The sequence below is a fragment of the Candidatus Poriferisodalis sp. genome (genome assembly GCF_965214215.1).
Taxonomy (GTDB): Bacteria; Actinomycetota; Acidimicrobiia; order Acidimicrobiales; family Poriferisodalaceae; genus Poriferisodalis.
This window is the reverse complement of sequence record NZ_CBDCBD010000003.1, coordinates 1,436,118-1,551,460: the sequence shown is the minus strand read 5'-3', so window position 1 is coordinate 1,551,460 and position 115,343 is coordinate 1,436,118. Positions and strand designations below refer to the sequence as shown.

General features: G+C 66.5%; 92 protein-coding genes (1 of these 92 only partly in view). 43 read left to right on the top strand and 49 right to left on the bottom strand.

Annotated features, from left to right (window positions below):
- Window positions 1-1,479, top strand: the 3' portion of a protein-coding gene (locus tag ACOOF5_RS09435; protein ID WP_420438481.1) for an FAD-binding oxidoreductase. Its footprint begins 123 nt before the window's first position; the window shows 1,479 of its 1,602 coding nt (coding positions 124-1,602); its start codon lies beyond the left edge, outside the window; it ends in the stop codon at window positions 1,477-1,479.
- A 150-nt stretch (window positions 1,480-1,629) separates the two neighbouring features.
- On the opposite strand, the gene ACOOF5_RS09430 is transcribed toward ACOOF5_RS09435, so the two are convergent.
- The 3 genes from ACOOF5_RS09430 to ACOOF5_RS09420 form a co-directional block, all read right to left on the bottom strand.
- Window positions 1,630-1,962: a hypothetical protein gene (locus ACOOF5_RS09430; RefSeq protein WP_420438479.1), complete on the bottom strand. Its 333-nt coding sequence runs from the start codon at window positions 1,960-1,962 to the stop codon at window positions 1,630-1,632.
- Between the two features lie 116 nt (window positions 1,963-2,078).
- Entirely contained in the window at window positions 2,079-2,210 is a 132-nt protein-coding gene (locus ACOOF5_RS09425) for a hypothetical protein (RefSeq protein WP_420438477.1), read from the bottom strand.
- Between the two features lie 23 nt (window positions 2,211-2,233).
- Window positions 2,234-3,565 (bottom strand): hypothetical protein, encoded by a 1,332-nt coding sequence (locus ACOOF5_RS09420; RefSeq protein WP_420438475.1) that lies wholly within the window; start codon window positions 3,563-3,565, stop codon window positions 2,234-2,236.
- 494 nt (window positions 3,566-4,059) lie between these two features.
- On the opposite strand from ACOOF5_RS09420, the gene ACOOF5_RS09415 reads away from it, so the two are divergent.
- Entirely contained in the window at window positions 4,060-4,197 is a 138-nt protein-coding gene (locus tag ACOOF5_RS09415; RefSeq protein WP_420438473.1) for a hypothetical protein, read from the top strand.
- Between the two features lie 163 nt (window positions 4,198-4,360).
- Here ACOOF5_RS09415 and ACOOF5_RS09410 read toward each other — a convergent pair whose 3' ends face one another.
- Entirely contained in the window at window positions 4,361-6,064 is a 1,704-nt protein-coding gene (locus ACOOF5_RS09410) for an ABC transporter substrate-binding protein (protein WP_420438471.1), read from the bottom strand.
- Window positions 6,065-6,272: 208 nt separating this feature from the next.
- Here ACOOF5_RS09410 and ACOOF5_RS09405 point away from each other — a divergent pair, with 208 nt between their 5' ends.
- A complete protein-coding gene (locus ACOOF5_RS09405) occupies window positions 6,273-7,019 on the top strand; it encodes a recombinase family protein (protein WP_420438469.1) in 747 nt (248 codons plus the stop codon).
- A 405-nt stretch (window positions 7,020-7,424) separates the two neighbouring features.
- Here the strand turns inward: ACOOF5_RS09405 and ACOOF5_RS09400 are convergent, their stop codons facing one another.
- Window positions 7,425-8,942: a hypothetical protein gene (locus ACOOF5_RS09400; RefSeq protein ID WP_420438467.1), complete on the bottom strand. Its 1,518-nt coding sequence runs from the start codon at window positions 8,940-8,942 to the stop codon at window positions 7,425-7,427.
- Between the two features lie 564 nt (window positions 8,943-9,506).
- A complete protein-coding gene (locus ACOOF5_RS09395) occupies window positions 9,507-11,180 on the bottom strand; it encodes an ABC transporter substrate-binding protein (protein WP_420438465.1) in 1,674 nt (557 codons plus the stop codon).
- Between the two features lie 217 nt (window positions 11,181-11,397).
- Between ACOOF5_RS09395 and ACOOF5_RS09390 the strand changes: the two genes are divergently transcribed.
- On the top strand, window positions 11,398-12,315 hold the full coding sequence (locus ACOOF5_RS09390; protein ID WP_420438463.1) for an LLM class F420-dependent oxidoreductase: 918 nt from the start codon (window positions 11,398-11,400) through the stop codon (window positions 12,313-12,315).
- 126 nt (window positions 12,316-12,441) lie between these two features.
- Window positions 12,442-14,424: an ABC-F family ATP-binding cassette domain-containing protein gene (locus tag ACOOF5_RS09385; protein ID WP_420438461.1), complete on the top strand. Its 1,983-nt coding sequence runs from the start codon at window positions 12,442-12,444 to the stop codon at window positions 14,422-14,424.
- Between the two features lie 46 nt (window positions 14,425-14,470).
- Here the strand turns inward: ACOOF5_RS09385 and ACOOF5_RS09380 are convergent, their stop codons facing one another.
- Window positions 14,471-15,277, bottom strand: coding sequence for a metallophosphoesterase family protein (locus tag ACOOF5_RS09380; RefSeq protein ID WP_420438459.1), 807 nt, complete (start codon window positions 15,275-15,277; stop codon window positions 14,471-14,473).
- Window positions 15,278-15,438: 161 nt separating this feature from the next.
- Between ACOOF5_RS09380 and surE the strand changes: the two genes are divergently transcribed.
- Entirely contained in the window at window positions 15,439-16,254 is an 816-nt protein-coding gene (surE, locus tag ACOOF5_RS09375; protein ID WP_420438457.1) for a 5'/3'-nucleotidase SurE, read from the top strand.
- 114 nt (window positions 16,255-16,368) lie between these two features.
- Here the strand turns inward: surE and ACOOF5_RS09370 are convergent, their stop codons facing one another.
- A complete protein-coding gene (locus ACOOF5_RS09370; protein ID WP_420438455.1) occupies window positions 16,369-17,667 on the bottom strand; it encodes an MFS transporter in 1,299 nt (432 codons plus the stop codon).
- 119 nt (window positions 17,668-17,786) lie between these two features.
- Between ACOOF5_RS09370 and ACOOF5_RS09365 the strand changes: the two genes are divergently transcribed.
- Window positions 17,787-18,563 (top strand): SDR family NAD(P)-dependent oxidoreductase, encoded by a 777-nt coding sequence (locus ACOOF5_RS09365; RefSeq protein ID WP_420438453.1) that lies wholly within the window; start codon window positions 17,787-17,789, stop codon window positions 18,561-18,563.
- A 191-nt stretch (window positions 18,564-18,754) separates the two neighbouring features.
- On the opposite strand, the gene ACOOF5_RS09360 is transcribed toward ACOOF5_RS09365, so the two are convergent.
- Window positions 18,755-19,708, bottom strand: coding sequence for a sterol desaturase family protein (locus ACOOF5_RS09360; RefSeq protein ID WP_420438451.1), 954 nt, complete (start codon window positions 19,706-19,708; stop codon window positions 18,755-18,757).
- 127 nt (window positions 19,709-19,835) lie between these two features.
- On the opposite strand from ACOOF5_RS09360, the gene ACOOF5_RS09355 reads away from it, so the two are divergent.
- Window positions 19,836-20,453, top strand: coding sequence for a 5-formyltetrahydrofolate cyclo-ligase (locus ACOOF5_RS09355; RefSeq protein ID WP_420438449.1), 618 nt, complete (start codon window positions 19,836-19,838; stop codon window positions 20,451-20,453).
- Between the two features lie 67 nt (window positions 20,454-20,520).
- Here ACOOF5_RS09355 and ACOOF5_RS09350 read toward each other — a convergent pair whose 3' ends face one another.
- Window positions 20,521-21,189 carry a DNA-3-methyladenine glycosylase I gene (locus tag ACOOF5_RS09350; RefSeq protein ID WP_420438447.1) on the bottom strand — a complete coding sequence of 223 codons (669 nt, stop codon included), beginning with the start codon at window positions 21,187-21,189 and terminating at the stop codon, window positions 20,521-20,523.
- On the bottom strand, window positions 21,186-22,220 hold the full coding sequence (locus tag ACOOF5_RS09345) for a TIGR03617 family F420-dependent LLM class oxidoreductase (protein WP_420438445.1): 1,035 nt from the start codon (window positions 22,218-22,220) through the stop codon (window positions 21,186-21,188). Before ACOOF5_RS09345 ends, ACOOF5_RS09350 begins: the two co-directional genes overlap by 4 nt.
- A gap of 96 nt (window positions 22,221-22,316) precedes the next feature.
- Here ACOOF5_RS09345 and ACOOF5_RS09340 point away from each other — a divergent pair, with 96 nt between their 5' ends.
- On the top strand, window positions 22,317-23,732 hold the full coding sequence (locus ACOOF5_RS09340) for a hypothetical protein (protein WP_420438443.1): 1,416 nt from the start codon (window positions 22,317-22,319) through the stop codon (window positions 23,730-23,732).
- A gap of 74 nt (window positions 23,733-23,806) precedes the next feature.
- Here the strand turns inward: ACOOF5_RS09340 and ACOOF5_RS09335 are convergent, their stop codons facing one another.
- From ACOOF5_RS09335 to ACOOF5_RS09315, 5 genes are all read right to left on the bottom strand, one after another.
- Window positions 23,807-24,274, bottom strand: coding sequence for a VOC family protein (locus ACOOF5_RS09335; protein WP_420438441.1), 468 nt, complete (start codon window positions 24,272-24,274; stop codon window positions 23,807-23,809).
- Window positions 24,275-24,443: 169 nt separating this feature from the next.
- The gene (locus ACOOF5_RS09330) at window positions 24,444-24,959 is read right to left on the bottom strand and encodes a UGSC family (seleno)protein (RefSeq protein ID WP_420440939.1); all 516 of its coding nucleotides are present in this window, start codon (window positions 24,957-24,959) and stop codon (window positions 24,444-24,446) included.
- Between the two features lie 117 nt (window positions 24,960-25,076).
- Window positions 25,077-26,141, bottom strand: a complete 1,065-nt coding sequence (locus tag ACOOF5_RS09325) for a hypothetical protein (RefSeq protein WP_420438439.1) — start codon at window positions 26,139-26,141, stop codon at window positions 25,077-25,079.
- Between the two features lie 158 nt (window positions 26,142-26,299).
- Window positions 26,300-27,076 (bottom strand): TIGR00266 family protein, encoded by a 777-nt coding sequence (locus tag ACOOF5_RS09320; protein ID WP_420438437.1) that lies wholly within the window; start codon window positions 27,074-27,076, stop codon window positions 26,300-26,302.
- Between the two features lie 180 nt (window positions 27,077-27,256).
- Window positions 27,257-28,402 carry an amidohydrolase family protein gene (locus ACOOF5_RS09315; protein WP_420438435.1) on the bottom strand — a complete coding sequence of 382 codons (1,146 nt, stop codon included), beginning with the start codon at window positions 28,400-28,402 and terminating at the stop codon, window positions 27,257-27,259.
- Between the two features lie 287 nt (window positions 28,403-28,689).
- Between ACOOF5_RS09315 and ACOOF5_RS09310 the strand changes: the two genes are divergently transcribed.
- Window positions 28,690-30,192, top strand: coding sequence for a hypothetical protein (locus ACOOF5_RS09310; RefSeq protein ID WP_420438433.1), 1,503 nt, complete (start codon window positions 28,690-28,692; stop codon window positions 30,190-30,192).
- 114 nt (window positions 30,193-30,306) lie between these two features.
- On the opposite strand, the gene ACOOF5_RS09305 is transcribed toward ACOOF5_RS09310, so the two are convergent.
- Both ACOOF5_RS09305 and ACOOF5_RS09300 read right to left on the bottom strand, forming a co-directional pair.
- Entirely contained in the window at window positions 30,307-31,110 is an 804-nt protein-coding gene (locus ACOOF5_RS09305) for an HpcH/HpaI aldolase family protein (protein WP_420438431.1), read from the bottom strand.
- 127 nt (window positions 31,111-31,237) lie between these two features.
- On the bottom strand, window positions 31,238-31,546 hold the full coding sequence (locus ACOOF5_RS09300; protein WP_420438429.1) for an NIPSNAP family protein: 309 nt from the start codon (window positions 31,544-31,546) through the stop codon (window positions 31,238-31,240).
- Between the two features lie 384 nt (window positions 31,547-31,930).
- Here ACOOF5_RS09300 and ACOOF5_RS09295 point away from each other — a divergent pair, with 384 nt between their 5' ends.
- Window positions 31,931-33,115 carry a Fic family protein gene (locus ACOOF5_RS09295; protein WP_420438427.1) on the top strand — a complete coding sequence of 395 codons (1,185 nt, stop codon included), beginning with the start codon at window positions 31,931-31,933 and terminating at the stop codon, window positions 33,113-33,115.
- 76 nt (window positions 33,116-33,191) lie between these two features.
- Here the strand turns inward: ACOOF5_RS09295 and paaK are convergent, their stop codons facing one another.
- Window positions 33,192-34,490, bottom strand: a complete 1,299-nt coding sequence (paaK, locus tag ACOOF5_RS09290; RefSeq protein WP_420438425.1) for a phenylacetate--CoA ligase PaaK — start codon at window positions 34,488-34,490, stop codon at window positions 33,192-33,194.
- Window positions 34,491-34,666: 176 nt separating this feature from the next.
- Here paaK and ACOOF5_RS09285 point away from each other — a divergent pair, with 176 nt between their 5' ends.
- A complete protein-coding gene (locus tag ACOOF5_RS09285) occupies window positions 34,667-35,809 on the top strand; it encodes an LLM class flavin-dependent oxidoreductase (RefSeq protein ID WP_420438423.1) in 1,143 nt (380 codons plus the stop codon).
- Between the two features lie 45 nt (window positions 35,810-35,854).
- On the opposite strand, the gene ACOOF5_RS09280 is transcribed toward ACOOF5_RS09285, so the two are convergent.
- Both ACOOF5_RS09280 and ACOOF5_RS09275 read right to left on the bottom strand, forming a co-directional pair.
- The gene (locus tag ACOOF5_RS09280; protein ID WP_420438421.1) at window positions 35,855-37,015 is read right to left on the bottom strand and encodes a pyridoxal phosphate-dependent aminotransferase; all 1,161 of its coding nucleotides are present in this window, start codon (window positions 37,013-37,015) and stop codon (window positions 35,855-35,857) included.
- Window positions 37,016-37,109: 94 nt separating this feature from the next.
- Window positions 37,110-38,480, bottom strand: a complete 1,371-nt coding sequence (locus ACOOF5_RS09275; RefSeq protein ID WP_420438419.1) for a hypothetical protein — start codon at window positions 38,478-38,480, stop codon at window positions 37,110-37,112.
- Window positions 38,481-38,778: 298 nt separating this feature from the next.
- Between ACOOF5_RS09275 and ACOOF5_RS09270 the strand changes: the two genes are divergently transcribed.
- Window positions 38,779-39,990 carry a nitroreductase family protein gene (locus tag ACOOF5_RS09270; RefSeq protein WP_420438417.1) on the top strand — a complete coding sequence of 404 codons (1,212 nt, stop codon included), beginning with the start codon at window positions 38,779-38,781 and terminating at the stop codon, window positions 39,988-39,990.
- 90 nt (window positions 39,991-40,080) lie between these two features.
- Here the strand turns inward: ACOOF5_RS09270 and ACOOF5_RS09265 are convergent, their stop codons facing one another.
- From ACOOF5_RS09265 to ACOOF5_RS09250, 4 genes are all read right to left on the bottom strand, one after another.
- Window positions 40,081-42,531, bottom strand: coding sequence for an FtsX-like permease family protein (locus tag ACOOF5_RS09265; protein WP_420438415.1), 2,451 nt, complete (start codon window positions 42,529-42,531; stop codon window positions 40,081-40,083).
- A gap of 9 nt (window positions 42,532-42,540) precedes the next feature.
- Window positions 42,541-43,242 (bottom strand): ABC transporter ATP-binding protein, encoded by a 702-nt coding sequence (locus ACOOF5_RS09260; protein ID WP_420438413.1) that lies wholly within the window; start codon window positions 43,240-43,242, stop codon window positions 42,541-42,543.
- Window positions 43,243-43,408: 166 nt separating this feature from the next.
- A complete protein-coding gene (locus ACOOF5_RS09255) occupies window positions 43,409-44,989 on the bottom strand; it encodes an acyl-CoA carboxylase subunit beta (RefSeq protein WP_420438412.1) in 1,581 nt (526 codons plus the stop codon).
- A 53-nt stretch (window positions 44,990-45,042) separates the two neighbouring features.
- A complete protein-coding gene (locus tag ACOOF5_RS09250; protein ID WP_420438410.1) occupies window positions 45,043-45,894 on the bottom strand; it encodes an LLM class F420-dependent oxidoreductase in 852 nt (283 codons plus the stop codon).
- Between the two features lie 126 nt (window positions 45,895-46,020).
- Between ACOOF5_RS09250 and ACOOF5_RS09245 the strand changes: the two genes are divergently transcribed.
- On the top strand, window positions 46,021-46,230 hold the full coding sequence (locus ACOOF5_RS09245; RefSeq protein ID WP_420438408.1) for a hypothetical protein: 210 nt from the start codon (window positions 46,021-46,023) through the stop codon (window positions 46,228-46,230).
- 1 nt (window position 46,231) lies between these two features.
- Here the strand turns inward: ACOOF5_RS09245 and ACOOF5_RS09240 are convergent, their stop codons facing one another.
- On the bottom strand, window positions 46,232-47,344 hold the full coding sequence (locus ACOOF5_RS09240; protein WP_420438406.1) for an LLM class flavin-dependent oxidoreductase: 1,113 nt from the start codon (window positions 47,342-47,344) through the stop codon (window positions 46,232-46,234).
- A gap of 192 nt (window positions 47,345-47,536) precedes the next feature.
- Here ACOOF5_RS09240 and ACOOF5_RS09235 point away from each other — a divergent pair, with 192 nt between their 5' ends.
- Entirely contained in the window at window positions 47,537-48,280 is a 744-nt protein-coding gene (locus ACOOF5_RS09235; protein ID WP_420438404.1) for a helix-turn-helix domain-containing protein, read from the top strand.
- A gap of 53 nt (window positions 48,281-48,333) precedes the next feature.
- Here the strand turns inward: ACOOF5_RS09235 and ACOOF5_RS09230 are convergent, their stop codons facing one another.
- Genes ACOOF5_RS09230 through ACOOF5_RS09220 form a run of 3 tightly spaced genes read right to left on the bottom strand, consistent with a single transcriptional unit; the run spans window position 48,334 to window position 51,694 of the window.
- The gene (locus ACOOF5_RS09230) at window positions 48,334-49,686 is read right to left on the bottom strand and encodes a CoA transferase (protein ID WP_420438402.1); all 1,353 of its coding nucleotides are present in this window, start codon (window positions 49,684-49,686) and stop codon (window positions 48,334-48,336) included.
- On the bottom strand, window positions 49,686-50,963 hold the full coding sequence (locus ACOOF5_RS09225) for a CaiB/BaiF CoA transferase family protein (protein ID WP_420438400.1): 1,278 nt from the start codon (window positions 50,961-50,963) through the stop codon (window positions 49,686-49,688). Before ACOOF5_RS09225 ends, ACOOF5_RS09230 begins: the two co-directional genes overlap by 1 nt.
- Window positions 50,960-51,694 carry a lysophospholipid acyltransferase family protein gene (locus ACOOF5_RS09220; protein ID WP_420440938.1) on the bottom strand — a complete coding sequence of 245 codons (735 nt, stop codon included), beginning with the start codon at window positions 51,692-51,694 and terminating at the stop codon, window positions 50,960-50,962. Before ACOOF5_RS09220 ends, ACOOF5_RS09225 begins: the two co-directional genes overlap by 4 nt.
- Before the next feature lie 114 nt (window positions 51,695-51,808).
- Here ACOOF5_RS09220 and ACOOF5_RS09215 point away from each other — a divergent pair, with 114 nt between their 5' ends.
- Entirely contained in the window at window positions 51,809-53,470 is a 1,662-nt protein-coding gene (locus ACOOF5_RS09215; RefSeq protein ID WP_420438398.1) for an ATP-binding protein, read from the top strand.
- A gap of 214 nt (window positions 53,471-53,684) precedes the next feature.
- Here the strand turns inward: ACOOF5_RS09215 and ACOOF5_RS09210 are convergent, their stop codons facing one another.
- Entirely contained in the window at window positions 53,685-60,857 is a 7,173-nt protein-coding gene (locus ACOOF5_RS09210) for a hypothetical protein (protein ID WP_420438396.1), read from the bottom strand.
- 182 nt (window positions 60,858-61,039) lie between these two features.
- Between ACOOF5_RS09210 and ACOOF5_RS09205 the strand changes: the two genes are divergently transcribed.
- Window positions 61,040-61,933, top strand: a complete 894-nt coding sequence (locus ACOOF5_RS09205) for a MaoC/PaaZ C-terminal domain-containing protein (protein ID WP_420438394.1) — start codon at window positions 61,040-61,042, stop codon at window positions 61,931-61,933.
- Between the two features lie 200 nt (window positions 61,934-62,133).
- On the opposite strand, the gene ACOOF5_RS09200 is transcribed toward ACOOF5_RS09205, so the two are convergent.
- Window positions 62,134-62,811, bottom strand: a complete 678-nt coding sequence (locus tag ACOOF5_RS09200) for a dienelactone hydrolase family protein (protein WP_420438392.1) — start codon at window positions 62,809-62,811, stop codon at window positions 62,134-62,136.
- A 98-nt stretch (window positions 62,812-62,909) separates the two neighbouring features.
- Here ACOOF5_RS09200 and ACOOF5_RS09195 point away from each other — a divergent pair, with 98 nt between their 5' ends.
- Both ACOOF5_RS09195 and ACOOF5_RS09190 read left to right on the top strand, forming a co-directional pair.
- Window positions 62,910-63,128, top strand: a complete 219-nt coding sequence (locus ACOOF5_RS09195) for a FitA-like ribbon-helix-helix domain-containing protein (protein WP_420438390.1) — start codon at window positions 62,910-62,912, stop codon at window positions 63,126-63,128.
- On the top strand, window positions 63,119-63,541 hold the full coding sequence (locus tag ACOOF5_RS09190) for a PIN domain nuclease (RefSeq protein WP_420440936.1): 423 nt from the start codon (window positions 63,119-63,121) through the stop codon (window positions 63,539-63,541). The genes ACOOF5_RS09195 and ACOOF5_RS09190 overlap by 10 nt, the downstream gene beginning before the upstream one ends.
- Window positions 63,542-63,609: 68 nt before the next feature.
- On the opposite strand, the gene ACOOF5_RS09185 is transcribed toward ACOOF5_RS09190, so the two are convergent.
- From ACOOF5_RS09185 to ACOOF5_RS09175, 3 genes are all read right to left on the bottom strand, one after another.
- Window positions 63,610-64,761, bottom strand: a complete 1,152-nt coding sequence (locus ACOOF5_RS09185; RefSeq protein ID WP_420438388.1) for an amidohydrolase family protein — start codon at window positions 64,759-64,761, stop codon at window positions 63,610-63,612.
- A gap of 119 nt (window positions 64,762-64,880) precedes the next feature.
- Window positions 64,881-65,663, bottom strand: coding sequence for an alpha/beta hydrolase (locus ACOOF5_RS09180; protein ID WP_420438386.1), 783 nt, complete (start codon window positions 65,661-65,663; stop codon window positions 64,881-64,883).
- A 10-nt stretch (window positions 65,664-65,673) separates the two neighbouring features.
- The gene (locus tag ACOOF5_RS09175) at window positions 65,674-66,333 is read right to left on the bottom strand and encodes an O-methyltransferase (RefSeq protein ID WP_420438384.1); all 660 of its coding nucleotides are present in this window, start codon (window positions 66,331-66,333) and stop codon (window positions 65,674-65,676) included.
- A 23-nt stretch (window positions 66,334-66,356) separates the two neighbouring features.
- Between ACOOF5_RS09175 and ACOOF5_RS09170 the strand changes: the two genes are divergently transcribed.
- From ACOOF5_RS09170 to ACOOF5_RS09120, 11 genes are all read left to right on the top strand, one after another.
- On the top strand, window positions 66,357-66,578 hold the full coding sequence (locus ACOOF5_RS09170; protein WP_420438382.1) for a hypothetical protein: 222 nt from the start codon (window positions 66,357-66,359) through the stop codon (window positions 66,576-66,578).
- Between the two features lie 102 nt (window positions 66,579-66,680).
- Window positions 66,681-66,899 carry a type II toxin-antitoxin system HicA family toxin gene (locus ACOOF5_RS09165; protein WP_420438380.1) on the top strand — a complete coding sequence of 73 codons (219 nt, stop codon included), beginning with the start codon at window positions 66,681-66,683 and terminating at the stop codon, window positions 66,897-66,899.
- On the top strand, window positions 66,899-67,138 hold the full coding sequence (locus tag ACOOF5_RS09160) for a hypothetical protein (protein WP_420438378.1): 240 nt from the start codon (window positions 66,899-66,901) through the stop codon (window positions 67,136-67,138). The genes ACOOF5_RS09165 and ACOOF5_RS09160 overlap by 1 nt, the downstream gene beginning before the upstream one ends.
- A 324-nt stretch (window positions 67,139-67,462) precedes the next feature.
- Window positions 67,463-69,979, top strand: coding sequence for a Calx-beta domain-containing protein (locus ACOOF5_RS09155; protein ID WP_420438376.1), 2,517 nt, complete (start codon window positions 67,463-67,465; stop codon window positions 69,977-69,979).
- A 324-nt stretch (window positions 69,980-70,303) separates the two neighbouring features.
- Window positions 70,304-71,929 (top strand): acyl-CoA carboxylase subunit beta, encoded by a 1,626-nt coding sequence (locus ACOOF5_RS09150; protein ID WP_420438374.1) that lies wholly within the window; start codon window positions 70,304-70,306, stop codon window positions 71,927-71,929.
- A 78-nt stretch (window positions 71,930-72,007) separates the two neighbouring features.
- Window positions 72,008-74,344, top strand: a complete 2,337-nt coding sequence (locus tag ACOOF5_RS09145) for an acetyl/propionyl/methylcrotonyl-CoA carboxylase subunit alpha (protein ID WP_420438372.1) — start codon at window positions 72,008-72,010, stop codon at window positions 74,342-74,344.
- A 105-nt stretch (window positions 74,345-74,449) separates the two neighbouring features.
- On the top strand, window positions 74,450-74,611 hold the full coding sequence (locus ACOOF5_RS09140; RefSeq protein WP_420438370.1) for a hypothetical protein: 162 nt from the start codon (window positions 74,450-74,452) through the stop codon (window positions 74,609-74,611).
- 181 nt (window positions 74,612-74,792) lie between these two features.
- On the top strand, window positions 74,793-75,302 hold the full coding sequence (locus ACOOF5_RS09135) for a hypothetical protein (RefSeq protein ID WP_420438369.1): 510 nt from the start codon (window positions 74,793-74,795) through the stop codon (window positions 75,300-75,302).
- Window positions 75,303-75,308: 6 nt separating this feature from the next.
- Entirely contained in the window at window positions 75,309-77,537 is a 2,229-nt protein-coding gene (locus tag ACOOF5_RS09130) for an NHLP family bacteriocin export ABC transporter peptidase/permease/ATPase subunit (protein WP_420438367.1), read from the top strand.
- Window positions 77,534-80,479, top strand: a complete 2,946-nt coding sequence (locus ACOOF5_RS09125) for an ATP-binding cassette domain-containing protein (RefSeq protein ID WP_420438365.1) — start codon at window positions 77,534-77,536, stop codon at window positions 80,477-80,479. The genes ACOOF5_RS09130 and ACOOF5_RS09125 overlap by 4 nt, the downstream gene beginning before the upstream one ends.
- 177 nt (window positions 80,480-80,656) lie before the next feature.
- On the top strand, window positions 80,657-82,294 hold the full coding sequence (locus tag ACOOF5_RS09120; protein WP_420438363.1) for a SulP family inorganic anion transporter: 1,638 nt from the start codon (window positions 80,657-80,659) through the stop codon (window positions 82,292-82,294).
- Window positions 82,295-82,482: 188 nt separating this feature from the next.
- On the opposite strand, the gene ACOOF5_RS09115 is transcribed toward ACOOF5_RS09120, so the two are convergent.
- The 3 genes from ACOOF5_RS09115 to ACOOF5_RS09105 form a co-directional block, all read right to left on the bottom strand.
- Window positions 82,483-83,364, bottom strand: a complete 882-nt coding sequence (locus tag ACOOF5_RS09115) for an amidohydrolase family protein (RefSeq protein ID WP_420438361.1) — start codon at window positions 83,362-83,364, stop codon at window positions 82,483-82,485.
- A gap of 11 nt (window positions 83,365-83,375) precedes the next feature.
- Window positions 83,376-84,395 carry a zinc-binding dehydrogenase gene (locus ACOOF5_RS09110; protein ID WP_420438359.1) on the bottom strand — a complete coding sequence of 340 codons (1,020 nt, stop codon included), beginning with the start codon at window positions 84,393-84,395 and terminating at the stop codon, window positions 83,376-83,378.
- Window positions 84,396-84,457: 62 nt separating this feature from the next.
- Complete coding sequence (locus tag ACOOF5_RS09105; protein ID WP_420438357.1) at window positions 84,458-85,192, bottom strand: crotonase/enoyl-CoA hydratase family protein; 735 nt, start codon at window positions 85,190-85,192, stop codon at window positions 84,458-84,460.
- Window positions 85,193-85,274: 82 nt separating this feature from the next.
- On the opposite strand from ACOOF5_RS09105, the gene ACOOF5_RS09100 reads away from it, so the two are divergent.
- From ACOOF5_RS09100 to ACOOF5_RS09090, 3 genes are read left to right on the top strand one after another with little or no spacing between them, the layout of a single operon-like run.
- Window positions 85,275-86,492 (top strand): cytochrome P450, encoded by a 1,218-nt coding sequence (locus ACOOF5_RS09100; RefSeq protein ID WP_420438355.1) that lies wholly within the window; start codon window positions 85,275-85,277, stop codon window positions 86,490-86,492.
- On the top strand, window positions 86,423-87,487 hold the full coding sequence (locus tag ACOOF5_RS09095; protein WP_420438353.1) for an MFS transporter: 1,065 nt from the start codon (window positions 86,423-86,425) through the stop codon (window positions 87,485-87,487). Before ACOOF5_RS09100 ends, ACOOF5_RS09095 begins: the two co-directional genes overlap by 70 nt.
- Complete coding sequence (locus ACOOF5_RS09090) at window positions 87,478-87,816, top strand: YbfB/YjiJ family MFS transporter (RefSeq protein WP_420438351.1); 339 nt, start codon at window positions 87,478-87,480, stop codon at window positions 87,814-87,816. Before ACOOF5_RS09095 ends, ACOOF5_RS09090 begins: the two co-directional genes overlap by 10 nt.
- Window positions 87,817-87,842: 26 nt before the next feature.
- Here the strand turns inward: ACOOF5_RS09090 and ACOOF5_RS09085 are convergent, their stop codons facing one another.
- The 4 genes from ACOOF5_RS09085 to ACOOF5_RS09070 form a co-directional block, all read right to left on the bottom strand.
- The gene (locus ACOOF5_RS09085; RefSeq protein ID WP_420438349.1) at window positions 87,843-88,121 is read right to left on the bottom strand and encodes an HU family DNA-binding protein; all 279 of its coding nucleotides are present in this window, start codon (window positions 88,119-88,121) and stop codon (window positions 87,843-87,845) included.
- A gap of 81 nt (window positions 88,122-88,202) precedes the next feature.
- The gene (locus ACOOF5_RS09080) at window positions 88,203-89,147 is read right to left on the bottom strand and encodes an ABC transporter permease (protein ID WP_420438347.1); all 945 of its coding nucleotides are present in this window, start codon (window positions 89,145-89,147) and stop codon (window positions 88,203-88,205) included.
- Window positions 89,134-90,120, bottom strand: a complete 987-nt coding sequence (locus tag ACOOF5_RS09075) for an ABC transporter permease (protein ID WP_420438345.1) — start codon at window positions 90,118-90,120, stop codon at window positions 89,134-89,136. The genes ACOOF5_RS09080 and ACOOF5_RS09075 overlap by 14 nt, the downstream gene beginning before the upstream one ends.
- A 67-nt stretch (window positions 90,121-90,187) precedes the next feature.
- The gene (locus ACOOF5_RS09070) at window positions 90,188-91,978 is read right to left on the bottom strand and encodes an ABC transporter substrate-binding protein (protein WP_420438343.1); all 1,791 of its coding nucleotides are present in this window, start codon (window positions 91,976-91,978) and stop codon (window positions 90,188-90,190) included.
- A 187-nt stretch (window positions 91,979-92,165) separates the two neighbouring features.
- Between ACOOF5_RS09070 and ACOOF5_RS09065 the strand changes: the two genes are divergently transcribed.
- The 3 genes from ACOOF5_RS09065 (at window position 92,166) to ACOOF5_RS09055 (ending at window position 96,159) form a co-directional block, all read left to right on the top strand.
- Window positions 92,166-94,685, top strand: a complete 2,520-nt coding sequence (locus tag ACOOF5_RS09065) for a CoA transferase (protein ID WP_420438341.1) — start codon at window positions 92,166-92,168, stop codon at window positions 94,683-94,685.
- A gap of 52 nt (window positions 94,686-94,737) precedes the next feature.
- A complete protein-coding gene (locus tag ACOOF5_RS09060) occupies window positions 94,738-95,148 on the top strand; it encodes a RidA family protein (protein ID WP_420438339.1) in 411 nt (136 codons plus the stop codon).
- Between the two features lie 438 nt (window positions 95,149-95,586).
- Entirely contained in the window at window positions 95,587-96,159 is a 573-nt protein-coding gene (locus ACOOF5_RS09055; protein WP_420438337.1) for a hypothetical protein, read from the top strand.
- A gap of 94 nt (window positions 96,160-96,253) precedes the next feature.
- Here ACOOF5_RS09055 and ACOOF5_RS09050 read toward each other — a convergent pair whose 3' ends face one another.
- Window positions 96,254-96,673: a Zn-ribbon domain-containing OB-fold protein gene (locus tag ACOOF5_RS09050; protein WP_420438335.1), complete on the bottom strand. Its 420-nt coding sequence runs from the start codon at window positions 96,671-96,673 to the stop codon at window positions 96,254-96,256.
- Window positions 96,670-97,836 (bottom strand): thiolase domain-containing protein, encoded by a 1,167-nt coding sequence (locus ACOOF5_RS09045; RefSeq protein ID WP_420438333.1) that lies wholly within the window; start codon window positions 97,834-97,836, stop codon window positions 96,670-96,672. The genes ACOOF5_RS09050 and ACOOF5_RS09045 overlap by 4 nt, the downstream gene beginning before the upstream one ends.
- Before the next feature lie 202 nt (window positions 97,837-98,038).
- Here ACOOF5_RS09045 and ACOOF5_RS09040 point away from each other — a divergent pair, with 202 nt between their 5' ends.
- The 3 genes from ACOOF5_RS09040 (at window position 98,039) to ACOOF5_RS09030 (ending at window position 101,800) form a co-directional block, all read left to right on the top strand.
- Window positions 98,039-100,498, top strand: a complete 2,460-nt coding sequence (locus ACOOF5_RS09040; protein ID WP_420438331.1) for a CoA transferase — start codon at window positions 98,039-98,041, stop codon at window positions 100,496-100,498.
- Window positions 100,499-100,691: 193 nt separating this feature from the next.
- Complete coding sequence (locus ACOOF5_RS09035; RefSeq protein ID WP_420438329.1) at window positions 100,692-101,303, top strand: NAD(P)-dependent oxidoreductase; 612 nt, start codon at window positions 100,692-100,694, stop codon at window positions 101,301-101,303.
- Complete coding sequence (locus tag ACOOF5_RS09030) at window positions 101,300-101,800, top strand: hypothetical protein (protein ID WP_420438327.1); 501 nt, start codon at window positions 101,300-101,302, stop codon at window positions 101,798-101,800. Before ACOOF5_RS09035 ends, ACOOF5_RS09030 begins: the two co-directional genes overlap by 4 nt.
- A 100-nt stretch (window positions 101,801-101,900) precedes the next feature.
- On the opposite strand, the gene ACOOF5_RS09025 is transcribed toward ACOOF5_RS09030, so the two are convergent.
- Window positions 101,901-104,462, bottom strand: a complete 2,562-nt coding sequence (locus ACOOF5_RS09025) for a CoA transferase (RefSeq protein WP_420438325.1) — start codon at window positions 104,460-104,462, stop codon at window positions 101,901-101,903.
- 35 nt (window positions 104,463-104,497) lie between these two features.
- A complete protein-coding gene (locus ACOOF5_RS09020; RefSeq protein WP_420438323.1) occupies window positions 104,498-105,634 on the bottom strand; it encodes a serine hydrolase domain-containing protein in 1,137 nt (378 codons plus the stop codon).
- Between the two features lie 143 nt (window positions 105,635-105,777).
- On the opposite strand from ACOOF5_RS09020, the gene ACOOF5_RS09015 reads away from it, so the two are divergent.
- Both ACOOF5_RS09015 and ACOOF5_RS09010 read left to right on the top strand, forming a co-directional pair.
- A complete protein-coding gene (locus tag ACOOF5_RS09015) occupies window positions 105,778-106,710 on the top strand; it encodes an LLM class flavin-dependent oxidoreductase (protein ID WP_420438321.1) in 933 nt (310 codons plus the stop codon).
- Window positions 106,711-106,743: 33 nt separating this feature from the next.
- Window positions 106,744-108,438, top strand: a complete 1,695-nt coding sequence (locus ACOOF5_RS09010) for an AMP-binding protein (RefSeq protein ID WP_420438319.1) — start codon at window positions 106,744-106,746, stop codon at window positions 108,436-108,438.
- A 36-nt stretch (window positions 108,439-108,474) separates the two neighbouring features.
- Here the strand turns inward: ACOOF5_RS09010 and ACOOF5_RS09005 are convergent, their stop codons facing one another.
- From ACOOF5_RS09005 to guaB, 3 genes are all read right to left on the bottom strand, one after another.
- On the bottom strand, window positions 108,475-110,463 hold the full coding sequence (locus ACOOF5_RS09005; protein ID WP_420438317.1) for a putative glycoside hydrolase: 1,989 nt from the start codon (window positions 110,461-110,463) through the stop codon (window positions 108,475-108,477).
- A 37-nt stretch (window positions 110,464-110,500) separates the two neighbouring features.
- Complete coding sequence (queF, locus tag ACOOF5_RS09000) at window positions 110,501-110,884, bottom strand: preQ(1) synthase (protein ID WP_420438315.1); 384 nt, start codon at window positions 110,882-110,884, stop codon at window positions 110,501-110,503.
- 79 nt (window positions 110,885-110,963) lie between these two features.
- Window positions 110,964-112,043, bottom strand: coding sequence for an IMP dehydrogenase (guaB, locus tag ACOOF5_RS08995; RefSeq protein WP_420438313.1), 1,080 nt, complete (start codon window positions 112,041-112,043; stop codon window positions 110,964-110,966).
- A 28-nt stretch (window positions 112,044-112,071) separates the two neighbouring features.
- Here guaB and ACOOF5_RS08990 point away from each other — a divergent pair, with 28 nt between their 5' ends.
- Together ACOOF5_RS08990 and ACOOF5_RS08985 are read left to right on the top strand one after the other, a co-directional pair.
- Complete coding sequence (locus ACOOF5_RS08990; RefSeq protein WP_420438311.1) at window positions 112,072-112,986, top strand: YceI family protein; 915 nt, start codon at window positions 112,072-112,074, stop codon at window positions 112,984-112,986.
- Window positions 112,987-113,123: 137 nt separating this feature from the next.
- Window positions 113,124-114,002 (top strand): haloalkane dehalogenase, encoded by an 879-nt coding sequence (locus ACOOF5_RS08985; protein WP_420438309.1) that lies wholly within the window; start codon window positions 113,124-113,126, stop codon window positions 114,000-114,002.
- A gap of 53 nt (window positions 114,003-114,055) precedes the next feature.
- Here the strand turns inward: ACOOF5_RS08985 and ACOOF5_RS08980 are convergent, their stop codons facing one another.
- The gene (locus ACOOF5_RS08980) at window positions 114,056-115,288 is read right to left on the bottom strand and encodes an LLM class flavin-dependent oxidoreductase (RefSeq protein WP_420438307.1); all 1,233 of its coding nucleotides are present in this window, start codon (window positions 115,286-115,288) and stop codon (window positions 114,056-114,058) included.
- Window positions 115,289-115,343 lie beyond the last annotated feature (55 nt).

Below are 115,343 nucleotides of genomic sequence, written 5' to 3'. Positions count from 1 at the left end.
GTCCCGTCGGTGGATGATGCCGACCTGCGACCGCCGCGCATCTCGATTCCCGACTCGGTAGCCGGCTGGTGCTCAGTGAGCACCTACGACCGAGCCCGCTACGCCTACGGCGCCCACTTCACCGAGCGCGTCCGGGCCTTCAACCTGGATTTCCCGAACCCGCCCGATGTCGTAGCGCACCCCCGCGACGAGACCGAGGTGGAGGCCACGCTCGACTGGTGCGACACCAACGGCTACATCGCCGTGCCCTATGGCGGCGGATCCTCGGTGGTGTGGGGCCTCACGCCTCCCGAAGACCGCGGACCCACCGTGGTGATCTCGCTGGACCAGCTCGACCAAGTGCTTGAGATCGACGACGTGTCGAGGGCGGCTCGCATCCAGGCCGGCGTGTTCGGACCTCACTTGGAGGACCAGCTGCGGCCCAGCGGGCACACGCTGCGCCACTTCCCGCAGTCGTTCCGCTTCTCCACACTCGGCGGCTGGATCGCCACTCGCTCGGGTGGCCACTACGCCACCAACCACACCCACATCGACGAGTTCGTCGAGTCGACTCGGATGATCACGCCGTCGGGCTGGTGGGAATCGCGCCGGCTGCCCGGCTCGGGCGCCGGCCCGAGCCCCGACCGCATGGTGATCGGTTCGGAAGGCATCTACGGAATCATCACCGAGGCATGGATGCGAATCCAGAAGCGGCCCACGTTCCGCGCCACCGCCGGCATCACCTTCCCGTCGTGGGAAGCCGGCTACGACGCTGTGCGGCGCCTCGTCCAGGCAAAGATGTGGCCTGCCAACCTGCGGATTCTCGACCCGGCCGAAGCCGGACGAGCGGCGGGCATGAACGGCGAGCATGCGCTGGTGATCGTGTCGTTCGAATCGGCCGAGCTGACACAGCGCCACAACATCGCCCAGGCCGTCGAGATCGCCCGAGGCTGCGACGGGCATGTGCCCGACGACGAGATCCAGATCGACGACGGGACGGGAACCCCGACCGGGCGCGGCGGCGCCGTCGGTGCCTGGCGCAACGCGTTCATCGGCGTCGGCAAAGGCGTGGAGACCTCGCTGGGCCTCATCAACGACACGTTTGAGACCGCAATCACCTGGGACCAGTGGCCCGAATTCGATGCCGTGGTGCGCGAGAAGGTCGGTGCTGTGCTGGCCGAGGTGTTCGGTGAGCACCACTCGCTGTCATGCCGGTTCACCCACGTCTACACCGACGGTCCCGCCCCGTACTACACGTGGTCGGGCATGGGCACCCCAGGCGGGGAGCTTGAGCAGTGGCAGGCTGTCAAAGACGCCGCCAATGAGGCATTGGTCTCCGCAGGCGGAACCGCCACCCACCACCACGCAGTCGGACGCATGCACCGACCCGACGCCTACGACCGCCAGCGCCCGGAGCTGTTCGCCGAGGCCGTCCGGGCCGCCAAGAAGCGCCTCGACCCCAACGGCATCCTCAACCCCGGCGTCCTCATCGACCCCTGATCAGCGACGCCGAAGTCTGAGATCAAATCGGAGATCGCTTGGACAGAAGCGGCGCACGCGACTACGTGAGTTGCCGTCACCGCGGGACTCGCGGGTGCAGCGCTCGTGGCCTCTTCGGCGGGGACGTTGAGCGTTTCCGCAAGTCGGCGCCTATTGGCGCTCTTTCATAGCAACCCAACTGCGACCGCGGAGCTTGACCCACTCGTAAGCCCCGGCAATCATGAGCACCAGCAGTATCAGAAGATCCCAGCCCGCGGGGAGCCAATAGGACAGCAAAACCAACGCAGCGCCAATCACTACGGCCGTCCTGCGTCGGCGCTGCCACCAGAATTCCAACCGTCCGGCAAAGGGGTACAACGCAACAGCCAATGCCAACATGAGTGCCAACTTGAGGAGCATGAACGGCACACCCGACACGACGCCCCAAGGGGTCTCGACCCTGCCGAAATGGACGTGGAGGTAGACGTAGATCAGACATGCCACCCCCGCAAGGATGCCCATTGGACCCTTACGCCAGAATTCTCTGGTCAAGATGCCTTTGCGCCAAACTCCTTTGCGCGCTCCCTGCGGCTCTTGAGCGGCCGGCTTCTCTGCGGTGCTCACGGGTTCACCAGATTTCTCGGTGCTCCATCGCCCAACAGCTGCCAAGAGACAGCGAGCACGGCGAGCAACCGCAGCAGCCGTTGGGGGGTGTCGGGCACGCGGATACCGCCCGCAGGAGGGACTGTCATGGGTTCAGAGTAGCTCTTGGCGCTCATTCGCATTCCCGACCGTAGGTGTCGCACTCATAACGGCGGTTGATCTTCTTGAATTCGGCGGTCGGCAGGTTGCCTTTCCGCCATTGCTCCTCAGCACGCGCGCGGCCGTCCGCATCGATCTTCCCATCATCGTTCTCGTACGGGGTGTAGCTGTCGTCGTCGGAGTCTGAATCGTCATCTGATTCGTCGTCTTGGTCGTCGTCTCCGGTGCCCGGTAGGCGGCCGTCCTCGATCAGGTCTCTGACTTGCTTTTGAATGCGCTCATAGAGCGCGTCGCAGGGGCCTGGAAGCTCTTGCTCGAGGACAGCGCCGGCAATCCATCCCCAAACTTTCGCGCCTGCGTTGATCAACTCTTTAGCCGCTTTGGCGGCGATACCGCCCGTGCCAAGAGTGCAGACGACTTGTTGCGTGGCCTCTATCCGCACCTCGTATGACTCGATCACAAGGTTTGCGAAGGTGTCGATTTCATTGGTTTCTGGGTGCACGGTTTCTTGGGAATGGCAGTTCTTTCCGTCGTGCGTGTGCTCCCCTTGTCCGCAGTGATGGTCTGGGGGTGCGCTGTCGTGACAAGCCAAGCCGTCGTGAGCATGGGGAACGCCGCCGAAAATGATGATGTCGATGTGTCTGCACGCATGAAGCCAGCGGTCCTCGTCGTCTTTGTCGTCTTCGCAGGGGGATTGCTGCTTGGGAGTGTGTCCGACATGGGGTGTCCATGTGCCGGTGCCGCAGGGGATCTTGGTCCAGTCGTGGTTGGCGTGGCAGGTGCTCCCGTTGCGGTGATAGCCCGTGGCGCATCGCGTCGGGTCGCGGCCGGTCTTGCAGTCGGGTGGGGTGCCGGTCTGGCCTGCGCGGCATTCCGCCTTCTGGCAGTTCGGGGGTGTGCCAGTCTCCCCGGCGGGGCATTGCGGCGGGGCTGTCGTGGTCGTCGTGGGCGGCACGTAGACGGTCGTGGTGGGCGGAGGCTGCGTCGTGGGCGGAGGCGGCGCAGTTGTCGGGGGTGGCGGCGGTTCGGTTGTGGCGGGCGGCGGCGGGTAGCAGTTGGGGGGTGTGCCGGTCATGCCTGCTGGGCACACGGGCTGGGTCACCGGCGGGATGGGGTAGCAGTTCGGGTAGGTGCCCGTCAGGCCTGCGCCGCAGCGGTGGACGTGGGAGACGTTGACGGTCTCGGTCCAGCACTGGCGGCCTGCGAATGGGTCATAGGAGCAGCGCTGCACGGTCTTGGTGCGTGTGTCCGCGCCGGCGTCGTCGGGGGTCGCGAGCGGCACGATCACCATGGCGGCGGCGAAGGTGAGCAGCGCGAGCAGCGCTGTGGTGAGTCTGTTGGACATCGGCGGGTGCCTCCGGTGGGTCGCAGCGGATTTGGGTGATCCGCGGCTGCGCCGTCCGTCCCGGGGGGACCCATGCAACTGGTGCCGTCCGTGAGGGCCGGCGCTGCCGCGAATCCTTCGTTTTCCACCCGCCGCGATCGAATGGCGGCACGCAGCGCAGCGCAGGCGGCGCGGCGTCGGCAGGACGCGGCGCTGAGACCGCGATCTCTCAACGGCTACAGGGGTTTGCGGTCGCGGGCGCACAAGTACGAGTCGCGGACCGCGCTGATGCCTGAGACAGCTTGACGGCCTCGCGTCAGTGTGTTAGAAAACGAAGGAATACCGGCAGGTCCTGGGCATGACAGACACGAGTCCGGTTGCCGGGACCGCGACACCGTCCGTGTGCTGCGGCCGAGTCAGCACCGGCCAGCAGGCCGAATCCGGCTACGGCCTCTTAGCGCAGCGAGAACGGGCCGAAGCGCGCCCTGCTCGCTCACCGGGATCGCCTCCACCGTTTGGATCGCCGGCAAGAGCGTGCCCGGGCCGGCGGCACACATCGCCTGTGGAACACACACGCAGCACGCGACACCCTCACCACCGTCACGCTCGACGCCGAAGCCGAGACGGAATGCCGACGCCACACCGACGCCTGAACCAACGGCGTGGGGACTCGACCGCCTGGCGACAACGAACCCCAGACGCGACAAGCGGCCGCCGCTGCCGAGATTGCTCCCGGCGGCGACGGCCGCCTGTGTTGCTGAGTCAGATGTTCAACGCCCGCCTAGCGGCAGCCGCTGACTCTGACGCGCCGTCTGCCTAGCGGCAGCCGCCGTTGTCCTTGTCCCAGGCGCAGTTCGGCGAGCCGCCGTTCACGTCGACGATGTCGCCGACGATGTCCCACGTCTGCTCCCCGGCGTCGTACTGGCTGAAGTCGGAGCCTTCGATGTAGTACCCGTCCACAGCGCCGTCGGCAGCGAAGTTGATGCCGTCGAGCAGCAGCGGGTGGTAGATGTCCAGCGACCGTGCAGCCAAGATGAAGTTCGTCCTGCTCAGGCCACCGGGCAACTGGGCCGCCACCCGGACCGCCTCGGTGTGCGGGTAAGCAAAGTAGTAGCCGGTGCCCAGCAGCGAGATCTCGGGATCGAGACCCCGGTCTGCGAGCTCACCGCGCAGGAACGAAATGAACGGCTCATCGACATGTTTCGGGTCGGTGGAGTCCTTGACGCCGCCGCCCACGATCCACCAGTCGTCTGCAGAATCGCCGGCTGGCGCCATGTAGGCCGCCACGGCCTTGCAGACCGACGGGGTGAACGCAACCGACAGGTCGTCGAGCAGGCCCGAATTGTCGACTTCTTGGATGGCGAGCAAGCACGGGTTGCCGGCAGTCATGGAGATGAACACGTCGGGGCTTCCAGCGGCGATCGTGGTGACCTCGTTGGTCAGCGTCGGCGCAGCCGGGTCGTGACGCACTGCGTCGAATTCGCTGACCACGTCAGGATTGGCCTCGGCATAGGCGTGGAAGCCCAGCTCGTAAGCCAGGCCGAAGTCGTTGTCCATCACCAGACCGGCCACCTTCACCGGCAGCTCGTCGGCCAGGTTGTCCCTGATCCAGTTGCCCCACAGGATCGCCTCGGTCGAGTACGACATCTGCATGCCCGTGGTCCAAGGGTGGTGCACCGGATCGCCCCAAGCCGGGTGACCTGTTGCGACCATCACCTGCGGGATGCACTCGTCGTTGATCTGGTCGTACACGGCAAGCGTGTTCGGCGATCCCAGCGTGTGCAGCGCGAAGACGTTCTCAGACTCGATCAGTTCGTCGATGAACTCGATGGTCTGGGCTGCGACGTAACCGTCGTCACGGGAGATCAGCACCATCTCCTTGCCGTCCACGCCGCCGTTCTCGTTCACGAACTCGTAGTAGTTCTCCCAGCCGACGGTGATGTCGCCGTATGCGGCCAGATTGCCCGACTTCACGGTCGTCTGGCCGATCCGGATCGTGTCCTCGGTGATGCCGGTGGTGTTCGACCAGTCGGCCGGGCACTCGTTCATGTCGATCTCGAATCCCGACGGGCCCCGCAGGATGCCGTCGTCGCCGACGCCGTAGTCGCCAGCCTCGATGCCCGCGGTGAGATTGGCCACAATGGCTTCTCGCTGCGCAGCCGCCAGCTCCCAGATGCCGTCGATGGTGTCCAGGTTGAAGTCGTCGATGTTGACGCTCATCATGCCGTCGTCCATGTCCCCGTCTGACATGTCGCCGTCGCCTTCGGCGGCGTCTTCCTCGAGCGCCTCCTGGGTGATGCCGCCGCCGATCGAGCCCTCGTCTTCGGGCTCGGCCTCGTCAGCCATGTCGTCGTCGGACATGTCGTCATCAGACATGTCGTCATCGGCCGTCTGCGTGCCCGCATCGGTGGTGCCATCGTCGTCTGCATCATCGTCACCGCCACCGCATGCAGCTGCGATGAGCGAGAACGCGAACAGCAGCGCCAACAGGCGCCACAACCGCCGGTGTGATCCGGTCATGAAATTCCCCCTTGATTGCCATCCCGCGCCCACGGCCGGGCGGCCCTGCAGCACATGGTGGTTCGGGCGAACCTAACTGCCGCCGCTGCGGCAATGCAAACCGAGAACGCCGACGTGCGACGAACCATCCCGCAGCATTCGAATCCGCGTTCTGCACTATCCACCAGACCGCCCCAGGTGAGACACACCGTGCGCTTCTGCCGGGAAAATGGTCAATACCGGTACGGTTGGGTGCATGACAGATGAAACGAAATCGGTTACGACCACAGAGCTGGCAGTGTGTTACGGCCGCGTATCAACCAGGGAGCAGGCCGAACGCGGACACGGACTCGCTGCTCAGCGCGAAAAGACCGAGGGGTACTGCGCCCTCATGGGAATGACGCGTACTGAGTGGATCTCCGACGAGGGTGCCTCGGGCGCGAAGAAGCCGCATGAGCGACCCGGCTTGGGCCGCGCTCTGAAAATGCTCGCCTCTGGAGAAGCCGATGCGTTGGTCGTGCCCGCCTTGGACCGGCTCGGCCGCTCGGCCCTCGACGTGCTCGGAATCGCTGACTGCGCCGAAACCCAGCAATGGCGGCTCGCCGTGGTCGGGCAGATGGACTCCGGCTCACCCGAGGGACGCGCCACGCTCACCGTCATGGCAGCGATGGCCGAACTCGAGCGGGGCCTGAACAGGCGGCGCACTACCGAAGGCCTCAGAGCAGCCAAACGCGCGGGGAAACGCCTGGGCCGCCCTCCGTCACCTCACACCCGCGCCGCGGGCGCCCGCGTCGCCGCACTGCGCGCCGAAGGCGCCACCTGGCGAGCCATCCCCGCCGTGCTCGACACCGAAGGCTTCCGCCGCGCCGACGGCACACAGCGCCCATGGAACGTACGCGCCGCACGAGACGCCCTCACCACCGTCACGCTCGACGCCGAAGCCGAAGCAGCACGCAAACGCCACACCAATTCCTGAACCGGCAGCCACCACGACAGGCCAAGACGCAACCGGGCCGCTGTCACGCCGGCGACGAAGAAAGCGGCTGCGCCGCATCCGCTTGCCGTCGGTAGCACCGCGAGTTCATTATCTGAAGAATGACGAAGGCTGCGACCCCCACGGATGCGACTACCCACGGCGTAACGTCGGCGTCCAGCGCAATAAACACACCCCACAGCACCGCAACCTGGGCAGCTTTGTCGAGGATCCGCAACCTCAGAGGTAGCCGGGCCGACGATGCGCTCCGCTGTTCACCGCCTGCCATGCCAGCGGCACGACGGCGAAGCGCGGGCGGTCGGCCGCCAGATCGTCGCCGTCGAGTGGCTGGCTTCGCATCGAGGCTGGAATGACGGAAGCGCATGGGTTCAGGGTAGTCGGAGGGGCTCATCGGCCCAGCGCCGCGCAGGCGTCGGCCCAACCCTGGGCGCAGTCGCGGCGGTTCTGGGCGTCTTCCAGGTCCCTCTTGAGTTGGTCGCGTTCTTCAGAGTTGCTGAAGCTGCCATTACGCCACTTGGTCTCGAGTTCGTCGACTTCTTCTTGGAGGTCTGTCAACGAAGGCGGACCGTCGCTGTCGCCGCCGTCGCTGTCGTCGCTAGAGGCGATGGAAAAAGCGGTGGCGATGACAATCGCCCCGCCGCAGGTTCTTTCCAACGTGCTTTTGCCTGACGGGCTTGCCACCCAGGCGACCCATCCAGGTGCCGCTGCGCCCGCTGAGGCCGCCGTCGACTTGACGATTAGCGTTATCACGACAGCACAGCCGCCTATAGCGGCGAGGCCTTTGACGAGGACTTTCCACTCTTCAGGCGTCTCGTTCCAGACCTTTTCGATTGCTTCGGCGATCTCTTTGCCAGCCTGCTCCCTGATCCTGGCGTTCTCGAGCGCTGCTTCGCCGTTCTCCTCGGCGATCTTGTTGAGGGCGGCGCGGGCGGCGTTCAACGCTCCGTTTCGGATCAATCCGGCGATGCGGATGAGTTCGTTTCCGATCTCGTCGTCAGCGCAGCTACCCGAACCGTGGCCGCCTGTCTCTGTTTGCCCGGCGGGGCAGTGGGAGTCGTCCAGGCGATGGCAAGCGGAGTCGCCGCTGCTGTCGCCTATGGGGTGCCGGTGGCGCTCGTAGGTCCTCAGAGGGCCTTGGTACGACGAGCACGACTCAACTGTGTCCGTCGTATCGCCGTCGTCGTCTTGGTCGTCTTCGCAGGCGGGCCGTTGTTGGGCGGTGTGGCCGCTGTGGGGTGTCCATGTGCCGGTGCCGCAGGGGATCTTGGTCCAGTCGTGGTTCGGATGGCAGCCGGTCCCGAAGCGGTGGTGGCCCGTAGCGCATCGCGTTGTGTCGCGGCCGCTCTTGCAGTTGGGCGGGGTGCCGGTCTGCCCGGCGAGGCATTCGGCTTTCTTGCAGTCGGGTGGGGTGCCGGTCTGGCCTGCGCGGCATTCCGCCTTCTGGCAGTTCGGGGGTGTGCCAGTCTCCCCGGCGGGGCATTGCGGCGGGGCTGTCGTGGTCGTCGTGGGCGGCACGTAGACGGTCGTGGTGGGCGGAGGCTGCGTCGTGGGCGGAGGCGGCGCAGTTGTCGGGGGTGGCGGCGGTTCGGTTGTGGCGGGCGGCGGCGGGTAGCAGTTGGGGGGTGTGCCGGTCATGCCTGCTGGGCACACGGGCTGGGTCACCGGCGGGATGGGGTAGCAGTTCGGGTAGGTGCCCGTCAGGCCTGCGCCGCAGCGGTGGACGTGGGAGACGTTGACGGTCTCGGTCCAGCACTGGCGGCCTGCGAATGGGTCATAGGAGCAGCGCTGCACGGTCTTGGTGCGTGTGTCCGCGCCGGCGTCGTCGGGGGTCGCGAGCGGCACGATCACCATGGCGGCGGCGAAGGTGAGCAGCGCGAGCAGCGCTGTGGTGAGTCTGTTGGACATCGGCGGGTGCCTCCGGTGGGTCGCAGCGGATTTGGGTGATCCGCGGCTGCGCCGTCCGTCCCGGGGGGACCCATGCAACTGGTGCCGTCCGTGAGGGCCGGCGCTGCCGCGAATCCTTCCTTTTCCACCCGCCGCGGCGGCAATCGCAGTCGACGCCGTGCCGTGTCAAGCCCGCGCGAGATGCAGGCCGCTGTCCCTCAGCAGATATGCGGGATATCGGCTGCGGGCACGGCTGTTGGGACCTCCGCGCGGCCTGACGCCCGATGCGGGTTGACGAGCCCGCATCGGTCTGATAGAAAACGAAGGAATACCGGTACGCATCGGGCATGGCAGACGAGAACCCGGTCGCCGGCGCGGTGACACCCGCCGTGTGCTACGGCCGGGTCAGCGCCGACCAGCAGCCCGAAACCTGAGCCAGCGACATGCCGGACTACAACGAACCTCCGACGCGACAAGCGGCCGCCGCTGCCGAGATTGCTCTCGGCGGCGACGGCCGCCTGTGTTGCTGATTCAGATGTTCAACGCCTGCCTAACGGCAGCCGCTGACTCTGATGCGGGGCCTGCCTAGCGGCAGCCGCCGTTGTCCTTGTCCCAGACGCAGTTGCCCGAAGCGCCGTTCACGTCAATGACGTTCGAGACGATCCAAGACTGCGAGGACGCGTCGTACTGGCTGAAGTCGGTGCCCTCGATCGGGAACGCATCGGCGTTGCCATTCATGGCGAACGTGATGCCGTCCAGGAAGATCGGGTGATGGATGTCGATCGCCCGCACCGCCAGGATGAAGTTGGTCCGAGTGACGCCGCCCGGCAGCTCAGCCGCGATACGCAGCGCCTCCACATACGGGTAGCCCAGCATGTAGCCGTTGCCGAACATCGAGATCGTCGGATCGAGATCATTGGCTTCAAGGCTCTCGATGATGAAGTCGATGAACGCATCGCTGCCGATGAGTGACGGGTCGGTGGTGTCTTTCACACCGCCGCCCACGATCAGCCAGCCGTCGCCGTCATCGCCGGCTGGAGCGATCCAGCTAGCCGGTGCCTTGCACACCGACGGCGTGAACGCTGCGGAAAGCTCTTCCTTCAGGCCGGATGCGGCAACCTCCTGAATGGCCAGCAGACACGCGTTGCCAGCGGTCATCGAGATGTAGACATCGGGATTGCCCGCAGCGATCGTGGTGACCTCGTTGGTGATCGTCGGTGCGGCCGGGTCGTGGCGCACCTTGACGAATTCCGACACCACGTCGGGGTTGTTGTGGGCGTATTCCTCGAAGCCCAGCTCATAGGCCAGGCCGAAGTCGTTGTCCATCACCAGGCCGGCCACCACCACAGGCAGCTCGTCGGCGAGGTTCTCCTTGATCCAGTTGCCCCACAGCACTGATTCAGTCGAGTACGACAGGATGCTGCCGGTGGTCCAAGGGTGCACCTCGGGATCACCCCAAGCCGGGTGACCCGTCCACACGAACGGCTGCGGGATGCACTCGGCGTTCAGCGTGTCGTACACCGCCAGCGTGTTCGGCGAACCCAGCGTGTGAATCGCGAAGACGTTGTCGTTCTCGATCAGCTCGTCGACGAACTCAATGGTCTGTGCGGCCACGTACGCGTCGTCGTAGGACTTCATGACCACGTTGCGACCGGCGATGCCGCCTTCGGCGTTCACATGCTCGAGGTAGGTCTGCCAGCCGAGACGGGCATTGCCGTACAGGGCCAGCGTGCCCGACTGCGGGCCCGTCTGGCCGATGCGGATCTCCGATTCGGTGATGCCTTCGGTGTTGGACCAGTCTCCGGGGCACTCGTTGAGGTCGATCATGAACCCTTCGGGCCCGTGCAGGATGTTGTCGTCATCGACGCCCCACTCACCGGACTCGAGGTGGGCCATGATCCGCTCGACGACCTTCGCGCGGCGGTACTCGGCCTCTTCGAAGATGCCTTCGATGGTAGAGCGGTCGAACTCCATCATGTCTGCATCGTCGGCCATGTCTTCGTCATCCGTGCCCTCGCCTTCGGAGGCCTGCTCGATGACGTCCTGGCTGAGGCCGCCGGCCTCTTCCTCGGGCTCGCCTTCGTCCATGTCCTCGTCGGCCATGTCCTCGTCGGCCATGTCCTCGTCTTCGGTCATGGCCTCGGTGGTCTGGGTCTCGCCAGCCTCGTCGTCGTCGTCGCCACCGCAAGCAGCCGCGACAAGCGAGAACGCGAAGAGCAGCGCCAGTAGGCGCAGAAGCCGATTCTTGGTTAGTTGCATGGGTCCCCTCCTGGGTGGAACAGCAGACACCGCGGCATCCCAAGCTGACAGCGAGCAGCCGTGGCGCCCGACTGTCCCCCGATGACCGCTGCGGCGGTGCGCGCGAGAGTAATCGCGCCGAGCAAGGCGTTCCCAGCCAAGGTGCAACGATTGCGTGACAATCGCTGTGCGAGCCCGGCCCGGCACGCCCGAGCAGTCCGGCGTAGCGTGTCGGCTCATGGAATGGGGAGTCACACTGCCGCATTTGGGTCGCGTCGGAAGCCGAGACGGGCTCATGGCGTTCGCTACCGAAGTCGACCAGCTCGGATTCGACTCGGGCTGGGCCTCGGATCATGTCTGCTGGCCAGCCGAGCTGGTGTCGAAGTATCCGTACTCCGACGACGGCTCGTTTCCGGCGCCGCCTAAGACGGGCTGGCTCGACCCGATCGGCACGCTGCTGTTCGTGGCCGCGGTCACCGAGAACCTGCGGCTGGGCTTCAGCGTGCTGATCCTGCCCTACCGGCCGCCGGTCGAGACAGCGAAGCGATTGGCGACCATCGACGTGCTGTCGAACGGCCGACTGATTCTGGGCGTGGGCGTGGGCTGGATGCGCGAGGAAGCCGAGGTGCTCGGCATGCCGTGGGACCGCCGGGGCAAGCGCTCCGACGAGCAGCTCGAGGTGTTCCACACGCTGTTCACCGAGGACAATCCGAGCTTCGACGGCGAGTTCTACTCGTTCCCCGCCGTTGGCTTCGAGCCCAAGCCGGTGCAAGACCCTGTGCCGGTGTGGGTGGGCGGCAATACCGCTGCTGCCTACCGGCGTGTCGCACAGCACGGGCACGGTTTCCACGCGGCATTCGAAACGCTCAACGAGGTTGCGTCGGGCTGGCGCCAGGTGGGCGAGGCCTGCGACGCCGCAGGCCGCGACCGCAGCGAGATCACCCTGTCGCTGCGCTACTACCTCGATCCGGCTTCGGCGATGAAGCCGGCGGTGTCGATTGCGGGCAGCACTGAGCAGATGATCGACAGCGTCGGCCGAGTCGCAGACGCCGGAGTGACACATTTCGTGGTCGACCCGGTGGCGCGCGGCGGCATCGAAGGCCGCCTCGACGCGCTGCGGGCCTTCATGGCCGACGTCGCCCCCCACTTCGCCTAGCGGCAGCCTTCGCCGCCGACTTCACCGAGAACCGACCGCACGGCATCGGGCCGAGTGAGACAGCGCTGCGCGTCAGAGGGTCGCGCCAAAGGGTGATGTGATCATGCACGGCGGCAGACTCACTGTGTGCTGTGGGGATCCTCGCTTGCCAAGTCGTACCCGCCACGGCGGCTGTTCGCCGATGTCAGCGTGCAGCTCGCTGCAGGCCGACGAGTCGCGCTGGTGGGCGGCAACGGGATCGGCAAGACGACCTTGCTGGAGATCCTGGCCGGCCTCAACGAGCCCGATGAGGGCGAGGTCCACCGCCAGAACGGGCTGACGCTCGGCTACCTGCCTCAAGAGCTCGACGAGATCACCGAGGGAACGGTGCTGGAGGCGACGCTGGCGGGTGCGAGCGACATCACGGCGATGACGGCCGAGCTGCGCTCGTTGGAGGCACGGCTGGCCGACGTCGGCGCTGCCGATCACGACGAGGTGCTGGCGCGTTACGGCGAGCTGGAGGCCCGCTTCCGCCAGGTCGGCGGCTACGGCTTCGAGGCGGAGGCTCACCGGGTGCTCGCCGGGCTGGGCTTCGCCGCTGACGACGCGCAGCGCCCGGTCGCGCAACTGTCGGGCGGCTGGCGGATGCGGGTTGCGCTGGCACAGCTCCTGCTGTCGAAGCCCGATGTGCTGCTAGCCGACGAGCCCACAAACCACCTCGATGTCGACTCGGTGGCCTGGCTGGAGGATCAGCTCGCCTCGTGGGAGGGCGGGCTGCTGTTCGTCAGCCACGACCGCGACTTCATCGATGCCGTCGCCAATCGGGTCATCGAGATGGACGGCACGAGTGCGTCTGAGCACATCGGCGGCTTCGCCGAGTTCGTCGTGGCCCGTGAGGAGCGGATTCTCGCAGCCGAGGCGGCAGCGGCACAGCAGGCCCGGCGGCGGGCGCATACCGAACGCTTCATCGAGCGCTTCCGCTACAAGGCCACCAAGGCCCGCCAGGTGCAGAGCCGGATCAAGGCGTTGGAGAAGATCGAGCCGGTGGCGGTGCCCACCCGCAAGGAGCTGGCGGCACGCTTCGGATTCGGCACGCCTCGACGGTCGTCACGGGTGGTCACCGAGCTGGTCGATGCATCGCTGGGTTACGCCGACGGCGACGCACCCGTGCTGGAAGGCGTCGGCCTGGTCATCGAACGCGGCACCAAGGTGGGCGTGGTCGGGCCCAACGGCGCCGGCAAGACGACGCTGCTGCGGGTGCTGCGGGGCGAGCTGGGCGTGCTCGGCGGTGAGCTGCACCGGGGCCGCAACGTCGACATGGCCACCTTCGAGCAGCATCTCGCCGAGGTCATGGACCCTCGCCGCACGGTGGTGGAGGAATTCACGGCATCGGTGGGCGATCAGCCGGGCCGCAACGTGCGCACCATGCTGGGCGGGTTCGGCTTTGCGGGCGATGCAGCCGACCGCAAGGTGGCCGATCTGTCAGGCGGCGAGCGGACGCGGTTGGCATTGGGGATGACCATGGCCAACCCGGTCAACCTGCTGGTGCTCGACGAGCCCACCAACCATCTCGACCTGCCGAGCTGCGACCTGCTGGAGGATGCGCTGTCGGTGTACCCGGGCACGGTGCTGCTGGTGACCCACGACCGTCACCTCATCCGCAGCGTGGCCGACTCGCTGATCGTGGTGCGCGACGGCACTGCCACCCTCCACCCCGGCGTCGACGAGGATCTGCTGCGACCCCCGGGGCTGAGCACGCGACGGACCGCTGGGGGCAGCACCGGCGGCCGGATCGCCGGGCGCCACGCCGATGCTGCCGCGGACGCACCCACATCTCGTGCGGCCGCGGCCAAGCGGCGCCGCGAGGGCGCCACCAAGCGGCAAGCCGCCCACGACGCGACGGCAGATCTTCGCCGGGCGCTGGCGGCCGCGGAACGAGCCTGGGAAGCCGCCGAACACCGTGTCGCCGAGTTGCAGGCGCTCCTCGGCGAGCCGGCTACCTACGAAGACCCGGAGCTCGCGCGGCAGGTGGCGCAGGACTACGGAACCGCCAAGTCTGAAGCCATGACCCACATGAGCGAATGCGAGTCACTGCAACGACGCATCGAGCGGGCTGCGGGCGGCGTCTGACGCGCTGACATCGGCCGGCTGGGGCCCGGGCGCCGACCCGATGTCGCTAGCCGCAACCGGCGGCAGGCGGGGTGACGGCCACGTGGTCGACGGCGACGGTTCCGGTGCTGCCGTCGGCATGCTGGTGGAAGGTGACCAGGCACGCCGTTCCGTTCGACGGTGTGCCCATGGGGGCGCCGGGGTACCAAGCGATGACCTCGCCGACGGACACGTCGGTGGTGACGTGCCAATGGCCGAGCGCTACGTAGTCGGCGGCGGTGGCTTCGATCTCTTCAGCGGCGATCGGCGAGGACCGGTGCGCGTCGTCGTCGGTGCGCTGGAAGTGCCCGTGCCCCGCGGCGATGAACCAGCCGTCGTCGGGGCGCGCCGGCACGCCCGCGAGGGGGCGATAGTCGGCATCGTGGGAGTCCATCGCCCGGCCCCACAGGGTCAGGTCGTGCTCGCCGAAGTGCAGGGTCGCGCCCAGCGGATCATCGAGGAAGATCACCCCGGCGCCGGTGACTTCGAGACGGTGCTCGTGGTCGGCGTGCGTGCCCCACAGGGTCCGTTCGTCGTGGACGTCGTGGTTGCCGGGGATGATGACCACCGAGGCGTCCACCCGGCCGAGCAGCTCCATGGTGTGCGCCACATCGGGGCGCCGCAGCCGAGCGTGGTCGAACAGGTCACCGGCGATCAGCAGCACGTCAGCTTGATGGGCGGCTGCGGTGTCGGCGAGGGCGTGGATGGGGCACTGGCACACGTCGCGGTGCGCTCCGTGCGGCCCGCGCACGTGGCCGATGTGGACATCGGAGGTGTGCAGGACGCGCAACGTGTGCCCTGCCCCCGGCATCTCGGTCTCAGCCAGCCCCGTCACCGCCAGACAGCTTGCCACGGCATGCCCAGCGACACTCCGGGCCGAAGCCTGGGCCCTGAAACTGGGCGTCAGACGACTGCCGGCTGGATGTCAACGCTGCGGCACCGCCGGTTCACAAGGGGTACATCGAAGTGTCACCTTCGGGCGGTACCTTCGACACGGTGCGGATCCTGGTGACCAACGACGACGGCATCTCCTCGGAGGGCCTGTACGTCCTTGCCAGCGCCATGACCGCTCACGGCGATGTGGTGGTGGTCGCACCAGACTCCGAATACTCCGGCGCCGGCGCAGCGATCGGACCCCTGCACCTGATGGATCCCCAAGTGCACAAGGTGCACTTCGAGGGAATCGAAGATGCTTGGACCGTGTCGGGAGCACCGGCGCTGTGCGTGATGTTCGCCCGTCTCGGCGCCTTCGGACCGATCGATCTGGTGGTGTCGGGGATCAACCCGGGCGCGAACGTCGGCAGATCGGTGTATCACTCCGGCACCGTCGGAGCGGTGCTGACAGGCCGCAACGGCAAGATCCCGGGGCTGGCCGTCAGCCAGACCGTCGAAGGGTTCGGCGTGGAGGGCCAAGGCTGGGAAGACGCCATCGCCGATCAGAAATGGCACTCGGCGGCCGAGGTCGCGAGCACGGTGCTGCAGGGTCTGCTCGCCGATGAGCATTCCGAAGCGTGGGCCGTGAATCTGAACGTTCCCAACTGCGAAGTCGCGGACATGAAGGGCTGGCGATTCACCGAAGTGGGCACCGTGCCGCCGCGTTCGATTACTTCGGTCAGCCTCGAGCCGCATCCCGACAACACCGAGGCATTCCGGGTGGCCATGCAGTGGGGCGATGCGGTCGACATGCCGGAGGACGTCGACACCGGTGCGGTCATGCACGACTTCGTCTCGGTGTCGTTCCTGTCACGCATCACCGCGCAAGAGCCGAAGGTCGAGACCAAGCTGACCGCCTGCCTCGACGGCCTGTTCTGAGCCGGCTGGATTTGCCGCGGGCCACCGGCTTGTCTGTGCAGGTTCGCGCCCTGCGGCGGCATTCCTGCACAGATTTCGGTCATCGCGCCGCGGGAGGCACCCAGACCGGAGACTTCAGGCGGCGAGGCGGCGAGCTACTCGATGGTTGCGCAGCAGCATCGCCACGGCGGCAATGCCAAGCACCACGGCCACCCACGCTCCCCAGTTCGCCAGATCGGCGTAGGAACGATGCTCGACTGCCAAGCCTGAGCTCACGCCGGCGGCTGCGCCGAGCGCGGTCATCAGCACGTCGGCGGTGGCTTGCACGCTGACGCGGCGCTCCACAGGAAACGACGCCGTCAGCATCGAGCTGGCGGCCACCACGCAGCAGCTCCAGCCGATGCCGATGAGGAAAAGCCCCGCCAGCAGACCGGTGGCGTGCGCGGCATCGGTGTTGGCGGCCATCACGGCGCCGACAGCGAGCACGAGCGAGCCGATCACGATGATGATCTGGCCCCCGACACGGTCCACGAGCCAGCCCACATAGGGCGAGAACGCAAACATGCCAGCGATGTGCAACGACAGCATGAAGCCGATGATCAGCGGGCTCTGGTCGCCGTTGGACATGTGGATCGGCGACACCGTCATGACGCCCACCATCACGGCTTGGGACAGCATCATCCCGATGAGGGCGATCGAGGCCACGGGATGGGCCAATATGCGACCAGCCTCGGCCAAGCTCGGCAGCTTGACGCTGGTTGAGCCGGCATCAGCTGCCACCACGTGCAGCGGATCGGGCCGCAGGCGGCGCCAGATGTTGAGGGCGCCGAGCCCGAACAGGCCCAGCGCCAGGGCGTAGGGCAGCGCGAAGCCGCTCAGCCCCTCGGTGTCGGCGAAGAAACTCTTGAGGCCGAGCGCGACCGTCGGTCCCAGGACTGAGCCGACCGTGCTCGCCCACAGCACCAGGCTGATCGAGCGGGCCCGGTTCTCGTCGGTGGCCAGATCGGCACCGGCGTAGCGGGCAGCCAGGTTGGCGGCCTGACCGGTGCCGATCAGCACCATGCCCAGCACCAGCACCGAGTAGCGGCCGACGAGCGCAGACAGCAGTGCCAGCGCGGCGCCGATGGCGCCGACGAAGTAGCCGGCGGAGAGCCCGGCGCGGCGGCCCCGGCGGGCCATCAGCGCTGCCAGCGGGATGCCTGCGAGCGTGCCGCCGATGCTGAGGCATACGGCGGCCAGCGAGGCCTTGGTCTCGCTGCCGGTCATCTGGTCGGCCAGCAAGGTGGACGCCGAGAACGACGCAGTCATGGCCAAGCCGCCGGGGATCACCCCGAGCTGCAGCACCCCGATGGTGCGGCGTGCCAGTTCGTCGCGTTCGGGCGAACCGGGGAGGTAGGCGGCTCCCCCATCGCCCGCCGACAAACTCTGCACCATCGCTCTAGCCTCCCGGCCCAAGTCCCCGCGTTGGCGTGCGGGTTACCCGCGGGGCCGACTGAGCACGCTACAGCGGGCCGCTGCGGCGTGTCGGGATGAACCGTCGAAAGGGGTGCAACATGCGCGACATCACCGGAAGCGTGGCGATGATCAGCGGTGCGAATCGCGGCATCGGCGCGGCCATTGCCGCTGCTCTGCATGCTGATGGCTGGACGTTGTCGCTGGGGGCGCGAGATGTGGCTTCCCTCGAAGCCTCAGCGGCTCGATACCGCACCGATGTCGCCGGCGGTGGCGGTCACGAGGAGCGCAGCGATGCCGCTGGCCCGAGCGGTGAAAGGCCAGCCGTCACGCTGCACCGCTACGACGCCGACGACGACGGTGCCGCCGAGCGCTGGACCTCCGAGACGATCGAGGCACACGGCCGAATCGACTGTCTTGTGAACAACGCAGGTGTCGCCTATCCCGATGATTTCGAAGAACTCACCGAGGACATGCTCGACGAGATGTGGGAGGTCAATGCCAAAGGGCCGTTCCGCATGATCCGCGCCACGCTCGACCACCTCCGCAGCTGCGGCGAGGGCCGCATCGTGAACGTGATCTCGATGTCGGGCAAGCGTGTGCGCGGCACCTTCGCGCCCGGCTACGCCATGAGCAAGCACGCCGCGATGGCCCTGCACCACTCGGTGCGGCACCTCACGTTTCCCGACGGCATCCGTTGCACGGCCGTGTGCCCGGGCTACGTGCAGACCGACATGACCGCGGACTTCGGTGTGGACCCCTCGATCATGATCCAAGCCGAGGATCTGGCCCAGACCCTGGCCACGATCCTGCGGCTTCCGAACACCGCGTCGGTGGCCGAGCTGCTCGTCACCACCGAGCCCGAGACCATCGCCTGAGGCGCAGCAGCCGTCGAATTGTGCGGCAGACTTCGTTCCAGAGCGTGGTACCGTGACCCTGCGGATCCGACAAGTGAGGCGGGTCGTTGCGCTGGCCTGTCACTTTTGTGACGGCAACCCGCCTCACGGATCACACTACGTACGGGCTGCGCCGCACGAGGTACGAATTTTGCCGCATCTGTGACGCGGAGTCAGCGGGCGGCGAGGCGGCGGCGGCGTTCCTTGATGCGGTCGGTGGCGGCATCGCTGCCGTCATGCCAGGTGCCCAACCACTTGTCCATGGGCACCAGCGTGGTGCCGTAGTTGCAGTCGAAGAACCGGTGGTGGAGCGTGTGAAACCGGTCGCCGCCGGCCACGGTTCGCCCGCCTGCAATCACATAGCGGTCAAAACCCGAGTGCGACGGTGCCGGCGACAGCAGCAAGTAGGTGGTGGTCAGCGTGACGAGGTACGGGTTTGCCGGGATCACCAGGAACAGCAGCGGCGCCGAGAAGTACAGCACGTGCTCGAGCGGGTGCATCGAAACGCCGGACCACGGCCCGATATTCACGTTGTGGTGGTGCAGCGAATGAGCCCAGCGGTACAGGTGCTTGGTGTGCAGCAGCCGGTGGTTGGCGTAGAAGTGCACCGAGATCAGCGGGAACACCGCCACCGTCAGCGCGGCGGTGTACGCAACGGCGGCAAGACCGCCGCCTGCGGGCACGGTCCAGATGAGGTCGTTGGCGTACAGCCACAGCATCACCGACTCGTACAGCGCTGCGATGGCACACGCACTGACCAGCGACCAGAACACGTTGTCTCGGGTCTGGTTGCGGAACAGGAACGGGCGGCGGCCGACCGACAGCCACCGTTCGTCGTACTTGTGCTGGGTGCCCTGGCCGCGCCGGATGTACAGCCACCAGTGCAAACCGCCGACAATCGCCACCATGAGCGCGACGTTGCGCAGGTAGATCAGCCCGATCGCCCAGATGGCCGGGGTCGCGAATCGGTCGAGCGCAGGAGTGAGCCAGAGCCAGGCCGCCACACCCACGGCGATCCACAGTCCGTTCTGCCACCAGAAGAACTTGGTGACCGCCCAGCGCGCCATCGCGAACGGGCGAGGCGGCCGTTCATACAGCGGCGGGAGCGTCACCTCCCCGATCCCCACGACTCGAAGTGTAACTCTGCATGCACAGGTGTTCGGCAATCGACACCGGTGCCCCAGCAGCGGTCCGTGGCGCGTCTCGCGCATCAGTGCTGTCCTGAAGCTGCGCGAGGCACCTAGCGTCGATCCGATGAGCGGCGCGCCCGGATCGGAGTCGTCGAAGCCCATCTGGCGGCGTTGGATTCGCGACCATCGGCAGCCGGTATCTGCCGCGGCTGCGGCCGCCGTCGCCGCAGGTCTTCACGCGTTCATCTCCGAATTCGATGAACGGTCACGATCCGATGCCAGGCGCCCTGTTCCTGCAGGTGCCGGCCTGATCCTCTTCTACCGGGCGATGCCCGGCGAGCTGTCGCTTGACGGGTTGGCGGATTCGGTGGGCTGGCAGCGCTTCGCGGTCACGCGCACTCCCCCGGACGGCCCGCTGACGTTGCATCCGGCAATCGGCGCGATGGAACAGCATCGCTACGGCTTCGCGCAGCCCATCGCCGAGGCGTTCGAGCTGCAGCCTCGCCACATCTCGCTCGCGCTCGTGCCCGGCGTGGCCTTCGATCGGCGCGGCACCCGGCTCGGTCATGGCGCGGGCTACTACGACGAGTTGCTGGCGCGACTGCCCGCCGACTGCCCCCGCATCGGCGTGGCCCCCGACGAGCTCATCTTCGATCGGTTGCCGGCGGCGCCCCACGACGTGCCGATGACCCATCTGGCCACCCCCGACGGCGTCGTCGCTCTCGCCCCCGGCTCCAACTGACGGCGAGCCCGACCGACTTCGGTGCGTTGCCGACCCTTGCGCTGCCACCGATCCCGGAATCTCAAGATCAGGGACTCTTGGCTGGCTCGCTGACTGAGGCAGTTCGCGGCCTGACCAGGGCGGCGCGGGCCGCTTCGATGACCGGGCGACGGTGGCAGCCCTCGATGTGGTCGTTGACGATGCCTGACGCCTGCATGAGGGCATAGCAAGTGGTGGGGCCGACGAAGCGCCAGCCGAGTTTCCGCAGTGCCTTGCTGAGCGCCGTCGACTCGGGTGTCGTGGGCATTGAGGTCAGCGCCTCGTAGTCGATGACTGCGGGCCGATCGGCGGGATCTGGCTCGAACGACCAGAAGAAGGCCGCCAAGCTGCCGTGCACCTCGACGGTGTCGAGCGCGGCGCGTGCGTTGTTGATGGTCGCCTCGATCTTGCCGCGGTGTCGCACGATGCCGGCGTCGCCGAGCAATCGCTCGACGTCCGGGTCGCCGAACCGGGCCACGGCCTCGAAGTTGAACCCATTGAACGCCGCGCGGAAGTTGTCGCGCTTGCGCAGGATCGTCAGCCACGACAACCCGGATTGGAAGCCCTCGAGGCACATCTTTTCGTAGAGGCGAGTGTCGGCAACCACCGGCATGCCCCACTCGGTGTCGTGGTACGCCTCGTAGTCGTCGTGGCCCTCACCCCACCAGCACGCCAGCGCACCGTCTGCCCGCTGCCTCATCCCGGGCGGCTGGTTCATGCGTTGCTGGCGGCGGCGACGGCTTCGGCGATGGCGTCGTTGGTGGGCGTCGGGCCGTAGAACATCATCGTCGTGCGGTCGGCGAAGGTGTTGCGCTGGGCGACCTGGGCGCCCACCTGCGATGGCGTGCCGGACACGACGATGAGGTCGAGCAGTTCGTCGTCGATGAGGTCGGTCATCTCTCGCCAGTTGCCCTGCTTGGACAGCGTGTTCAGGCGCGGCTGCAGGTCGTCGTAGCCGTGGTGGTCGAGCGCTCCTGCGTACGCCGGCGTCGATCCGTAGAAGGCGAGCTGGCCTGCGGCCGACTTGCGAGCTTTGGCTACCTGCTCGTCGTTCTCGCCCATCGCGACGATGGTCAGGCACGCAACGGTGACATCGCCGACGTCACGCTCGGCAGATTCCGCTCCCGCAGCCAGCGCTGGCAGCGTCACATCGGTCATGAATTGCGCCGTGTGGAACGGGTGGACGAAGAATCCGTCGGCGGCGGCACCGATCACCTCGACCATGCGCGGGCCGACACCGGCCACGTAGATCGCCGGCGGTGCCATGCCGAGCGGGCCCGGATTGAAGAACGGGGTCATCAAGGTGTGGGTGTAGAACTCGCCGCGGTGGTTGAGGCGCTCGCCTGTCTCGAAGGTGTGCCAGATGGCCCGCACCGCCTCGATGTATTCGCGCATTCGCTCTGCGGGGCGCGACCACTGTTCGCTGAAGCGCTTGGTGATGTGAGGCCGGATCTGGGTGCCGAGCCCCAGGATGAACCGGCCGCCGCTCATGGCGTGCAGGTCCCACGACGTGACGGCGCAGGTCATCGGGTTGCGGGCGAATGCGACCGCGATCGCGGTGCCGAGCTCGATGCTCTCGGTGCGCTCCGATGCCAAGGCCAGCGGCAGGAACGGATCGTGGGATGCCTCAAATGTCCATGCCGCGGAGAGGCCCATCTCCTCGAACTGTGCTGCTTCATCTGCGCAGCCCCCCGGTGTCGAGGCCGTTGTCGCCCCGTCGATGCGGTGCTGTGTCGTTGTGCTGTTCATCGGCTGGATCTCCCGTCGTGTGTGGCGCTCTCAGGCTGAGACACCCGAGCAACTCAGTGCATATTGCCGTATGGGACGTTCGTAGGCTGCGGCGTCGTGCGGCATCGGCCCGATCGGCTCTATCTGCTGACAGGGTTCGTGCAGGGTCTGGCCTTCGCGTGGGGTCTGCCGGCGATGGTGTGGTGGGTGGTCGATCTTCGGCTGTCACCGTTCCGGCTCGCCGTGCTGGGCACTGCGCTGGTGCTGACGATTCTCGTGTCCGAGACCCCGACCGGCGTGATCGCAGACCTCTACAGCCGCAAGTACTCCGTCGTGGCCGCGTATGTGGTGATGGGCGCGGCGATGGCGCTGGGCCCGGTGACCGAGTTATTTGGCGTGCTGTTGGTGTGGCAGGTGCTGTGGGGCATCGGCTGGACGCTGCAGAGCGGTGCCGCCACGGCTTGGATGACCGACGAGTTGGCGTTCGTCGACCGGTCTCACCGCATCGGGGCGCTGCCGCCAGTGGGTGCCGGGCCGGCGCCGCACCATCCCGCGGCGACCAGCGGCGAGGGCGCAGCCGGCAACGACCGCGGCGACGACAGCGACAGCTACAGCAACACTGGCCGGCACGACCGGGTCGCTGACCAGCTCATCGTGCGCCATGCCATGTGGCGCTCCATAGGTGTGATGGTCGGACTCGCCGCGGCCACAGCCATGGGCGCTTGGTCGATTCGAGGATCGATGGCTGCGATGGGAGTGTTGGCTTTCGCAGCGGCCGGGTACCTGGCGATCACCATGCCTGAAGCCGGTTTCGATTCTCCCAGGCGGCGACGCATGACGAGCGGCGCTCCCAGCATGCAGCGCGACAGTGCCTGGCGGGATGCGGTCACGTTGTGGAAGCGGGGCGCGCGCCTCGTCCGGCGAAGTCCTTCGCTGCTCGCCGTGACGGTCTCTGCGGCGATCGCCGGTGGAGCATGGGAGGCCAATGATCGGCTCTCCGCTCTGCGTCTGTTCGATCTCGGCCTCACCCAGTTCGACGGTCGGGAGGCGGTGCTGTTCTTTGGCACGGCCTGGTTCGTGATGTCCGCGCTGGCGATCCCGATGATGATGTGGCTCCACCGCCATCTCGAACGCTCAGAGGCCGACGAAGCAAGCGCCCGCCGTGATGCATACCTGCTCGCGCGGTTCTTGGTCGTTGCCAGTGCGGGCGCTCTCGCATTGGCGATGAGTCCGTGGTTCGCTGTTGCTCTTGTCGGCTGGGCCGTTCTCGATGTGGCCGGCGAGACGGCGTACTCGCTGGCAGAGGCGATGGCGAACCGTCATGCTTCCTCGTCGGTGCGCGCGACCGTCATGTCGTTCTTCGGCCAATCCCAAGCCGTCGGGGAGGTCTCGATCGGCTTGGGGTTGGGTGTCGTGGCCCAAGTGGTGTCGCTGCCGGTGGCACTGGCAATCGCCGCAGCACTGTTCGCCGCCTCGGCCGCGCCTGTAGCCCTTGTCGCCAGCCGCGCCGCAGCCGCTACAGAGCGATCCTGAGTGCTGCGCCGCGCCGAACGGCGTGAGGAGCTGAGCAAGCGCGCGCCCCAGCGGGCGCGCTCAGCAGTGACGGCTCAGCCGCCTCCCATCTCAGACATGGCGGCTTCGGAGCGGCGGGCCATTTCGTCGGGGTCGACATCTTCGATGTGGGTCGAGAGGTTCCAGCGATGGCCCCACGGGTCCTCGATCATGCCGGAGCGGTCGCCGTAGAACTGGTCCACGATGGGCCGTACCTCGGTGGCACCGGCTGCGAGTGCGGCCGCAAACGTGGCGTCGACATCTTCCACGTACACGCTCATCTGTACGGGCGAGCCGCCGTAGTGCCTGGGCGAGTGGAACTCCATCTCGGGGAATTCGTCGGCCACCATGATGAGCGAGTCGCCCAGTGCCAGCTCGGAGTGGCCGATCCTGCCGCCCATGTCGATCCGCATCCGTTCGGTCATGCCGAGGATGCTCGTGTAGAAGTCGATGGCATCGGCGGCACCGTCGACGCTCATCGCCACCGAGATTCGCGGGTAGTCGTCGGGGATGGGCTGAACCATTGTGGGGAACTCCTTGGTAGGCGCAGCCCGACGGTCGCAGCGAAGCGTCCGACTTTGCGACCCCCTGGCCAGCGACTGCACCACGATGCTACGCGCCTCGCTCACCAGCCGAATGCTCGGCCCGAACAGCCCATGAGCGGCCACGGCGACCGCGGCTTCGCACGACGGCTCAGACGAGCAGTACTTCGACGGCCTGCGCTACCGCCGCTTCGGCGCGAGCCTCCAAGCCCACGCCATCGGCACTCGCGATGGGATGCTCGATGACGGTGAAGGGGTGCTCGGGCACGCCCTGGACGCGGGCCATCAGCTCTGCCGCGTCCACGAAGGCGCTGGTCATCACGCTGACCGCGGGCACGCCGACCCGTTCGGCTGCGACGGCGTCGTGCAGACTGCACGACGAGCAGCTGCCTCAGTCGCCGACACCGGCCAGCACAGCATCCCAGCCCATCGCCTCGGCCAGCAGCTCATGCTGCGCGGGGGCGCTGTAGTTGAGCTTGATGCGTCGGATCACCTTGGCCACCCCGTGCCAGTCGCGAAGCAGGCGCTCGACATGGTCGAAAAACGGCTTGGTGTTCTCCTTGCCGTTGGAGATGACGCCGATGGTGGTGCCCTTGAGGGTGGCGAGCCGAGCCGGTGCTGCGAATCCTTCAGGATCCTGCTCGTGGGTCGGGTTGAGTACTTCCACGTCAACTGTCCTCAAGCGGCATCGTGCGGTGCCGGCAACCGCATGGCTACATGCTGCCACGAACCCTATGGCGCGAAGCCCCTATTGGGTACGGGGCGGTGCATGTCGGCTGTGCGCTCAGCGCACCTCGCAGTCGACGCAAGCACCGACTGCGACCGTGGCCGCGTGACTGCGAGTGCCGAGCCAGGGCGGGATCACTGCCGCGAAACCACCCGCCGGACCCCCGGCCGCAACGACCAGCAGGTCTTCGGGTGCCTCGAGTGCGGGGTACTCGCGCTCGGCACGGTCCTTGACCACTGATCCTTTGCCGACGGAAGCCCAATCGCCCCGGCGCACCCGTGCTCGCTCGAAGACACAGTTCGCGATGTCGTCCTTCGTCCAGCCGGCCGCATCGAAGTGTGTTCGCAGCTGCGGCGGCAGCACGACCACGTAGTTGCCGGGCCAGATGGAGTAGTTGAGCTGGTTGGCACGGATCTCCGCGGCGACGGTCTCGCACAGCTCGGTGGGTTCGGTCGTCCATTCGTTCATCACCTGGCGGGGCGCCATCGAGGCCACTGCAGTCACCGACGACACCTGAGCTCGCTCGGCGGGCGTGGTGCCGAGCCGCTGGTCGCCCAGCGACACCCAACCGGTTGCTTCCTCGTCTTCTGCGATGCAGTAGCCGAGCTTGCCCGGATGGCCCAGCGTCGAACGATCGATGCCGCCTGGCTTGACATCGAGCACGTTCGCCAGCACGAGTCTCACGGCGCGGGCGATGACGGCCCGTGACCGATCAGCTCCCCCGAGCACGCTGAAGGTGGCGTCCATGGCCAGCTCGCGCCGGATGGGTCCGTTGACGATCAACAGCACCGCACAGCCACCGGTCGACGCCGTCGGTCCGTGCAGGCCGAATTCGGGCTGCAGCATGGCGGTGAGCGCGGTGACGACGACTGGGAAGTGCGGGGGCAGGCAGCCGGCCATCACGGAGTTGACGGCGGCCTTTTCCGCGGTGATCGAGCGGGCTCGGACGGGCTCGATGCCGATGAGATGCTCTGGCGGGAGCATCGCCCAATCCAAGCAGGCCGCAACGGCCTCGGCCGTCGGCGGCACCACGGGCAGACCGTCGGTCCAACCGCGCGAGTGGTAGGCCTCCTGTGCGTCGGCGAGGTCGTCGACGTCGATGCGGCCCGAGCTCAGCTGCATGGGCGCGGCTGCATGGCCAGGGTCAACCGAGCGAGGGGTGCCAGCCACACCGCTCGCCGACGGTCGTGCTCCGCCCGCTCGCTGCGTTCAGGAGCGGCGCACTGAGCGAAAGACCTGTGCCGAGTGCGCCTACGTTGCATTCGCTCGCGGATGCCGCGCTAGCTGCGCTCGAGCAGCCCACCGAGCAAGCCGCGAGAATCATCGGACTGGGGGCCCACTGCGTTCGCCAGCACACGCGACGCCAAGCGCGAGAACGGCAGCGACTGCAGCCACACCCAACCGGTGCCCGACACCGTGGCCAGAAACAGGCCTTCACCGCCAAAGAACATCGACTTGAGGTTGCCCGCCCGCTCGATGGAGTACTGCAGCGACGGCTGCATCGCCACCAGGCAGCCGGTGTCGAGCCGGACGGTCTGGTTGTTCAGTTGAATGGCCTGGATCGATCCGCCAGCGTGGAGGAAGGCCATGCCGTCGCCTGACAAGCGTTGGAGGATGAAGCCTTCTCCGCCGAATATCCCGGTACCGATGCCGCGCTGGAATGCGATGTCGAGCTGGGTGCCCATGGCTGCACACAGGAAGGCGTCGCGCTGAGCGATGATCTCGCCGCCGAACTTCGCCAGATCGACCGGAATGATCTTGCCTGGGTACCCCGCAGCGAATGCCGCTTTGGCCTTACCGCCGGCACCCGTGTTCGTGAAATGGGTGAGAAACAGCCCTTCCCCCGTGAGCGCCCGCTTGCCTGCCGACTTGAGCTTGCCCCACAGTCCGGCATCGGGCTGGGAGCCGTCGCCCATGACCGATTCGAACGTGATGCCGTCTTCGAGGAACATCATCGTGCCTGCTTCGCCGATGACCGTCTCGCCGGGGTCCAACTCGACTTCGACGAACTGCATGTCGTCGCCGAACACCTCGTAATCGACTTCGTGGCTTCGCATTGTGGAACTCTCCGGGATTCGGGCGCCAACTGATCGCAGCGGCTCTCGTGGCCAACCGTACCCGTCGGCAACCAGCCCGCAGGGACGCCTGCTGCCAGACCTATGACGAGGTCACTGGCACGATCCGAGACACGGCACCGTGCTGTGCCGGTGACAGCCGCACCTGCGGCCAGGCTGATCTCAGGCTGCTGCTGCCAGCCGATCGCCGCCGACGGGCAATCTCGACAGATCGATGTCGTAGAGCTCGGCGGAGTTGTTGCAGAGAATGTCCTGGGCCTGTTCGGCCGTGAGGCTCGCCGAGTGCTCGTCGAGCAGCTCTTGGCTCCACGGCCACGTGCTGTCGGAATGCGGGAAGTCATTCGCCCACAGCAACCGTTTGTGGTTGACGTCGTTGACCATCTTGAACGCCACCCAGTCGTCCTGGAACGTGGTGTAGATGTGCTCGCTGAAGTACTCGCTGGGCAGCTTGGAGAGCTCCTGGCCGGGCGGCAGCCAATAGCGGTGGCGCTTGTAAGCGTGGTCCATCCGGTACATGTAGTGCGGCACCCAGCCGGCATCGGCCTCGACGCAGACAACCTTCAGCCCGGGGTTGCGCTCGAACACTCCGCCGAACACGAGCGTGCCCATGATGTCCTGATTGGCGCGGATGATGGTCATGAAGGCGTTCGCCTTGGGCCCACGGGATCGACCTTGGCCACGGCTGGTGAGGATGTGCCACGAGACGGGAAGGTTCAGGTCGACCGCGGCTTGCCAGAACGGGTCCCACCTGGGATCGTCGAAGTCGAACTCGGTGTGGGGATTGCCCGACATCATCACGCCCCGCATGCCCGCCTCGGACATCGCGACGATGTCGTCGATGGCCTCTTCCACCGAGCGGAGCGGCGTCTGTCCCACCGCGAGCAACCGGTCGGTGTCCACCGAGCAGTAGTCGGCGATCCACCGGTTGTAGGCGTCCATGGCCGCCTTCTTGTAGTCGGCGTCGGAGTGATTGCACAGCACCATGCCTACCGACGGGTAGATCACCTCGGCCGAGACGCCGTCCCGGTCTTGGTCAGCGGTCCGAGTGGCAGAGTCGTAGCTGCTGAGCGGCAGTTCCTCGTAGGCCGCGCTGCGCTTCAGTTCCTCGGGCTTCTGGCCGGCGGCGGCGATGAGTCCCATGTCAATGGTGCGCTTCATGCCGTCGATCACATAGACATCGCCGCGCTCTTCAGTCCATTCGACACGAGGCGCTACCTCACGCCACTTCGGATCTATGTAGTCGACGTAGGTGTTGCGGGCCTCCGCAATGTGCGAGTCGGCCGAGATAATCGGATAGTCGACGTCCACGTTCCCCCCTTGGGTCCAGCCTCGCTGGGCAGCGTACCTAGCGAGGGCCGGGCGCTGCCGGGCTAGCTCGAGCGACGCCGCATCCCTTCCTCGGCCTCGCGCACGCCGCCGAAGAAGTCGTCTTCGGCTGAAATGCCCACTGTGGACGACATCGCTCGCCGCTCGCTGTACGCCCGGCTCCGCGCCTGCTCGGCAATACAGCGGTTCCGGAACTGCGTGTCGAGACAGGCCGTGACGCACTGTTCCGCATCGTGCCGCCCGACGCGGCAACGAGATAACTTCGCCCGATGCAGCTACGAGACAGCGACGACGTGCCGGAAGCAGCGCTACCCGCGCCTCACCCGGTCATCGGCGTTCACCGCGAGGTTGACGACGCGCTGGCCGCGGCAATGACACCGGCCCAGCCCGATGATGCCGAACCCGCCGCGGCGTCCGACGCCGAACCCGGCATCGCAGGCCGATGCCTTGAGGTCGCCCGCACAGCCGCGTCGAAGGCCGCAGACTCCGTTCTCGCTGGGGGCCGCTCGACCGCAGCGGGCGTCACAGCAGCAGGCGCCGCGGCCGGAGCAGCGCTGGGCAGCGTCGGCTCAGCGACGGCCCAAGCGGTCAGCACTGGCACCCAGCGCGCCACCGACGCCACAACAAAATGGGCGGCATCGGTGCTCAGCGCTGCGCAGGGATTGCTCGCCAGCGACCTGTCGGACGCGTTCAACGATCTCACTCAGGCAGCCGTCAAGGGTCAGGCCACCATCTACGACAAGGCCATGGACGCCGAATACCTCGCAACCCACGTCGGCGGAGGCAACCACCGGCTCTTCGACGGCGGACACACCATCAACGGCGCTTGGCAAGCAGCGCGAAACGCCTCGGAGGACGACACGGTCGTCGCCGAGATGCTCGGCACGCTCCAAGGGCTGCTGCGCGACGTCTCGACGCCGAAGGGCTTGCCGCTGGCCACGTGGGACAAGGAAACGTTCGATTCGGTAGCCGAGTCGCTGCAGGCCAACTTCGGCATCCAAAAGAGCTGGTTTGCCGACCTCGTTAGCTACGACGCCGCTGAACTGCTGGGCGGCACGGTCGGCGTCGTCTCGATGATCTTTAACTGGAACAAGGCCGACACCGCGGACTTCGCCCAACTCGCTGCGAGCATGGGTCTTTCCGCAGCGCTCAGCGCCAACCCCCTGCTGATGCCGATCTCGGTGGTAGCGCTTGCACGCGCATTCCACAAGGCGAAGTCGGACGGCAACTACGCAGACGTTGCCGACGGCGCCTTGCGGGGCACTCTCGCATCGGGCGCGAGCATGGGCGCGGTGGCGCTGGTCGGCGTCGCGGGAGGGCCTGCTGGCGCGGCCTTGCTGGCTGGCATCAGCGCCGCCGCCCTTGCCCATGCAGCCGCCAAGCATGTCGAATTCGCGGCAGTGAGCAAGTTCGTCAAGGAAGATGTGGCCGCAGTCGCCCGCCAAGTCTCCGAACGAACCATTGACCTTGGCGATGCGATCGGGAGCTTTGCTGCGAGCAGCGGTCGCGCCGTCGCGGACGGCACGGCGAACGCAGGCAAGTTCGTAGCAGGTTCAGCGTCAGATATCGGACAGCTGACCACCGAGCAGGCAGCAGCGGCCGGCCGCGCGGCAGCCAGCGGCACGAAGGCGGTCGGACGCCTCGCAGCACGCGGCACCGCCGCGACCGGCGCCTCCATCGGCTCGGCTGCGAAACGTGTCAAAGGACTCGTCGATCGTGATGAAGCGGCGGAAGCCGAACACGAGGACGAGTCGGTGCCGCCCACGGACTGACAACGGGCGCAATCGGGCGGGCGTATCGCTCGTGGCCGGGTCGGCGCCGTCTGCCGCGCCACGGCAGTCGCCGCTTCGCGGCGTCGCACGGCCCAGCAGGCCCCTACACCAGGCTCAGTAGATCTTGGAGTCGGTGCCGCTGGCGGCCTCGGCGACGCCGGATTCCCGAGCTGTGCGCAGGTCGCGGGCCATGCCGCGCCCGAGCGCCATGGCGTCGCCCGACACGGTCTGCATGCGGAAGCCCTTGCCGCGACGGTCCGCTGACAGCGACGCCGTCGAATGGATGCCGGCCACTACACCGTGCGCAGCGCACCGCTCGGCAATGTGCTCCAGCGCCGCCTTGTAATCGGCATGGTCGTCGGTATAGCCGGGCCCGTAGCCGTAGCTGATCGACAGATCGGCAGGGCCGACGTAGATCGCATCGACACCCTCGATCGTCAAGATCTCATCGAGCGCCTCAACCGCCTGGCGGGTCTCGATCATGGGAATGCAGGCCGTGGTGGCGTTCGCTGCCTCGAAGTAGTTCTCGCCCGCGGCCGCTCGCGCCGCCACGAGCACCGGCCCGAAACTGCGAGCACCCAGCGGCGGGTACTTGCACGCCGTCACCGCAGCCTGCGCCTCCGCGACCGAGTTCACCATCGGGACAACCACGCCCCGTGCGCCCGCATCAAGCACCCGCCCGATGATGCCGGGCTCGTTCCAGGGCACCCGCACGATGGGCGTGCCACCGCTCATCTCGATGGCCTGCATCATTTCCACCGCAGCCGGGTAGTCGGCGACGCCGTGCTGCATGTCCACACAGACGTAGTCGAAGCCTGCACGCCCGGCGATCTCGGCTGAATGGCTGGACGCCATCGACAGCCACGTTCCCAAGGTCTCGCCCCCGGACGCCCAGGTGTCCATCATCGTGTTCGGCATGACGCTGTCTCCTCAGGTGTGCTGCGTGCGGGCGCCAACGGTAGGCGCTCGAGCCTCGGCTGCTGTCGAAGGCACCGACCGCACGAGAATCGGGCCGAGTTACGGCCCCGCCCTGAACGCCGGCAGTTCAGGCCTCGAAGATGTCGCGCAGCAGCGTGTTCTCCTGCGTCTCGACCAGCGGCGCAATCTCGGCGACGAACTCCAGCCACTGGGCGTCTTCAAAGAGTGCCTTGCGCTTCTGGGCCCGTTCTTCGAGCGTGTCATAGCGCCACATGTGAATGATCTCGTTGATGCCGCCGAACTCGGTCGTGTAGTAGCCGACCGGCTCGCCGAGGTACTTGCGCTGTGCCTCGTAGCCCTTGTCGAAGTACTCCTTGACCCAGCGGTCAGGTGCGCCCACCTTCAGCCGATAACGCCGCATCTCCACAAAGCTCATGGCTCTCCCCTTCGACGTGTTGCGCTGTGCCGGTACGGCTCACAGCGCAATCGCGGTCCGCACCGTAGTGCCCGCATCGCAGATGCGCCGTCTGCACGACGGCACGCAATGATGCTCCGACCACCTGCAGCACCGTCGCTTTCGTTCCAGGCCAAACCTGAAGTAACCGGGCCTACCGTTCCAGCCCTCGAGGGAACACTGGCCCATGGACAGTTCTAGCGTTGAACACTGCCCGACGGCGATGACAAGGCAGCTTATCTGACTAAGACACGACTCCGCTGCCACCTAGATATATTACAGCCATACTACTTACCAAGACAGCCCAAAATGTAGGCTTGATAACGGTTCTAATGTTATTGCTTACTTGTTGAGGAGGTAGCACCGATGACGAATCAATCGCACAGCAGCCCGACAGGCCACTACGTCGTGACCGTCGTCGGCGGCGAGGAAGTCCGAGCATTCGTACCGGCGCCGTTGCCGCCGAGCCCGCCACTGCCGATGGGCGGCCCGCTCGTGATGGCACTCGACGAGGCAAGCCGCGCGCTCGGTCGGTTCGACGGCGCAATACGTCACCTTCCCGACCCAACGCTGCTCATCTACTCCTATGTGCGCAAAGAGGCTGTGCTGTCGTCTCAGATCGAAGGCGCTCTGTCCTCGCTGACCGATCTGATGCGCCACGAACTCGGTGCCGCGCCGGGGGTACCGCTCGACGACGTACTCGAGGTGTCGCGCTACGTTGCCGCCCTCGATCACGCGGTTGCGCGGATGGCAGACCCCGCAGGACTGCCCTTGTGCAACAGGCTGCTGCGGGAAGCTCATCGCATCCTGCTCACAGGTGCCCGCGGAGCAGACAAGCGTCCCGGCGAGTTCCGGACCTCCCAGAATTGGATCGGCGGCCGACGCCCCGGCACCGCGATGTTCGTTCCCCCACCGGCATCGGAGGCGCACGAGGCCATCTCGGAATTGGAGAGATTCCTGCACGCCGACGACGATCACCTGCCACCGCTGGTGCGGGCCGGCCTCGCCCATGTTCAATTCGAGACCATCCACCCATTCCTCGACGGCAACGGCCGCATCGGACGAATGCTGATCACACTGATGCTCATGGCGCGCGGCGTTTTGGCGACTCCCGCGCTGTATCTCAGCATGTTCTTCAAGCAGCACCGGTCCCGCTATTACGAACTTCTCGGGCGCGTTCGCACCGACGGGGACTGGACTGCTTGGCTGCTGTTCTTCCTCGAGGGCATACGTTCCACGGCGATCGCTGCGCTGAACACCACCGAGCGCCTGGTGGAACTGGTGAAGCGTGATCGGGCGCTGATCCAAGCGCGCGCAGGGCGCGCAGCAGGGTCAGCGCTCCGCGTGCACGAGGCACTGGCCCAAACGCCCATCCTGAATGTGCGCGAGAGCATGAACCGGACCGAATTGTCTAAACCGGCCGTTCAGGACGCGCTCGGTCGCCTGGGTGAATTCAAGATCGCACGAGAGGTGACCGGTCAGCGGCGCAACCGGCTCTTTGCTTACTCTGAGTACCTCGACATCCTCAGCGAGGGGACGGAGCCGCCTTAGGAGGCTCACCAATCCGCGCTGCCTCTCGGGGAGCTGGCGTTCAGACTGAGGTGAGGCGGGCAGCCTTGCCGGGCTGTCAGCCTCGGAGATCGCGGACTCGTTGCGCCTTGCCTTCTGAGCGCGGGATGCCGTCGGGCTCAACCGTGCGAACCTCCACGGCGATGCCGATGCGCTGGCGAACAGTGCCGGCGAACTCCTGGGCAATCGTCTCGTGATCGCCGGCATCGGGTCTCGGCTCAAGGACGGCCGTGATGCTCTCCATGCGCCCCCGCTCATGCACTTCGAGAAAGAAGTGCCCGGTCAGCCTCGGGTCGGCCGACACCAGCTCCTCGAACTGGCTCGGAAACACGTTCACCCCGCGGATGATGAGCATGTCGTCGCTGCGTGCGGCAACCCGGCCCATGCGTCTCATCGAACGTGCTGTCCCTGGCTGCAGCGAGCAGATGTCGCGGGTGCGGTACCGGATGACCGGCATCGCCTCCTTGGTCAGCGACGTGAACACCAGCTCGCCCGTCTCGCCCTCGGGCAGGACCTCGCCCGAATCGGGGTCGATGATTTCGGGATAGAAGTGGTCTTCCCAGATGGTTGGCCCGTCCTTGGTCTCGACGCATTCGTTCGCCACGCCGCCGCCGATGACCTCGGAGAGGCCGTAAATGTCCACGGCGTCAATCCCGAACGCGTCCTCCAGCTCTGCCCGCATTGCCTCCGACCACGGCTCGGCGCCGAAGATCCCCACCCGCAGCGACGTCGACCGAGGGTCGATGCCCTGATTGGCGAACTCGTCGGCAATCACCAAGGCATACGACGGCGTCGCGCACAGCACATCGGCGTCGAAGTCCACCAGCAGTTGCACTTGACGAGCTGTCTGACCGACCGATGCCGGCACCACCGTGCAGCCGAACTGCTCGGCGCCATAGTGCGCCCCCAGCCCACCGGTGAAGAGCCCGTAGCCGTATGAGACATGGACCACATCGCCTGGGCGCACACCCGCCGCAACCAGTGAGCGCCCGAACACATGGGCCCACATGTCCAAGTCAGCCTGGGTGTAGCCGACCACCGTGGGCTTGCCCGTCGTACCCGAGGAGGCGTGGACCCTCAGCACCTGTTCCCGGGGAACGGCGAACATCCCGAAGGGATAGTTCTCGCGCAGCTCTGTCTTCGAAGTGAACGGGAAGCGCTGCAGATCGTCGAGCGACCGCAGGTCTGATGGGTGCACACCGGCCTGGTCGAACAGCTGCTGGTAGGCAGGCACATGGGCGTAGGCGTGCGACAGGCTCCACTTCAAACGCTCAAGCTGGAGGGCTCGAATCTCCGGGATCGGGGCGTTCTCGATGGGATGAAGCCCGCGACCCGCAATGGGTTCGAACTTGGGCATGTGGCGGTTCCTTCCGCGATCGGGCGATGCCGGGTTGACTCAGTCGACAAGCTGGGCGGTTGCTGAGCCGGTCTGCTGCTGAACCAGTCAACTATCGAGCCTGCCAGCTTCCTAGTGTTGCAGTCTGTGCCGTCGCTGCTGCAAGCCGCCGCAGGCCGAAGGGACTCTCGAATTCCATGACTGACTTCCGTTTCACCATCCTCGTGGTGCCCTACATGCGCCGCAGGGGCGAGCAGATCGGGCTCGCCGGATCCATGCCCGAGCGCTGGCAGACCCTGATGGATCACATCCGCACCCAGATGCAGTTCGCCGAGTCGGTGGGTTACGACGGTTTCGCCATGACCGAACAGCACCTGCAGGTGGAAGGCATCGAGACCACCACCAACCCGCTGATGTGGGACTACTTCGTGGCCCAGCACACCGAGCGGATGCGGGTAGGCCAGCTCGGAATGAACCTCACCGCCGTGAACCCGATCCAGCTCGCTGAGAACATCGCCATGCTCGACCACTTCACCGGCGGGCGGACCTTCGTGGGCTTCTCACGGGGTAACACGCCGCGCTGGACAGGCACGTTCGGCCAGCACCTCGGCATCACCTCCACCGAGTCCGACAAGTCTGAGGCCGACCAGCGCAACCGCCGGGCGCTGTATGAGAACTGGCATCTCGTCAAGTCGCTGTGGACCCAGGACAAAGTGTCCATCCAGGGCGAATTCTGGGAGGCCCCGCCCAAGATGGAGTGGCACTTCCCGCCCACTGACGACTTCGACCCGTCCGCAGTCGACGAGAACAAGACACTGCGCGAGATCGGCATCGTGCCCCGGCCGCTGCAACAGCCCCACCCGCCCGTGTACGCGCCCTTCAGCTACAGCATGGAAACGTCGAAGTTCTGGGCACGTGAGGGCGGGAAAATGGTCAGCTTCGTCGCCCCCGAACGACAGAGCTTCATCGGCACAGCGCTCAACATCTACCTCGAAGAGGCACACGACTCAGGCCGTGACACCACGGCGGCCGATGCGCTGGCGATCGGCGGTCACCTCACCATGGGCCGAACCCCGGCCGAGGCCGCCGATCTGTACGACGGTTTCGAGGAGCTGTTCAACTGGGCATACAACGCGCCCCCCTACGTGGTGCCGATGGGCCGTGTGTGGCGCGGCAGCCGGGAAGAGGAACTCGACCACGTGGCCTCGCTGCACGAAGAGTTCGGCGTCACCGAGTTCTTCCTGTGGCATCACGTCGGCTACTTCACCCAAGACCAAGAACTCGCGATGCTCAACGAGTTCGCCGAAGGCGTGATCGCCCCCCTGCGCGCCGGCGCCTGAACCAAGCAAGCCGCGGGTAACACCGTCGAGCCGGGTCAGCGAGCTCTACAGCGCCCGCAGTCGCTCGATGGCTGCGTCGAGGACGTCGTGCTGCTTGCAGAAAGCGAAGCGGACGAGGTGGCGGCCCTCTTCGGCGTTGTCGTACATGACCACGTTGGGCACTGCGGCCACTCCGATCCGCTCAGGCAAGTTCCAGCAGAACTCGATGCCGTCGTCGTGGCCGATCGAACCGATGTCGGCGGTGATGAAGTAGGTCCCCGACGGCTCGAAGACTTCCAGACCGGTCGAGCGCAGCCCAGCCGAAAGCCGGTCGCGCTTGGCACGCAAGTCGTCGGCCTGGGCCTTGAAGTAGTCGTCGCCGAGGTCCAGCCCGGCTGCAATGGCGTGCTGGAACGGCCCGCCGCTGACGTAAGTCAGCCATTGCTTGGCCGTGCGCACGGCTGCCACCAGCTCAGACCTCGCACAGACCCAGCCGATCTTCCAGCCGGTCACGGCGAACGTCTTGCCGCCGCTGGAGATGGTGACCGTGCGGTCGGCCATGCCAGGCAACGTCGCGATCGGAATGTGCTCGCCGTCGAAGACCAAGTGCTCGTATACCTCATCGGTGACCACGATGAGATCGCGCTCGACGGCCACCCTCGCGATGGCCTCCAGCTCCGCCCGGCTGAACACCTTGCCGGTCGGGTTGTGCGGGCTGTTGAGCACCAGCAGCCGGGTGCGCGGCGTCACGGCCGCCGCCAGCTCGTCGGGATCGAATCCGTAGTCGGGCGGGCGCAGGGTCACCACTTTGCGCACCGCTCCCGCCATCGAGATGACAGCGCCATACAGGTCGTACCACGGCTCGAACGTGAGCACGTCGTCGCCCACCTCCGTGAGCGCCAAGATGCTCGCAGCCAACGCCTCGCTCGCGCCCGCGGTGATCAGCACCTCGCTGTCGGCGTCGACTTCCATTCCCCAGAAACGAGCCTGATGCCGGGCCACTGCGTGACGCAGTTCCGGTATGCCGATGCCCGGCGGGTACTGGTTCGCGGTGCCGCTGCGGATCGCTGCGACCGCCGCCTCCAGTACTTCAGCCGGACCATCGGTGTCGGGAAAGCCTTGACCCAAGTTGATGGCACCAGTGCGAACGGCGAGTGCTGACATCTCGGCAAAGATTGTCGACTGGTAGCCCTGCAGGCGTGAATTCAGGTACGGCAGCCGTGCCACGCGCCAGAGCGTACGACGCGATCGCGGGCGGCCTCCGCAGCGAACTCGCGCACGCGCCGCAGAGTATCTGCGAGGGCGGGCCCCGGTCGGCGGGCTACTGGTATGAGACGAACAACGGCGATGGCCTGAGACGCAGCACCTGTTCGGCTGTGGGGGTGGGGAAGTCCTCGTCGTAGAAGTTCTTCCAGCCCCAGTAGAAGCGGCCTGCGTCGGGCTCTCCGGTCAACGCATCCCAAGTGCTGTATTTCGTGGCGATCGCGCCCTGCCCGTCCATGTGGACCAGCACAGCGAGCTCTGGCGGGGTCTCGACCAATGCGCGGTTGGTAATCATCGAGAAGCGGAACTGGTGCAAGATCAGGAGCTTCTGAGGCAGGGCTTCGGTACGGACGAGATCGGCCAGCCAACGTGCGACCCGGTTGATCTCGGCGGCGTCGACCGTGCCGATCTGGCGCAAATGCACCTGGTCGTGCCGCAGTCGCCATTCGGGGTCGAGCGCCAGCCCGACGTGAGGCAGCCGCAGGAATTCCTCATACAGCTTGGCTTGGGAGAGGAAGTCGGATCGGCCCGGCTGCAGGTCGAGCACGACGTACATGTCGTTGGCGGCGGCCACCTCGATCCACGGCCTGATCTCATCGAGGGCAGTCTCGTTGGAGTAGTCGCCGTCGCCGCCTGCATTGGCTGACGCAACGGTGGCGATGATCTCGAACACCCCCACGACCTCGGATCCGTCCGCGTCGTAGCCACCAGCGATGGACGCCAAGCGCGCTATGCCCTCGGTTGGGCCCTGCTCCCCCAGCACCCCGAGCTGCGATGTCGCTGGGTGGCCGTACATGGCAACCAGGCGGCGAGCGCGGTCGGGCTCGAACACGAGCAGGCCGCCTCCGGGCAGCTCGTCGCCGCGGCGGATGACCTCGAGTTGCCACGCTGCGTCGGGGCCGAGGTCCGCGTGCAGCTCCACGCGGGCAGCCTCACGGAGCAGTCCGCGTTCATGTGGGGCCACAGCCCGCAGGTCTCCGGTCACCGGCAACGCCGCCGCGTCGATCTGTCGCCCGATTGCCCCGAGCACCGCTGCTTGTTCGGCGCTGTTGACGATCCACACGTGATCATGCGGGACGGCTCGATGCGGCAACGCCGCCTCGGGATCGACCGGCACCCATTCGACGGTGAAGTCGGCGAGCCACTGTTCGAGCAGCTGCCGGCTGATGCCTGCCGCCGCGATTCGTTCCGGCGCCAGACGGCGAATTTCTGCCATCGGCTCCGTGGCCGTCAGTTCTGACGCGGACCGTGACTCGATCAGCAGCAGCGGTCCGCGGACCCCGCGCGCCGCCAGCGTGAGAATCGCCTCGGAATCATCGGCGAATGCCAGACCGATTTCGTCGGCGCAGTCATAGAGCGAACGCGAGATGGCGACGCTGAGAAGCACCGCTGTTGCGGTGTCCGCAGCGGCACCGGCATCGATCGCCACATCGTCTGCTGGATCGCTAGGGGAACAGTCACGAGCAGTCGTGGGGGGCGCGAACGTTCCCGACGTCGCTGGCGCCTCAGTCTCCGCTGCAGTACCAGCGTTCAATCCGACGGGCGCGGCAGTTGCTGGTGTCGATTGGGTGTCCCAACCACCGGGCAGGCAGGCACCGGCAAGAACGACGAGCACGACCACAGCCAGCGCCGCACCGACCCTGTTCGGCCGGCCGACGACTGGTCTGACCGGAACGGGTCTCGTCACGCTCGGAGAAACTACGGACTGCGGAGGCAATACTGGCGGCATGCCGGAACCAGAGCTGAACCCCCATGTCCCCGCCCGCTACGACACCGCCGGGGTCGACCTGGCCTCGGTAGACGGCGTGCTGTCCACCACGCGTTCGGTGCGGCTGCGACTTGACCTCGAACGCGAGGTGCCCCATGACGTCGTGCTCGACTGCATCGACGTCGCCGAGCAAGGGCCCGGAGGCGGCAACCAGGCCAGCCGGCGCTGGCTGCTGATCCGTGACCCGGCCCAACGCCAGGCCATCGGCGACATGTACAACTCGATCGTCGGCAGCTTCATGCAGCGCGGCCGAGACGCCACAGCGGGCACGGGCCATCCGATGGAACAGGTGATGAAGTCGGCGTTCCATCTCGCGGAGCACCTTGCCGAGGTGCCGGTCATCGTCATCCCCTGCGTGTGGGGCGTCCATGACGACAGCGGCAAGCCGGGCCTCTTCGACTCGGTCCTTCAATCGGCGTGGAGCTTCTGCCTCGCTGCTCGTGCCCGGGGCCTCGCCACCGCGTGGACCACGGCAATTCTCAACAAGGAAGACGAACTGCGCGACATCCTCGGCATCCCTGAAGGCGTCACGCCCGTCGCGCTGCTGCCGCTGGCATATGCGAAGGGCACCGAGTTCGGTGCCGTGCCGCGGCGGCGCGCCAACGAGATCGCGTACGTGGACAACTGGGGACGCACCTGGGAGGCACGGGGCGACGAGACAGCCGCCCGCACGCTCGGCGAGGGTCCCGGTGCCACCGTAGAGGTGGACATCGACGCGCCCGCTGAACGTGTGTGGGAGATCGTCAGCGACATCAACGCAGGGGCCGATTTCTCCGAGGAGTTCGTGCGTGCCGAGTGGGCCCCCGGCTACGACGGTCCGGCCGTCGGTGCCAAGTTCATCGGCCACAACCAGCATCCGGCCATCGGCGAATGGAACATCGATCTCACCGTCACCGAGTACGAGCCCGGCGTGCTGTTCGGCTGGGCAACCGGCGAGACCGAAGACGTCGCCGGTGCCCGGTGGCGCTACGAGATCGACGTGCTGCATGGCCAGCGCTGCCGGCTGCGCCACACCGTTCGCATCGGCCCCGGGCCTTCGGGCCTCAGCGCAGCTATCGAGGCCATGCCCGACAAGGAGCCCCGGATCCTGTCACGTCGCCAGAACGAGCATCTGGCGAACATGGAGCGCTGTGTCGAAGGCATCAAGGCACTCGCCGAGGGCGGCGCTTGAGCCAACGCCCGACCGTGGGCCGCTGGGCACCGAGCCGTAAGGCCCAAACGCAATAGCTGTGGAGGCGGCAGAAGCACCGACCGGACCCCCCTACTCCATCACCCGCAGTTGGCCGGGTATGAACATCTTCTTCAGCTTGCGTCCAGGGAATATTGGAGCTACCGCGATCGCCGCCAAGGCCAAGACGAACGACACCGCCATCTCCCACCAGCGCACCGACACGATCATGCCGATCTCGGGGATCGCGGTTGGCATCAGGAACAACGCCAGCCACAGCAGCAGCGCGTAGCCGAACAAGCTGCCGAGCACCACCGCAGCCAGGCCCAACAACAGCCCCTCTGCCGAGAGATTGGCGATCACTCTGCGCACCGGAACGCCGTAGGCGAACATCGTGGCGTGGTCGCGAGACCGTTCGTCGACGTTGATGTTGGCGGTATTGAATGCGATCAGCATCACCAGGAAGATCACGAAGATCCGCGTGATCAAGAAAACGCTTTGAGATTGGTCGAGGGAGTCTTCCACTGACCGGAACGAATCACCGAGCCCTTGCACCAGTGCCACGCCCTTGCCGCTGCCGAAGAGCGACCGCTTCACCTCGTTGAGGCTGCTGCCGTCTGCCGGAACACCAGTGACAATGTTGGCGAGACCGCCGAAGCCCCACGTCGATGCCTGCGAGAGATCCGTGTAGGCGTTGAGTCGCAATGGATGGGGGTGAATCGCGGTGACAGGCAGCGTGCGCGTGCTGTAGGTGAGTGTTCCGCCGACCAACGCGGGATGTGTCACAACGATGTCGTCGCCGACGCCCACACCGAAGTCGCGTGCGGCCTTGTCGGCGAGCACAATGCCCTGCGCTCCCCGAGTCAGCGTGCCCTCCGTTGTGGTCGGCGTCCACACCGTGCTGCCGAAGTCCACGAAACGGACTGCGAGATCAAGCCGGATCGGTTCTTCGGCGCCGTCGTTCAGATCCGCGGCAGCGACGTTGGCGCCCAGCGCAAGAGCCGCTTCACCGAGTTGCACCGTCGGATGAGTGAGCACGTCTTGCACCTGCGGTGAATCGACCGGGTAGAAGGAATCCATCTGCACCGTGAAGCGATCGGGCTCGCCGCCGAGCAACTCCTCGTTGCCCTCGTCGAAGGTGGTGATGAATGTGCTGGACATGCCCAGCATGGCGAACATGATGGCCAGGCTCATGGTGAAGGTCAGCAGCGTCAGGAACGTCCGGCGGGGCGCCCTCATCAAGTTCCGGATCGGCATCCGCTCGAGGCTGCTCCCGGGCAAGGGAATGCGGCTGATGATGGGCCCCAGACTGCCGCCACGAGACGCCAGATGGCTCGATCGGATCGCGTCGACGGGCCGCACACGGACGGCCCGGAACACCGGCCAGAACACGGCCAACATCGGCACCGCGAATCCGATTGCGAGGGCTCGGCCGTAAATCACCCCTTGAAACGGTTGCTCGAAGATGGGCAGCCGAACGAGCTGCTGGACCACGCTCACCGTCTGAAAGGAGATTGCGTAACCGACGACGACGCCCAGGATCATGCCAAGGATCCCGATCTGCAAGCCGATCAGCAGGGGCCTGATGGTGATTGATCGGGGGGTCTCCCCGATCGCCATCGCCGCACCGATCTCACGCCGTTGCGCTTCGACCATCCGGGCCGAGAAATTCAGCGCGGCGAACGCCGCCCCCGCGAAGAGCAAGAGCGAGATGGCATCGTAGATTCCTTGATCGACTTCGGGCGCACCGATCAACCCGATGTACGACGGCGTCTCGTCCCGTGTGATGACATCGAGCAGCGCTCCGTCGAGCGACGCTGCTGCCTCGATCAGCTGGGCCCTCACCGCTTCGGCATCTGCACCCGTCTCGAGCGTCAGCACCAAGTCATTGACAGCACCGGCGTTGCCTGACATGTCCTGCGCGGTGGCCAGCGGGGCGAACAGCACGGCCAGATTGGACTTGCCGAGCGAACCGTTCCCCTCGACAATCAGGAAGTACTCAGGCGATACGGCATGGCCGATGTAGTTCACATCGATGTCCCCGCCCACCGTTACATGGCCGCTCGTCGGCAGGTCCAAGAACGCGGCAAAGTTCCGGTCGATCAGCGCTTGGGGGGTGGCTGCCCCTGCAGTCGGCAGCACATCGCCCTCAATCAGATAGACGTCGTTGACGACGGACCCGCTCGGGGACATCTCCATGCCGACGACGCGCCCGTGCACGAGCACTTCCTCGCCGTCCACGACGGCGTCGATCTGGGTATCGAAAACGAGGCGTTCGTTGTACTCAGCGACGCCGTCGATTTCGCTCGCCATATGCGCGAGCGCGCCCGCTGGCACCTCGGACCCCCCGGTGACCGTCGCCCGCAGGTCGTACATGTTGGTGACTTCGAGGCTCTTGTCGATGGAGGTGAGCCTCCATTCGGTGACGCTGGAAAGTCCCGCAAGAAGCCCGATGCCGATCGCGAGCGTGAACGCGATGCCGACGATCTGGAGCCAGCGCTTGCCGGCGTCCCTCAACGTCCACCGCAGGCGCAACATCCACATGTTCGAGACCTACCAGCGCAATTCGGACAGCGGCATCTTGCCTCCTTCCGGCGGGCCGTCGTTGACGATGTTCCCGCTGCTCATCTCGACCACCCGGTCGGCCATCCGGGATATCTCGCGATTGTGCGTTACCACGAGCACTGCGCGGTCTCGGCTGGCCTGCTCGGCCAGCAATTCGAGAATCTGAGCACCTGTCTTGAAGTCCAGCTCACCAGTCGGCTCATCGGCCAGCAGCACCGGGTTGCCGGTGGCCAGCGCCCGGGCGATGGCAACCCGCTGCTGCTCGCCGCCCGAGAGCTCATGAGGGAAGTGGCCGAGCCGATGGCCCAGCCCGACCGATTCCAAGATCTCGGCTGGGTCCGCGGAGCCGCTGCGACCAGACACATCCATGCCGAACTCCACGTTCTCGGTGGCAGTCAGCCCGGGAAACAGGTTGAAGCTCTGAAAGATGAAGCTGACAGTCTCGCGCCGCAGTGCGAAGAGATCGCTCCTGCTGGACGACGTGAGGTCACGGCCTCCGACCGTTACTTTGCCTGCCGAAGGCGTGTCCAGAGCCCCGATGATGTTGAGCGTCGTGGTCTTGCCGCTGCCGGACGCGCCGAGCACCACCACGAATTCGCCCGCGTCGACATGGAGGTCGATGCCGGCGAGTGCGGTGACGAGCACCGGACCGACTTCATAGTGCTTGGTGACTCCCTGAAGGTCAATCACGTCACAGAACTCCCCAGTCGCCCGCGTTTCTCGGTAGTTGCCTGCACGACCAAACCCTTCGAGCGACCTCATAACCATCTGGTCTGCATCGAGACACTACTTCTGCCTCGCTCGCGGGTGGGTTACGGCGGTGCCCGCTTTCTAGGAATGTAAGCGAGGATCTGCGTCAGCAGCTCGGCCAGTAGCTGAGGGGTCGCTGCTCGGGCGGGGGCACGGGCCTGTTGGCCAGCATGCGCAGGTCAGAGATGAGCACGCGGCGCGTATCGGCTGGGTCGATCATTTCGTCGATGCGCATGGTGCCGGCGGCGTCGTAGGGATTGGTGGCCTCGGCCACCTCGGCCACCAGCTTCAACCGCTCGGCTTCGCGCTCGTCGGGATCATCGATCCGTCCCAGCTTCGAGCCGAACGCCACGTTCACGCCGACTTCAGGGTCCATGAACCCGATCTCTGCACCGGGCCAGCAGTAGATGCCGTGACTTGGCATCCGTGAGCCGTTCATGGCCTGCCACGCCAAGCCGAATGCCTTGCGGATGCACACGGTGAGGGTGGGCGTGGAGGCATTCTGCAGCGCATGCATCATGCGCATGCCCCAGTGCAGCATCAGGTCGTGCTCGACCCGCTTACCGACCATGAAGCCCGGCACATCGACCAGGAAGATCATCGGAATGTTGAAGGAATCGCAGACGGTGGCCAGCCGGATGATCTTGTGGCAGGCCTGCGGGTCGAGCGTGCCGGCTCCGAACATCGGGTTGTTGGCAATGACGCCGACCGCGTAGCCGTCGAGGCGCCCCATCGCGCACACGACGTTGCGGGCGTAGTTGGGCTGCATCTCGAGGACTGACTCGGGATCGCAGATGCGAGCCACGACGCGCCGCATGTCGTAGCCGCGGGTGCGGCGGGCCGGCACCATGCGGGCGAGTTCGGGATCAGGTCCGTCGCCGCCGCGGGGTTCCGCTCGGGGGGCTGGCTCCCAAGCGTTCGACGGCATGAACGACAGCCACCGCTTGATGGCGAAGTAGCCCTCTTCGTCGGTGTCGACGCCGAGGTCGATCTGACCCGTGGTGCGGGAGTGCACGTCCACTCCGCCCACGTCCTCGAACGAGATGACCTCGCCGGTAGCGATCTCGAAGACCTTCGGCGAGGTCACCGCGAGGCACGAGCCGCGCACCATCACCACGTAGTCGCTCAGGGCAGATACGAACGACGAGCCGCCGAATGACTGCCCGCAGATCATGGTGGCCATCGGCACCCTGTGGCGCCGGCGCGCCATTTCGAACATGGCGCCTGGCTCGGAGATGCCCTCCGAGCCCATCAGGTCGGGAATCCGACCACCACCGGTCTCGCCGAAGTGGACGATGGGAATGCCCATCGCCAACGCTCGATCGAACAAGCGGCTCTCCTTGCGGGTGCCGACGATCGAACTCGAGCCGCGCAGCACGGTGATGTCGTCGCCAAAGACGGCCACGGGGCGCCCGTCGACGTTGCCGTGCCCGCCGACCTTGCCGTCGCCTGGTGTGATGTCGCGCATCTCGGGTCGGATCGAGCGGCTGAAGGTGCCGATCTCTCGAAAGCTGCCGTCGTCGACGAATGCGTCGATGTGCTCTCGAATCGTCCGGTCGCCCGCTTCGGCCATCGCCTGGACCTTCGAGGCACCGCCCATGTCTTGCCGGATCACTTCGGCGTGGGCCGCCATGTCGGCAACCCGCTGCTCGTGCGTGATCGCATCGCCGTCGCCGTACTCAGCCATCGCTCGTCTCCTTCTTATTCATCAGCCTCAGGCATCTGCCTTATTCATCAGCCTCAGGCATCTGCGTAGTCGGCGAGGATCTGCCCGTAGGTCTCTCCGAGCTGGGGCGGACGCCGTCCCGGCACCATCACCTGGCTGACACCGAGTTCGACCAGCTCGTCGAGGTGTGCCCGGTCGGTTCCGCCGGTCGTCCACATTTCGATCTCAGCCGGATCGCGTCCCGCGGCCTCGGCGTATCGGCGAGCCGAGTCGAACAGATCCGCCAGCACTTCGGCCGGCCGTTCGGCCGGGAAGAACACATCGCCGAGTTCGCCGGCACGCCGGGCTGCGCGGTCGCTGTGGCCGCCGACCAGGATCGGCACCGGCTGCTGGATCGGCTTGGGCTGCGAGTAGACCGGATCGAAGTCCACAAACTCGCCGTGAAATTCAGCCTCCTCCTCAGTCCACAGCACTCGCAGCGCGGCGATGTACTCGTCGGTGCGGGCACCCCGGCGGTCGAATGGCACGCCGAGCGCGTCGAATTCCTCGCGCAGCCATCCCACGCCGATGCCGAAATCGAAACGGCCGCCGCACAGGCGGTCCAGCGAAGCGATCTCCTTCGCCAGAATCAGCGGATTGCGCTGGGGCAGGATGAGAATGCCCGTTGCCAGGCGGATGCGTGACGTCACCGCTGCGGCGTACGCCAGCCAGATCAGCGGGTCGGAGTGGTCGAGCTGGCTTGCGCCCTTGAACAGGCGGCCGCCGTCGTCATAGGGATAGGTCGAGTGGTACGACTTGGGTACCACCACGTGCTCGATCGCCCACAGCGAATCGAAGCCGACTTCCTCGGCGGTCTGGGCAGTCTCGCGTGCGGCAGCGCCGTCGACGTTGCCCATCAAGTTCGCGGAGATCAAACCAAATCTCATCTGGGAACCCCTGTCCGCCGCGCTCGGACGGCGCGGCGGCGAACATCATGGCCGATCAGCGCCGCGGATTCCCGCGAACCCAAATTCGCTTGCCGCACGAAGGCGACTGGGCTGGCATCGAAGCCAGTGACCGACGAGGAAGGCGCAAAAGCTGCGGAACTAGCGCGCCGCATCGGACTGCGCCCTTCGCACGCCAAACGGCGCACTGACATCTACCGGAGCGCCAAGCCCGACGAGGTTGAACGAGCACTCGCCGCCCTCGGCCTGCAAACGGTCAGCGAAGCCACCCCGCTGGAGCAGTGGGCACCAAGCCCAGACCCCGCCCCAGCTGTTTGAATCAGGCGGCAGCGCTGGCGAGTTCGGTTGCGGCGAGGCCGACCGGTGGGGCGTCCCATTCCTTGAGCACGGGCAGCACCTCAGTGGCGAACAGGTCGCGGTTGCGCCGGGCCTCGGTCCAGTTCATGCCGGCGAAGCACAGGTTCGGGAAGAACGCCGCCATGTCGATCTTCTCCCTGATGACCTGCAGCTTCTCGAGCACCTGATCAGGCGTGCCATAGGGCATCAGCCGGGTGAAATCCTCGGCGGCACCGCGGGCGCCGTGACGGTCGATGTACTTGGAGATGCCCTCGTAGAACTCGTAGCCCTTGACGCCTTCGTGCGGCCGCTTGGCGCCGAACTCGTAGTGCTTCATCACCGTGCCGTAGTAGTTGCCGATGTGCTCCATCGCCTTCTCTTCGGCACGATCGGCGTTGGTGTCGACCCAGCAGAAGCCGCCCGACAGCGGAGGGGGCGGAGGCGCAGTGTGGTGCTTGACCCACTCGCCGTGATAGGCGGCAAAGTCGGACTCCACGATCTCCCAGGGCTTCTGGGGGATCACCAGCAGGCCGATGCCGAGTTGTGCCATAAGCGGCATTCCCTCAGGCGACACGGCAGCGGCATACGTGCGGCCCTTGAAAGAATGCTCGGGCCGTGGGCGGATCTCGCGGCGCGGCTGGCTCACGAATTCGCCGTCGTGCTCCACGTAGCCCTGCTCGAGGCCATCGATGAGCATCTTGGCGTACTCCAGGAAACGCTCCCGGCTGGAGTTCATGTCCACCCGGAAGCCCTCATACTCGATGCGGGCGAGACCCCGGCCGATGCCCAGAATGAGCCGGCCGTCGGAGAGGTTGTCGAGCATGGTCACCTGCTCGGCGACACGCATCGGGTCGTGCCACGGCAGAACGATGACTGCGGTGCCGAGTTGCAGGTTGGTCTTGCCGGCGACCCACGTCAGGAACTGAACCGGGTCGGGACACATCGTGTAGTCGGTGAAGTGGTGCTCCACCGTCCAGATCGAGTCGAAGCCGAGATCCTCGGCCTCCTCGACCATGCGGATCTCCTGGTCCCAGACCTCTCGGTCTGAGAGCGCATTCTCTGGGTTCTGGAAAACGGCCGAATAACCGACGTGCATGACGTGCCCCCTGGGTCTGACCGCCCCTCGTGCGGCCAAAATCTAATGTTAGGCAGATTCTCGACCGGCCGTGGCCGTGCGGTCGCGGCAGACGACATGAGCCATCTCCCAGCCACAGAGCAACAGCGGCCAATGCACGATGACGGGGCAGGCGGTTAGCGTCAGGCCGAGTCGAATCAGGAGAGTTCGGTCATGGAGACAACGGCAGTTGCGCGCAGCATGCGCGGCTCAGTGGGAATGCTGGCAATGGACTGGCTGATGGACCCGTCCACGCTGGAAAAGGCAGCCCAACGCGGCATGGCAGAGGGTTTCGGGGCATACGCCACCGGGCGGTTGGGCGTGCTGGGTGAATGCCCGGTCGACAACGTCATCGGTGCCGCCTTCTTCTGGGCGCCGGACAAGATGCGCTCGATGGTCGAAGAAGGCCGTGCGGTCATGAATCCGTCGCAAGGGGCGCTGATCTGGGCTGACATCTGCGCCGAGTACGGCGAAAAACGACTCGCTGGCATGGAAGGTGCTGGGCGACTGGGCGAACTGCTGGAACGCGTCGTGGACTCCGCTGCCCCGCAGGGTGCGCCGACATTCGTCGGCTGGCGAGACCTGCCACGGCCCAGCAAGCCCGGACCGGCGCACGCCTTCTTCATGGCTCAGATCATGCGAGAGCTGCGCTTCGGCCGACATGCCGTCGCCGTGCAGGCACTGGGCATGGGGCCGCTCGAGGCGATCCTGTCGGGGCCCGCCGGTGAGTGGAACGCCGAATTCTTCGGCTGGAAGAAGCCCTACCCCGACGTCAGCCATCTCGCTGATGCTCGCGAGGAGATCGAAGCGCTCACCGACAAACTGCATGCGCCCGACTTCGAGTGTCTGACACCGGACGAACGCGCCGAGGTCCGCGAGCTCGCCAAAGCGGGTCGCTTCCACAATCCCGACGAATAACTCAGCGGAGCTGCAAATGCGGCGCCGCCGGACGGGATCCGGCGACGCAGCACTCAGTCGGCGAGCAAGTCTTGGTGCTCGCCCAGCCGAGGTGCCCTGGTGGCGTGCCACGGTGTAGCCGAGAACCTATAGGGCGCCCCCGGGTAGGTCACCGGGGTGCCATCGTGGTCGATCTCAACGGGAAAGCCGCGGGCCACGAAGTGCTCGTCGGCCAGCATCTCTTCGGGCGAATACACGATGCCGCAGGCGAGCCCGATCGACTGCAGTCCCACGAACAGCTCGTGTGCGCCGAGTCGTTCGGCCAGGAAGTTGACGGTGTCTCGCCCGGCGCCAAACACTTCGGCACCGAGCGGGTCGGCGTCGAGGTGCAAGATGTCGATCTGCTCGTAATCCTCGCCCAGCTTCAGCAGTTCGGAGTACGGACACTCGTCGGTGAGGCCGAGCTCGGCCACCCAGCCGGCCAGGGCCGCGAACTCCGGTCCTCGGCGGGGTGGCACCCCGGTGTTGAGCCAGCGGCCGTCCGCGCAGCGCACCTGTGTGGGGTCGGAGATCTGCGGAAGAGCGTGGCGGCCGGTCTGGCGCTGCACATCGACTTGCTGGTTCAGCCAGAAGTAGGTCGCGAACTCACAGGTCAGGTTCGCAGCGGCAAGCATCGAGACATCGATGAGCTGCCCCCGGCCCGAGTCTTGCCGCCACATCAGCGCCGCCATCAGTGTGGCCACGGCGTAGTGGCAGGCCATCTGCAGGCCCTGGTTCCCTCCACCCCGCACCGGCGGGACGGTGTGATCGTCGTAGCCGCACGACCACACGGGACCACCCTCGGCCAGGACTGTGAGATCGGTCGCAGGCGGATCGGGGCGCTCGCGCCCGTTGTGCGTGATCGACACCCAGATGAGGCGTTCGTTGGACCCCGATGCCGCCGACGCGCTCGGGCTCGAAGGCGACGGTGCTGGCCGGGCGCGGCGGGGTGCCTCAGCATCGGCCGCTGTCGGCGGCGCAGTATCGGCAAGCGCGGCGCGCGACTGGGTGCCGCCGAGCTGGCCCCAGTCGAGTCCGAGGGCATCGAGCCGACCCAGAGGCTCGGCTTCGATGACGACATCTGCCGTGCTGACGAGACGACGGAAATCGGCGGCACCCTCGATGTCGTCGAGGTCTGCCACGACTGAGCGTTTCGAGGTGTTGTAGTGCCACCACCACAGTGCATGTTCGGGGTCTGGCTCATCGCTGGCAAAAGGCCCGTAGGCACGCATCGGCGACCCGCCGGGCGGCTCGACCACGATCACATCGGCACCCATGTCGGCGAGCAGCTTCCCGGCGAGTGCGCATCGCTCCGACGTCAGCTCGACGACTCGAATCCCGTCGAGCGGGCGGCGGTTCGTCGGGGCTGATGCGTCACATGCGGCCATCAGATGACCCCTTCGGCTTCCAGTTCGGCAATCTCGTCGTGGCTGCGTCCGAGCACGTCGCCGAACACGTACTGGTTGTCCTCGCCCAGACACGCGGCTCCGCGGCCGATCGCCCAGTCGGTTTCCGACAGTCGGACGGGCAGGCCCTCGACCCGGGTGTCGCCCACCGCGCTGTGGGGCACCGTGACCCACATGCCCCAGTCGGTGGTGCGAGGATCGCCGTCGATGCGCTCGCTCGGGCGCTGTACGGGAGCAGCTGGCACGCCCGCCTCGACGAGCCGGCAGGCCACAGCGTGCTTGTCGTGCCGAGCGGTCCAGCCGCCGACCAGCTGCTCCAGCTCGTCTTCGTATGCCAAACGGCCCGCGAGACGGTGCCAGCGCTCGTCGGCGGCCCACGGCTCGCCGATCTCGTCCGCGAAGCGCTGCCAGTCGTCGTCGTGCCGAACGGCGATCGCGACCCATTCGTCGTCGCCATCGCAGGCGAAGATGCCGTGCGGCGCCATCGCCGGCGATTGGGACCGGTTGCTGTTGGGCATACCGCTGCGACGAGCTGGACGACCGTTGACGGTGAAGTCGAGCGAGGCGGCGCCGTGCAGCGTCCCGGCTGCCTCGATGCAGGCGAGGTCCACCCACTGGCCTTCGCCGGTCCGCTTGCGGTGATACAGCGCCATCAAGATGGCGATCGCCATGTAGTACGCGCCGGTGTGGTCCATGAACGAGTAGCCCCACCCCGCCGGCGGCAGATCGGGCAGTCCCGACTGGAATGTCAGACCGGACACGGCCTGCGCGATCGGGCCCCACGACCGAAAGCTGGCATAGGGGCCATCGGCGCCGAAGCCGCAGTTCGACACGTAGACGATGTCGGTCTTGATCTGCTGCAGCGCCTCGTAGCCGAAACCGAGACGTTCCATGACACCGGCTGCGAAGTTCTCGGTGACTGCGTCGCTGGCGGCGATCAGGTCGCGGAGCAGATCCTTCGCCCGGTCGTCGCGCAAGTTGAGCGTGATCCCGAGCTTGCCCGCGTTGTGATTGTTGAACGAGCCACCGGCTTCGATGCCGCGGTGCTCGCCCACGAACGGCTGGGTGCCCCGCAGGATGTCCCACTTTCCTTGACGCACCGGATCCTCGATACGGATCACCTCCGCGCCGAGAGCGGCCAATATCTTGGTGGCGCCAGCGCCGGCGAGCTGGCCGGTGAAGTCGCAGATGCGGATGCCCGCGAGTGCGCCGGGCTCGGGCTTCGGCCAAATCGGCGAACAGTGATCCGGCCCGATCACGGCACCAGGTCGCGCATGGGCGTGCGAGCACGGCCCGGCTGTTCTGCCAACGCTCGTGCGCGCCGCTGGCAATCCTCGAGAGCGTCTCGCAGCGTTGCCGTCCACGCCGTCATGTCTGGCCGCCTGGCACGGCTGCCGTCGGATCCGGTCGGCGGAGCGAGAGGCTCGCCCACCACGATTGCTACCTGGGTCCGCTTCGGGAACTTCGCGCCGCTGGGCATCGCCTCGCGTGTGCCGGCGATGCCCACTGGCAGCACCGGTGCTCCCGACTTCGCGGACAACCATGCCGTGCCGTCGAAGACCGTGCCGATCTCATCGGACGGCTGGCGTGTGCCTTCCGGGAAGACCAGCATCGCCGCGCCGCCTCGCAGCAACCCCAGCGCCGCGCGCATCGCGTCGAGGTCAGCCTCGCCTCGTCGCACCGGAAATGTGCCGATCGACCGCATGAACCATCCGAGCGGCTTGGGATGAAAGAGCTCCTCCTTGCCGAGGTAGCGAACCCGGCGCTGGGTGAGGCCCCCGATGAGCGGGCCGTCGAGGTGGCTGCGGTGAACGGGCGCATAGATCAACGGGCCGCTCGCTCGCAGGCGCTCCTGCCCGGCGGTCCGCAGTCGGTAGACACGAAACAGCAGCATGCGAATGAGACCCCGGGTCGCCCGCCACGCCGTCAAAGCGGCTAGGCCATCGTCGGCCAGCAACCCACCTGAGCCGCGCAGCTTGACTTGTCGCATCCTGCTCACTCCGGCCATGCCTAGATTCTGGCGTCGCTGTGAGCCGTTCGCGGGGCCTCTGCCCAAATCGAACTTATGATATAATTATTCTAGTTTCCTGCCCGAGAAACAAATATGTCATATCCGCTCTTTCATCCTCGAAGCACGGCTGCGCTCCCGACGACACTGAGTGCCCAAGAATTTCAGGCGGCGTTCCCGGCCGAGAACGAATACGTCGAGTTCAAGCAAGGCCTGTCGACCAAGGAACTGCGTCGCGCAGTCGTGGCATTTTCCAATACGGACGGCGGCGTCATCGTGCTCGGTGTCCTGGACGATGGCTCGGTCAAGGGATTCTCGCTCTCTTCGAACACAAACGCACAGCTCAACAACGATGTGCTTCGCGTAGTGGTCAATCCAGGTCGGTACCAGGTGCATCAGCTCGCGGTGAGCGACGAGTCAGTCGTGATCATCTCGATCGCCAATCGCGAGGAGGGCTTTTCGCAGTTGCCAGACGGCAGTGTCCTGGGTCGCTTCGGTGCCTCGAATCAAAGCCTGTTCGGCGAGTCGCTAGTTCGGCTTGTAAGCCGGCAATCGCTCGGCCGATTCGAGACGACTCCGACAAGCACCCCCCTCTCTCATGCATCGGCCGATCTCATAAACAAACTTGGCACGGCGTCGGGCTGGCACCCGAATGGCGCACACGAGCGAATGATCGAGCACGGGCTGGCCGCGCCCAACAGCACCGGTGCCTTTTTGACCGTCGCTGGTGCGCTTCATCTGCTCGACGAGCCTCACACAGTGCTGGGCAAGACCTTCGTGGAGGTCTTCCGGTATCGGGGCGGAGCGACCGCGCCTGACCGGCGCATCGAGATCGCCGGGCCGCTCGCGCACCAGATCGAAGCAGCAACGTCGGCAGTCATGGACGAGATCGGCACTGACTTCGTCGTGATCGGCACGCACCGTCACGATCTGCCTCGTCTGCCCGAAGTCGTGCTCCGAGAAGCCATAGCGAACGCGGTCGCCCACCGTTCCTACGAGGCGAACGGAACGGCCGTGCGCATCGATCTCCACGATGACCGAGTTGTCGTGAACTCACCCGGCGGGCTGCCTGAGCCAGTCACCGTCTCCAACATCCGCGAGCAGTACGCCGCTCGGAATCTGGCAGTCATCGACACCCTGCGACGATTTGGTCTCGCAGAAGACGCCGGGCATGGTGTAGATGTCATGCAGGATGAAATGGCCAACGAGCTGCTCGACCCTCCGGAGTTCGTCGACACAGGCACGTCGGTGGTGGTCACACTTCGCACAACCGGCTCGGTCACTCCGCATGAGCGGGCATGGGTCGACGAATTGGAATTGAGCGGATCGTTGTCGGCCGCCGATCGCTTGGTACTGGTGCATGCAGCCCGCGGCGCTGAGCTGAACAACTCGGCAGTGCGCAACATCCTCGGAGTGGACAGCGTCCAAGCACGCCAGTCTCTGCAACGCCTCCGGGACGCGCGATTGCTCGCGCAGCGCGGTGAGCGAGGTGGCGCCACCTACGTTGCGAGCGTCGAACTCGGTGCGCCCGCTGGCCTGCGGCTCTCCGACGCGCAGCTTGAGGCAATTGTCCTCGAACTCGCCCAAGAGGGACCGATCTCAAATGCGACGGTCCGTGAACGGCTCCGCGTCGACCGGCTCGCCGCACTCAGACTCTTGACCAGGCTCACCGAGTCGGATCAGCTTGAGCGGCACGGTCAGAAGCGAGGTACGTACTACACGTTTCCCGGTGCGATGTCCCAGCGCTTTATGACATAAATGTTGCGAACCCAATCGGCAGCGAGATTTATGTCATACCGGTTCGCCGAAGCTGTGCGCTTCGACGTGCTGAACGCCGTGGGCGGCCCCGCCGTAGACCGAGGGGTCATCCTGCTGAAGCGCTGACCGTCAGGCGGATGCAACATCGCAGTACCAAACAGACGTTCGTTCCACTAGACATCCCCGCTCACGGGCGGATCTGCGGCGGACTCGGTCAGTCGTCGTCGGTAATGGTGCCGGTGGCGTAGAGGAACCCGTCGCGGATGACGATCCCGCTGGTGGCGTAGACGTACACGCGCAGCGTTTCGGAGTCCTCTGGGGTGTCGTCATCGATGACGGGCACGGTGACGTCGATGGCGGTGTCGCCTGCGGCGAGTGTGAACGTTCTTCTGAATTCGATGCTCCAGTCCTGCCACAGCGTCGCGGTGCGGCCGTATCCGCCGTAGCGGAACGTGATCGGGACGGGATTGGGCTTCGACAGTGTCACCGCGAAGGCAAGGCTTTGCGCGCCCTCAACGACGGTCGCGTCGCTCACGGTCACCGTCGGCGGACCAGCCGAGGCCGGATCGTTGTCGGACACCGCCACCGTTGCCGCGCTGGCTGACGACGACACCGTGTAGCCCGTTCCGCTGCCCACTGTCGCGGTGACCGACCCGTCGGCCTCGTCGGTGGTGTCGTCGGTGGTGGCGACGGTGAACGTCGCGGTGCCGGTCCTGGGGATCGTGACCGTCCGCTCTCCGGTGGTGGCGAAGCTGCCGCTTTGGGACACGGTTACGCTGACATCGACACTCGTCGTCGGCGCGGGGCTGGCTGTGAGCGTGAACGTTGCCGCGGTCCCCTCAGTGACATCGCTGCCCGCCGTGATGCTGATCTCGGGGTCCGTCGGCGGAGGGGCCGGGTCGTCGTCGTCGGACACAGCCACGGTCGCGGAGCCGGCTGATAATGACACCGTGTAGCCGGTGCCGGTGTCGACCGTGACCGTCACCGAACCGTCGGCCTCGTCGATGCTGTCATCGGCGGTGGCGACGGTCAGCGTGTAGCTCCCGCCAATCGGAATCGTGACCGTCCGCGCCCCTGCGGACACCCCGTAATCGCCGCTCTGGGCGACAGTGACGCTGACCGACAGAGCCGACGCCGGCGCAGGGCTGGCCATGACGGTGAAGATTGCGTCGCCGCCTTCTGTGACGCCGCTGCCGGCCGCGACGCTGATCTCGGGGTCCGTCGGCGGAGGGGCCGGGTCGTCGTCGTCGGACACAGCCACGGTCGCGGAGCCGGCTGATGATGACACCGTGTAGCCGGTGCCGGTGTCGATCGCGACGGTCACCGACCCGTCCGCCTCGTCGGTGCTGTCACCGGTGGTGTCCACCGTCAGCGTGAACGTGCCCGCGGTGGGGATCGTCACCGTCCGCGCCCCGGTCGTGACACCGAAATCGCCTGACTGCGACACTGTCACATCGACGGCCAAAGCAGTCGTCGGCGCGGGTGACGCGGTGAGCGTGAACGACGCCGAAGAGCCCTCAGTCACACCGCCGCCCGCAGCAATGCTGATCTCGAGTTCGGCAGGCGGGGGCGGGGTCTGGCGGGCTGCCTCGATGCATTCCAACGCCTCACGGAACGGCCGCCATCCGAACCACAGCTGCTCGCGCTCGAGCGCCTCAGCCGCGGTCATCGCCGTCAACTGATCGTCGGTCACGTCGCCGAAAGCGATCAGCACCCGACGCCAGTTGTGGCCAAAACCGGGCGCCCGGTCACGGTTCAGGTCGTAGTAGTCCCGCGCCGATTCCAGCGTCTCATCAGACACACAATCCGCAGGCACAGGTGGTGGTGGAGGCGGCGGGTCGTCGTCATCAGACACCGCCACCGTCGCCGCGCTCTGCGTGGACGACACGGTGTAGCCGGTGCCGCTGCCCACTGTCGCGGTGACCGATCCGTCGGCCTCGTCGGTTGTGTCGTCGGTGGTGGCGACGGTGAACGTCGCGGTGCCGGTCGTCGGGACCGTGAACGTCCGCTCGCCGGTGGCAGCGAAGTCGCCGCTTTGGGCGACTGTCACGCTGACCGACAGGGCTGACACCGGTGCGGGGTTGGCTGTGAGCGTGAACGACGCCGCAGTCCCCTCAGTCACGGCACTGCCCGCAGCGATGCTGATCTCCGGCACAGTCGCAGGCGGGTCGTCATCGTCGGACACAGCGACAGTCGCCGAACCAGCCGACGACGACACTGTGTAACCGGTGCCGCCGCTCACCGACACCGACACCGACCCGTCGGGCTCGTCGGTGCTGTCACCAGTCGTGGTGACAGCCAGGGTGTAGCTGCCGCTGGTGGGGATCGTCACCGTCCGTGTTCCGGTCGTCGCACCGAAATCGCCGCTCGCCGACACAGTCAATTCGACCGACAAAGCCGCATACGGCGTCGGGGCCGCGGTCACCGTGAACGTCGCGTCGCCGCCCTCAGTGATCCCCGAACCGGCCGCGACACCGACCTCGGGCACATCATTATCGGCCACCGCGACCGTGGCGCTGCTGTCGCTCGACGACACTGTGTAGCCGGTGCCGGTGTCGACCGTCACTGTCACCGACCCGTCGGCCTCGTCGATGCCGTCACCGGTGGTGGCGACAGTCAGTGTGTAACTGCCGCTGGTGGGGATCGTGACAGTCCGCGTTCCGGTCGCCGCACCGAAATCGCCTGACTGCGACACCGCAACCGTCACATCCAGACCAACCGCAGGCGCCGGCGACGCCGTCACCGTGAAGCTCGCAGCCGACCCCTCAACCACACCAGCACCACCGACGATGCTGATCTGCGGCTCATCCTCGTCGTCCTCGGAGTCCTCGCACTGCGCCTGCTCCAACGCCGCCAAAGTGCGCGCAATACGATCCCAACGCGAGTTCCCCAGCCAACCAGCCACACCCGCAGCCTGCTCAGCCGTCATCGGCGTATGGCCCGTGTCAGTGCCCAAAGCAGCCAGCACACGATTGAACCGCTTCACCCCCGCAGCCGCAGCACCAGACAACCCATCCCGCCAAGCGGTGATCTCATCAACGGTGACAGCGTCGTCAGGCAACACCACACTGCACCCGCCGTCGTCATCATCCGCGACAACGACCGTGGCCGCAGCGCTGCCCGACGACACCGAATATCCCGACCCGGCCTTGACGGTCGCAGTCACCGAGCCGTCCGCCTCGTCGTCGCTGTCGCCACTGGTCGCGACCGAGAACACCTTGACGCCACTCGCCGGGACCGTCACCGTCCGCGACCCCGCCGACACACCGAAATCACCGCTCTGCGACACAGCGACCGTCACATCCAGACCAGCCGCAGGCTTCGGCGACGCAGTCAGCGTGAAACTCGCAGCCGTCCCCTCAAACACGCCACTACCCCCAGCAATGCTGATCTCAGGCACATCATCATCAGACACCGCCACAGACGCCGCGCCCTGCGTGAACGACACCGTGTAACCCGTGCCCGTGCTGATCGTGGCGGTGACCGACCCGTCAGCCTCGTCGACGCTGTCATCGCTGGTGGTGACAGTCAAAGCGAAACTGCCCGACGTCGGAATCGTCACCGTCCGCGAACCCGTCGCCGCATCGAAATCACCGCTCTGCGACACAGCGACCGTCACATCCAAACCAGCCGCAGGCTTCGGCGACGCAGTCAGTGTGAAACTCGCAGCCGTCCCCTCAGCGACGCCGCTGCCCGCAGCAATGCTGATCTCAGGCACATCATCATCGGACACAGCCACAGACGCCGCGCCCTGCGTGGACGACACCGTGTAGCCCGTGCCGCTGCCCACCGTCGCGGTCACCGAACCGTCCGCCTCGTCAACCGAATCGTCCGCCGTCGCGACAGTAAACGTCTCCGAACCAGACGCCGGAATCGTCACCGTCCTCGAACCCGTCGTCGCGCCGAAATCACCGCTCTGCGACACACTGACCGTCACGTCCAGATCAGCCGCGGGCTTCGGCGTCGCGGTGACCGTGAAGCTCGCATCACCGCCCTCGGCTACGGCGGTGCCCGCGGCGATGCTGATCTCGGGTTCGGACTGGGGAGATGTCTTCGTGGGCAGGCCGGCCACCGTCAATACGAACGTGCCGGACAACCCGGGGTTGAACGTGGTTGCTTCGATCGTGTAATCACCCGCAGCCAACGTCTCGGAGATCCGCGAGTTGTACCCGTCGCCGCCGTCGTCGTTCCGATACAACTCCGGGCCGTCTCTGCCCAACCCGCTGCGCAGGAAGAGATACGTGTCCTTGGACGACTCAAGATCGATCGTCACCTCGGCCTGGCTGTCCAGAGAGAAGGTATAGAAGCGGCCGTGACTGGCGGACCGGCCCTCAGAATCGCACTCACCCGTCCACGCCCCATCGACGCTGCCATTGCCTTGCAACGCCGATACGCAAGGATCGGACGAGCCGCTGTCGATCCCGGAGACGGTCAGGACGAACGGGGTGCCCGGCGCCACCGGCTGCCAGGAGGTCGCCTCAATCATGTAGTCGCCTGGCGGCAGCGTTGTCTTGATGAGCGGTGACCTAGATCCCCAACCCGACGCCGCAACAGATCCGAACTTCGAGTTCCTGCCGTTTCGCACCATCAGATCCGGGTAATTGCTGCCAGTTCCGATATAGCCCAGAGCCGGCGAGGTCAGATCGAGGGTCACCTTGCTTTGCTGGCCCAGCGTGAATGCATAGAACTGCGCCAACCCCTCGTTCTCAACGGACGCACACGATGCGATCCATTCACCTGAGACGTCTCCATCGCCCGTCAGCGCCGTCACACACGTCAAGTCGGGCAGCTCGTCGTCGGCGATCGCCACCGTTGCAGAATCGGACGTGGTCGACACCGCGTAACGACGGGCGGGATCGAACGCTGCCATCACCGTCGCCGTCACCGAGCCGTCGGCTTCATCAGCCTTGTCATCGGTTGTCGGCATGGTCAAGGTGCCGGTGCCCGATGTCGAAATCGTCACCTGCGACGTGGCCGACTCGTGGCCAGTGAATGACGTCGTCACTTGGTCTGCGGTGATGCCGAAGTCGCCGTCTGAGGACACCGCGACATCCACCGTCAGCGGACTCGATGGCGGCGGCGAGGCCGACAGCGTGAACACCGCGTCGCTGCCCTCGGTCACGTCACCATCGGCTTCGATGCTGATCTGTGTCGTTGTCTGGGCCCACGCCTGCGACGGCACGCCTTGAACACCAAGGGTGAACAGACCGGTGGCTGGCGGACCCGTGTCGGTGGTGGCCTCGATCGTGTAGTCGCCCGCGGGCAGAGTTGCGGCGATGCGCGCGTCCGACCCCCCTAGCCCACCACTGTCGTCCCGATACAGGACGGTCTCCGCAGTTCTCGAGTTCCGACCGCTTCGCAGGAGCAGGTAGCCGTCCTGCCAAGAACTCAGGTCAATCGTCACGGCGGTCTGCTGATCCAAGGTGAAACCGAAGTAGCGCGCGTAGGAGCCGGCGCGGCCTTGGGACTTGCAGGCTTCCGCTGCGCTGGCACCCAGCGACAGCTGATCGGGGCCAGGACCGGACCAGATCGCTGTGAAGTTCCCGCTGCCTGACAGCGGAGTCCAGCAGCCGTCGTCCTCCTTGGCGAAATCTCCCGAATTCAGCCACGCGAAGCCGTGTCCCCAGCCGCTGGGGTACAGGCCATGGCGTTCGTCTGCGTTGGTTCTCAGATAATCGGCAACCTGCGAGGGCGTGAACGTAGGGTTGCGTTCGACCACCAGCGCGGCGAGGCCGGCGACATGCGGTGCCGCCTGACTCGTTCCGCAGAACCTCCCCAACGATGTCGGCTCACAGTCGAGGCCGGCGACGTCGGGCTTCGCGCGCCCGTCGGGGGTAGGCCCTCGGCTGCTATAGGCCCGCGGAACCCAATAATGCGTGGCGCCGCCCGCGCCGACGGCCAGCACCCCCGGGCTCGAGCTGTCGCCGGGGCTGGTCACGCTGCCGCCTTCGGGCGTGTAGTGCTCGATCTCGCTGATTTGGCCGAAGACCATGAACTGCACCCACGTCGGCGCCGCGCTGGCTGTCTTCTTCTTTGCGTAGACCCAGTAGAAGCCGCTGTTGGCCGCTGTCAGGCTTATGCCCTCCCACGGGTAATCGGCGGCACCGCCCTTCTGAACGTCAGCGCTGGTGCCGACGACGGTCTGCGCCCCGCTCTGGGTGGCCGAATACCTCACCTCCAAGTCGAGATCTTTGGTGGCACCGCCCCAGGTGTCGTCCCATCGCATGTTCACAAACACCGAATCGGAGGCGTCGAGCTCAAGCACTTGCGCTTCATCCGCGGTGGCACCGCTGCCGGCCCACTCGTGATAGCCGTCGTTGTCGGAGTCGGCGAACGAGCCGAACCATGCCCGCTTTCCATAGTTCCCGGCGGAGTTGACCCAGGTCATCCCGTTGTCGACCGCCCATTTGGCCGTGTTCAGCGGACTCGGGCTGACCGGAGAGGTGCCGTCGGGCGCGCCGTGGAACGACCAGCTCACCGAGAAATTGATGATCTTCACCCCCTGGCCGTGCATCCACACCACCGAGCTGTGCAAGTCGGCCCACGTGAGCGGGTTGGAGATGTACAGCGCAGCGTCGGGGGCGACGTCCATCAGCGACTCCGCGACGGCGGTACCATGCTGATCGCCTCCTGCCGTGTCGCAATTCGCCAAGTCGCTGGTGGGCTTGCCCGCATCGATGTAACAACGGCCCACCACCGTCGCTGGCAGCTCGGTGCCCCGAAGAGCGCGCAGACCGGTAAAGCCGTCCTTGGATGTCGTCGTGGTGGAGGTGTCGATGACGCCCACCTTCACCCCGTCACCGGTGTGCCCGTTGTCGTGCCAGACGTCGGCGCCATGGGCGCGAACGCCCCCGCTGGTAACCGAGCCGAGGTCCTTGAACGCCTGCGGCGTTTCACGCACGCGGGCCACGCCGGTCTGCTGGGCCAGTGGCGCCAACAAATCGGGCGGCACATACGCCTCTACGTAGTCGCCCACCACGTTCGCCGGCGTCACGCCGTTGTCGTCGAGGAAGCCGAGCACGCCGTCTCGGTTGCCGTCGAGCTGCAACGTCAGCAACAGCGGCTGACCGCTGGACGTGGAATTCGTGCCATCGGACAGCGTCGGGCTGTCGGCCGCACGGTCGGAACCGACGTCGGGGTCGCTCGCCGCCGCCAGCGCACTCAGCTGCGAACCGAGATTGGGATACGCCACCTCCGTCGACTCCGAGACCGCACCCAAGCCTGGGCCGTTTGAGCCGTCCGGGCCGAGCGCATCGGGCAGCAAGCCCTCCGTGACGTCTTCAGTGTCGTCAGACCCCTGTTGAGCGGGTTGATCCGCAGACGGCGAATTCCCTCCGTCAAGGGACTGCGCGGCAACCTGCGACGCCGCAGCCGTCACCAACGCCACCGAAAGCACGACCGACAGCGCCGACCGAAGCAGCGGGCGCCGCGCGCCCGAAGTCAAATCAGCGGGGGGGGGGCGAAATCACGACGCAATGTTAGAAGATGCGCGGATAGGTGCGCCTTGACCAAGACCGCGACACTCGTGGTTACTACGCTCGCGGCCTGCGAACCTCGGGGGTTGAGAGCATGCCGGTTCCTTCAGACATGGTGGGCGAGACGATCGGGCCCATTGCTCACGACGTGGACGAGCGCTGGACGATGGCGTACGCAGCCTCGCTCGGCGACACACACGACTGCTACTTCGACACGCTCGCCGATGACGGCGTGGTCGCGCACCCCATGTTTGCGGTGTGCCCGGAGTGGCCCGTGATCGTCGCCGGCCGAGACATCTCTGATCGCTGGGGCATCACACCCGATGAGGTGCGGCGTTCGGTGCATGCAACGCACGACCTGACGGTGCACCGGCTCGTGCGTCCGGGCGACCACTTGTCGACCAAGGTCACCTACACCGGTGTTGAGCAGCGCAAGCCCGGCACGTTCCAAACGATGCGGATCGACACCGTCGACGCAGACGGCAATCCGGTCGCCACGACCTACCAAGGCGGGATGTACCTCAACGTCGAGACAGCAGGCGAGGACCGACCCGATCCCGATGCACCGCCAGAGCCGGACTTCGGAGAGCTGCCCATCGAGCCGACAGCCGAGATTGCGGTGCCGGTCGCGCACGGCGCTGCGCACACCTACACCGAGTGCGCTCGCATCTGGAATCCGATCCACACCGACGCAGCCGTTGCCCAAAAGGCGGGCCTGCCCGGCATCATCCTGCACGGAACCGCGACTCTCGCCCTGGGAGTCTCCGCGGTGGTCGACGCCGCGGCAGACGGCGACCCGAGCCGAGTCCGGCGCATCGTGTGTCGGTTCCGCGCCATGGTGCTGATGCCGTCGACGATCACTGTGCGCATCTGGGACGTGACCCCCACCAGCGACCACGGCGACGCCACCCAAGCCGTGCGCTTCGACGTGCTGAACGCCGAAGGCGGCCCCGCAGTGGACCGAGGCGTCATCCTGCTGAAGCGGTGACGGTCAGCTGTCCGCCAGGCCTGAGGCGTCGAGAACTTCAAGCCTGAGGCGTCGAAATGGGCAATTTCAAGCCGTCGAAATCACCGATTTGCCCTTCGTGAACGGTGCCGACGACGCGGACTCCATTCCGCATTCCGCGCATCGTCGACGGGCGTCTAGACGAGATGCTGGCTGGCCTGCCAGAGGACCGGCCCAGCCGCTCAGCTCAGGTGCTCGGCGAAATGGTCGAGCGTGCGCTGCTTGGCAAGTGCCGCCGCATCAGGGTGGAAGCTGGCTCGGGCGTCGCAGTTGAAGCCGTGGTCTGCGCCTTCGTAGATGTGAACGCCGATGTGGTCCCAGCGCTCGGCGATGGCGTGCACGTTCTTGAGCGGGATGCCGTGGTCCTCGGAGCCGAAGTGCAGCAGCAGCGGCGCTTCCGGGCGCTCATCGAGATGCGGCATGATCTGCCCGCCGTAGTAGCCGGATGCCGCAGCGATCTTGTCGGCAAGGCGTGCCGCGGCCACGTAGCACATCGAGCCTCCCCAGCAATAGCCGACGATGCCGACCTTGCCGCCCTCCGATGCGCAATCGGCCGCCGCGGAGATGTCGGCCATGACCTGATCGGACGTGAGGTCATCGAAGGCGATCTTGCGCCCGACATCGATGCCCTCGGCGTCGTAGCCCAGCTCGACCCCGCCGCGGACGCGATCAAACAGCGCAGGTGCCACCGCCAGGTAGCCGTCAGCGGCATACCCGTCGGCGACGCTGCGGATGTGGTCGTTCACACCGAAGATCTCCTGCACCACCACAACGCCGCCCTTGGGCGTGCCCTCAGGATCGGCCCGGTAGGCGCTGATTATCGCGCCGTCAGAAGCTGTCAATGTGATCGTCTGTCCCATGACGCCAATGTCTACCGCACCCACCCTGACATCACCGTTGCCGCCGCGGCAAGATGTTGAGATATCATACGATATCCCCAGATGATGGAGGCCTCAGGGTGACCGACATCTTGATTCGCAACGTCCCCGACGAGGTCGTTGCCGCGGTTGACGCCAACGCGAAGCAAGCCCAACTCTCCCGAGTCGAGTACTTGCGACGATTGCTCGAGCGCGAACGTGCGCGCACGGAAGAAGTAACCGCGGAATCGCTGCGCCGTTTCAACGAGACCTTCGCTGATCTCGCCGATCCCGATGTCATGCAAGCCGCCTGGTCGTGACCGCATGGCTCATTGACAAGTCGGCGATGGCCCGGATCGGCTCAGGTCCCGATGCTTCCGAGTGGGCGTCGAGAATCCAACGCGGGCGAGTGCGCATCTCGACCCTGACACGACTGGAAATCGGCTTCTCGGCCCGTTCCGCCGAGGAGCTCCTCCGGAGCTCCGCTGAACCGCCGCTCGGTTCCATGCCAGTCGAGTACCTGACGACAGCGGTGGAGGATCGAGCCGTCGCTGTGCAACTCTCCTTGGCAAGAGTCGGCCATCACCGCGCCCCGTCAGTTCCGGACCTGCTGATAGCGGCATCGGCAGAACTCGCCGGCCTCACGGTTCTCCATGTCGACAAAGACTTCGAACTCATCGCCGAAGTCACCGGCCAGGCAGTCGAACGGCTCGCCATCGAACACGCCTCATGAGTTTGACTGAGCCACAGCGGCACTCAGCTACAAACAAGTACCCCTCGCGATGTCAGCCCGTTATGAAGCTATGACAAGCCCATGAAGCGGCGGGCGTTGGTGTAGACGACTTCGTTGCGCAGGCTGGCTACCTCGTCGTCGAAGCCTTCGAACGTCTCGTTCAGCTCAGCGAGGGCGCCGGGGAAGGTGCAGTCGTAGTGGGGGTAGTCCGAGCCCCACACGACCGTGTGCGCCAGGCCCATCGCAGCGACCTGCTCGAAGGCCTCGCCCTCGCCGGCCTCCATCGTCACGAAGCACTGCTCGGAGAAGATCTCCGTGGGATCTCGCTTCAAGCGAGGCACCAGGTGACCCATGGCCTCCTTGTGCTCGTCGAGGCGGTCCAGCCAGTACGGCAGCCAGCCCAGGCCCGACTCGAAGAAGCCCACCCGCAGCATCGGATGGTCGTCGAGCACGCCCGAGGCCACCATCTCCATCACCGAGGCCATCTGCTCGAAGGGGTGGCAGACCATGTGGACGTAGAACTGGTTCTCATAGCGGGTCTTGGCGAAGCTAGGCATTCCCGACCCGAAGCTGCCATGGATGCCCACGGTGAGGTCGTGGTGCTCGGCGGCTGACCACACCCGGTTCATCTCGTCGGAGAACAATTCGAGGCCCGCGTAGCGCTCTGGACGGAACGTGATGCCGGTCAGCCCGGCGTTGGCGACCTCTTCAATGACCGCTACCGCACCGTCGATCGACTGCAGCGGGCATACGCCCATGCCGAACAGCCGGTTCGGATCCTCCGAGCAGAAGTCGGTCATCCAGCGGTTGTAGGCACGGGCATTCTCGACGGCGACGTCTGGGTCGTTGATGTCACCCGAGATCAGCATCAGCGACGGGAACATCAGCGCCGCGTCGAGGCCCTCGTCGTCCATCACCGACAAGCGAGCGGCGGGGTCGTAGCTGCCGGGCACGATGTCATTCCAGGTGACGTCGGTGCCATAGGCGTCCGGGATGCAGGCCGGCGCGATGCCGTTGCGCAGCCTCTTGCCCTCGACAAACATGGCGTCGCTGCCGTCACCCATAATCCGGCACTGCGCGATCAGATCCCGGTACTTGGGATCGGCGTATTCCTCCCATACCGACGTCGGCTCCGCGATGTGCGCGTCCGCGTCGTACACCGGCACTTTCCCATTCGATGCCAGCGGTCCCGCGCTCTTGTGTGTCTGCGTCCTGGCCATGTCACAGCCTCCCCGTTGCCCCAGTGCGACCATTCTGCCCCACCCTCAGCCGCGGCGCAGCCGGAGAATGCACTCCTGAACGTCCACCGAAGGGTTGATGTGCCCTGAGAAGACCGGGATCAGTCGGCGTAGAGAACCCGCAGGCCCCGGCTGACCGCGGGGCCGACGACCGTGTTGTGGTTCTCGTTGGGGAAGACGTGCCAGGTCGAGTCGATGTTGCGATAGCCGTGGGCCGAGAATTGGTCCCAGAACTTGGCCTGGGGCGAGTACTCGTCGGTCTCGTTCTCCCCCATCGACATGAAGACCTTGGCCTCGGGGTCGCCGCCGGCTTTGGCGTGCTCTTCCTCGAGGCGGAACATGACCTCGTAGTCCCACCACACCGACGGGCTCGCCAGCAGGTATCGGGCAAACATGTCGGGCGCGTTGAACAGCACATGCAGGCCGAACAGCGCCGTGAACGAATGGCCCACGTAGGTGGGTTCGCCGACGTGGTAGCGGCTGTACAGCAGCGGCAGCACGTCGCCAGCGAGCCATTGTCGGAACGACTCGGCCTGACCCGTCTCGGCAGGCGGTACCCGGATGCCGGTCATCGGCGGGGCCTGCGCAGGCGTCACCGTGTAATCGACGGCACGCAGGTCAAGCATCTCACGCATGTCAGCGGTGTCGTGGGCGATGCCGGCGACGACACATCGCGGTGTCTCTCGAGACATCGACAGGATCCGGGTGGTGTCCACGGCAGTGCCGAACGTCCAAGGTGCATCGCAGCACACCACGAGCGGGTACGGGTTGGTCGCATCGGGCCGGTAGCCCATCGGCAGCGCGACCCAGAGCTGGTAGGACCGACCGGCGTCGCTCCGATGGAGGATGTGTGTCTCGATGGGCCACGCGCCTGAGTCAGCCACGGCGGGGATGCTATTGGCGGCGGCTGATCATCGTCAGGCCGTCACCGATCGGCAGCATCACGCTGCTGGCCCGGCTGTCGGCTGCGACGTGGTCGTTGAACGCGCGCATCGCCTCGGTGGCTTCGTCATCGTGTTCCAGATCAGCAACCGTGCCGCCCCGCAGAACGTTGTCCACCAGGATCACGCCGCCCGGCGACAGCCGCCCGAAGATCGCCTCGTAGTAGTCCGGGTAGCTGGACTTGTCGGCGTCAATGAACGCCAAGTCGATCCGGGGTTCGGACGGCAGTGCGCGCAGCGTGTCCAGCGCGGGTCCGATGCGCAGGTCGATGCGCTCGGCGACGCCGGCTCGGTCCCAGTAGCGGCGGGCGATCGAGGTCCACTCCTCGGAGACATCGCAGCAGATGAGCCGGGCCCCCGGTTCGAGCGCGCTGGCCACACACAGCGCCGAGTAGCCCGTGAAGGTGCCCACCTCGACAGCCAGCCGGGGCCGCAGCGTCGCCGTCAGCACCGTCATGAACGCACCCTGCAGCGGGCCGATCTGCATGCCGGCGACCCGCCCGAGCTTCGCCGTCTCAGCAATCAGTTCGCGTTGGACGGCTGTGGGCTGCAACGAATGCGCCGCCGCGTAGAACGCAGCCTGTTCTTCCACGAACGCCGAATCACGTGACACACAGGCGAGGCTATGTTGCGCGAGTGGACCGTCCGCGTGTTCAACCGCTCGACACATCGCCGCGGGGCCGCGTCCACGCGCGAGATGGCCAGCCGGAACCCGGCGACCTCGGCCATGGCGGCCCACAATTGTTGACGCTCGGCAGTGTCGAATGGCTTCGGGCACATCTGCTCGCCGCAATCACCGACGACGCTTGGTCCGAGGCGGCCACCGGCTTCGGCCACTCCGACCTCGCCAGCGAGTGACCCACACCAAGTCGCCGAGTGTCCCAAAACCCTGCATGTGCTCGGACGTCGATGCATCAAACTGCCTCGATGCAGCGCCGACAACTACGAACCCTTCAGCGCATGCGAGGTGTTCCCACGCCGACCAACATCCGCTGGGCCGAGGTGGTTTCGCTCCTGTCAGCGATGGGCGTGGACATCGTTGAGCGGGCCGGCTCGCGAGTACAGTTGGCCAAGGGCTCGCAATCGATGGTTGTGCATCGCCCGCATCCGGGACCCGAAGTGACACGGCACACGATCCGCGACATCGTCAGGTTCGTCGAGTGCATCGAGGCTGGTTGATGCTCGAATACAGGGGATACATCGGCGAGGTCTCCGTGGACGACGAGACGGGTGTGCTGCACGCGCGCGTGATCAACAGCGGCATCTACCCCATCGCCAATGCCGAAGCCACCGATGCGGCCAGCCTCAAGCGAGAATTCCAGTGCTCGATCGACAGCTATCTCGAAGGGTGCAAGGAACTCCAGATCGACCCGATCGCACCGGCGCCGAGCGCTGTGTCGCCGTCTCACTCGGCATAGAAGATTCGCTGGCCCGGCTTGGCGGCACTCGGCCGCGGGCATCCGGATGCCGACGTCTGCCTGAGCACACCCTCGCCGCGATTGCAAGTCGCCCTGGTCACTGAAGGACGAGAAGCCGTCCTCGTGGAATAGCTCGTGCCTTCAGCGGGCAGGTAGGCAACCGAGGCGCAGTTGATGTGGGGTTGCCGTGGCGGTGCATGTCTGGTACTCGTACTGGGCTTTGCGAAGATCATTCCCGCCGCGAGGAGAACAGCGTGGACACAGGCAAGCTTCGACCCCCCCCCGGGACCGGGGCGCGCGTCTCGGATCTTTGCGACGCTGGCGTTGCTGGCAGCACCGCTGCTCACCATCTCGGTATCCAATGCAAGACCCGCAGCCGCTGACGACAGTCTGCCCGACATCGCCGGCTTCGCCGGGGACACCTACGTAGAAGGTGACACGGCGAAATTCCAGATAGTTCACGGAAAGCTGTCCAAGCCGATCCGCGTGAACGTCACCTTCAGCCAGCACGGCAGCTATGTATCGGCATCGCAGCTCGGACGCCGAACGGTCACCACCGTTTCGAACGCCAACCGGACGCAGACGACCATCAGCATCCCGACGATCGACGACAACACCCACGAAGCCGACGGATCGGTCACCATGACCGTCAACCCGGGCAGCGGCTACACGGTCGTCCAAGGTTGGGCGTCAGGTACGGCCGTCTTGACCGACAACGACGATCCCAGAATCGACATCTCGGATCCTTCGATCAGCGTCAAGGCGGGCTCGGCGATCAGGGAGGGCGGCACCGCCACCTTCACACTGAGCGCCAATCCCCGCCCAGCAAGCAGCTTCCCGGTGAATGTGGACATCGCCCAGCACGGTGACTTCGCGTCCGAGGGCCAAACCGGCACCAGGACGGTGATCATCGGGGCCAACGGCCGAGGGACGCTGTCGGTCGCCACCACCGATGACGGCGTCGACGAAGACGACGGCTCGATCACCGTCACGGTGCTCGAAGGCACCGGCTACAGCCTGGGCACCCGGCCCTCGGTGACCGTCGAGGTGACCGACGGAGGTACGCCCACGCCCCGTGTGAGCGTCGCCGCCGCATCTGACATCGACGAGGGCGGCACAGCCGCCTTCACCCTCACCGCCGACCCGGCACCTGCCGCCGACCTGGACCTGACTGTGGACGTCTCGGCGACTGGTGACTTCGGTCTCAGCGGCGAGATCGGTCTACGCGAGGTGACCGTTGGCTCCAGTGGTGTCGCAACCTTGACGGTGCCGACCGTCTACGACGCGTTCGGCGAACCCGACGGATCAGTCTCGGTGACAGTGATAGCGGGCTCTGGCTACCTGGTCACCTCACCGAGCATGGCGACGGTTGCTGTGCGCGACCTGGGCACCACCAAGGTGAACATCACACCTGTCGGGTCGGGCGTCATCGAAGGCGAGACGGCCGCGTTCCGGCTGATCGCCGATCCGCCCCCGGTGTACGGCATCAGTGTGAATCTGCGAGCCGACGTTGTCGGCGATTACGTAGGCGGCGCCCTGCGGTGGGAGACTGCCGTCTCGATTGGGCCTGACGGCATCGGTAGGTGGGAAGTCTCCACCGACGACGACGACACCGATGAACGAGCCGGCTCGATTACGGCCACCGTGCTCAACGGCGACCACTACAACGTCGGCCGCACCGCATCTGCCTCGGTGCGCATCAACGACGACGATGCCGCCGTGGGTGTACGCACCGTCTCGGTCGGCGACGCGACGATTCGAGAGAACTCTCGCACCGAGCTGCCGCGGCTGCGTTTCCCGTTCACCCTCAGCAGCCCGACCGACGAGTGGCTGTTCATTCTCTACGAGACACGCGAGACGCCGAACGCCGCCCATCCCGCGACTGCCGGACAGGACTACCGCGCGCATCGGGGCGCAGTGTGGTTCCGGCCCGGGGAGACGGCGCTGACGAAGCACACGTCGATCCGGGTATACAACGATGACGAACACGAAGAAGCTGAGACCATGGAACTGGTGATCACCAAGATCATCGGCCCCGCCGACATCGCAGCCGGCACGGCGACCGGCACCATCGAACCCGATCCGTTCGACGCGCCGCGGGCAACGCCGGTCATCTCGCTGTCGGTGCAGCCCGCCGTCGTCGAAGGCCAGCCATTCACGTTCACGCTCACGGCCACGCCGCCGCCTGAGGACGACCTGCCGATCACCGTCACCGTCACCGACGGCTACGAAGGCGATTCGTCCTATACCAGCGATTTCATCATCCCCGCCCACGAGGGCAGCCAGACCGTCACGTACCTGGGAGAGGCGTCGCTAATTGACTACACCCGGCAGACATTCAGCGTGCGCACCGTCGACGACCGCATCGACGAAGCTGACGGCCCCGTGTTCGTCGAAGTCGAGATACCCGAGGACGACCGCTACATCTCCAGCCTGTCGTATCGGGGTGCCGTCATCGTCTATGACAACGACGGCGCGGCCCCGCAGATGCCGGTGGTGTCGATCAGCGACGGAGACGACGGCCAGGGAGCAACCGAGGAGAGCGGACGAGCATGGTTCAGCGTCTCGCTGGATCGCCCGGTTCATCCTGACGGCACTGTGACGGTCGAATACAACGTCCAGTCGGGAACGGCACGCCCGCACACCGACTTCGTCCCCACATACCGCACCTTGACATTCGCCGGCGGCGAAGACCACAAGTACGTCGAAATCGAACTGGTGGACGACGACATCGCGGAACGCGACGAAAACTTCATCGTGCGGCTGTGGAATCCCCGCGGCGCGGCCTTGGGCGACGATGTCGGACACGCCACGATCCTGGCGTCGGACAACACCCCCTAGCCCTTCCTGTCCGGTGGTGCGCGCCGTGCGACGCTTCACCGCGGACTGGCGCCGCACGCCGGCCAACTTTCGCTGGGCCACGGTGGTTTCGCTCCTGTCAGCGATGGGTGTGGACATCGTTGAACGGGCCGGCTCACGAGTGCCGTCGGCTGAGGGTTCGCAATCGATGGATGTACATCGCTCGCAGCCGGGAGACGATTGCCCTGTCCCGCTCGGAGACGAGTGGAGCAATCGCGGGCTGTGTCAAGCAGACTTCGGCACTTCACGCCTGCGTCCCCGATAGTCGAGCCGTGGACGGGCGCACCGATAGTCCGCTGGAGTCACATGCCGGTACTGCGATCCCACATCGACACCTCTGCGGAGTGGTTCACGAAGAACTGCGACGACATGAGCGAACAACTCGCCGAGCTGGACGAGCTGCAGCGCCAAGCCGCGGCGGGAGGCGGGCCTCGGGCGATGGCGCGCATGCGCAGCCGGGACAAGATGCCGGTGCGCGAACGCATCTCGATGCTGGTGGATCGAGACTCGCCGTTCTACGAGATCAGTTCGCTCGCCGGCTACTGCTCGAACTACGCCGTGGGCGGCGGGCTGGTGATGGGCATCGGCGTCGTGAACGGCGTCGAGTGCATGATCGAGGGCAACGACCCGACCGTGCTCGGCGGCGCCATCACCGTGTTCGCGGGCCGCAAGATCATGCGGGCCATCGAGATCTCCCGCGAGAACCGGCTGCCGTACATTCAATTCGTCGAATCAGCCGGCGGCGACCTGCGGGGCGACGACGATCCCGAGCGGCAGATGCGTGAACAGGAAAGTCACTTCGCCGAGTCGGGCCGGCTGTTCTACGACGTGACCGAACTGTCGAAGCTGAAGATTCCCTCGATCTCGGTGGTCTTCGGCAGCTCCACCGCCGGCGGCGCCTACCAGCCGGGCATGAGCGACTACAACATCTTCATCCGCAACCAGTCGAAGGTCTTCCTGGGCGGACCGCCGCTGGTGAAGATGGCGACCGGCGAGGATTCCGACGACGAGACGCTGGGCGGCGCACAGATGCACGCCGAGATCTCAGGGCTCGCCGACTACCTGGCCGAAGACGAATCAGATGCGCTGCGCATCTGCCGGGAGGTCGTGGCGCACCTCAACTGGCGCAAGCGGGGTCCGGGACCGACGATGCCGGCCGACCCGCCAGTGCATGATCCCGAGGAGCTGCTCGGGCTGATGCCGCGAGACCTGCAGACGCTGATCGACTGCCGCGAGGTCATCGCCCGCATCACCGACGGCTCCCGCTTCGAGGAATTCAAGGCCCGCTACGGCACCGCGCTCATCTGCGGCTGGGCGTCCGTCCACGGCTTCCCTGTTGGGATCCTGGGCAACAACGGCCCGCTGTTCAGCGACAGCTCCGAGAAGGCCACCCAGTTCATCCAACTCTGCAACCAGCAGGACATCCCGCTGGTGTTCTTGCAGAACATCACCGGCTACATGGTCGGCAAGGACTTCGAGCAGGGCGGCATCGTCAAGAACGGCTCGAAGATGATCAACGCCGTGTCGAACTCGATGGTCCCCCACATCACGGTCATCCTGGGCAACAGCTATGGCGCCGGGAACTACGGCATGTCGGGACGGGCGTTCAACACCCGCTTCACCTACCTGTGGCCGACCGCCAAGATCGCCATCATGGGCCCGAAGCAGATCGCCGGGGTGATGTCGATCGTGCGGCGAGGCCAGGCGATGCGACGCGGCATCGAGTTCGACGAGGAAGCCGATCGCAAGATCACCGAGCAGGTCGAGCACTATCACGAACTCAAATCGCTCTCCGCCTACGCCAGCGGGCGCGTGACCGACGACGGCGTGATCGACCCCCGCGACACCCGCGACGTGATCGCCATGTCGCTGTCGGTCTGTCACAACAACGAGATCAAGGGCGCCGACGGATTCGGCGTCTTTCGGATGTAAGGGCAGTGCGATGACCACACGGAGCACCAACGCAAGACGCCGCAACAGTGCCGGTCTTGTGGATGTCGGGAGGCTGCTGTGAGCGAGAACACACCGAACCCTCGCCGCCCGATCCGGCGACTGCTTGTTGCCAACCGCGGCGAGATCGCCCGTCGCGTCTTTCGTACCGCACGCTCGATGGGCATCTCGACCGTTGCGGTCTATTCCGAAGGCGACTCCGAAGCACCCTTTGTGGCCGACGCCGATCTCTCGATACCGCTCGGCGGGCGATCCGCGGCCGAGTCGTACTTGTCCATCGACAAGGTGCTCGCGGCTGCGCAGCACAGCGGCGCCGATGCCGTCCATCCTGGCTACGGCTTCCTGTCCGAGAACGCCGCTTTTGCCCGAGCCGTCACCGACGCCGGGCTCACCTGGGTGGGCCCGCCCCCGTCGGCCATCGCAGCCATGGGCGACAAGCTCGCTGCCAAGGAGACGATGGTCGCCGCCGGCGTACCGACGCTGCCATCCGTGCCGGTCGATGACGCGATGTCGCACGACGACCTGACAGCGGCCGCGGCTGGCGTGGGCTATCCCCTGCTGGTCAAGGCATCCGCAGGCGGTGGCGGCAAGGGCATGCGCATCGTCGACGACGCTGCCGAACTCGAAGATGCTGTCGCTGGAGCTCGGCGCGAGGCGGCCGGCGCCTTCGGCGACGACACCGTATTCCTGGAGCGCTACCTGCTGGCCTCGCGCCATGTCGAAATCCAAGTGCTCGGCGACACCCACGGGAACGTCCTGCACTGCTTCGAACGGGAATGCTCGATCCAACGGCGCCATCAAAAGGTGATCGAGGAAGCGCCGTCGCCGGCGGTCACCCCAGCTCTGCGTGAACGCATGGGCGCAGCAGCGGTCGCCGCCGTCAGCACCATCGGCTACCACTCCGCGGGGACCGTGGAGTTCCTGCTCGAAGGCAGCGGCGATGATGCCGAGTTCTGGTTTCTCGAGGTCAACACGCGCTTGCAGGTCGAGCATCCAGTCACCGAGGAGATCACTGGCCTCGACTTGGTGCGTGAACAGATCCGCATTGCCGCGGGGGAACCGCTGGGCTACGGCCAGGACGACTTGGCCATCACGGGGCACGCCGTTGAGGCCCGCCTGTACGCGGAGGACCCCGCCAGCGGTTTCCTGCCCGCCACGGGCACCGTCGAGCTGTGGGCGCCCGCAACTGAGCTGGGGGCGCGCTTCGACTCGGGCATCGAGTTGGGATCGGTGGTCGGCACCGAGTTCGACCCGATGCTGGCCAAGGTGGTCATGGCGGCGCCGACACGAACCGAGGCTGCGCTCGGCTTGGCATCAGCGCTCGACCGCACCCGCCTCGGCGGCGTCGTCACCAACCGCGACTTCCTGTGCGCAGTGCTGCGCAGCGACGAATTTCTCGCCGGCGACACCACCACCGATTTCATCCACCGGGTCTACTTCGGACATGGCGAACCGGGCGGCGAGGGCGAGGGTGGCGATGCCGATGAGTCCGGCCTGCCCAGCGGCGGCCTCTCAGCCCAAGAGCCGTCGCATCATCCGCTCTTTGTCCGCACCGCAGCGGCAGCGGTCGCCTTGGTCTCACAGGAATGCAACCGGCAAGCCGCCGCGCAGCTGCAGTTCATGACATCGGGGTACCGCAACAGCGCCATGCCTGACGAAGTGCTGCCGCTGTGGGCCACGGCCGCAAACGCGCTCGTCGAGGCAAGCGTGCAGTACCGCCGCCAGCGCGACGGGAGCTGGACGATGCGCGTCGGGAAACTGCCGCAGAGCGGGCCGTACGCGGGCATCGGCAACGACGAGCCTGGCGGCGGACCCGACGCTGGAGGCGCTGGAGGCGGCGAGACCAGTGCTTCCGCCGGCGGCGGCAGCGGCAGCGGCAGCGGCAGCGGGGACGATGCCGACGGCGTGCCGCCGTTCACCGACTGGTCGGTGCGCACCCATGGCATCGAGCTTCGCCCGCTCTCGGGCACAGGGGCGCTCTCGGGCGACACCGCCGATGCATCCGATGTGGACGCAACCGTGGACATCGAAGTGCCGGTGCCGGGCCTCGCGGGATTTCGCGGCGCGTGGGAGCTCAGCCGACGCGGCAACCGCTGGCACGCCGCAGGCCCCGTCGGCGGAACGGTGTCGTTCGTGCAGCGTTCTCGCTTTCCCGATCCCGACGCCGAGGCGGTCGAGGGCGGTTTGGTTGCGCCGATGCCCGGCAAGGTGCTGATCGTCGACGTTCAGCCCGGCGACCGAGTGAGCGCCGGCCAAGTGCTCGTGGTGATGGAGGCCATGAAGATGGAGCACCAGATCGCTGCGCCTGCAGACGGCGAAGTGGCCGAGGTGCGCGCGACCGTCGGCGACCAAGTCAACAACGGTGAACTCCTCGTCGTCATCGACGCCGACGAGTAGAACGATCTCGAGTGGCGTCACTTCGTTCCGCTGACAGGCTTCGCGAACAAAGGGGCCAGCGACGTTTGAGGCCGTGGTATTTTTCGGGAAACGTAGGAGGAAGTCATGGACGAACACAGCGAAGCGACTGTTGACGAGCCCGAAGCCGAGGTTGCCGACAACCGTGAACTCTCGCCTGAGGAGCTGGACAACGTCAGCGGCGGTTCGGGTTCCGGCAAGAGGAATGCGTACAACGCGAACCAGCAGCCTTGGCAGGCGACCATCTGACCCGAGCCGGCGAAACCGGCGGCGTGACCGGCACGACCGAGCGCTCGCCTCGCTGCGACGGTTAGGCCTCTGGCCTCAGCCACACGCCCCGACACGCCGGGTGCTGCCGACACAATGGCGGCAGCACCCGGTTCTTTCGCGCTCAACGGACGCAACGGCCAGCACCGGAGGGTGATTCCAGATGCCCGAGCGTCGGCAGCTGTTCCGTGACGAGGCCTACGCGCGACGCGGGCGCAGCGAGCCGATCGACGGTCTGCTGCGCATCAGCGCTCCGCACGAATGGCTCTTTGTGGCCCTGCTCGGCTGCGCGCTGGCCGGATTGCTGGGCTGGGCCGTTTTCGGAACAATTGAGCGCGGCGTGTCTGGCCCCTGCGTCATCGTCACCGCGTCCGACGGCGTCGATGCGACAGCGCGCTTGTCATCGCAGGACGCGCGCCGCATAGCAGTCGGGATGTCAGCGCGCGTAAACGCCGCAGGCGTCGAGGGGCCGCTGGACGCCCGGGTCGCGCGAATCGGAGTCTCCGGTGCTGCATCCGATGACCGCCGACCGCTGATCGTCGTGGAGATGCCGCAAGCACCAGCGGCCTCGCTGCGCGACGGCGACGCCTGTCACCTTCGCGTCGTCACCAGGCGCGAATCTCCGATCCGCCTGATCGTCGGGGCCGCTGCATCCGCGAGCGGGCTGGCGTAGCGAACGATGCCCGCAATTGGGGGGCCTGCGGGGCGGCGACCATGGCGACCATTTGCGCGACGCCGCCTGCGCACGCCCATCATCCCCCAGCTGGAAGCGACCGAGTGCGGGGCCGCCTCGCTCGGCATCGTCCTGGCCCACTTCGGACGCTGGGTTCCGCTCGAGGAGCTGCGCGAGGCCTGCGGTGTCAGTCGGGACGGCTCCAATGCTGCGGGCATCGTCCGCGCCGGGGAGCGCTACGGGCTGCGCGTCCGCGGCTGGCGAAAGGACGTCGAGCTGCTCGACGACGTCGAGCTGCCCGCCATCTTGTTCTGGGAGTTCAACCACTTCCTCGTGCTCGAGGGCGTATCGGACGATCGATACCACCTCAATGACCCGGCCAACGGTCGACGCACCGTCAGTCGGGAGACATTCGGCGAGGCCTTCACGGGCATCGTGCTGACGGCCGAGCCGACATCGTCGTTCCAAGAGGGCGGCAAGCCGCCTGCACTCTGGCGAGCGCTCTGGCCCTGGTTGCGTGAGGCTCGCGGCGCACTGATCGCCGTGGTTCTCGCCGGTCTGCTGCTCGCAGTACCAGCGCTCGCGTTGCCGATCCTGCTGGGAGTCTTCGTCGACGAAGTCCTGATCGGCACCGAGCGCGACTGGGGCATCTGGATCATCGTCGCGATGCTGCTCGCCGGCGCCGCCGCCTACGTGCTCACCTTGCTGCAGCAGATGACGCTGCGCAAGATCTCGATCCGGCTGGCGATCACCCACTCTCAGCGATTGCTCTGGCGACTATTCCGACTGCCGACGCAGTATTTTGCGCACCGATTCGCTGGCGACCTCGCCTCACGGCTCAGCCTCGTCGATCAGATCGCGACGGGCGCGGCTCAGCGCTTCGTGGGAGCGGTCGTCGAGCTGATGGTGAGCGCGTTGCTCGTCGTGCCGCTCGTGATCTACGACCCGCTGATCGGCTTGATCGTCCTCGCGATCGCACTGGGCAATGTGGCGGTGACTCGAGTCCTGAGCCGGCGCCGGCTTGATCAGAATCGACAGCTGCGTCGTGAACAGGCATTGCTGTTCGGGATCGAGACCGCTGGTCTGCGTCAGATCGACTCGCTGCGAGCCACCGCCGCCGAAGACGACTTCTTCGCCCGCTGGAGCGGATACCAGGCTCGGGAGCTCTCCGCCCGGCAACATTTCGTCGAATTGGGCTACGTCAACGCTGCCCTGCCGCAGCTCTTCTTGGTCCTGAGCGGGTTGACCGTGCTCGGACTCGGCGGCTTGCGCGTCATCGAGGGCGACCTCACCATCGGCGAGATGTTCGCGCTCTATGTGCTCGCTGGGAACTTCCTTGCCCCGGTCGGACGGTTTGTCCAGTTCGCAGACACCTTCCAGCTGCTCGAAGCCGACCTTCAGCGCGTCGCCGACGTGTTCAGCGCGCAAGAGGACGCCTCCCTCACTGCCGCTGAGGCGAGCCAACGTGACGCTCAAGGGGGCACGGTCGCCAGCCTCAAGGGTCGCCTGCGGCTCGCCGGTCGACTCGAGCTGCGCGACGTCACGTTCGGCTACCGACGCCATGGCGACCCGGTGATCGACGGCCTCAGCCTCACGGTCGAGCCGGGCCAGCGGATCGCCGTAGTCGGTCCGACCGGATCGGGCAAATCGACGCTGCTGCGCCTCGTCAACGGCGAGTACGCGCCATGGTCGGGTGAGATCCTGCTCGACGGCGTGCCTGCCCGCGAGATCCCGCGCCCGATCCTCACCGCCTCGCTGGCAACGGTCGACCAGCGGATCGTGCTCTTCGACGGCAGCGTGCGCGACAACCTCACGATGTGGAATTCCGCCATCGCCCAAGCCGACATCGTCGCCGCTGCACGCGATGCGATGATCCACGAAGAGATCGTGGGACGCAGCGGCGGATATGACGCCCACATCCAAGAAGGCGGCCGCAACTTCAGCGGCGGACAGCGCCAGCGACTCGAGATCGCCCGCGCGTTGGTCAACCGACCGTCGCTGCTGTTCCTCGACGAGGCAACCAGCACGCTCGACGCCGTGACTGAGCAGCGCATCGACGACGCCCTGCGCCGCCGAGGCTGCTCATGCGTGATCGTCGCCCATCGGCTGAGCACGATCCGCGACTGCGACCTGATCATCGTGCTCGACCGCGGCCGCGAAGTGCAGCGGGGAGTCCATGAGGCGCTGATCGCCGATGCCGACGGCACCTACGCCCAATTGGTTCACGCCCAATGACGATTCCGGTCACCATCGTCGAGCCGACCGTCGCGGTTGAGCAGTCGCGACTCGGTCGGCTCGCCTTGAGCGAAGGCGAGTCAGTTGCCAGCGCCGCGAATCAGCCCATCAATCTCGACGACGCTTCGATCGCCTACCTGGTCCTTGAGGGTGCCATCGACGTGTTCCTCTTCGAAACCGATGACAGCGGCGCCAGCTCCCCTGCCAGCCACCTCCTGCGCGCCGGGGCTGGGCAGATCGTCTTCGGGATCGATTCGCACGGCTCGCACTTGCTGGCCGTCGGCAAAGGTCTTCCCGGCGCGCGCCTGGCCAGACTGCAGCGTTCCGCGTTCGCAGACCGCGAACTGGCCGACGAACTGGCCGATCAGGTCGACCGTTGGATCAGCGCGATCGGCGGTGCCGTGGCGGCGCGTATTGATCCGCGACCGCGTCCCACGGTCGTCGTCGACCCCGGCAACCACTCTGGGCTGCACGCCGACGCACACAGCGTGCTCACGACGCGCGCCGGAGCGGTCGTCTGGGTCGGTGTCTCGCACGGCACCGCCGTCTTTCTCGACACCGAGGAGCCGGCGCCCGCCGGCACTGGTCTCATGCCGCTCTCGTTCGATACTTGGCTCACGCTCGCTGAAGATGCCACGATCACCGCAGCCAGCTCTCGTCAGCTCGCCGACGGCGGCCGGCTGCTCGAGGCACTCGACGAGTTCCACACGCTCGCGATGAACGCCGAGCAACTCAATCGACTGCTGCTGCTGGCAGACGTCGTCAACGAGCAGGCCGCTCGCGAAGCGCTCCGCCGCCGCGACGCCGAACAGGCCCGCGCCGGCCTCAACCGCATCCTCAAACCTGAACGCGCCAGCGTTGCCCACGACGACTCCGCGCTCATGGCGGCGCTCGCCTTGATTGGCGAGCGCGACGGCATTCGCTTCCAGCAACCGGCGCAGCCGCCGGGCCGCGTCACCGAGGCGCCCACGCCCGATGCGATCTTTCGCGCCTCAGGCGTCCGCGCCCGGCAGGTGCGCTTGCAGGCCGAGGATCGCTGGTGGCTGGGCGACAACGGCGCAATGCTCGGGTTCCTCGATGAGGGCCAGCGGCCGGTCGCGTTGTTGCCGCACTGGAGCGGCCGCTACCGCATGGTCGACCCGACCGACGGCGCGCGAGCCGCTCGCGTCGACTCGACGACAGCTCGTCAGCTCTCGTCGCGCGCCTGGCTGTGCTACCCGACGCTGGCCAAAGATCGCGCTGTCGGCGCTTTCGACCTTGTGCGGCTGGGCGGACGCCGGCTCGCCTCCAGCTTCGGGCGCTTCGCCGTGGCCGGACTGGCAGCGGCACTGCTGACACAGGCACCTGCAATTGCTGTCGGCGTCCTGGCGGACTGGGTGCTCCCGTCGGCCGACGGAGACGCGCTGGCACAGACGATGATCGCGCTGGTCCTGTTCGGTGTCGTCGGGGTGCTGCTGCAAATTCTGCAGGGGACCTCGCTGATGCGCATCGAAGGCCGCAGCGCAGCCCGGGTCAGCGCGGCGGCCTGGGACCGACTGCTGAGGCTGCCGCCGAGCTTCTTCCGGCGCTTCACTGCCGGTGAGCTCGCCATCCGCATGGCCTCGTTCCAATTCATGCGCGACCAGCTCTCAGGAGTGGTCGTCAACGCGCTGCTGTCGTTCGTCTTCCTTCTGCCGACGCTCGCCGTCCTGTTTGCCTACGACGTTCCGCTCGCACTGCTCAGCGTCGGCCTCGCAGCGGCGATGTTGCTGGTCACTGCATTGATCGGCCTCTGGCAGCTAGGGCCGCAGCGTCGCGGCTTTGCCGCCGAACGACGCCTGACTGGCGAGCTGTTGCAATTCGTCAACGGGGTAGGAAAGCTGCGCGCGGCCGGCGCAGAGCCATCGGCCTTCGCCGCGTGGGCGCGGCATTACCGGCAACAGCTGCTGGCCGGGATCGAGGTCTCACGACGGAACGAGCATCTGATCTCGCTGGGCGCCGCCACGCCGGCATTGGTCGGCGCCGCCCTGTTCGCAGTCGTCCTCTCCCGCGACACGGAACAGCTGCAGATCAGCGACTTCCTCGTCGTCTTCGCCGTGGCGATGACGTTCTTCGCTGCGGCTGGCAACCTCGGTCGCTCGTTCGAGGCGGTCGCCGCCGCCTTGCCCGGCTTCGAGCAGGTCCGGCCCGTCCTCGACGAGGTGCCCGAACCCGGCGTCCACAGCAGCTCTGCAGTCTCGCTGGGGGGCGACCTCCACTTCGACCACGTCAGCTTCCGCTACGAACCCGACACTCCATTGGTCGAAGATGTCTCGATCTCGGCACGGGCGGGCGAGTTCATCGCCATCGTGGGCGAGTCGGGCTCGGGCAAGAGCACGCTGATGCGGCTGGCGTTGGGGCTCGAGGACCCGACGTCGGGCAGCATCTACTACGACGGCCGCGACCTTGCCTCGCTCGACCGGCATGCGCTACGGCGCCAACTCGGCGTCGTCATGCAGGACGGCGCACTGCAGCCCGGCAGCCTGCTCGACAACATCATCGGCATGGGCGATGACCTCACGATCGATGACGCATGGCGTGCCGTTCGCCAGGCTGACATCGAAGACGAGATCGCCGAGATGCCGATGCAGCTTCACACCGTCGTGACCGAGGACTCGGCCTCAGTATCGGGCGGGCAGGCGCAGCGTCTGCGAATCGCCGCCGCGCTGGTCCGCAATCCGCGCGTCGTCTGGCTGGACGAAGCAACGGCCTGGCTCGACGCACGCAGTCAAGCACAGGTCATGGGCAGCATCGAGCGGCTAGCCGCGACCCGCATCGTAATCGCGCACCGACTCTCGACCATCCGTCACGCCGACCGTATCTACGTGATGCAGCGGGGACGCATCGTCCAAGTCGGCGACTTCGACGAACTCAGCGCCATCGACGGCCCGTTCCGCAGCCTTGTCGAACGTCAGCTCGCGTAAGTCGTCTCGTTCGTCGTCGGTCGTCTCGTGAGAGACTCGTGCGGCGCCGACATGGCTGAGAGGCTGAGCTGATAGACGAGGCCGTGGCCGCAGCGGCCTGTGAGCGCCGACGTCATTGGAATCGGGAACAAGAGCAGGAAACAACCGGTGCCTCAACGGGAAGGCTCACCTATCCGCGTGTCCTCTTACGACCTACAGACACTGCGAGGCGATGTCGCGGGAGGCGTGATGTCAGCGCTTGTCGTGCTGACGCCGTCGGTCGCGTTCGGGGTCGCCGCCGGTTTGGATGCGGCCAGCGGTATCTACGCAGCGGTCGCTGTGGGGATCTTCGTAGGGTTCTTCGAACGCGAGCGCCCGCAGTTCGGAGACGTCTCCAGCGTTACCGCCATTCCGATGGCCGTTGTCGTCGCGACGTACGCGGACAGTCTGGGAAAAGCGCTCACGATCGTGATGCTGGCAGGGCTCATGCAGATTGTCTTGGGTCTGTTGCGGCTGGCCAGGTTCGTCGCCTACACGCCGTACTCGGTCATCGCAGGTTTCACATCGGGAGTCGGCGTCCTGATCATCGTCTCGATGGTCCGCTCGTTCCTCGGACAAACCGTCTGGATCACGAAGCCTGCGACAGCGGTACAGGACTGGCCCGAGGCATTCGCCAACGTCGACTTCGCTGCACTCGCGATCGGAGCGCTCACCTTGGCGGTCGCCCTCACGTGGCCCAAGCGGCTTCGAACGAAGGTGCCGCCGATGCTGGCCGGTCTGGCCGCAGGCACGCTGCTGAGCGTCGTATGGCTCCGAGATGTCGCAACGCTCGACGACTTGCCGACCGGCCTGCCTGAACTCGCGGCGCCGGTGCTGTCACCGGGCTTTCTCGCCGAGGCGCTGACCCCAGCGCTCGCCATCGCCCTGCTGAGCACCGTCAGGGCGCTGCTCTCGATACTCGCCGCCGACGCGCAGACGCGCACCCAGCTGGATCCCGATCGGAGCCTCGTCAGCCTCGGGGCGGGCAACATCGCTGCGGGCATGGTCGGTGGGCTGGCCGGTCACCAGTCCTTCCTGCCGACCATGATCGCTGTGCGCTCAGGGGCGACAACACGTGTTGCTGTCATCGTCAGGTCACTCGTCTTGCTGACGATCGTCCTGGGTTTGGCACGCCAGCTCGCCTACCTGCCCCACGCTGCGTTGGCAGGCGTGCTGGTGATCTTCGGCTGGCAGCTCATCGACTGGCGATTCTTCGCCCGACTCCACCGGGTGCAGCGCGAGCACCTGCTGATCATGGTGACCACGCTCGGCATCATGCTCTTCGTCGACCTCGTGACCGCAGTGGCCGTCGGGTTGATCGTGGCCGGCATGATCGGCGCCCGCCAATTCGAACAACTCCAGCTCGACAGCGTCGTCTCGGTGCCGCTGCTGGATCAGGTCTTCCTGACCGAACAGAATGTTGCGACAAACGAGATTGCCCCCTACTCGGCACGCACCGGCATCGTGAAGCTGCGCGGCAGCTTCACGGTCGCGTCCTCGAGCAAGCTCATCCGCACGATCGGGGACGACATCGTCGGTCACCAGGTCGTCATCTTGGACTTCTCCGAGACCGACTACATCGACGACAGCGCTGCGCTGGTCATCGAACAGCTCATCGACGCCGCTCATGTCGAAGGCGTGCACTGCATCGTGATGGCGCTCGACGGCGCACCCGCCGCCACGCTCGAGTCATTGAACGTACTGCGCCGAATCCCCCCCGAGCACCGGGTGCGCAGCCTCGACGAGGCCCGGGAAATTACCCGCCGGTTGCTCGCGCACGATGCCGATGCCCCCTGAGCCGGACTGAGGCCCCAGAATGCCCGGCCGGGGCCACGCGACGCCGCCGATGCGCAGGCCGTTGCAACAGCGACAGAGCTGGCCGGGGCTGCTGTCAGCTGCGCGACGGGGTGATGCGGCAACCGCCGCTGCACTGCGCGACTTCGCTTACTCGCTGTAGACAGCCGCGGCTAAGTCCGGCGGTCGCTCTACAGGTCGAGGATTCGTGCGGCGTTATCGCGCAGGTACTTGCGTTCGATGTCTGGCGGCAGCTCCCAGCCAGCCACGATGCGGCGCAGGTCGGTGAGCGGACCGCAGTTGGGATAGACGCTCCCGAAAAGGATCTGGTCGGGAAGCTGGCGCGCCAGCGCGGTCACGTAGTCCTGTGAGCCGGGGAATCCGTAGTGGACGTACTGGCCGGGCACGATCACCACGTTGGGCTGCTTGTAGGCGACGCCGAGCGCCTCGCGCACGTACGGCCAGCCGCCGTGCTGAATGGACACCGTGAGGCTGGGAAAGTCGGTGGCGACGTGGTCGACGTACTCGGGGCGGCAGTCGTCTTGGTACGGGCCGAGCAAACAGCTCATCGTGGTGGACACGATGAGGCCTAGCCGCTGAGCCTCCTCATAGATGGGGTAGAGCGCGGGATCATTGAAACGGCGGCTGATCTCGGCGGTGGACGGGTCGACCGTGACGCCACGCATGCCGTGGGATGCGAGCTCGCCGACGGCCGCGACAGCGACGCTGACATCACTGGGTTCGACAGAGCCGAACCCCACGAAGCGTTCCGGATGCTCATCGACGATGGCCCTGATCTCGGCCGAGCCGGTGGGGTCGAGCCCGCGGATGCCTGTGGGGCCTGGCACGCCGATGACGCCCAGCGAGATCCCGGCCTCGTTCATCTCGGCGAACATCAGCTCGCGTGATTGGGACACGAAGCTGGGACACGGCTCGAGGCCCATCCGCTCGAGATAGTGATACGTCGTCTCGGGCGTCCAGCTGCGCGCCCCGATGGGCCGGAACCGGAAGTCGATGACAGCGATGGCGTCGCCGTCGCTGCCTGCCGCCGAGGCGTTCGGGTCGTGGGCCACCGCAGCGAGGCTCAGACCGGCGCGTCGGCAGTGATGACGATCTTGCCGAAGAACCGGCGCTCCTCCATGGCCCGGTGCGCCTCCACGCCGTCGGGCAATGGCACCAGCGAGTCGATGACCGGCACCAGTTCGCGGGTCTGCACCATTGCCAGCAGCTCATCAAGGTCATCTCGCTTCCAGCCGTTGGATCCGCGGATGTCCATCTCGGCGGTCCAGATGAACCGCAGGTCGGTCGGTGGGTCGTAACCGGCCGTCGCGCCGCAGGTGAGCACGCGCCCTCCCTGGCGCACACAGCGCAGCGAGCGAGCCCACGTGTCGCCGCCTGTGAAGTTCACCACCACGTCGTAGCCGCCCCCGCCGAACAGACCCCCAGTCTGCTCACGGCAATAGCGGGCAATGTCGATCTCGGAGTAGTTGATCGTTTCATCGGCGCCGAGGTCGGCGAGGCGCTGGCATTTGTCGTCGGTGCCGGCTGCGGCAATCACCCGTGCACCTCGCATCTTCGAAATCAATAGCGCGCTGGTGCCCACTCCCCCGCTGGCGCCCAGGATCAGCACGGTGTCGTCGGGGCCGACCTCGCCACGGGTGATCATCATCCGGTGTGCGGTGCCGTAGGCCACCGGCAGGCATGAAGCATCCTCGTAGGAGACGTCATCGGCCAGAGCGATCAGCTGGCTCGCAGCCACCACGACGTGTTCGGCGTAGGCACCCCACAGCGTGTCGCCGATCATCGAGAACGTGCCGGTCCCGCGATTCCACCGGACCGGGTCCACCAGCACCCGGTCGCCCACCGACCATCCCTCGACATCGGATCCGAGTTCGGCGACCTGCCCGGCGGCGTCGCAGCCGGGAATGCCCGGCAGCGGCACCTTGATGCCGGGCATACCACGGCGCGTGAACACGTCGTGATAATTCAGCGAGCAGGCTCGCACCGCGATCCGCACTTCGTCAGGTTGCAGCTCGGGCGCGTCGATGTCGCGATACGCCAGAACGTCGATGTCGCCGTGCTCATCGAACACGATTGCCTTCATTGCTGAGCCCCCATGTCGCTGACGGTCATCTGTGTCCCAAGCCGACGTCTCGCGCTGCGGTCTCAGTCCGCCGGCGCCCGATCTCGCTCAACCGAAGCGTCCATTTCAGCGAGGACATCCCCGCGCAGCGCACGCACCGTGCTGGCGTAAGCGCGGGCGTCAAGCGTCTCAGCCAGCTCCGCGGCGACCTCAAGCGCTCTGCCGACCACTGCATCCGGTGCCACTGCCTCGTCCAAGAACCCAGCCTCGGCCGCCCCTGCGCCGTCCAATAGGCGAGCGTTGGCCACGCATCGCTGGAGGTGACGCTTCGACAGTCGCTCCTTGGAGATTGTCAGGGCCCAGTCCGGCAAGGTCAGCGCAATCGCGACCTCGTTCAAGCCGATCTTGACTGGGGCGTCGGGTCCGACACGGTGGTCGCAACCGAGCAGCAGCAGAGCCCCGGCCGCGACTGCATGGCCGGTGCACGCCGCCACCACCGGAACCGACGCGCCGTAGGCCCGTCGAACCATCGCGCCGCCCGCCGACACCAGTTCGCCGATCGCGGCACGGTCACCGCCGCGGATCACGTTGAGGTCGAATCCCGCGAAGAACGCTCGGTCGTTGCCTGCTATCACCACAGCCCCGACGCCGTCGTCGGCCTCCGCCTCGTCGATCTGAGCATCGAGCGCCGCAAGCATCGGCACCGAGAAAGCGTTGGCTTTGCCGTCGTCTACCCGCACGAGCAGCACACTGCCGTGCCGCTCTGCGGTGACCGTGCCGTTGGGGGATTCGTTGCCTGATGCTGGGGTGCCGCTCATCGCCCGAATGCTACGGCTGCGCCTTCGACCGTGCCCGGGACGGCTCGGGCCGGGTCCCCGACGCGATGGTTAGGGTGCGCCCATGGCCGTACCGGTAGCCGAGGTGGACATGCCCGAGATCGGCCTCGACGCCGACGCCAGCGAGACGGAGCGTCGGGCTGCGCTGACCGATCTGGCCGCACGTACGTGGATCGCCCGCAGCCCGCTGGGATACGTCATCACTCGCCACGCAGACGTGACCGCCATGCTGCGCGACCGCCGCTGGTTCAGCGCCATCGGCCTCATCGCCCAGATGCAAGGCGTTGACGACCCCGAATGGAATCGTCGCAGCGGGCAGAACATCCTGGGCATGGAAGGCGACGAGCATCAGCGGCTGCGTCGGCTCGTCGGACCGGCCTTCACTCCCAAAGCTGCCGAACGGCTGCGTCCGTTCATGGCCGAAGTCATCAATGAGCTGTTGGATCCGCTGTGCGCCCGCGGCCATGGCGATTTTGTCGTCGAAGTCTGCGAGCCGTACCCCATTCCGATCGTCTGTGAACTGCTGGGCGCCCCCCGAGGCGACTGGGAGCTCTTCAGCCGCCTCGCCACCGACATCTTCCGAGTCTTCAACGGCAACCTGGCGCGTGACCTGCAGGCGATCATGGCCGCCCAGGACGAGATGGGCGCCTACATGTCCAAGCTCATTGCCGAGCGGCGCGCCGAGCCTCGCGACGACCTGCTCTCGGATCTCATCGCCGCAGAGGAAGCAGGCGACCGGCTGACGACCGAGGAGATGCAGTCGCTGGCCAATGCCGTGCTGCTCGCCGGCACAGACACCACGCGCAATCAGCTCGCCTGTGCTGTGGAGCTGTTCGCTCGCTGCCCAGACCAGCTCCGCCTGCTGCGCGACCAGCCGTCGCTGGCGCCCCAGGCCGCCGAAGAGGTCATGCGCCACTTCGGCGCCGTGCGAGGCACAGCGCGTTACGCCAGCGAGGACATCGCCTACCGCGGCGTCGAGTTCCCCGCCAGCACGCTGATCTTCCCCAGCTTCACCGCCGCGAATCACGACGAATCGCAGTTCGACCAGCCGCTGTGCTTCGACATCACTCGCCGGTCGAGCGCGCCGCACATGACCTTCGGCAGCGGCATCCACTACTGCTTGGGGGCGTTCTTGGCCCGAGCCGAGCTGCAGGAAGCACTCAAAGCCGTCGCACAGCGGATGCCAGACTTGCGACTCGACGGCGAGGTGGAATGGAAGCCGGTGTCCAACGGCATCTGGGGGCCATCGACACTGCCGATCAGGTTCACGCCGGGGCACTGACCCCCGCCACCGCACAGATGGGCCGGCTGCCCGACGTCTTCAAGGTCATTCGGGGTCCGGCCGCCCCCAGTCCAGCCGGTGTGAACGATGCGGCTGCCGCGGTCGCCGCTGGCCCAACCGACGCCGTGGCCGCCAACAAGCCGCCAACCGAGCGCGTGCGCTGGGGACGGGTGGTGCTAGTGGCCCTTTCCGGGGTGGTGTCGCACGTCTTCGGGCGAGCCACGGTGGGGGTGCTGGTGCCCGCAATGGCCGACGATCTCGAGCTCAGCGACACGCTGATCGGCGCACTCGGCTCGGCCAACATGGGCGCCTACTTCGCCGGAGTGGTCATCGTCACGTTCACCGCCGGGCGCACCGAGCCGTTCGTCTTGCTGCGCGCGGGCATCGTCACCTCCACCGTGGGTCTTGCCGTGATCGGCACAGCGTCCAGTGCAGCAGCCGTGGTGATCGGGACGGCACTGGCGGGCCTCGGCGGCGGCGGCATCTGGCTCACGGCGCCCGTGATCGCCAGCGAGGGCGTTCCGGCGAGTCGCCGTGGTGCTGCGCTGGGCACGCTCACCGCCACCATGGGTGCTGCGCTGATCGGCGTACCCATCGCAACCACTGCTCTTCGCAGCTTGGCGGCCGACGATGCGCTGTGGCGGCCCATCTGGCTGATCCAGGCTGGGCTCTCGGTCGTGCTGTTAGCGGCGCTGTCGGTCTTTGTGCGGGCTCGACGCACCGAACGCGTTGCCGCTGTGGGGGGGTTCGGGGCCCTGTTCCGGATTCACGGATGGAAGCGCGCTGTGGCGGCGTACATGGGCTTCGCGTACATGACGTCCTCGTTCGCGAATTTCTTGGGGCGAGCGCTGGAGGGCGATCACGACTTCAGCCGCACCGCCGCGACACTCGTGTTCTCTTGCATGGGCGCCGGCTCGATCGTGGGTGCGCTGGCCTTCGGCCGCCTCAGCGACCGGATCGGGCGGCCTGCACCATGGCCACGGTCATGGCCCTGAGCGCCGGCACCGGCGCCGTATTGGCGGCGCGTGCCCCGGTTGCCTTGATCGTCGTCGCAGTGGTGGTCTTCGGCGGAGCTTCCTTCTCGTTCCCGTCGCTCATCGCGACCTTCGTGAGCGACCACGTCTCTGACCGCACCTTTGCCGCGGTCCTCGGCTCGATGACGATGTTCTACGGCCCCGCGTCGGTGATCGGCCCGGCGACGAGCGGCTGGCTCGCCGACCGGACCGGGAGCTTCAGCGCGACCTATTGGGCTATCGCTGCGATAGCCGCTTTGTCATGCATATGCATGTCGACGATGCGTCGAAGAAATGCTGTGGCGCCCTAGCAGGCGCCGCTGGGCTGAGCGTCAGCTCAGCTCATCAGCTGCTTTTTCATGGCAGCAGCAGTTGCCAGCTTCAGCGAACGGCTCGGACCGATCTCAATGGACTCGCCGGTCTGGGGGTTGCGTCCCATCCGGGCACCGCGCTCGGACATGGAAAAGGCGCCGAATCCCGGCCAGGTCACCTTGCCGCCGGCCTTTGCTTCGGCCGCAACCAGGTCGAAGAACGCCGTCAGCGTCTTCTCCGCATCGCTCGCGCTCACCTCGGCTTGAGCGGCTACCGCCTTGATGGTTTCTGCCTTGTTCGCCACAGTCCAGTTCCTCTCTGAAACGATTCGGGGCATCACCTCATCACAGAAGAACTCTGGATTGAGGGATTTGCGGCCCGTTGTCTACCGGCGCGACCCGCCACTTGCACCGCGCTGCGAGCGTCGGTGCGGCTGGTCGTCACGCCCATCGCTTCGCACATCGAAGGCGTCACGCAGCCCATCGCCGATGAAATTGACGCACAACACTGTGACGGCAATCGCCAGGCCAGGCGCGATCACAAGCCACGGGGCGACGGTCATGAAGCCCTCGTTGCCGCCCAGCATGTTGCCCCAGGTGGGGGTGTGCACGGGGCTGACGCCCAGCCCCAGAAAGCTCAGCACCGATTCGGCCAGAATCGCGGCAGCCGCCGCCAGCGAAACCGCCACGGAGATCTCACCGACCAGGTTCGGCAGCAGATGACGGAACATGACTCGCCAGGTGCCCGCCCCCATCGCCCGCGCCGCAGCAACGAACTCCAGCTCGCGCAACGCCAGCACCTTGCCGCGGATGATCCGCGCCACCGCCATCCAACCCAACATCGACAGCACCAGCACGACGTCGAAGATGCTGTCACCCAACATCCGCGCCAGCATGATCACCACCATCAGGGAAGGGAGCGCCAGCAGCGTGTCAGTCAGTCGCATCAGCACGGCGTCGACGGCCCCGCCCAGGTAGCCGGCGACCATGCCGACCAGCGCACCGCCCAGCGTCGCCAACAACGCCACCGTCACGCCGACGGCGAGCGTGACGCGGCCTGCAAAGAGCAGCTGACTCAGCGTGTCCCGCCCCACAGTGTCGGTTCCCAGCAGGTAGTCGCGGCCCGGCTCCGCGAGCACATCGGCGGCATGCGTGCGGCCCAGCGGATAGGGCGCCAGCAGCTCGGCGCCGACGGTTAACACGGCGATGCCGACGAGGACGACGAGTGACGCCAGCGCCAGGCGTCGGCGGACAAACCGCCGCCACGCAAGCACCGAGGGCCGCTCAATCCGCGGGTTCAACTCTCGGCCCGGACTCTCAGCGGCTGCCACGACGGATCCTCGGGTCGAGCACGCCGTAGAACAGGTCGGCTGCAAGGTTCATCATGATCACTGCGGCTGCAATGATCATGGTGGTAGCCAGCAGCACTGTGTAATCGCCGCCGTACATGGCATCGAGGAACAGCCGGCCCATGCCCGGGTACTGGAAGACCTGCTCGGTCACGATGAGCCCTCCGACGAGCTGGCCGACATCGACGGCGGCCTGTGTCGTCACGGGGATCAGCGCGTTGCGGACGCCATGTCGGACGACCACGGTGTGCTCCGGCAGTCCCCTGCCGCGAGCGGCCCGGATGTGGTCCGAGCTCATCACATCGAGCAGGCTGGCACGCATGTAACGGCTGTAGACCGCGATGAGTTGTAACGACAGCGCCATCGTGGGCAGCGCGAGGTGGCGCATCCGATCCACCAGGTCGAAGCCCTGCTGACCAGGCGAGTACAGCCCCGCCGTGGGAAGCAACGGAGGGTCGAGGCCCAGCCACCTCGCCAGGTACAGCCCGAACAACAGCTGCAGCATGAGACCGAGCCAGAACACCGGGATCGAGATGCCGGCGAACGAAAACGTCGTCACGACGTTGTCACCGAAGCCGTTGGGGCGCACCGCCGACACGGCTCCGATCGTGATGCCGACAGCGAGCGACAGCACCACCGCCACGGCGATGAGCACGAGCGTATTGGCGAGCGCGGTACGCACGATGGGCCACACATCTGATCCGTTGCGTACGAGCGATATGCCCAGGTCGCCCGTCACGAAGTCGCCCAGCCACTGCAGGTAGCGAAGCGGAAGCGGATCGTTGAGCCCCAGCGACTCCAGGTAAGCGGCCCGATCCGCTGGGGTGACTCGCGGGTTCACGGCCAGGTCGCGTCCCGGCGTGGCGATCCGATTCGCTGCCCAGAAAACGGCGAACGAGATGGCCAGCAGGATCGGCACCATCGTCGCGATGCGTCGCAGGACGTAGCGCGTCACGCCTGAGAGCCTGCCAGCCCGCTCGAAGAATATCTGCCTATGGAGAGCACTCTCGCCTCTCGTGTGATTACTTGTCGAGCACCGTCCAGTCGAAGATGTCGAAGAACCCGCCATAGGGACTTGACACGTAGGCACCCGGACCTGACACAGCCGTCGTGTCCCAGATGATCATGTTGGGCAGTATGTACAGCGGGATCCACGGCACGTCGTCGGCGAGGATCTTGCTCAGCTGGCGAACCATGCCGAGCCGCTTCGCCGGGTCCACCTCAGCATCGATGGCGAACGCCAGGTCACTGGCTTCCTGGTTGCGGTAGGCCGTGAAGTTCTGGCCCGTGTAGCCGTTCTCTTCGGTTGGCACGCCATCGATGTCGTAGTGGCTCGTCACCGACGGGTCCGGATTGGTGCTGTTCGCGTACAGTGCCACCGGGCCGAAGTTCATCACCGGCAGACGGTTCTGGAACAGTTCGCCGGCGTCGTAGTTGATGATCTCCCAGCCGATTCCCAGTGGAGCGGTCATGTCGACGACGAGAGCCTGCACATCCTCTCGGCGCTTGTTGCCGGCCACGGTGTTCCACGCCAGAACCAGCTCTTCGCCGTCGGCATTGATCCACAGGCCGTCGGGGTCGGGCCGCGTCCAGCCCTCGGCTTCGAGCAGCTCAGCGACCTTGGCCGCGTCCTGCGTGTAGCGCGCGAAGTCGTCTTGACACCACGGGCCGAATCCGGGATTCCAGCCTGCGCATTGCAGTACCGGTGGGTCGGCGACGATGGTGCCCAGCGCTACCTCGCCGATCTGGGCGCGATCGAGCGCGTAGGCAACCGCTTGGCGGACGTTGCGCGTCATGTCGAAGCGGCGTTCGGGCGCGTCCTGGTTGATCCAGAGGCCTTCCATGTACGTGCCCTCGGCGACCTCGAAGGTCAGATCGCCGGTGATGCGCTCCCGGGCGCCGGGAAACGGCTGCGGAAGTGCCGCCATGGCTTCGCCGGTCTGCAGGGCCAGCAGCTCTGAGTCGGTGTCTTCGCGGGGCACCATCACCACCCAGTCCACCAGCGGGATCCGTTCGGTGTCCCAGTAAGTGCGGTTGGGAACCATGATGTGCTGCTCCTGGTTCCACTCCTCTTGGATCCACGGCCCGCCCGAGACGGTGATCTCGTCGTTCCACTTGTCGGCGATGTCGGTGTCGGGGCCCAGCTCATGGGCCGGCAGCAAGCCGCTGAACAGCGTCGGCCACGGCGCATACGGCTCACTGAATGTGATGACGGCCGTGTGGGGATCGGAATGGTCGACATCGGTGATGAGATCCAGACCGATGGTACTCAGCGTGCCGGTGGTGTCGAGCCCGGCACGCCACGTGAACCAGACGTCGGTGCTGGTGATCGGCGTGCTGTCGCTCCAGGTTGCCCCGGGGTTCAGCCGGTACGTGAGCGTGAATGTGCCGTCGTCTGCGGTCGCGAGGCCGCCGTTCGCAACAGTCGGCGCCTCGACGAGCAACGACGACGCGACGTAGGTATTGGTCTGATCGAGCTCCATGAGCCGCGGCAAGTAGTGGATCAACACCGACCAGATCGTCCAGGTGGCATTCGCACACGATGTGACGGGGTTGATGCACTCGGGCCACTGCTCGACCGCGAGCACCAGCGTGCCGCCACTCGCTGCATCTTGGCCCTCGGGCACACCCGACTCGGCTGATTCGGTCACTGGGGGCTCTGAGTCGTCGACCGATGTGGCGCTGTCGCTGCTGCAGGCCGCCCCCAGCATCGCCACAACGAGCATGAGGGCACCGAGCCGCCGCAATGGCCTTCGAGGTGGGCAAGCAACGTCGGCGTTGCCTGAGGGTGCATGAAGACGCGCGGAGTCCATGGCGGCACGCTACTTCCGACTGCCGAGGTTTCTGATGAAGAACGGGCTCGTCCCCGAGGCGAAGCGGATACCGGCTGTCGACCTCGAAACGCGCTCTCGCCGCGTCATCTGGCAGAGTTGCTCGACCGAGTCGGACCAGTGAGCTTGACCGACACGAAATGAAGACGACAGACGGGGGCATACCGACGTGCTGGACGGTTACCGGATTCTGGATCTGACTGACGATCGGGGGCATCTGGCCGGGATGCTGTTTGCGCAGCTCGGTGCCGAGGTGGTGCTCGGCGAGCCGCCGGGCGGGCACCGCACCCGTCACCGTGGTCCGTACGTCGATGACGTGATCGATCCCGAGCGGTCGATCGAGTTCGGGGTCTACAACCGAGGCAAGCAGTCGGTGATCATCGAGAATCCGGCACAGATCGCTGAGATCGCCAGTCACTGCGACGCGGTGATCTCGTGCGGCGCGTTCGAGGTGGACCTTGACGCGCTGCGTACTGCCAACCCGCAGCTCGTGACGGCCTCGATCACGCCGTTCGGCGAGACGGGTCCGAAGACCGGCTGGGCGGCGACCGACCTCACGATCGCCGCCTCGAGCGGCACCATGTCGCTCACCGGCGACCGCGACCGGGCACCGGTACGCATCGGGTCGCCCCAGACGTGGCACAACGCTGCGGTCGACACCGCTGGGGCGATCCTCATGGCACTGCACGAGCGTCAGGCGTCCGGCTTGGGCCAGCATGTGGACACCTCGGCCCAGCAGTCGTTCGTGGACTGCACGCAATTCCAGATGATGGCGGTGCTCACCGGCGGGGAAGTGCCCGTTCGGCTCCCGGGAGCAGTCAATCTGGGCGGCTTCCTGATCCCGTGGGTGTACGAGTGCGCGGACGGCTACGTGACCGTCACCTTCCTGTTCGGACCGATGATCGCCCCGTTCACGAGCAGGATCTTGGCGTGGGCGTGCAACGAAGGTTTCTGCGAGCCCGAACTGAGAGACAAAGACTGGGTCGACTTCGGCATGGCCGTCGTGGAGGGCCGCGAGTCAATGGACACGTTCGATCACGCCATCAAGGTCTTGACCTCGTTCGTGGCCACCAAGACGAAGGCGGAGCTGCTGGGGCGTGCGCTGTCGGACAACCTGCTCATCGCGCCCATCACCACGACCGCCGACGTGCTCGCCCTCGATCACTTGGAGGTGCGCGATTACTGGCAGCACGTCGAGATGCCCCGCGCCGACGGCCCCGCGCCGGTGCGGCTGTGCGGCGCACTGGCCAAGACCACCGGCGAGCCGCTGGCCGATCTGGCGGTCGCACCCCGGCTCGGCGAGCACACGGAGATGTACCTCGACCACGGCAGCACAGTCGGGCCGACGATCACCTCTCATCCCCGGCGCGAGCTCGTTCCCACCGGACACTCGATGGAGCGCCCCCTCGAAGACATCAAGATCCTCGACTTCATGTGGGCCTTGGCGGGGCCCGGCGCCACCCGGACGCTGGCCGACTACGGCGCCACGGTCGTCAAGGTCGAAAGCGAGCTGAAGCCCGATGTGCTGCGCGGCGTCCACCCGTTCATCGGCGAGGAAGGCGGGCAGGAGAACGCCCTGCAGTTCCATTCCATCAATGCTGGCAAGCTGGACCTGACGCTGGACCTGTCACTGCCCGAAGCCCGTGACGTCGTCTTGGACCTGGTTGGGTGGTGCGACGTCCTGACCGAGTCGTTCTCGCCCAAGGCCATGGCGAACTGGGGCCTCACCTACGACGTGCTACGCGAGGTGAACCCCCAACTCGTCATGTTTTCGAGCTGTCTGATGGGCCAGACCGGGCCGATGCGCATGTACGCGGGCTTCGGCACGATGGCGGCCGCCATCGCCGGCTTCTACCCCGTGACCGGGTGGCCGGATCGCATCCCGGCCGGCCCGTTCACCGCCTACACCGACTACATCTCGCCGAAGCTGGGCGTGATGCTGATCCTGGCTGCGCTGGTCGAGCGAGATCGCACCGGGCGCGGCCAGCACATCGACTTCGCTCAGATGGAGGGTGCGCTGCACTTCCTGGCGACTGAGTTCGCTGACGAGGAGATCAACGGGCGCACTGCGGACCGGGCCGGGAATGCCGACCGCCACATGAGCCCGCACAGCGTGTACTCCGCGGCCGGGGACGACCGCTGGGTCGCGATCGCGTGCGAGACCGACGCACAGTGGAACGCGCTGGCGGGGCTGCTGGTCGAGGCCGCCGCTGGCAACGCCGATCTGTCACGAGCGCTGGACGCGCTGAGCGCGAGCGCGAGCGGTGGCGGCGAAGCACGGCGCGATGGCAGCGCAGGCGGGATCCTCGCGGATCTCGATGCAGACAGTCGTCGAATGTACGCCGAAGCCATCGACGCCGCGATTACTGCTTGGACTGCGGCCCATGATGCGGCCGACATCGAAGCGACACTGCAAGGCCACGGCGTACCCGCCCATCGCGTCAACGACGCTGCCGATCTGATGGCCGACCCCCAGATCATCGCTCGGGAGCATTTCTTGTCGGTGCCGCACGCCAAGCACGGCCACACCTGGGTCGAGAACAGCAATTTCGACCTGTCGCGGACTCCGGGCCGGCCGCTGTGGGGCGGTCCGATGTTCGGCGAGCACAACATGGAGGTGCTCGAAGGCATCCTCGGCTACGACACCGACAAGATCGCCGAGTTGGTCATCGCCGGCGCTCTCACCTAGCGACACCCCATCAGCGATCCACCGAACCAAACACAGCCAGAGTGAGGTCACCATGAGCACCGGCAGCGACGCCGCAGGCGTCTACAGGCAGAACATTTCGAGCGGCGGGCCTCTGGAACCTGTCGCCGGATACTCGCGGGCGGTGCGCGTGGGCGATTGGGTAGCGGTCTCGGGCAGTACCTCACTGGGTCCTGACGGGGTGGCACACCCGAACGATTGCTACGGGCAGGCCATCTACACGCTGGGGGTGATCTCACAAGCGCTGGCAGAGGCCGGCGCTCAGATGAGCGACGTCGTGCGGACCCGGTCGTTCGTCACCGACATCGGAATGCTTGACGACTTCATCCGTGCGCACGGCGAGGTGTTCGGCGACATCCGACCCGCGTCGACGCTTGTCGAGGTCTCCGGGCTGATCCATCCCGACCTCGTCATCGAGATCGAAGTCGACGCAATCATCCCCTGAGCTGACTGAGAAGATGCGCGGATAGGTGAACCTGTCCGCTGTCGCACCAGTTGTTTGCCGCTCTTGTTCGCTGTCGCTCACGGGCCGCTCGGGCGACGGCTTCGCCAATCGGCTCAGCCTCTCAGGCAGCGAGTTCCGCAACGCGCCGCAGACGCCGAGACGCCGAGTTGTTGAGTTCGCGCGCGATGAACTGAATAGTTCAACAACTGCAGGCTTGCGACTCGACACGCCCGACAGCGGCACGCCCGACGGCGCCACAGGGCTCGAGGGCGATCGTGGGCAGTGATTGCTGCGGTACGGGAATCGAGTCCTGCGCCAGCAGCCAGCCCCCAGCCGCATGGTGCGAGCCCGAAATTCGCTTGGCGGCAGGGCCCGCTGAACCTACGGTCGCCCCCAAACGGAGTGCCGCGTCAGCGGCGACCGGCGGGAGGAGATGCCGTGGGTACGATCGCGACCGTGACCGACGACGACCGGTCCGCTGCCACCGATCCGGCCGCCAGCCGCACCCCAGCGAGCGAAGCCGCCGCGCCGCAGCCGGGGTCCCGTGCCGAAGCCCAGCACGGCGTCCGGCGTGCGTTGCTAGTGCCTGCTGTGGTGTCGGTGATCGTGGCGCTGATCGGCGGCCTGTTCGTACTCGCAGCGCTGGGCTTCAACACACTGCGCGACGACATCGCCCAGGTACGCGACGACGTCGACTCTGACATCGACGCGCTGCGCTCGGACATGCAAGCCGGATTCGCCCGGTTCGACCAGCGCTTCGCTCAAATCGATCAGCGCTTCGCTCAAATCGACCAGCGCTCCGCGGAGGTCAATGCGATCCTGCTGAACCACACCGACCGGCTCGCACACATCGAGGCCACTCTGGACACTCACTCGAACCGGCTCACCCGCATCGAAGCCACTCTGGACACTCACTCGAACCGGCTCACCCGCATCGAGGCCACTCTGGACACTCACTCGGACCGGCTCGCCCGCATCGAGGCAGGACAAGAGGCTCACTCGGCGGCCTGAGTCCGGCCCCGCGACAACAACAAGCACGTTGACCGCCGAGGCGCGCAGCCCATCGCCTCTGCACTCAGGCGGCGGTCGCTCAGGCGGCGGTCGCTCAGGCTGGGGCGAAGCGGAGCAGGGCGGGGCCGTCGGAGGTGGGGTCGAACACGGCCTGCACGGATTGGCCGATGTGGACCGTCTCGGGATCGCAGCCGACGATGTTGGTGACCAACCGGGGGCCTTCGTCGAGTTCGACGTATGCCAGCACGAACGGTGCGGCCTTGCGCCACGAGCCAGGGATGCGCCGAGTGACCGTGCAGCTGTAGACGGTGCCGCGCCCTGACGCCTCGAACCAGGTCACCGAGGTGCTGCCGCACCGGTCGCAGCGTTCGCGCGGGTACCACACGACGTGGTCGCAGTTGTCGCAACGGGGCAGCTCCAGCCGGTCTTCGGCGGTCGCGTCCCAGTACCGCTGCGTCTCAAGGTTCGGGTACGGCGACGGGACAGGCAGCCCCAACGGGCCCAACTCGCTCATGACGACCTCCCCATGACGAGCGTGGCGCTGCCCATGCGCGTGGCGAGGCTGCCGCCGGTGCCGTGCGCAAGGGCCAGCTCGCAGTCGGGAACCTGCACTGCAGCGTGGGCTTCGCCGCGCAGCTGGCGCACGGCTTCGATCACCTTGGTCATGCCGCCGCGGTTGGCCGGGTGGTTGTTGCACAGGCCGCCGCCGTCGGTGTTGAACGGCAGCACCCCTCCGGGCGACTGCAAGGCACCGTCGGACACGAAGCGCCCACCGTCGCCCTTGTCGCAGAAGCCCAAGTCTTCCAGCGTCATCAGGACCGTGATCGTGAAGCTGTCGTAGATCGACACGTAGTCGATGTCGGCGGGCGTCACGCCAGCTTCGGCCAACGCCAGCGGGCCCGAGCGTGTCGCGCCGGTGTATGTGAGCTCGATGCGCCCGCCCGAGGTGTGCTTGATCGACGTGCCGGTGCCCAGCACCGGAACGCAGTGACGGTCGAGCGACGCGGCGACGGCCTCGCTGACCAGCACCAGTGCTCCCCCGCCGTCGGTGATCACACAGCAGTCCAGCCGGTGCAACGGGTCCGAGATCAGCGGCGAGGACACCACTTCGTCCACCGTGACGACATCTTGGAGAAACGCATTCGGGTTGTGCTGTGCGTGCGTCGAGGCGGCCACCTTGACTTCGGCGAGTTGCTCAGAGGTCGTGCCGAACTCGTGCATATGACGCGCCGCGGCGAGCGCGTAGCCGCCGGGCACCGACATGCCGAACTGGTTCTCGAACGCTGCTTCGGGCGCCGAGCTGAAGCGGGCGCTGCCCCCCGGACCGGCGCCGCCGGTGCGGGGCTTGCCTGCCAGCGTGATGAGCGCCACATTCACATGGCCGGCCGAAATGGCTGCCGCAGCGTGCTGCACATGCACGAGGTACGCCGAGCCGCCAGTCTCAGTGTCGTCGATGTAGCTGCAGTCGAGCCCCAAGTACTCCACCATCGACAGCGCGCCGAATCCGGGAGCGTCGCCCGCCGAGTAGTAGGCGTCGACGTCGCCGAGCGACAGACCCGCATCGGCCAGCGCTCCCGCGGCTACGTCGGCATGGATCTGCGGCAGCGTGCGGTCGGGCAGCTCGCGGCCCGGATGCTCGTAGGCCCCGGCGATGAGTGCCTTGCCGCGAATCGTCACCGGCGGCACGCTAGTCGCCGCCGCCACGACGATGAGAACCCGCCGCGAAAGGCTGACTCGGGGTTGCGTTCGGTGTCTCGCTCGCCCGGACGCTGCCCTCGCAGGCTCTCGACACGGCTGTCGGGCCTGCCGGCTGCGCCGTCTATCACGACCAACGCCGGTTTGTCGGCCGGCGGCGAGAGCGGGCGTTAGCTTCGCGGCGATGCTGAAGCCATATCGAGTGCTGGACCTCACCGATCACCGGGGTGCGATGTGCACCTCGATCCTCAGCTCGCTGGGTGCCGAAGTGGTCCTCGTCGAAGGCCCTGATGGTCGGGGACGAGACCACCGCGAGCAGGGGCCCGACGGGACCTCGCTCGGTTGGTGGCACCTGCGGCGCGGAGCGCAGAGCTGTGTCATCAACGACCGGAACGAGCTGCTGCAGCTCGTCGCCGGCGCCGATGCGCTGATCGAGTCGCCCGACCCGGGCTTGGGCCTCGACCCCGACGAGCTGCGTGCCGTCAATCCGGGGCTGGTGCATACCACCGTCACACCATTCGGCAGCACCGGTCCCAAGGCCGGCTGGGCGGCGTCGGATCTCACTATCGCCGCGGCTGCGTGCAGCGCCGCCATCACCGGCGACACCGACCGGGCGCCGCTGCGGATCACCGCACCGCAGAGCTGGCTGCATGCGGGATCGCACGCAGCGGTCGGCACGGCGCTGGCGCTGCGCCAGCGCGACCGCAGCGGCTACGGACAGCATGTCGACATCTCCGCGCAGCAGGCGATGATGCAAACGGCGTTCCCCGGGGTCGTCCACGCGCCCAACCAGTACCCGTCGACCAGGCGCACATCGGGCGGCATCTTGATGCTCAACTTCCATCTGCAGTTCGTGTACCCCGCATCGGACGGCTACGTGTCGATCACCTTGCTGTTCGGCGACACCATCGGCCGCTTCACCGCCCGGCTGATGGACTGGGTGCATGCCGAAGGCTGCTGCGACGACGATCTCGCCGCGCTGGACTGGGTCGACTTCGGTCTGCGCCTGTTCACCGAGCCTGACGTCGCGCCCGCGCAGCTCGAGCAGACCAAAGCCGCGATCACCCGGCTGACCAGCACACGGACCCGTGCAGGACTCTTCGCTGAGGCGCAGCAGCGCGAGCTGCTGCTCGCGCCCGTGTACGCCCCCGCGGAGCTGACGAGGGTGGAGCACTTCAACGCGCGCAACTATTGGGACGCGGTCGATGACCCCGCGTTGGGCGAGGTGATTGCCCCTGGGGCATGGTGCAAGCCCAGCCGCACACCCCTTCGCCCCCTCGGCGCCCCGCCAGATCTCGGTGCCGACTCTGCCGCCGTGAAGGCGAAGCCGCGCTCGGCGCTGGTGGACGCCGCCGAACAGCTGCGGGGCCGCAACGAAGATCCGTCGAGTCCCAGGCCGCTGGAAGGAATCAAGGTGCTCGACACGACCTGGGTGTATGCCGGGCCGTTCACGACGCGGGTGCTGGCCGATTTCGGCGCCACCGTCATCAAGGTGGAAGGACCGGGGCGGTTCGATGCCGCACGCGGCAGCGGCGGGGGCTTGAAGGGCGACATGGGCCCCGATGCGTCGATCCAATACGGAACGCTGAATGCCGGCAAGATCGGCGTCACCATCGATCTGAACGTCGCCGAGGGCCGTGAGGCTTTCTGCGATCTCGCCGAATGGGCCGACATCTTCGTGGAGTCCTACACGCCGGGCACCCTCGACGACTGGGGCATCGGCTGGGAGGCGCTGTCGGCCCGCAACCCGAACCTGATCATGCTGAGCACCAGCCTGATGGGCCAGACCGGGCCGCTGGCCACCTTCGCCGGCTTCGGCAATCTCGCCGGTGCCATCACCGGCTACTACGAGATGACCGGCTGGCCGGACCGGGCGCCGGCAGGGCCGTTCCTCGCCTACACCGACTACGTCACCCCGCAGTTCATTGTGCCGCTGCTGCTGGCTGCGCTCGACGCCCGCGACGCCGATCCCGACGGCCGCGGTCAGCACCTGGACTTCGCGCAAGCCGAGGCGGCAATCCACTTCCTGGCGACCGAGGTGCTCGCGCACACCGTCAATGGCACCGCTGCCACTCGGCTGGGCAATGCCGACGCCTTCGTGTGCCCCCATGCGATGTACCCCTGCGGCACCGGCGACGCCGACGCCGACAACCCGCTCGAGGCACCCGACCCTTGGATTGCGGTGGCATGCGAAACCGAGCAGCAGTGGGAATCGCTGTGCGGGGTGCTCGAGGCCGACGGCCACGCAGTTCCCGCCGAGTTGGCAAGTCTCGGCGCAGCCGGGCGAGTCGCCCGCAGCGATGACATCGATGCCGTCGTCGGCGCCTGGGCTGCGGGGCGCACACCCGCAGGGGCCGAGACGGCGCTGCAGGCCGCCGGCGTCCCGGCGCACGCCGTGCAGAATGGCTTGGGCTGTTTCGGCGATCCTCAGCTCATCCATCGTGGCCACTGGATGGATGTCGAACACCCCGTGCACGACCGCATGATCGTCGAAGCGCCCCGCTTGCAACTCAGCGCGACGCCCCACGCGGTCACCCGGTCCGGCCCGACCCTGGGCGAGCACAACGACTACGTCCTGCGGGACATCCTCGGCTACGACGACGACCGCATCGTCGAACTCGCCGTCGCCGGCGCCATCGGCTGAGCACTCCGAGCGCAATCGCAGGACGGTGCCACAAGCGTGGATCGCCCGATACCACTACCGGCCAACGGGTGGTCCCTCAAACCAGTACGGGTGGCCCTTGCTGTCCTTGACCACAACGTGCTCGCCAGTAGCGTGCTTGACCGCGACCGCGGATGAGGTGGTTGGCACCGCAGTGACGATTTGAAGGACGAATATGCGCGTCATCATCTTCGGGGCGACCGGCAAGACTGGGCAGTACGCCGTCCGCAGCGCGCTCGACACGGGCCATGAAACGACGGCATTCGGTCGTTCCGTGGACAGACTCAATGCGGAGTCCGGGTTGACGCTGTCACGTGGCGATGTCTTCGACGCCGAGGTCGTCGCTGACGCTGTCGCAGGTCACGATGCCGCCATCGTGTGCCTCGGCAGCACGAGTCTCAAGGATCGCACGACTCTGACGCGCGGCACTGAGCACATTCTTGGCGCTGTCGACCGTCATAGCGTCGGTCGGCTTGTGGTGGTGTCCGCAGCCGGCGTCGGCGAGAGCTGGGCTCAGATTCCGATGAGCTCGAAGCTGATGTTCAAGACCATGCTGCGGAACGTCTTCGCCGACCATCAAGCTCAAGAGGAAGTCGTGCGCGCCAGCGCGGCGAACTGGACCATCGTCCGGGCCGCAGTGCTGTCCGACAAGCTCCAACGCCGCGCCGTGACCGCTTCCAACGCTGGCAAGACCAGTCGCATCCACCGCTCTGCCCTGGCCGGATTACTCGTCGATCAACTCGACGACAGCACCTACAGCCGGCAGGCCATCACGGTGACGTCATGACACCTGACGAGCGGTTAGCGGCTATACGGGCGATCCATGACTCGCCGCTGCGAATCGTGCTGTCGGTGACGGGCGGCGGGATGCTGGCTGTGAGCGATCTGCTCACAGTCCCGGGTGGCTCTCGCACGATTCTCGAAGCCGGCGTTCCCTATTCGGTGAAGTCGCTCTACGAGCTGATGGGCTCGGAGCTGGAACCGCATGTGTCCGACGAGGCTGCGCTAGCGATGGCAGACGGCTGTCTGGCCCGGGCGCACTACCTCGTCTCGACGCCCAAGCCGGGCACCGAGCCGTGGCCGCTCGCCGGAATCTCGTGCACGGCTGCGCTGGTGACCGATCCGCCGCGGCGGGGCGAAGACAGGGCGCACATCGCCGCCGTATCCGATGCGGGCGAACGCCTCGCACGCAAGATCACCTACGAAACCGACGACCGCATCGCCCAGGATCGCGAGACCTCAGACGCCCTGCTCGCGCTGATCGCCGAGATAGCTGCAAGCTGAGTCAGCCCGACCTACTTGAGGCAATCTCCGAACGACCCTACGACACGGGGATGGCCGTCGGCCGCAAGCGAATGATGATCTGCGGGGCGCAATGCGCGGACTACCGGAACAGGCCGTCGCCGATCCCCTCGGCTATCTCGCCCGGCGCGTATCCGGCATCGGCCCAGACATCGAAGTTGTGCTCCCCCAAATAGGCGGGGCTGAGATGGCGGGGGTGCCAGCGCCGGCCATTCCAGAGGCCGGCGAACGCGTCGACCGTCCGCTCGCCGAACACCGCATGGTCGACCGGCTGCCAGAAGCCGCGCGCGGCGTGCTGAGGATCGTCGGCGAACAATTGGTGCGAGTCCTGCACGGGACCGGCCGGCACGCCGGCAGCCTGCAGCGCCTCGGCTGATGCCGTGGCCGTTCGAGCGGCAGCCCACTCTCCCAGCACAGCGTCGATCGTGGATCTGCGGTCTCGGCGGCCCGCTTCAGTAGCGAGCGTCGGATCATCGAGCCGCGGGTCGCCGAGCAGCCCTATCAGTCCCAGCCACTGCGCCGGCTCGGTCACCGTCACGGCCACGAAGCCGTCGGTGCAGGCATAGACCTCATTGGGCACATGGTCGGCGATGCCGTCGCGGTTGCCTTCGGGGCGCGGCGGCGACACGCCGGCGGACTGGCGGATGACCGCTGCACCGATGGCGTAGGTGCCGACCTCGAGCTGCGCCATGTCGATGCGCTGCCCCTCACCGGTGCGCTCTCGGGCATACAGGGCGCCGACGGTAGAGACCGCTGCGGCGAAGCCCGCCAAGTGGTCGTTCAGCGAGAAGCCCGGACCTACATCGCCGCGGTCGGCGAAGTTGGTCAGGTGGGTGATGCCGCACACCGCGTGCACCGTCGGCGCGTACGAGATGACGTGGCGCCAAGGACCGTCGTGACCGCAGCCCGACATCGTCACGTAAACGAGCCGCGGGTTCCATTCGTGCACGGTCTCCCAATCGAGGCCCCACGAGTCCAGCACGCCCGCACTGAAGTTCTCGATGAGCACATCGCATGTCTCGATCAACCGCCGCGCCGCAGCCAGCGCCTGGGGATGCTTCATGTCGAGCGTGGCGCTGCGCTTGGAGCGGTTCCACACGAAGTAGTACGGGAAGTCTGGCGAGTTCACGAGGGTGGAGCGTTCCTCGCTCTGGATGCGGATCACGTCGGCACCGAGGTCCCCCAGCAGCTTCGTGGCAGACGGTCCAGCGAGCACCCAGGTGAAGTCCGCCACGCGGATGCCGTCGAGCGGCCGACGGTCGCTGTCGGGCACTTGTGACGCGTCGCCAACCGGGCTGGCGGCATCGCTGGCGGCGCTGCCATCCGTAACGCTGGTGGTGCCGCCACTGGCATCGCCCGCGGCGTCGCCATTGCGGGCCTCGGTGGGCGGCGCCGCCCATGATGCGAGCACCTCGTCAAGGCGCGTCTCGATGCTGGCGGGCGGACTTGGCGGGACCGTCCCTGACCGGCCGGCGTCGCTCCAGCGAACCAGCCGACTCGGCACGCGCACCGAGCCTTGCGGGCCGGTCGTCGCGTGGTCGGGCACCCGCGACCCGTTCGCGCCAGCCGCTCCCGGTGGCAGAACATCGGCAAAGAACTCCCGGTGGCCGAACTGCGGGTTCGCGCCGACCTCGGCGATGTCCAGCACCCCGCCGAAGGCCACATGCCGTTCCTGCGCCTCCCACCACACCTCGCTCGCATCTTGGGGGGCGATCCAGCGCCGCACGGCGTCCATCACCTCGGTCACATCCAGCAGCACATCGGCCGGATCTGCGCCGAGCCACCTCCTGACTTCTTCGAAACCGGTTTCGACCATCCACTCGAACAGCAGGTCGGGCGTCGGGGTCGGCGTGATCATGACGTAGCCGCCCTCGCCGCCCCGACACTCGGCCAGGTCGTACGCGCCGAGCCAGTGCAGAGCGCCCTGGCGCGGTGCCACCTTGGGCAGCGGAAGCACGTCGTCGAAGAAGTACTGCATGAACAGGTTCTCGATCGAACCGGTGACGGTCTCGTGGATGGACAGGTCGACGTGCGCTCCCCGGCCGGTCGAGCGTGCCGACAGTGCCGCCGCTACTCCCGACGTCGCCGCCACGAAGCCTGCGTAGTTGTAGGCCTGCCTGCCCCACACGTTGAGCGGGCGATCGGCGAGGCCGGTCAGCGCCATCATCCCGCCCATCGCGGCGGCCACGAGATCCGAGCCGAGCCAGTGCGCCCGCGGGCCCGTCCGTCCGAACGGCGTGATCGACACCTGCACCAGCGCCGGATTCCCAGCGCTCACATCGGTGTAGTCGATGTTCAATTCGGCCAGCCGTCCTGGACGCTCGGTCTCCACGATGAGGTCGGCCGCCGCGGCCAGACGGCGGTAGGCGTCTCGACCCTCACCTGTGCCGAGGTCCACCGGGCAGCGACGCTTCCCGCCGTCATACCACCAGTCCGCGACGCCACCGAGTGCTGCCGCAGCCTGGTCTGCCAGCGGCAAGCCCGGTGAGCCGGCGCCCACCCTCACGACATCGGCGCCCAGCTCGCTCAGCAGCTTCGTCGCGAATCGACCCGCATCACCTGTCAGGTCGACCACGCGCAGGCCCGACAGCGCTCCGTGGACCGCTGAGGAGTCCCGACCCTGAGAGCTGACGGACTGGTTCATGACGGCCCGAAGCTAGCCCCGCCGGGAGGTGCCGCTCAGGGCGTGGTGCAGAGCCCGGCGAGGCTGCCGATCGCGGTGTCGCGGCGAGGCTGGCGAACCTCGTGTTCGTCGTAGCCGTTGGTGGTGCAACCCAACGACAGACCGGTGTGCGGATCACCCCAGGCCAGCTGGCCGCCGGCACCGTTGTGACCGAACGCCATCGGCGACACGGTGCGACCCAGCCCTCGCATGTTCGACATGCCGTCGTCGCCCGCCAGGAAGAGCCCGATCGAGCGATTGGCGGGCATCCCCATCGGGTCGGCCATCGTGTTGCGCACCTCGCCGGTGCCGACCGCCAGCATCTCGGGATCCCACAGTTCGTCGGGGTTGTGGAGCAGGGCTTGGTAGAAGAGCGCCAAGTCGACCGCGGTGCCGAACCCACCGCCGCCTGGCACGCCGACCTCGCGCACTGACGGCTCGTTGAAGCGCAGGATCGCCTCATTGGTGACCTCGGTCATGGGCAGTTCGCGCACGCCGAACGTCGCCTCGAGCTCGTCGGCCGTGGCGGGCTCCCCCACCAGGATCAGCTCGGCGATGCCGTCCTGATCGTCGGGTGCCAGACCCAGCAGGCGCCCCAGCCCGAGCGGACCGGTGACCCGATCGTGGACCTCGTCGCGGAAGTCGTTGCCGGTGACCGCGTTGATGATCTCAGCCAGCACCCAGTGCGCCGATGTCGGGTGGTACTCGTACCTCGTGCCGGGCTCCCAGTTCAGCCGCCAGTTCGCCATGGCGACCAGCCGCGAGTCTGAGGTGTCCCATTCCGGCGGCTTCAGCGGGGCATGGGGAAAGCCCGATGTGTGCAGCATGATCTGGGAAACCGTGATCTGGTCCTTGCCGTTCTCGCCGAATGCCGGCACGTAGCTGGCCGCTGTGGCGTCGAGCTCCACCAGGCCCTCGCTGATGAGCTGCCACATGGTCGAGGCCACGAACGGCTTGGTGGCCGAGAAGATGCAGTAACGGGTGTCGTCGGTGGCGTCGCCGTAGGTGGCCTGCGCCACGATCTCGCCCTCGAAGCCGACGGCCACCTGGCAGCTCGGCAGCAGCCCCGATTCGACCTCGCGCTTGCAGCGGTCGAGCAGCGCGTCGAGGCGGGATGGTTGGACAGTGGATGGGGCGTCAGTTGTAGTGCTCACGGCCTTGGCCTAGCACCCGCGGCTACCGTCTCGCTTCACATCCGGCCCGCAGATGCGCAGGAGGCTGAGCCGAATGGCGAAGCCGTGGCCCGAGCGGACCGTGAGCGAAAGTCGCCATGAGCGGGAGAGAACAGGGGTATGCAATGAGCAACAGCACGGCAAGCGACAAGACAGTCGAGTTCGGGCTGGCGATTCGCCGCAGTGACGACATCGCCGGACAGGCCCGCGAGATCGAAGAACTCGGCTACGACTACGCCACCACCGGCGAGCATGTGTTCTTCCATGTGCCGACCTCGAACGGATTCATCTCGCTGGCAGTCGCGGCGGGTGCCACCACCACGCTGAAGCTGATGACATCCATCACGCTGATTCCGCTCTACCCGGCGGCGCTGTGCGCAAAGCTCGCGGCCGCGCTCGACGTGGCATCGGGCGGGCGCTTCCACCTCGGCGTCGGCGTCGGCGGTGAGTATCCGTCGGAATTCGAGGCCTGCGGGGTGCCAGTGCGCGAACGCGGCGCCCGCACGAACGAGGCCCTCGAGATCATGCAGCGCCTGTGGACTGAGGACGACGTCACCTTCGAAGGCCGCTTCAACACACTCAACGGCGTCACGCTTTCGCCCAGACCCGCCTCGCCGCCGCCGATCTGGGTATCGGGCCGCCAAGATGCCGCGTGGAAGCGGGCGGCTCGCTATGGCGACGGCTGGCTGCCGTACATGTACACACCCGAACGCCTGGCGCAATCGATCGAGGCCATTGCGGGGTACCGGGCAGAAGCAGACAATCCGACACCGGTCGAGTCGGGCATGTTCGTGTTCTTTTGCTGCCACGAAGACAACGACACCGCCGTCGAATACGCAGCAGAGCGCCTGTCGAAACAGTACGCGCAAGACTTCTCCCAGCTGGTGCACAAGTTCGCCATCGCGGGCGACCCCGACCGGTGCGTCGCACGTCTGGGTGAGTACATCGACGCCGGGGCCCGCACCGTCGTGCTCAGCGCAGCCTCGCCGATGCACTACATAGAGGAGAGCGAGCGATTCATGGCAGCCGAGGTGCTGCCACGGATCCGCGGCCAATAGGCGGCCTCGCTGGGACGCGGGGGTGAATATCAAGTGACGGCAAAGCGATTCTTCGAGACGACGCTGGAATCCGGGCGCATCGACGAACTGAGCGAGTCGGGGGCGTGGCCGAATCGGCTGCTCGACGATCGCATCGCCAAGTGGTCCGCCGAACGGTCCAGCGAGCCGGTCATCACCGACAGTTTCGGCACGATTACCTGGGGCGAATTAGGCGCCGAGGTGGATTCCGCCGCCAAGGGCTTGCTCGAGATCGGCGTGCGTCCAGGCGTGATCGTCCAGCTCCAGCTGCCGAATTGGCGCCATTTCGTCGTGGCCGCGATGGCCTGCGACCGCATCGGCGCCGTGGTCAATCCGGTTGCGCCAATCTTTCGGCACAACGAGGTCGCCGTCATGAGCGAGCTTGGCCGGCCGTTGGTCGTTATCACTGCCGACAGCTACCGCGGGTTCGGCCTGGCGCAGATGCACGCCGAGCTGCGCGAGCGTTGCGACTGGGTGTCCGAACTCGTGGTGGTGCCGGGCCCCTCGGTGAACACGACCGACTTGGTGGAGGACGAGTCGTGGCTGCCCGCCGATGCGATGACCTGGGAAGACCTGATCGAGGAGGGCCGCTTCTCGTCCTACGACCGCTCCGCGGTCGAGTTGTGCCGCCCGGGTCCCAGCGACGTCTGCGAGATGATGTTCACCTCAGGCACCACCGGGGTGCCCAAGGGTGTCATGCACACGCACAACAACCTGGCGGTGGCAGTCGACGCCTTGGTGAACACCGTCTGTGAGGGACTCGAGCCGCAGCGGGGTTCGGGTGCCCCGCAGGCCTACGTCTGCCATATGGCGTCCACGCTCGGCCACCAGACCGGGTACCTCTACGGCATGCGGTTGCCGCTGCATGTCGGCGGTCACGTCGTGTTCCAGGACGTGTGGGACCCGGTCGAGTTCGTGGGCCTGATCGAGAAGCACCGGATCCAGCTGTCGATGGGCGCCACGCCGTTCCTCGCCGACGTGCTCGGCGTCGAGAGCCTGGCCGATCACGACCTTTCCTCGTGGGAGCGATTCCTGTGCGCGGGGGCAGCGATTCCCCGCCCGGTGCTCGAACGTGCACTCGAACTCCTGCCGGCGTGCACCGTGCTGCCCGGCTGGGGCATGACCGAATGCGGCCTGCTGACCGTAGGTCGGCCCGGCGATCCGCTCGAACGACGGCTCACCGACGGCCGAGCTGTGGACGACAACGAGGTACGAGTCGTGGACGAGGCCGGCCGGCCGGTGACCGATGCCGAAGGCGATCTGCAGTGCCGCGGTGCTGCGATGTTCGCCGGCTACATGGCAGGCCGGGAGTTCACCTCCCAGCACTGGACTGACGGCTGGTTCGACACGGGCGACCGGGCGATCATGAACGCCGACGGTTACATCGCCATCGCGGGCCGTTCCAAGGACCTCGTCATCCGCGGCGGAGAGAACGTGCCAGTCAAAGAGGTCGAGGACGTGCTGCTGCGGCATCCAGCAGTGGGCGTGGTGGCCATCGTCGCCAAACCGCACGAGCGACTCGGCGAGATCGGCTGCGCCTTCGTGCAGCCAGCCAGCGACCCGCCGACGCTCGCCGACCTCACGGACTTCTTGGACTCCCAGAACGTGACCCGTCAGTTCTGGCCCGAAGAGCTCGTGATTGTCGACGACTTCCCGATGACGCCGAGCGGCAAGATCCAGAAGTACCGGCTACGCGACAATTTCGACTGAGGCGACCTCGGCGCAGTCGGCTGGACGTTGCCGGCCCTATTGGTCGTATGCGACGGGAATCCCGGCTGCCGTGTAGGTGACGGTGGGATCCCACAGCAGCCAATCGCTGATGCCGAGGTCGGCCGCGGCGTCGATCTGCGCGCGCACTTCGTCGGGGCCGTAGTCGACCCGCATGGTGAAGTCCTGCAGCCACGGCACAACCGCAGTGTTGGTACCAGCCAGTACGTCCTGGAAGTCTGCCAGCGACGCGTAGGTGATGTCATAGGGCTGCGCTTCGGGATGCGCCACGCCGTACTCGCCCCGGCCCCAGTGCGACGGGTACACCATGGGTGCCACGTAGTCGACGTGATCGGACATGGCGCCGATGTCCTGCGCTATGAACTCGCCGCGCCGCGCGGAGATGCCGAACACCGAGACGCCATGGAACACCTGCGCTTCGCGCAGCATCCCGCCCGCCTCAGCAAGGAAGCTCACGATGATCGGTGATGGGTCGCCACCGTCCCACCCGGGGATCCGCATGCCGCTCAGGTCGCCCTCGGGCCGGCGCATGTAATCCCAGAGAACGTCGTCGATGCCGGCCTCAGCAGCCTCAGCAGCGATGTCCAGGTTGTACTGCCGCACCACGGAGTGATGGAAGTTGGTGAATCCGCCGTATTTCGCCAACGGGCGCCCGTCGGGCGTCTGCAGCACCCAGTCCAGGTTGCCGTGCTCGACGGCGTAGCGAGTGAGCGTCGGGTCGTTGAATGCCACGATGCGCCCGATGACTCGCACCCCCAAGTCGTGCAACTCGTCGATGACGTCCGCAAGGTCGTACAACTCTCTCGACGCACCTGCCAGTTGGGCGAGGCTGACATCGGTCCGATGACCGATACGGCCGTCTTCGTCCTTGAGATCGAGTTGGACGGTGTTGATGCGACCTTGGTCGATGAGTTCCAGCACCGACGAACGCAGTCCGTCATGGTCCCACGCCGCCGCGGTGACGTGAACTCCAGTGGTGTGCGGGTAGCCGATCGGGATGATGACGTCGAAAGCGGTGCTGTTGCCTGCGGCGTCAGTTGCGATCACCGGAATCGGGCCGCCTGGAGGGCTCTCCAAGGTGAGGCTGAACGAACCCGTCGTGGTGTCGAGCCGTTGGTCCCCGATCTGCAGGGCTGCCCGCGCTTCGACGGTCCCGCTCAAGACCACCGGTTCGCCCAGCGTCACCGGGTCGAAGACTCTCGGCAAATCCACCGTCGGGGGCGTCCCGTCGACGGTGAACGTCAACTCGGTCCCTGCTGTGCCGAAAAAGCGCCGATTGACATCGAACGCGACGATGTGCGTGCCTTCAGTCAGCTCCGGCAGCGGCCACACGATGCGGTTGTCGTAACGCTGCACGCCGCCCACCGGGAAGCCGTCGAGCAGCATCTGCGCTGAGGTGGCATCGCCGCCGTCCACGACGAACTCCAGGACGGTTCCGTCCAGTTGCGACGGCCGCAGCATCGCACCGTCGTTGATTCCTGAGACAGTGATTTCGGTGACGCGCAAGGCGTTCATCGCCACGAAGCCCACGCCGATCGTGGCGACGACGAGCGCGGCGGCGATGATCGCTCGGCCGCCGCGGCGCCGCGGCGGCGGCCCTGCCATGCCGCTGATCGCTCGGTCGGCCACCCGGCGAGCACGTCGGCTCAGGCCGCTCGCATACAGCGGAGTCTCGGCCTTCGGCGGACGCCACGGGAAGCCCCAGCCCTCCGCTGGATCGGCCGGACCGGTCGCCTCATGGACCTGGTCGGCATCTGAGAGGTCGTTTCCGACCAGCGACGGCCCAACTTCGTGACCGTGCCGAGTGAGCACCCAGCGTGCGCCTCGCAGCCCCGGCACCGAGGCTGCTTGGGTCGCAAAGCCGGCCTGCTGCAGCGTGCCCAACGAATTCTGCACCGTCTGACGGTCCAAAGCGGCCGAAGCGCTGATCTCGCCGATCTCGGCCGAACCCCCCCGGGTCAGCAGCTCGCGCAGGACGCGCCGGTCGGCTGGTGCCAATAACGGCATCAGATCGAGTGTATTGAGGCCGCGAGACGGCCTTCAGTCATTCGCCGGCGGTATCGACCAGCGACGCCCGGGCGGGATGGCGGGCGGTGACGGTGGTCGTGATGCCGCCCCGGACGAGCCAGCGCGTCTGCACCGTGGCCTGTTGGGGGGCGACGGCAGCCACCAAGTCGTCGAGGATGCGGTTGGTGACGGCCTCGTGATGGACGGGTTCATCCCGGTAGCTCCACAGGTAGAGCTTCAGCGATTTCAGTTCCACAATGAGCCGATCGGGGATGTAGGCGATCTCCACCGTCGCGAAATCGGGCTGACCCGTAACCGGGCAGACACAGGTCAGCTCGGGGGTCGTGCAACGCACCTCATAGTCGCGCTGCGGGTAGGGATCTTCGATCGCAATGAGATCCTTGGACGGCTCGCTTGGCATTGCGACACTCCTCGGTGGGCTGGGCATTCGCCCGGCGACACCCCGTCGGGATCGGGACAGAAGGGAGTCTCGGCCCAGATCAGTACGACAGGGTGGCGTGCGGAGTGTTCTCCGCCAACCCGAGCGGGGTCACCGCGACGAACTCGGTGCGCTCGGTGAATTCCGCCAGATTGCGGGCGTTGGTGTAGCTCATGGCACTGCGCAGGCCTGCCATCAGTTCACCGATCAGCTTGCCGGCTTCTCCGCGGTAGGGAACAGTGCCTTCGACGCCTTCGGGCGCCCGCTGCTCGAAGTATTCGTCGTCGATTTCCTCGCCGTGACGTTCGGCCCGAGCCTCGATGGCTTCGAAGCTGGCCATGCCCCGGATGCGCTTGCGCAGACCGTGCGGGCCCTGCTCGACCTCACCAGGGCTTTCCTTGGTTCCCGCGAGCATGCTGCCGATCATCACCGTCTCGGCACCGACCGCCAATGCTTTGGCTATGTCGCCCGACGTCCTGATGCCGCCGTCGGCAATGACCGGCAAGTCGAACCCGGCGTCTGCCAGCCCGTTGACCACGCTGTCGGTCGCACTCAATTGCGGCACGCCGACCCCGGCCACAAGCCGCGTTGTGCAGACCCCGCCCGGTCCGACGCCGACCTTGATCGCATCGGCACCGGCTTCGGCCATATCGATCGCGCCGTCGACGGTGGCCACGTTGCCGGCGATGACCTCGGTATCTGCGAAGCGGTCCTTCAGGCGGCGCACGCCGTCGATGGCGTGATCTGCGTGACCGTGCGCAATGTCGAGCACCAGCACCTGTGCGCCCGCCGCCACCAGCGCCTTGGCGCGGTCACCCATGTCGTGGTCGGTGCCGACAGCGGCGCCGGCCACCAGTGCACCGTCGTCGGCCTGCTTGATCGCCGCGATCTGGCCCGCCTGCGCGTCGATGGGCATAAACCGGTGGACGATTCCCGCACCACCGAGGCGTGCCATGGAGATCGCCATCTCGTGTTCGCAGACCGTGTCCATATTGGCCGCAATCACCGGCAGCTCCAGAGAGATGTTGCGCGAGAGGCGGGTGCGCACCGATACATCGCTGCGGCTGCGGATCGACGAGCGCTGCGGCACGATCAGCACATCGTCGAAGGTCAGTCCGGTAGGCAGGTCGCGCAATTTCATGAGCAGTCCCAAGCTACCGTGAGCCGCCATGAGCCCCCGGCGCCGCACAGTGCTGACCGTCGGCGTGCTGCTGGTGATCGTGGCCGCTGCAGCAGCGCTCGGCGTCTGGCGAGTGCTCGGCGGCGCGCCTGAGGAGGTGAGCTTGGCCGAGGCGGTCGAAGACGCCCAACGGGCCCAAGACGACTTCGAACCTGCTGGGCTATCGGATGCGACCGCCCCAACGGATGTCGGCAGCGATTCCCTTTCGAGCGGGGTCACTGCCTCCGATGCCGGGGGGAGCGAGGACGCCGACACGGACGAAAGCGACAGCGCTGCGGGCGCGGGGACAGCCGACAGCAACTCCAGCGAGAGCAATGCACCCGACGTTGCCGTGACAGCGACCGCCGAGCTCGACGGCACCTGGGCCGTGGATTCCGAGACCGGAGAGTTCACGCTGGAGGACGCCACCGGCTCGTTCGCTGGTTTTCGTGTCGACGAGGAGCTAGCGAACGTCGGCGCTTTCACCGCAGTGGGCCGCACCGGCGACATCAGCGGCACGCTGGAGATCACCGATGAGCGCGTGACCTCCGTGGAGATCACCGTCGACCTCACGACACTGCAAACCGACGACCGGCGGCGAGACAGCGCAGTGCAGCGAGCCCTGGGAACCTCCCAGCACCCGACAGCGACGTTCGTGCTCACCGAGGAACTGCACATCGAAGGTGCTGTGGAGACCGGCGAGCCCGTCAGTTTCGCGGCGGCGGGCGACCTGAGGGTGAACGGCATCACCCAACCTGTTGTCGTCGACATCAAAGCGCAACTCGTCGGCAGCGTCATCGCCGTGGTCGGCTCAGTCGAGCTCGTCTTCGCCGATTTTGACGTGACTGTTCCGCAGGTTCCGATCGTCCTCTCAGCAGAAGATCACGGAATCATGGAATTCCAGCTGCTGTTCGAACGCTCTTGAGCGTTCGAACCATCAGGCACCGCAGGCGCCGTTCGGCATCCGAACCATTAGGCACAGCGGCACCCTTGGGCGCCGATGCGATGTGTTGCTGAGTCGGGCATGATGTGGCGCCGATCCGGTCGAACGAAGGAGCACCCATGGCAACCCTCTCCGCTGAACCGCTGTCCAAGTCCTACGCAACCGTCAACGGCAAGCAGATGGCGTACCACGACTCAGGATCGGGCGATGCGGTCGTATTCCTGCACGGCAACCCGACGTCGTCGTACCTGTGGCGCAACATCGTGCCCCACGTCCGGCCGCACGCCCGAGTAGTCGTACCCGACCTGATCGGCCAAGGCGATTCGGACAAGCTGGACGACACCGGTCCCGACTCGTACCGGTTCGTGGAGCATCGTGAGTATCTCGACGGCCTGCTCGACCAGCTCGACCTCGGCGACAACATCACCTTCGTCATCCACGACTGGGGCTCCGCGCTCGGCTTCGACTGGGCCAACCGGCACCGCGACCGCGTAGGCGGCATCGCGTACATGGAGGCCATCGTGCGACCGATGTCTTGGGCCGAGTGGCCTGAGGCGGCGGCCGGCATCTTCCAGGGCTTCCGCTCGCCCGCCGGGGAGGAGATGGTGATTACCAAGAATCTCTTCGTCGAGGCTGTGCTGCCCGGCTCGATCATCCGCAAGCTCAGCGACGAGGAGATGAACGAATACCGGCGCCCGTTCGTCGAGCCCGAGCACCGGCGTCCCACCCTTACGTGGCCGCGCCAGATCCCGATCGAAGGCGAACCGGCCGACGTCACCCAGATCGTGACCGACTACGGCGAGTGGCTGTCGAGCTCAGACGTGCCGAAACTGCTGGTCAATGCCGATCCGGGCGCGATCCTGAACGGCCCCCAGCTCGACTATTGCCGCACCTGGCCGAACCAGACCGAGGTGACCGTCGCAGGCAATCACTTCTGCCAAGAAGACAGCCCCGACGAGATCGGCCAAGCCATCGCCGACTGGCTGGCGAACCGCTGAATCAGTCGCACGATCCGCCCAACCGCTGAAGCGACCGGCTGGTTTCGCCTGAGCTAGCTGAGTCCGACTGCTTGGCGGGCGCGGGCCTCGCGCTGCTTGCGCTCGATTTCCTCGCGCTTTTCCACCGGGGTTTGGTTGGTGATCACCTGGAACAGGTCGGTGTCGATGTCGTCGAGGACGACATCGCCGGCCAGTACTGCTGACTTCCAGTCCTGATGCTCCGCGTCGCGCTCATGGAATTCCCCCATGACCTCAGCAGCGAACAGCTCGAGGCTCGAGCAGATGTCTTCATGGGTGTTCTTGCCGGCCTGGTTCAGCAGGATGAGCTGATCGACGTGGGCGTCTTCGTACATCTCGAGCTTGCGGCGGATGGTCTCGGGTGAGCCCACCAGGCCGACGTTGTTGCTGGCCTTCTGCCCTTTCGGCGACTTCTTCCACTCCTGGTACTCGTCCCACAGGTTGACCGAGCCCGGCTCGACGGGGCCGTGGGAGTTGTAGAACACGAGCGAGAACTGGAAGAACGTCCAGCCCTCGGCCTTGGCCTGGGCTTCCTCGTCGGTCTCGGCGCACATGAACGGGCTGACGACCGCCACGCCGGGGTTGGTCTGGTAGTCGCAGAGCGGGTCGAGGTGGTTGAGGTAGTTGTTGTAGTAGGCGTTCACCCAGGCCCGGGCTGCGTCGGCGGACACGAATGAGAAGCCCAGCGCTCCCATGCCTCGCCGGGCCGCCATGACGATCGTGTCGAGCTGGCTGCATGCCACCCACAGCGGCGGGTGCGGCTTCTGGTACGGCTTGGGCACCACATTGCGGGCGGGGAACTTGAAGATCTCCCCGTCGTAGGAGTGGTTGACCTCTTGGAACATCGGCATGAGGCAGCGCACGGCGTCTTCCCAGACGACGCGCTTGTCGCGGAAGCGGCGATCGAAGGGGTGCAGCTCGGTGACCGACGAGCCTTCGCCGATGCCGAGTTCGACCCGGCCCCCGCTGACGATGTCGAGGGTTGAGACCCGTTCGGCGACGCGGGCGGGATGGTTGGTGGGCAGCTGCACGATGCCGTGCCCGAGGCGGATGTTCTTTGTGCGCTGGCTGGCCGCCGCCAAGAAGACCTCAGGCGCGGAGCTGTGGCTGTACTCCTCGAGGAAGTGGTGCTCGACCTCCCACGCGTAGTCGTAGCCGAGCTTGTCGGCCAGTTCGATCTGGTCGAGTGCCTGTTGGAACAAGACGTACTCGGAGTCGTCCTTCCACGGCCTCGGCAGCTGCAGCTCGTAGAAGATCCCGAACTTCATGGCAGTTCCCCTCGTTGACGGCCGCCGGTCATCCTAGGTGGCGGGCAGAATCGGG

Excerpts from the sequence above, each read along its gene's own strand:
- ACOOF5_RS09425 (WP_420438477.1), bottom strand. The coding sequence starts at position 2,210 with ATGACAGTCCCTCCTGCGGGCGGTATCCGCGTGCCCGACACCCCCCAA.
- ACOOF5_RS09420 (WP_420438475.1), bottom strand. The coding sequence starts at position 3,565 with ATGTCCAACAGACTCACCACAGCGCTGCTCGCGCTGCTCACCTTCGCC.
- ACOOF5_RS09410 (WP_420438471.1), bottom strand. The coding sequence starts at position 6,064 with ATGACCGGATCACACCGGCGGTTGTGGCGCCTGTTGGCGCTGCTGTTC.
- ACOOF5_RS09405 (WP_420438469.1), top strand. The coding sequence starts at position 6,273 with ATGGTCAATACCGGTACGGTTGGGTGCATGACAGATGAAACGAAATCG.
- ACOOF5_RS09400 (WP_420438467.1), bottom strand. The coding sequence starts at position 8,942 with ATGTCCAACAGACTCACCACAGCGCTGCTCGCGCTGCTCACCTTCGCC.
- ACOOF5_RS09395 (WP_420438465.1), bottom strand. The coding sequence starts at position 11,180 with ATGCAACTAACCAAGAATCGGCTTCTGCGCCTACTGGCGCTGCTCTTC.
- ACOOF5_RS09390 (WP_420438463.1), top strand. The coding sequence starts at position 11,398 with ATGGAATGGGGAGTCACACTGCCGCATTTGGGTCGCGTCGGAAGCCGA.
- ACOOF5_RS09370 (WP_420438455.1), bottom strand. The coding sequence starts at position 17,667 with ATGGTGCAGAGTTTGTCGGCGGGCGATGGGGGAGCCGCCTACCTCCCC.
- ACOOF5_RS09365 (WP_420438453.1), top strand. The coding sequence starts at position 17,787 with ATGCGCGACATCACCGGAAGCGTGGCGATGATCAGCGGTGCGAATCGC.
- ACOOF5_RS09355 (WP_420438449.1), top strand. The coding sequence starts at position 19,836 with ATGAGCGGCGCGCCCGGATCGGAGTCGTCGAAGCCCATCTGGCGGCGT.
- ACOOF5_RS09350 (WP_420438447.1), bottom strand. The coding sequence starts at position 21,189 with ATGAACCAGCCGCCCGGGATGAGGCAGCGGGCAGACGGTGCGCTGGCG.
- ACOOF5_RS09345 (WP_420438445.1), bottom strand. The coding sequence starts at position 22,220 with ATGAACAGCACAACGACACAGCACCGCATCGACGGGGCGACAACGGCC.
- ACOOF5_RS09335 (WP_420438441.1), bottom strand. The coding sequence starts at position 24,274 with ATGGTTCAGCCCATCCCCGACGACTACCCGCGAATCTCGGTGGCGATG.
- ACOOF5_RS09325 (WP_420438439.1), bottom strand. The coding sequence starts at position 26,141 with ATGCAGCTGAGCTCGGGCCGCATCGACGTCGACGACCTCGCCGACGCA.
- ACOOF5_RS09320 (WP_420438437.1), bottom strand. The coding sequence starts at position 27,076 with ATGCGAAGCCACGAAGTCGATTACGAGGTGTTCGGCGACGACATGCAG.
- ACOOF5_RS09310 (WP_420438433.1), top strand. The coding sequence starts at position 28,690 with ATGCAGCTACGAGACAGCGACGACGTGCCGGAAGCAGCGCTACCCGCG.
- ACOOF5_RS09305 (WP_420438431.1), bottom strand. The coding sequence starts at position 31,110 with ATGCCGAACACGATGATGGACACCTGGGCGTCCGGGGGCGAGACCTTG.
- ACOOF5_RS09300 (WP_420438429.1), bottom strand. The coding sequence starts at position 31,546 with ATGAGCTTTGTGGAGATGCGGCGTTATCGGCTGAAGGTGGGCGCACCT.
- ACOOF5_RS09295 (WP_420438427.1), top strand. The coding sequence starts at position 31,931 with ATGACGAATCAATCGCACAGCAGCCCGACAGGCCACTACGTCGTGACC.
- paaK (WP_420438425.1), bottom strand. The coding sequence starts at position 34,490 with ATGCCCAAGTTCGAACCCATTGCGGGTCGCGGGCTTCATCCCATCGAG.
- ACOOF5_RS09285 (WP_420438423.1), top strand. The coding sequence starts at position 34,667 with ATGACTGACTTCCGTTTCACCATCCTCGTGGTGCCCTACATGCGCCGC.
- ACOOF5_RS09270 (WP_420438417.1), top strand. The coding sequence starts at position 38,779 with ATGCCGGAACCAGAGCTGAACCCCCATGTCCCCGCCCGCTACGACACC.
- ACOOF5_RS09265 (WP_420438415.1), bottom strand. The coding sequence starts at position 42,531 with ATGTGGATGTTGCGCCTGCGGTGGACGTTGAGGGACGCCGGCAAGCGC.
- ACOOF5_RS09255 (WP_420438412.1), bottom strand. The coding sequence starts at position 44,989 with ATGGCTGAGTACGGCGACGGCGATGCGATCACGCACGAGCAGCGGGTT.
- ACOOF5_RS09250 (WP_420438410.1), bottom strand. The coding sequence starts at position 45,894 with ATGAGATTTGGTTTGATCTCCGCGAACTTGATGGGCAACGTCGACGGC.
- ACOOF5_RS09240 (WP_420438406.1), bottom strand. The coding sequence starts at position 47,344 with ATGCACGTCGGTTATTCGGCCGTTTTCCAGAACCCAGAGAATGCGCTC.
- ACOOF5_RS09235 (WP_420438404.1), top strand. The coding sequence starts at position 47,537 with ATGGAGACAACGGCAGTTGCGCGCAGCATGCGCGGCTCAGTGGGAATG.
- ACOOF5_RS09230 (WP_420438402.1), bottom strand. The coding sequence starts at position 49,686 with ATGGCCGCATGTGACGCATCAGCCCCGACGAACCGCCGCCCGCTCGAC.
- ACOOF5_RS09220 (WP_420440938.1), bottom strand. The coding sequence starts at position 51,694 with ATGCGACAAGTCAAGCTGCGCGGCTCAGGTGGGTTGCTGGCCGACGAT.
- ACOOF5_RS09215 (WP_420438398.1), top strand. The coding sequence starts at position 51,809 with ATGTCATATCCGCTCTTTCATCCTCGAAGCACGGCTGCGCTCCCGACG.
- ACOOF5_RS09205 (WP_420438394.1), top strand. The coding sequence starts at position 61,040 with ATGCCGGTTCCTTCAGACATGGTGGGCGAGACGATCGGGCCCATTGCT.
- ACOOF5_RS09200 (WP_420438392.1), bottom strand. The coding sequence starts at position 62,811 with ATGGGACAGACGATCACATTGACAGCTTCTGACGGCGCGATAATCAGC.
- ACOOF5_RS09185 (WP_420438388.1), bottom strand. The coding sequence starts at position 64,761 with ATGGCCAGGACGCAGACACACAAGAGCGCGGGACCGCTGGCATCGAAT.
- ACOOF5_RS09165 (WP_420438380.1), top strand. The coding sequence starts at position 66,681 with ATGCGAGGTGTTCCCACGCCGACCAACATCCGCTGGGCCGAGGTGGTT.
- ACOOF5_RS09160 (WP_420438378.1), top strand. The coding sequence starts at position 66,899 with ATGCTCGAATACAGGGGATACATCGGCGAGGTCTCCGTGGACGACGAG.
- ACOOF5_RS09150 (WP_420438374.1), top strand. The coding sequence starts at position 70,304 with ATGCCGGTACTGCGATCCCACATCGACACCTCTGCGGAGTGGTTCACG.
- ACOOF5_RS09140 (WP_420438370.1), top strand. The coding sequence starts at position 74,450 with ATGGACGAACACAGCGAAGCGACTGTTGACGAGCCCGAAGCCGAGGTT.
- ACOOF5_RS09135 (WP_420438369.1), top strand. The coding sequence starts at position 74,793 with ATGCCCGAGCGTCGGCAGCTGTTCCGTGACGAGGCCTACGCGCGACGC.
- ACOOF5_RS09130 (WP_420438367.1), top strand. The coding sequence starts at position 75,309 with ATGCCCGCAATTGGGGGGCCTGCGGGGCGGCGACCATGGCGACCATTT.
- ACOOF5_RS09125 (WP_420438365.1), top strand. The coding sequence starts at position 77,534 with ATGACGATTCCGGTCACCATCGTCGAGCCGACCGTCGCGGTTGAGCAG.
- ACOOF5_RS09110 (WP_420438359.1), bottom strand. The coding sequence starts at position 84,395 with ATGAAGGCAATCGTGTTCGATGAGCACGGCGACATCGACGTTCTGGCG.
- ACOOF5_RS09105 (WP_420438357.1), bottom strand. The coding sequence starts at position 85,192 with ATGAGCGGCACCCCAGCATCAGGCAACGAATCCCCCAACGGCACGGTC.
- ACOOF5_RS09100 (WP_420438355.1), top strand. The coding sequence starts at position 85,275 with ATGGCCGTACCGGTAGCCGAGGTGGACATGCCCGAGATCGGCCTCGAC.
- ACOOF5_RS09095 (WP_420438353.1), top strand. The coding sequence starts at position 86,423 with ATGGAAGCCGGTGTCCAACGGCATCTGGGGGCCATCGACACTGCCGAT.
- ACOOF5_RS09090 (WP_420438351.1), top strand. The coding sequence starts at position 87,478 with ATGGCCCTGAGCGCCGGCACCGGCGCCGTATTGGCGGCGCGTGCCCCG.
- ACOOF5_RS09070 (WP_420438343.1), bottom strand. The coding sequence starts at position 91,978 with ATGGACTCCGCGCGTCTTCATGCACCCTCAGGCAACGCCGACGTTGCT.
- ACOOF5_RS09060 (WP_420438339.1), top strand. The coding sequence starts at position 94,738 with ATGAGCACCGGCAGCGACGCCGCAGGCGTCTACAGGCAGAACATTTCG.
- ACOOF5_RS09050 (WP_420438335.1), bottom strand. The coding sequence starts at position 96,673 with ATGAGCGAGTTGGGCCCGTTGGGGCTGCCTGTCCCGTCGCCGTACCCG.
- ACOOF5_RS09040 (WP_420438331.1), top strand. The coding sequence starts at position 98,039 with ATGCTGAAGCCATATCGAGTGCTGGACCTCACCGATCACCGGGGTGCG.
- ACOOF5_RS09035 (WP_420438329.1), top strand. The coding sequence starts at position 100,692 with ATGCGCGTCATCATCTTCGGGGCGACCGGCAAGACTGGGCAGTACGCC.
- ACOOF5_RS09030 (WP_420438327.1), top strand. The coding sequence starts at position 101,300 with ATGACACCTGACGAGCGGTTAGCGGCTATACGGGCGATCCATGACTCG.
- ACOOF5_RS09025 (WP_420438325.1), bottom strand. The coding sequence starts at position 104,462 with ATGAACCAGTCCGTCAGCTCTCAGGGTCGGGACTCCTCAGCGGTCCAC.
- ACOOF5_RS09015 (WP_420438321.1), top strand. The coding sequence starts at position 105,778 with ATGAGCAACAGCACGGCAAGCGACAAGACAGTCGAGTTCGGGCTGGCG.
- ACOOF5_RS09005 (WP_420438317.1), bottom strand. The coding sequence starts at position 110,463 with ATGCCGTTATTGGCACCAGCCGACCGGCGCGTCCTGCGCGAGCTGCTG.
- queF (WP_420438315.1), bottom strand. The coding sequence starts at position 110,884 with ATGCCAAGCGAGCCGTCCAAGGATCTCATTGCGATCGAAGATCCCTAC.
- guaB (WP_420438313.1), bottom strand. The coding sequence starts at position 112,043 with ATGAAATTGCGCGACCTGCCTACCGGACTGACCTTCGACGATGTGCTG.
- ACOOF5_RS08990 (WP_420438311.1), top strand. The coding sequence starts at position 112,072 with ATGAGCCCCCGGCGCCGCACAGTGCTGACCGTCGGCGTGCTGCTGGTG.
- ACOOF5_RS08985 (WP_420438309.1), top strand. The coding sequence starts at position 113,124 with ATGGCAACCCTCTCCGCTGAACCGCTGTCCAAGTCCTACGCAACCGTC.
- ACOOF5_RS08980 (WP_420438307.1), bottom strand. The coding sequence starts at position 115,288 with ATGAAGTTCGGGATCTTCTACGAGCTGCAGCTGCCGAGGCCGTGGAAG.